The organism is Bacillus sp. NEB1478, from assembly GCF_031582965.1.
In the GTDB taxonomy this organism is placed as follows: Bacteria; Bacillota; Bacilli; order Bacillales; family Fictibacillaceae; genus Fictibacillus.
In genome coordinates this window covers 1,326,444-1,441,786 of record NZ_CP134049.1, presented here as the reverse complement: position 1 = coordinate 1,441,786, position 115,343 = coordinate 1,326,444, and the positions used below count along the sequence as shown (strand labels likewise).

Annotated in this window: 115 protein-coding genes, 1 other RNA gene, 1 pseudogene and 2 other annotated features (1 of these 119 only partly in view); of the genes and pseudogenes, 25 read left to right on the top strand and 92 right to left on the bottom strand. The window is 37.2% G+C overall.

Annotation, left to right across the window (positions count from 1 at the left end):
- From RGB74_RS06910 to RGB74_RS06900, 3 genes are all read right to left on the bottom strand, one after another.
- Window positions 1-1,092, bottom strand: partial view of a phosphotransferase gene (locus RGB74_RS06910; protein WP_310762255.1) — the 5' portion only. 36 nt of this gene lie to the left of the window's left edge; the window shows 1,092 of its 1,128 coding nt (coding positions 1-1,092); it begins with the start codon at window positions 1,090-1,092; its stop codon lies beyond the left edge, outside the window.
- Between the two features lie 162 nt (window positions 1,093-1,254).
- Window positions 1,255-2,034, bottom strand: coding sequence for a class I SAM-dependent methyltransferase (locus RGB74_RS06905; protein ID WP_310762254.1), 780 nt, complete (start codon window positions 2,032-2,034; stop codon window positions 1,255-1,257).
- Window positions 2,035-2,684: 650 nt separating this feature from the next.
- Window positions 2,685-3,554: a LysR family transcriptional regulator gene (locus RGB74_RS06900; protein ID WP_310762253.1), complete on the bottom strand. Its 870-nt coding sequence runs from the start codon at window positions 3,552-3,554 to the stop codon at window positions 2,685-2,687.
- Between the two features lie 122 nt (window positions 3,555-3,676).
- Between RGB74_RS06900 and RGB74_RS06895 the strand changes: the two genes are divergently transcribed.
- Window positions 3,677-4,939, top strand: a complete 1,263-nt coding sequence (locus RGB74_RS06895; RefSeq protein ID WP_310762252.1) for a benzoate/H(+) symporter BenE family transporter — start codon at window positions 3,677-3,679, stop codon at window positions 4,937-4,939.
- A gap of 692 nt (window positions 4,940-5,631) precedes the next feature.
- Here the strand turns inward: RGB74_RS06895 and RGB74_RS06890 are convergent.
- From RGB74_RS06890 to RGB74_RS06875, 4 genes are all read right to left on the bottom strand, one after another.
- Window positions 5,632-5,940 carry a hypothetical protein gene (locus RGB74_RS06890; RefSeq protein ID WP_310762250.1) on the bottom strand — a complete coding sequence of 103 codons (309 nt, stop codon included), beginning with the start codon at window positions 5,938-5,940 and terminating at the stop codon, window positions 5,632-5,634.
- Window positions 5,941-6,112: 172 nt separating this feature from the next.
- Entirely contained in the window at window positions 6,113-6,592 is a 480-nt protein-coding gene (locus RGB74_RS06885) for a hypothetical protein (protein WP_310762249.1), read from the bottom strand.
- 84 nt (window positions 6,593-6,676) lie between these two features.
- Window positions 6,677-7,234 (bottom strand): GNAT family N-acetyltransferase, encoded by a 558-nt coding sequence (locus tag RGB74_RS06880; RefSeq protein ID WP_256228087.1) that lies wholly within the window; start codon window positions 7,232-7,234, stop codon window positions 6,677-6,679.
- A 436-nt stretch (window positions 7,235-7,670) separates the two neighbouring features.
- Complete coding sequence (locus RGB74_RS06875; protein WP_310762248.1) at window positions 7,671-8,714, bottom strand: aspartate-semialdehyde dehydrogenase; 1,044 nt, start codon at window positions 8,712-8,714, stop codon at window positions 7,671-7,673.
- A gap of 230 nt (window positions 8,715-8,944) precedes the next feature.
- Here RGB74_RS06875 and RGB74_RS06870 point away from each other — a divergent pair, with 230 nt between their 5' ends.
- Window positions 8,945-9,850: a LysR family transcriptional regulator gene (locus RGB74_RS06870; RefSeq protein ID WP_310762247.1), complete on the top strand. Its 906-nt coding sequence runs from the start codon at window positions 8,945-8,947 to the stop codon at window positions 9,848-9,850.
- 560 nt (window positions 9,851-10,410) lie between these two features.
- Here the strand turns inward: RGB74_RS06870 and RGB74_RS06865 are convergent.
- The 7 genes from RGB74_RS06865 to RGB74_RS06835 all read right to left on the bottom strand — a co-directional run bounded on the left by RGB74_RS06865 (window position 10,411) and on the right by RGB74_RS06835 (window position 16,082).
- Window positions 10,411-10,587, bottom strand: coding sequence for a hypothetical protein (locus RGB74_RS06865; RefSeq protein ID WP_310762246.1), 177 nt, complete (start codon window positions 10,585-10,587; stop codon window positions 10,411-10,413).
- Between the two features lie 306 nt (window positions 10,588-10,893).
- The gene (locus tag RGB74_RS06860; protein WP_310762245.1) at window positions 10,894-11,433 is read right to left on the bottom strand and encodes an AAA family ATPase; all 540 of its coding nucleotides are present in this window, start codon (window positions 11,431-11,433) and stop codon (window positions 10,894-10,896) included.
- Window positions 11,434-11,556: 123 nt separating this feature from the next.
- Window positions 11,557-12,342 carry an SDR family NAD(P)-dependent oxidoreductase gene (locus RGB74_RS06855; protein WP_310762244.1) on the bottom strand — a complete coding sequence of 262 codons (786 nt, stop codon included), beginning with the start codon at window positions 12,340-12,342 and terminating at the stop codon, window positions 11,557-11,559.
- A gap of 166 nt (window positions 12,343-12,508) precedes the next feature.
- Complete coding sequence (gene plsY / locus RGB74_RS06850) at window positions 12,509-13,081, bottom strand: glycerol-3-phosphate 1-O-acyltransferase PlsY (RefSeq protein ID WP_310762243.1); 573 nt, start codon at window positions 13,079-13,081, stop codon at window positions 12,509-12,511.
- Window positions 13,082-13,709: 628 nt separating this feature from the next.
- Window positions 13,710-14,372, bottom strand: coding sequence for a Type 1 glutamine amidotransferase-like domain-containing protein (locus RGB74_RS06845; protein WP_310762242.1), 663 nt, complete (start codon window positions 14,370-14,372; stop codon window positions 13,710-13,712).
- 413 nt (window positions 14,373-14,785) lie between these two features.
- Window positions 14,786-15,283, bottom strand: a complete 498-nt coding sequence (locus RGB74_RS06840) for a GyrI-like domain-containing protein (RefSeq protein ID WP_310762241.1) — start codon at window positions 15,281-15,283, stop codon at window positions 14,786-14,788.
- Between the two features lie 427 nt (window positions 15,284-15,710).
- On the bottom strand, window positions 15,711-16,082 hold the full coding sequence (locus RGB74_RS06835; protein ID WP_310762240.1) for a VOC family protein: 372 nt from the start codon (window positions 16,080-16,082) through the stop codon (window positions 15,711-15,713).
- Window positions 16,083-16,511: 429 nt separating this feature from the next.
- Here RGB74_RS06835 and RGB74_RS06830 point away from each other — a divergent pair, with 429 nt between their 5' ends.
- Window positions 16,512-17,552, top strand: a complete 1,041-nt coding sequence (locus RGB74_RS06830) for a zinc-binding dehydrogenase (RefSeq protein WP_310762239.1) — start codon at window positions 16,512-16,514, stop codon at window positions 17,550-17,552.
- Window positions 17,553-17,613: 61 nt separating this feature from the next.
- Here the strand turns inward: RGB74_RS06830 and RGB74_RS06825 are convergent, their stop codons facing one another.
- On the bottom strand, window positions 17,614-18,261 hold the full coding sequence (locus RGB74_RS06825) for a cupin domain-containing protein (RefSeq protein ID WP_310762238.1): 648 nt from the start codon (window positions 18,259-18,261) through the stop codon (window positions 17,614-17,616).
- A gap of 273 nt (window positions 18,262-18,534) precedes the next feature.
- Between RGB74_RS06825 and RGB74_RS06820 the strand changes: the two genes are divergently transcribed.
- The 3 genes from RGB74_RS06820 (at window position 18,535) to RGB74_RS06810 (ending at window position 20,779) form a co-directional block, all read left to right on the top strand.
- Window positions 18,535-19,077, top strand: coding sequence for a DinB family protein (locus RGB74_RS06820; protein WP_310762237.1), 543 nt, complete (start codon window positions 18,535-18,537; stop codon window positions 19,075-19,077).
- Window positions 19,078-19,804: 727 nt separating this feature from the next.
- Window positions 19,805-20,314, top strand: a complete 510-nt coding sequence (locus RGB74_RS06815; protein WP_310762236.1) for a hypothetical protein — start codon at window positions 19,805-19,807, stop codon at window positions 20,312-20,314.
- An 18-nt stretch (window positions 20,315-20,332) separates the two neighbouring features.
- Complete coding sequence (locus RGB74_RS06810; protein WP_310762235.1) at window positions 20,333-20,779, top strand: DUF4304 domain-containing protein; 447 nt, start codon at window positions 20,333-20,335, stop codon at window positions 20,777-20,779.
- A gap of 203 nt (window positions 20,780-20,982) precedes the next feature.
- On the opposite strand, the gene RGB74_RS06805 is transcribed toward RGB74_RS06810, so the two are convergent.
- Together RGB74_RS06805 and RGB74_RS06800 are read right to left on the bottom strand one after the other, a co-directional pair.
- Window positions 20,983-21,465 (bottom strand): DinB family protein, encoded by a 483-nt coding sequence (locus tag RGB74_RS06805; RefSeq protein ID WP_310762234.1) that lies wholly within the window; start codon window positions 21,463-21,465, stop codon window positions 20,983-20,985.
- A gap of 32 nt (window positions 21,466-21,497) precedes the next feature.
- Window positions 21,498-22,112, bottom strand: coding sequence for a CGNR zinc finger domain-containing protein (locus tag RGB74_RS06800; RefSeq protein ID WP_310762233.1), 615 nt, complete (start codon window positions 22,110-22,112; stop codon window positions 21,498-21,500).
- A gap of 124 nt (window positions 22,113-22,236) precedes the next feature.
- Between RGB74_RS06800 and RGB74_RS06795 the strand changes: the two genes are divergently transcribed.
- From RGB74_RS06795 to RGB74_RS06760, 8 genes are all read left to right on the top strand, one after another.
- A complete protein-coding gene (locus tag RGB74_RS06795) occupies window positions 22,237-23,556 on the top strand; it encodes an MFS transporter (protein WP_310762232.1) in 1,320 nt (439 codons plus the stop codon).
- A gap of 197 nt (window positions 23,557-23,753) precedes the next feature.
- A complete protein-coding gene (locus tag RGB74_RS06790) occupies window positions 23,754-24,230 on the top strand; it encodes a hypothetical protein (RefSeq protein WP_310762231.1) in 477 nt (158 codons plus the stop codon).
- On the top strand, window positions 24,227-24,724 hold the full coding sequence (locus RGB74_RS06785; RefSeq protein ID WP_310762230.1) for a hypothetical protein: 498 nt from the start codon (window positions 24,227-24,229) through the stop codon (window positions 24,722-24,724). The genes RGB74_RS06790 and RGB74_RS06785 overlap by 4 nt, the downstream gene beginning before the upstream one ends.
- A gap of 162 nt (window positions 24,725-24,886) precedes the next feature.
- Window positions 24,887-26,368, top strand: coding sequence for a spore germination protein (locus tag RGB74_RS06780; protein WP_310762229.1), 1,482 nt, complete (start codon window positions 24,887-24,889; stop codon window positions 26,366-26,368).
- A gap of 25 nt (window positions 26,369-26,393) precedes the next feature.
- Window positions 26,394-27,485 carry a GerAB/ArcD/ProY family transporter gene (locus tag RGB74_RS06775; RefSeq protein ID WP_310762228.1) on the top strand — a complete coding sequence of 364 codons (1,092 nt, stop codon included), beginning with the start codon at window positions 26,394-26,396 and terminating at the stop codon, window positions 27,483-27,485.
- Complete coding sequence (locus RGB74_RS06770; protein WP_310762227.1) at window positions 27,482-28,567, top strand: Ger(x)C family spore germination protein; 1,086 nt, start codon at window positions 27,482-27,484, stop codon at window positions 28,565-28,567. The genes RGB74_RS06775 and RGB74_RS06770 overlap by 4 nt, the downstream gene beginning before the upstream one ends.
- Window positions 28,568-28,678: 111 nt before the next feature.
- Complete coding sequence (locus RGB74_RS06765; protein WP_310762226.1) at window positions 28,679-29,188, top strand: CBO0543 family protein; 510 nt, start codon at window positions 28,679-28,681, stop codon at window positions 29,186-29,188.
- A gap of 545 nt (window positions 29,189-29,733) precedes the next feature.
- Window positions 29,734-30,240 (top strand): hypothetical protein, encoded by a 507-nt coding sequence (locus RGB74_RS06760; RefSeq protein ID WP_310762225.1) that lies wholly within the window; start codon window positions 29,734-29,736, stop codon window positions 30,238-30,240.
- A 669-nt stretch (window positions 30,241-30,909) separates the two neighbouring features.
- Here the strand turns inward: RGB74_RS06760 and RGB74_RS06755 are convergent.
- The 10 genes from RGB74_RS06755 to RGB74_RS06710 all read right to left on the bottom strand — a co-directional run bounded on the left by RGB74_RS06755 (window position 30,910) and on the right by RGB74_RS06710 (window position 40,817).
- Window positions 30,910-31,659: an ABC transporter permease gene (locus RGB74_RS06755; protein WP_310762224.1), complete on the bottom strand. Its 750-nt coding sequence runs from the start codon at window positions 31,657-31,659 to the stop codon at window positions 30,910-30,912.
- Window positions 31,660-32,421: an ABC transporter ATP-binding protein gene (locus RGB74_RS06750; protein WP_310762223.1), complete on the bottom strand. Its 762-nt coding sequence runs from the start codon at window positions 32,419-32,421 to the stop codon at window positions 31,660-31,662. It lies immediately after the preceding gene.
- 169 nt (window positions 32,422-32,590) lie between these two features.
- Window positions 32,591-32,932 (bottom strand): DUF1048 domain-containing protein, encoded by a 342-nt coding sequence (locus RGB74_RS06745; RefSeq protein ID WP_310762222.1) that lies wholly within the window; start codon window positions 32,930-32,932, stop codon window positions 32,591-32,593.
- 71 nt (window positions 32,933-33,003) lie between these two features.
- Complete coding sequence (locus RGB74_RS06740) at window positions 33,004-33,324, bottom strand: PadR family transcriptional regulator (RefSeq protein ID WP_310762812.1); 321 nt, start codon at window positions 33,322-33,324, stop codon at window positions 33,004-33,006.
- A gap of 226 nt (window positions 33,325-33,550) precedes the next feature.
- On the bottom strand, window positions 33,551-33,793 hold the full coding sequence (locus tag RGB74_RS06735) for a VOC family protein (protein WP_310762221.1): 243 nt from the start codon (window positions 33,791-33,793) through the stop codon (window positions 33,551-33,553).
- Window positions 33,794-34,054: 261 nt separating this feature from the next.
- Window positions 34,055-35,779 (bottom strand): ribosomal protection-like ABC-F family protein, encoded by a 1,725-nt coding sequence (gene abc-f, locus RGB74_RS06730; RefSeq protein ID WP_310762220.1) that lies wholly within the window; start codon window positions 35,777-35,779, stop codon window positions 34,055-34,057.
- 499 nt (window positions 35,780-36,278) lie between these two features.
- A complete protein-coding gene (locus RGB74_RS06725; protein ID WP_310762219.1) occupies window positions 36,279-36,863 on the bottom strand; it encodes a histidine phosphatase family protein in 585 nt (194 codons plus the stop codon).
- A gap of 257 nt (window positions 36,864-37,120) precedes the next feature.
- On the bottom strand, window positions 37,121-38,113 hold the full coding sequence (locus tag RGB74_RS06720) for a phosphotransferase (RefSeq protein ID WP_310762218.1): 993 nt from the start codon (window positions 38,111-38,113) through the stop codon (window positions 37,121-37,123).
- A 427-nt stretch (window positions 38,114-38,540) separates the two neighbouring features.
- The gene (locus RGB74_RS06715) at window positions 38,541-39,209 is read right to left on the bottom strand and encodes a Type 1 glutamine amidotransferase-like domain-containing protein (protein ID WP_310762217.1); all 669 of its coding nucleotides are present in this window, start codon (window positions 39,207-39,209) and stop codon (window positions 38,541-38,543) included.
- 282 nt (window positions 39,210-39,491) lie between these two features.
- Window positions 39,492-40,817, bottom strand: coding sequence for a GntT/GntP/DsdX family permease (locus tag RGB74_RS06710; protein ID WP_310762216.1), 1,326 nt, complete (start codon window positions 40,815-40,817; stop codon window positions 39,492-39,494).
- Between the two features lie 1,020 nt (window positions 40,818-41,837).
- Here RGB74_RS06710 and RGB74_RS06705 point away from each other — a divergent pair.
- Complete coding sequence (locus RGB74_RS06705; protein WP_310762215.1) at window positions 41,838-42,350, top strand: hypothetical protein; 513 nt, start codon at window positions 41,838-41,840, stop codon at window positions 42,348-42,350.
- Between the two features lies 1 nt (window position 42,351).
- On the opposite strand, the gene RGB74_RS06700 is transcribed toward RGB74_RS06705, so the two are convergent.
- Both RGB74_RS06700 and RGB74_RS06695 read right to left on the bottom strand, forming a co-directional pair.
- Window positions 42,352-42,555 (bottom strand): hypothetical protein, encoded by a 204-nt coding sequence (locus tag RGB74_RS06700; protein WP_310762214.1) that lies wholly within the window; start codon window positions 42,553-42,555, stop codon window positions 42,352-42,354.
- A 93-nt stretch (window positions 42,556-42,648) separates the two neighbouring features.
- A complete protein-coding gene (locus RGB74_RS06695) occupies window positions 42,649-43,065 on the bottom strand; it encodes a hypothetical protein (RefSeq protein ID WP_310762213.1) in 417 nt (138 codons plus the stop codon).
- Window positions 43,066-43,473: 408 nt separating this feature from the next.
- On the opposite strand from RGB74_RS06695, the gene RGB74_RS06690 reads away from it, so the two are divergent.
- Window positions 43,474-44,319, top strand: a complete 846-nt coding sequence (locus RGB74_RS06690) for an STAS domain-containing protein (RefSeq protein WP_310762212.1) — start codon at window positions 43,474-43,476, stop codon at window positions 44,317-44,319.
- Window positions 44,320-44,608: 289 nt separating this feature from the next.
- Here RGB74_RS06690 and RGB74_RS06685 read toward each other — a convergent pair whose 3' ends face one another.
- The 10 genes from RGB74_RS06685 to RGB74_RS06640 form a co-directional block, all read right to left on the bottom strand.
- Complete coding sequence (locus RGB74_RS06685; RefSeq protein ID WP_310762211.1) at window positions 44,609-45,970, bottom strand: aspartate aminotransferase family protein; 1,362 nt, start codon at window positions 45,968-45,970, stop codon at window positions 44,609-44,611.
- Between the two features lie 14 nt (window positions 45,971-45,984).
- Window positions 45,985-47,451, bottom strand: a complete 1,467-nt coding sequence (locus RGB74_RS06680) for a CoA-acylating methylmalonate-semialdehyde dehydrogenase (protein ID WP_310762210.1) — start codon at window positions 47,449-47,451, stop codon at window positions 45,985-45,987.
- A gap of 120 nt (window positions 47,452-47,571) precedes the next feature.
- Window positions 47,572-49,194 (bottom strand): PucR family transcriptional regulator, encoded by a 1,623-nt coding sequence (locus RGB74_RS06675; RefSeq protein ID WP_310762209.1) that lies wholly within the window; start codon window positions 49,192-49,194, stop codon window positions 47,572-47,574.
- A 70-nt stretch (window positions 49,195-49,264) separates the two neighbouring features.
- Complete coding sequence (locus tag RGB74_RS06670) at window positions 49,265-49,501, bottom strand: hypothetical protein (protein ID WP_310762208.1); 237 nt, start codon at window positions 49,499-49,501, stop codon at window positions 49,265-49,267.
- Between the two features lie 30 nt (window positions 49,502-49,531).
- Window positions 49,532-49,744, bottom strand: coding sequence for a KH domain-containing protein (locus RGB74_RS06665; protein ID WP_310762207.1), 213 nt, complete (start codon window positions 49,742-49,744; stop codon window positions 49,532-49,534).
- Between the two features lie 65 nt (window positions 49,745-49,809).
- Window positions 49,810-51,270 carry an NCS1 family transporter gene (locus tag RGB74_RS06660; protein ID WP_310762206.1) on the bottom strand — a complete coding sequence of 487 codons (1,461 nt, stop codon included), beginning with the start codon at window positions 51,268-51,270 and terminating at the stop codon, window positions 49,810-49,812.
- 246 nt (window positions 51,271-51,516) lie between these two features.
- Window positions 51,517-52,932 carry a dihydropyrimidinase gene (gene hydA, locus RGB74_RS06655; RefSeq protein WP_310762205.1) on the bottom strand — a complete coding sequence of 472 codons (1,416 nt, stop codon included), beginning with the start codon at window positions 52,930-52,932 and terminating at the stop codon, window positions 51,517-51,519.
- Between the two features lie 38 nt (window positions 52,933-52,970).
- On the bottom strand, window positions 52,971-54,257 hold the full coding sequence (gene preA / locus RGB74_RS06650; protein WP_310762204.1) for an NAD-dependent dihydropyrimidine dehydrogenase subunit PreA: 1,287 nt from the start codon (window positions 54,255-54,257) through the stop codon (window positions 52,971-52,973).
- Window positions 54,258-54,291: 34 nt separating this feature from the next.
- Window positions 54,292-55,629 (bottom strand): NAD(P)-dependent oxidoreductase, encoded by a 1,338-nt coding sequence (locus RGB74_RS06645; protein ID WP_310762811.1) that lies wholly within the window; start codon window positions 55,627-55,629, stop codon window positions 54,292-54,294.
- A gap of 99 nt (window positions 55,630-55,728) precedes the next feature.
- Complete coding sequence (locus RGB74_RS06640) at window positions 55,729-56,619, bottom strand: nitrilase-related carbon-nitrogen hydrolase (RefSeq protein ID WP_310762203.1); 891 nt, start codon at window positions 56,617-56,619, stop codon at window positions 55,729-55,731.
- 556 nt (window positions 56,620-57,175) lie between these two features.
- Here RGB74_RS06640 and RGB74_RS06635 point away from each other — a divergent pair.
- From RGB74_RS06635 to RGB74_RS06625, 3 genes are all read left to right on the top strand, one after another.
- A complete protein-coding gene (locus RGB74_RS06635) occupies window positions 57,176-57,610 on the top strand; it encodes a DMT family transporter (RefSeq protein WP_310762202.1) in 435 nt (144 codons plus the stop codon).
- 144 nt (window positions 57,611-57,754) lie between these two features.
- Window positions 57,755-58,078 (top strand): aminotransferase yhxA, encoded by a 324-nt coding sequence (locus RGB74_RS06630; RefSeq protein WP_310762200.1) that lies wholly within the window; start codon window positions 57,755-57,757, stop codon window positions 58,076-58,078.
- A gap of 19 nt (window positions 58,079-58,097) precedes the next feature.
- Window positions 58,098-58,493, top strand: coding sequence for a DUF350 domain-containing protein (locus RGB74_RS06625; RefSeq protein WP_310762199.1), 396 nt, complete (start codon window positions 58,098-58,100; stop codon window positions 58,491-58,493).
- Between the two features lie 28 nt (window positions 58,494-58,521).
- On the opposite strand, the gene RGB74_RS06620 is transcribed toward RGB74_RS06625, so the two are convergent.
- On the bottom strand, window positions 58,522-58,971 hold the full coding sequence (locus RGB74_RS06620; RefSeq protein WP_310762198.1) for an RNA helicase: 450 nt from the start codon (window positions 58,969-58,971) through the stop codon (window positions 58,522-58,524).
- 61 nt (window positions 58,972-59,032) lie between these two features.
- Here RGB74_RS06620 and RGB74_RS06615 point away from each other — a divergent pair, with 61 nt between their 5' ends.
- The gene (locus RGB74_RS06615) at window positions 59,033-60,277 is read left to right on the top strand and encodes a glutathionylspermidine synthase family protein (RefSeq protein WP_310762197.1); all 1,245 of its coding nucleotides are present in this window, start codon (window positions 59,033-59,035) and stop codon (window positions 60,275-60,277) included.
- Window positions 60,278-60,318: 41 nt separating this feature from the next.
- On the opposite strand, the gene RGB74_RS06610 is transcribed toward RGB74_RS06615, so the two are convergent.
- A complete protein-coding gene (locus RGB74_RS06610; protein ID WP_310762196.1) occupies window positions 60,319-60,471 on the bottom strand; it encodes a hypothetical protein in 153 nt (50 codons plus the stop codon).
- Between the two features lie 545 nt (window positions 60,472-61,016).
- Between RGB74_RS06610 and menA the strand changes: the two genes are divergently transcribed.
- The gene (gene menA, locus RGB74_RS06605; protein WP_310762195.1) at window positions 61,017-61,907 is read left to right on the top strand and encodes a 1,4-dihydroxy-2-naphthoate octaprenyltransferase; all 891 of its coding nucleotides are present in this window, start codon (window positions 61,017-61,019) and stop codon (window positions 61,905-61,907) included.
- A gap of 269 nt (window positions 61,908-62,176) precedes the next feature.
- Here menA and RGB74_RS06600 read toward each other — a convergent pair whose 3' ends face one another.
- From RGB74_RS06600 to RGB74_RS06460, 29 genes are all read right to left on the bottom strand, one after another.
- Window positions 62,177-62,968, bottom strand: a complete 792-nt coding sequence (locus RGB74_RS06600) for a glucose 1-dehydrogenase (protein ID WP_310762194.1) — start codon at window positions 62,966-62,968, stop codon at window positions 62,177-62,179.
- Window positions 62,969-62,986: 18 nt separating this feature from the next.
- Window positions 62,987-63,841 carry a GRP family sugar transporter gene (locus RGB74_RS06595; RefSeq protein ID WP_310762193.1) on the bottom strand — a complete coding sequence of 285 codons (855 nt, stop codon included), beginning with the start codon at window positions 63,839-63,841 and terminating at the stop codon, window positions 62,987-62,989.
- 154 nt (window positions 63,842-63,995) lie between these two features.
- The gene (locus RGB74_RS06590; protein WP_396136026.1) at window positions 63,996-64,232 is read right to left on the bottom strand and encodes a YrhC family protein; all 237 of its coding nucleotides are present in this window, start codon (window positions 64,230-64,232) and stop codon (window positions 63,996-63,998) included.
- Between the two features lie 168 nt (window positions 64,233-64,400).
- Window positions 64,401-65,537: a bifunctional cystathionine gamma-lyase/homocysteine desulfhydrase gene (locus tag RGB74_RS06585; protein ID WP_310762192.1), complete on the bottom strand. Its 1,137-nt coding sequence runs from the start codon at window positions 65,535-65,537 to the stop codon at window positions 64,401-64,403.
- A gap of 1 nt (window position 65,538) precedes the next feature.
- Entirely contained in the window at window positions 65,539-66,462 is a 924-nt protein-coding gene (locus tag RGB74_RS06580) for a PLP-dependent cysteine synthase family protein (RefSeq protein ID WP_310762191.1), read from the bottom strand.
- Window positions 66,463-66,474: 12 nt separating this feature from the next.
- A complete protein-coding gene (locus RGB74_RS06575) occupies window positions 66,475-66,942 on the bottom strand; it encodes an S-ribosylhomocysteine lyase (RefSeq protein WP_310762190.1) in 468 nt (155 codons plus the stop codon).
- A gap of 4 nt (window positions 66,943-66,946) precedes the next feature.
- On the bottom strand, window positions 66,947-67,642 hold the full coding sequence (mtnN, locus tag RGB74_RS06570; RefSeq protein WP_310762189.1) for a 5'-methylthioadenosine/S-adenosylhomocysteine nucleosidase: 696 nt from the start codon (window positions 67,640-67,642) through the stop codon (window positions 66,947-66,949).
- Between the two features lie 19 nt (window positions 67,643-67,661).
- Window positions 67,662-68,297, bottom strand: a complete 636-nt coding sequence (locus RGB74_RS06565) for a class I SAM-dependent DNA methyltransferase (protein WP_310762188.1) — start codon at window positions 68,295-68,297, stop codon at window positions 67,662-67,664.
- A 150-nt stretch (window positions 68,298-68,447) separates the two neighbouring features.
- The gene (gene modB, locus RGB74_RS06560) at window positions 68,448-69,080 is read right to left on the bottom strand and encodes a molybdate ABC transporter permease subunit (RefSeq protein ID WP_310762187.1); all 633 of its coding nucleotides are present in this window, start codon (window positions 69,078-69,080) and stop codon (window positions 68,448-68,450) included.
- Window positions 69,077-69,832, bottom strand: a complete 756-nt coding sequence (modA, locus tag RGB74_RS06555; RefSeq protein ID WP_310762186.1) for a molybdate ABC transporter substrate-binding protein — start codon at window positions 69,830-69,832, stop codon at window positions 69,077-69,079. Before modA ends, modB begins: the two co-directional genes overlap by 4 nt.
- Window positions 69,833-69,931: 99 nt before the next feature.
- Window positions 69,932-70,543, bottom strand: a complete 612-nt coding sequence (locus RGB74_RS06550; RefSeq protein ID WP_310762185.1) for a YrrS family protein — start codon at window positions 70,541-70,543, stop codon at window positions 69,932-69,934.
- Between the two features lie 93 nt (window positions 70,544-70,636).
- Window positions 70,637-72,394, bottom strand: coding sequence for a peptidoglycan D,D-transpeptidase FtsI family protein (locus RGB74_RS06545; RefSeq protein WP_310762184.1), 1,758 nt, complete (start codon window positions 72,392-72,394; stop codon window positions 70,637-70,639).
- 376 nt (window positions 72,395-72,770) lie between these two features.
- Window positions 72,771-73,247 carry a transcription elongation factor GreA gene (gene greA / locus RGB74_RS06540; RefSeq protein WP_310762183.1) on the bottom strand — a complete coding sequence of 159 codons (477 nt, stop codon included), beginning with the start codon at window positions 73,245-73,247 and terminating at the stop codon, window positions 72,771-72,773.
- A 149-nt stretch (window positions 73,248-73,396) separates the two neighbouring features.
- Window positions 73,397-74,038 (bottom strand): uridine kinase, encoded by a 642-nt coding sequence (gene udk, locus RGB74_RS06535; protein ID WP_310762182.1) that lies wholly within the window; start codon window positions 74,036-74,038, stop codon window positions 73,397-73,399.
- Between the two features lie 28 nt (window positions 74,039-74,066).
- Complete coding sequence (locus tag RGB74_RS06530; protein WP_396136025.1) at window positions 74,067-74,723, bottom strand: O-methyltransferase; 657 nt, start codon at window positions 74,721-74,723, stop codon at window positions 74,067-74,069.
- A gap of 175 nt (window positions 74,724-74,898) precedes the next feature.
- A complete protein-coding gene (gene mltG / locus RGB74_RS06525) occupies window positions 74,899-76,023 on the bottom strand; it encodes an endolytic transglycosylase MltG (RefSeq protein WP_310762180.1) in 1,125 nt (374 codons plus the stop codon).
- A gap of 189 nt (window positions 76,024-76,212) precedes the next feature.
- On the bottom strand, window positions 76,213-76,512 hold the full coding sequence (locus RGB74_RS06520; protein ID WP_310762179.1) for a DUF1292 domain-containing protein: 300 nt from the start codon (window positions 76,510-76,512) through the stop codon (window positions 76,213-76,215).
- A gap of 15 nt (window positions 76,513-76,527) precedes the next feature.
- The gene (gene ruvX / locus RGB74_RS06515) at window positions 76,528-76,956 is read right to left on the bottom strand and encodes a Holliday junction resolvase RuvX (protein ID WP_310762178.1); all 429 of its coding nucleotides are present in this window, start codon (window positions 76,954-76,956) and stop codon (window positions 76,528-76,530) included.
- Window positions 76,956-77,231, bottom strand: coding sequence for an IreB family regulatory phosphoprotein (locus RGB74_RS06510; RefSeq protein ID WP_310762177.1), 276 nt, complete (start codon window positions 77,229-77,231; stop codon window positions 76,956-76,958). Before RGB74_RS06510 ends, ruvX begins: the two co-directional genes overlap by 1 nt.
- Window positions 77,232-77,309: 78 nt before the next feature.
- A complete protein-coding gene (gene alaS, locus RGB74_RS06505; protein WP_310762176.1) occupies window positions 77,310-79,946 on the bottom strand; it encodes an alanine--tRNA ligase in 2,637 nt (878 codons plus the stop codon).
- 70 nt (window positions 79,947-80,016) lie between these two features.
- Window positions 80,017-80,231 (bottom strand) — a binding site (T-box leader).
- A 26-nt stretch (window positions 80,232-80,257) separates the two neighbouring features.
- On the bottom strand, window positions 80,258-81,340 hold the full coding sequence (locus tag RGB74_RS06500) for an AI-2E family transporter (RefSeq protein WP_310762175.1): 1,083 nt from the start codon (window positions 81,338-81,340) through the stop codon (window positions 80,258-80,260).
- Window positions 81,341-81,393: 53 nt separating this feature from the next.
- Window positions 81,394-81,564, bottom strand: coding sequence for a DUF3918 family protein (locus RGB74_RS06495; RefSeq protein WP_310762173.1), 171 nt, complete (start codon window positions 81,562-81,564; stop codon window positions 81,394-81,396).
- Window positions 81,565-81,594: 30 nt separating this feature from the next.
- On the bottom strand, window positions 81,595-81,792 hold the full coding sequence (locus RGB74_RS06490) for a hypothetical protein (RefSeq protein WP_310762172.1): 198 nt from the start codon (window positions 81,790-81,792) through the stop codon (window positions 81,595-81,597).
- Between the two features lie 149 nt (window positions 81,793-81,941).
- Entirely contained in the window at window positions 81,942-84,263 is a 2,322-nt protein-coding gene (locus RGB74_RS06485) for an SF1B family DNA helicase RecD2 (RefSeq protein ID WP_310762171.1), read from the bottom strand.
- A gap of 14 nt (window positions 84,264-84,277) precedes the next feature.
- Entirely contained in the window at window positions 84,278-84,943 is a 666-nt protein-coding gene (locus tag RGB74_RS06480; RefSeq protein WP_396136053.1) for a tetratricopeptide repeat protein, read from the bottom strand.
- Window positions 84,944-85,235: 292 nt separating this feature from the next.
- Entirely contained in the window at window positions 85,236-86,363 is a 1,128-nt protein-coding gene (mnmA, locus tag RGB74_RS06475) for a tRNA 2-thiouridine(34) synthase MnmA (protein ID WP_310762169.1), read from the bottom strand.
- Window positions 86,364-86,404: 41 nt separating this feature from the next.
- On the bottom strand, window positions 86,405-87,544 hold the full coding sequence (locus RGB74_RS06470; protein ID WP_310762168.1) for a cysteine desulfurase family protein: 1,140 nt from the start codon (window positions 87,542-87,544) through the stop codon (window positions 86,405-86,407).
- Between the two features lie 15 nt (window positions 87,545-87,559).
- Entirely contained in the window at window positions 87,560-87,979 is a 420-nt protein-coding gene (gene cymR / locus RGB74_RS06465; protein WP_310762167.1) for a cysteine metabolism transcriptional regulator CymR, read from the bottom strand.
- A complete protein-coding gene (locus RGB74_RS06460; RefSeq protein ID WP_310762166.1) occupies window positions 87,912-88,622 on the bottom strand; it encodes a YczE/YyaS/YitT family protein in 711 nt (236 codons plus the stop codon). The genes cymR and RGB74_RS06460 overlap by 68 nt, the downstream gene beginning before the upstream one ends.
- 146 nt (window positions 88,623-88,768) lie before the next feature.
- Between RGB74_RS06460 and RGB74_RS06455 the strand changes: the two genes are divergently transcribed.
- Both RGB74_RS06455 and RGB74_RS06450 read left to right on the top strand, forming a co-directional pair.
- A complete protein-coding gene (locus RGB74_RS06455; protein WP_310762809.1) occupies window positions 88,769-90,103 on the top strand; it encodes an AAA family ATPase in 1,335 nt (444 codons plus the stop codon).
- Window positions 90,104-90,230: 127 nt separating this feature from the next.
- Window positions 90,231-91,034 carry an RsfA family transcriptional regulator gene (locus RGB74_RS06450; protein WP_310762165.1) on the top strand — a complete coding sequence of 268 codons (804 nt, stop codon included), beginning with the start codon at window positions 90,231-90,233 and terminating at the stop codon, window positions 91,032-91,034.
- Between the two features lie 216 nt (window positions 91,035-91,250).
- Here RGB74_RS06450 and RGB74_RS06445 read toward each other — a convergent pair whose 3' ends face one another.
- The 11 genes and pseudogenes from RGB74_RS06445 to RGB74_RS06395 all read right to left on the bottom strand — a co-directional run bounded on the left by RGB74_RS06445 (window position 91,251) and on the right by RGB74_RS06395 (window position 104,438).
- Window positions 91,251-92,018 carry a tRNA threonylcarbamoyladenosine dehydratase gene (locus tag RGB74_RS06445; protein WP_310762164.1) on the bottom strand — a complete coding sequence of 256 codons (768 nt, stop codon included), beginning with the start codon at window positions 92,016-92,018 and terminating at the stop codon, window positions 91,251-91,253.
- A 121-nt stretch (window positions 92,019-92,139) separates the two neighbouring features.
- Window positions 92,140-92,319: non-coding RNA, 6S RNA (ssrS, locus tag RGB74_RS06440), on the bottom strand.
- Between the two features lie 92 nt (window positions 92,320-92,411).
- Entirely contained in the window at window positions 92,412-94,190 is a 1,779-nt protein-coding gene (gene aspS, locus RGB74_RS06435) for an aspartate--tRNA ligase (protein WP_310762163.1), read from the bottom strand.
- 14 nt (window positions 94,191-94,204) lie between these two features.
- Window positions 94,205-95,473 carry a histidine--tRNA ligase gene (gene hisS / locus RGB74_RS06430; protein ID WP_310762162.1) on the bottom strand — a complete coding sequence of 423 codons (1,269 nt, stop codon included), beginning with the start codon at window positions 95,471-95,473 and terminating at the stop codon, window positions 94,205-94,207.
- Between the two features lie 60 nt (window positions 95,474-95,533).
- Window positions 95,534-95,763: a binding site (T-box leader), on the bottom strand.
- 51 nt (window positions 95,764-95,814) lie between these two features.
- Window positions 95,815-95,988: a hypothetical protein gene (locus tag RGB74_RS06425; protein WP_310762161.1), complete on the bottom strand. Its 174-nt coding sequence runs from the start codon at window positions 95,986-95,988 to the stop codon at window positions 95,815-95,817.
- 69 nt (window positions 95,989-96,057) lie between these two features.
- Window positions 96,058-96,501 (bottom strand): D-aminoacyl-tRNA deacylase, encoded by a 444-nt coding sequence (dtd, locus tag RGB74_RS06420; protein WP_310762160.1) that lies wholly within the window; start codon window positions 96,499-96,501, stop codon window positions 96,058-96,060.
- Window positions 96,502-96,522: 21 nt separating this feature from the next.
- Window positions 96,523-98,706, bottom strand: coding sequence for a RelA/SpoT family protein (locus tag RGB74_RS06415; protein ID WP_310762159.1), 2,184 nt, complete (start codon window positions 98,704-98,706; stop codon window positions 96,523-96,525).
- A 155-nt stretch (window positions 98,707-98,861) separates the two neighbouring features.
- On the bottom strand, window positions 98,862-99,374 hold the full coding sequence (locus RGB74_RS06410; RefSeq protein WP_310762158.1) for an adenine phosphoribosyltransferase: 513 nt from the start codon (window positions 99,372-99,374) through the stop codon (window positions 98,862-98,864).
- A 19-nt stretch (window positions 99,375-99,393) separates the two neighbouring features.
- A complete protein-coding gene (gene recJ, locus RGB74_RS06405) occupies window positions 99,394-101,745 on the bottom strand; it encodes a single-stranded-DNA-specific exonuclease RecJ (protein ID WP_310762157.1) in 2,352 nt (783 codons plus the stop codon).
- Window positions 101,746-101,816: 71 nt separating this feature from the next.
- Window positions 101,817-104,034: pseudogene (gene secDF / locus RGB74_RS06400) on the bottom strand (protein translocase subunit SecDF).
- Between the two features lie 152 nt (window positions 104,035-104,186).
- Complete coding sequence (locus tag RGB74_RS06395; protein ID WP_310762156.1) at window positions 104,187-104,438, bottom strand: post-transcriptional regulator; 252 nt, start codon at window positions 104,436-104,438, stop codon at window positions 104,187-104,189.
- A 104-nt stretch (window positions 104,439-104,542) separates the two neighbouring features.
- On the opposite strand from RGB74_RS06395, the gene spoVB reads away from it, so the two are divergent.
- Window positions 104,543-106,093, top strand: coding sequence for a stage V sporulation protein B (gene spoVB / locus RGB74_RS06390; protein ID WP_310762155.1), 1,551 nt, complete (start codon window positions 104,543-104,545; stop codon window positions 106,091-106,093).
- A gap of 27 nt (window positions 106,094-106,120) precedes the next feature.
- Here spoVB and RGB74_RS06385 read toward each other — a convergent pair whose 3' ends face one another.
- Window positions 106,121-106,780 carry a DUF421 domain-containing protein gene (locus RGB74_RS06385; protein ID WP_310762154.1) on the bottom strand — a complete coding sequence of 220 codons (660 nt, stop codon included), beginning with the start codon at window positions 106,778-106,780 and terminating at the stop codon, window positions 106,121-106,123.
- Between the two features lie 178 nt (window positions 106,781-106,958).
- Between RGB74_RS06385 and RGB74_RS06380 the strand changes: the two genes are divergently transcribed.
- Complete coding sequence (locus RGB74_RS06380; protein WP_310762153.1) at window positions 106,959-107,348, top strand: TIGR04086 family membrane protein; 390 nt, start codon at window positions 106,959-106,961, stop codon at window positions 107,346-107,348.
- A 34-nt stretch (window positions 107,349-107,382) separates the two neighbouring features.
- Here the strand turns inward: RGB74_RS06380 and yajC are convergent, their stop codons facing one another.
- From yajC to RGB74_RS06330, 10 genes are all read right to left on the bottom strand, one after another.
- Window positions 107,383-107,637 carry a preprotein translocase subunit YajC gene (gene yajC / locus RGB74_RS06375; RefSeq protein WP_396136052.1) on the bottom strand — a complete coding sequence of 85 codons (255 nt, stop codon included), beginning with the start codon at window positions 107,635-107,637 and terminating at the stop codon, window positions 107,383-107,385.
- Window positions 107,638-107,694: 57 nt separating this feature from the next.
- On the bottom strand, window positions 107,695-108,837 hold the full coding sequence (gene tgt / locus RGB74_RS06370; protein WP_310762151.1) for a tRNA guanosine(34) transglycosylase Tgt: 1,143 nt from the start codon (window positions 108,835-108,837) through the stop codon (window positions 107,695-107,697).
- A 15-nt stretch (window positions 108,838-108,852) separates the two neighbouring features.
- Complete coding sequence (gene queA / locus RGB74_RS06365; RefSeq protein WP_310762150.1) at window positions 108,853-109,881, bottom strand: tRNA preQ1(34) S-adenosylmethionine ribosyltransferase-isomerase QueA; 1,029 nt, start codon at window positions 109,879-109,881, stop codon at window positions 108,853-108,855.
- A 19-nt stretch (window positions 109,882-109,900) separates the two neighbouring features.
- Window positions 109,901-110,092: a DUF2905 family protein gene (locus RGB74_RS06360; protein ID WP_310762149.1), complete on the bottom strand. Its 192-nt coding sequence runs from the start codon at window positions 110,090-110,092 to the stop codon at window positions 109,901-109,903.
- Window positions 110,089-111,090 carry a Holliday junction branch migration DNA helicase RuvB gene (gene ruvB / locus RGB74_RS06355; RefSeq protein WP_310762148.1) on the bottom strand — a complete coding sequence of 334 codons (1,002 nt, stop codon included), beginning with the start codon at window positions 111,088-111,090 and terminating at the stop codon, window positions 110,089-110,091. The genes RGB74_RS06360 and ruvB overlap by 4 nt, the downstream gene beginning before the upstream one ends.
- Window positions 111,091-111,103: 13 nt before the next feature.
- The gene (gene ruvA / locus RGB74_RS06350; protein ID WP_310762147.1) at window positions 111,104-111,697 is read right to left on the bottom strand and encodes a Holliday junction branch migration protein RuvA; all 594 of its coding nucleotides are present in this window, start codon (window positions 111,695-111,697) and stop codon (window positions 111,104-111,106) included.
- 205 nt (window positions 111,698-111,902) lie between these two features.
- Window positions 111,903-112,490 carry a YhcN/YlaJ family sporulation lipoprotein gene (locus RGB74_RS06345; protein WP_310762146.1) on the bottom strand — a complete coding sequence of 196 codons (588 nt, stop codon included), beginning with the start codon at window positions 112,488-112,490 and terminating at the stop codon, window positions 111,903-111,905.
- Window positions 112,491-112,561: 71 nt separating this feature from the next.
- Window positions 112,562-113,563, bottom strand: coding sequence for a phosphotransferase (locus RGB74_RS06340; RefSeq protein ID WP_310762145.1), 1,002 nt, complete (start codon window positions 113,561-113,563; stop codon window positions 112,562-112,564).
- Window positions 113,556-115,001 (bottom strand): polyadenylate binding domain-containing protein, encoded by a 1,446-nt coding sequence (locus RGB74_RS06335; protein WP_310762144.1) that lies wholly within the window; start codon window positions 114,999-115,001, stop codon window positions 113,556-113,558. The genes RGB74_RS06340 and RGB74_RS06335 overlap by 8 nt, the downstream gene beginning before the upstream one ends.
- On the bottom strand, window positions 114,998-115,282 hold the full coding sequence (locus tag RGB74_RS06330) for a LysM peptidoglycan-binding domain-containing protein (protein WP_310762143.1): 285 nt from the start codon (window positions 115,280-115,282) through the stop codon (window positions 114,998-115,000). Before RGB74_RS06330 ends, RGB74_RS06335 begins: the two co-directional genes overlap by 4 nt.
- Between the last annotated feature and the right edge of the window lie 61 nt (window positions 115,283-115,343).

The following is a 115,343-nucleotide window of genomic DNA, read 5'->3' as shown; positions in this document are numbered from 1 at the left end:
CGCCACCCATTCGATGTCATATCCGACTTCATCAAGGATCACTGTATTATAGATTTCTTCTAGTCCTATGCGAAGCATGTAACAATACATTCTTTCCTTTATTTCACTTGAAACGATATATTTCTTTGTGATTTTTTGAATGAACGGCTGAAGTTTATCTTCATTCCAGAATAGGATGTTTGCTTTATCGTACAAGTGATCTCCGTACATAGAAAGACTCCAATCAATGACACCAGTTACCTTCCCGTCTTTAGCTAGTACATTAAAGGAGCCTAAATCCCCATGAACCAAATTTTTCTTTTCTAATGTAATACTCCCGATAAAAGAATCTATTTCTTTCATGGCTTTATTGACTACTTCTGTATCTAATCCTTTCGATTCAAGTGCTCCCCAATTATAAATATCTTTATTGAAGATGGCTTTGATGAAGTGGATCCATGTTGGAAATGCTGCATGACCCATATCGTCATAACGTCCATAACCTTGTTGATTCGAAACATCAACTGATTCAAGCCTCTCTAATTTTCTCATCAGATCAGATGCAATATCGAATAACTCTTGGCTGTTCAAATCAAACACTTTTGACCCTTCAATATATTCCGATATAGAGTAAGCTGTATCATGATCTTCCATCACTCCCACATGTAAGACATTGCGGACGGGAAATGTTTGTTTGAGAAACGAATACACCCATTTTTCTTTCTTATAAATTTCTTCACGGTTCCCAATTTGAATGACATAATGATTGTTGTCTTCCTCGAAATAGAACGTTTGTGAAACCAATCCTCCATGAAGTTCTTTAATATTTCTTACTGAAGAAAAGTGATTTTTGATAATTTTTTTTATTTGATCTTCTGACCTTTTTTTCTTCACTTCTAACACTCCCTTGAAAAAGATTTTTCCTAAAAGCAATTCGTCCAAAGAGAGTTTATAAATACGGCTAAGTGTAATGATAGAATCGATATCAGGATAGTTCTTGCCTATTTCCCAATTTGATAAAGTCTGCCTTGTAATATTCATCATTTCGGCGACTCTTTCTTGGGTATATCTCGCTTTTTTTCTTCTCAATTTTAACTTCTCACCAATATTCATAACGTCCCTCCTTACATAAATTTTCTCATGGTTATAGGAAAAAGCTAGCAAGGGATTCTTGCATTACTTATTCAACAATCCTGCTCGATTGTTGGATAAGTTCAATAAAAATTACACTTCTACTTTTTGAAGAAATGCACCCGTTGAATAAAAAAGTTATTACTAGAATTTCATTTTGACCGCACGAGTTGCTACAAAGCATTTTATAAATTTATCGAGTGGTCGACTTCCACGAAAATCATCTTCGTATAAACCTGTAATAACAAAACCAGCGTCAATTTGCCCCTGTATTTGTGCCTCTAAACTATGACCGTACTCAATAGTCTTATTAGCCATCAAATGTTCAGTTATTTCTTCACTAGTCATATGATCTAACGTGGATGAAGGAATTGAGTTTTTCACAACAAGATTCCCCTTCATATCCTCTTCGTCATCAAAAATAAACAATAGAGGATTAGTAAATCCCGAAATAAGAACGCCCTTGTCTTTTAATACTCTAGATGCTTCCTTCCAAACAGGAGTTATATCTTCAACAAATAAGTTTGCTACTGGATGCACAATAAGATCAAAAGATTCATCACCAAATACAGATAGATCAGACATATCTCCCTGAATCGTAGTTAGCTCTAAATCATTTTTCGTAGCAACTAATTCATCTTTTTCTAATTGTTTTCTTGAAATGTCCAAAACGGTTACTTCTGCCCCAGTGGCTGCTAGGACTGGGCCTTGTTGTCCACCTCCAGAAGCTAGACAGAGTATCTTTAGTCCTTTTAAAGAACTAGGAAACCAACTTTTCGGTACTGGTTTTCCTGCTGTTACAGTAATCGTCCATTCTCCTATTTTGCTCTTTTCGATAATCTCTTTGGATACAGCCTTTGTATATACCGAACCTTCTTCTACTTTTTTGTCCCAAGCTTTGCTATTCTGTTTCACAGTGTTCATATCTCTATCTCCTAGTAGTTTGGATTGTCTTTAGTTCATTCCATAAAAAAGCATTTCTCCTTCTTGAAGAAATGCACCCGTTACTTGAATAAGGATTTTACTTTTCCAGTTAAATTATCTAAGAAAATTCTTAATTTAAAGGGATATCTTTCTGGTATATACAATATAAGTTTGTACTCATTCTTAGAGCTTTTTTCTTTTTTTCTATTTATTGAGTTTTCTTTTTAACTTTGGCTTTATCCAGAAAAGAAAGCGGTCATAATCTTTTTTTTGCAAGATGACTATCCAAATAAAAGCGAATATTTCCCACAGCACTCTACAAACAAGAAATGCAAGGCTAATGTAAGCCACCCAAGTTAATATAAATTCTATGGGGTCACCATTCATTACAACCCTCCTTTGTTTTTACTCGGTTCCAATATTCCCTCTTATATGTTTCTATGTTCTAAATAAACTTTTTATCTCTAGTTTTCTAAGCTCATACTTCAACTAACCTGCCTTTTAGGTGAATAAGAAGAGCTACTGAAACAGCTCTTTGGATCTTCAGCAAGCGCACCCGACCGTGGAATAACACGTTACAAAATTGCTTCGCTTTTTAATCCATGTTTCAACGTTGAAGTCTTTTACTTTTGAGTAAACAATTTTGGTGTCTAAAAAAGTTTTAAAAATTCTTTTGCTGCTTTTGATAAGTAACTATTCTTTCTCCAAATTACTTTGGGTTCAGATATTAAGGTCTGTTCCATTAGCTGAATGACTCTCAATCCTCCCAATGAATGGAGGGATAATAACGAGTGCGGTAAGATCGTTGCACCAAACCCCGATGAAACGAGACCAAGTAACATAATTAAATCCTGACATTCGCACAGTATATTTGGTTCTAAATCTAACCGTTGAAATTCATTAACAATTTGTCCATACGCACCCAAACCATAGTTTGGTCGCAGAAGAATCAATGGCAAATCGGTGATTTCCTCTAACCTGCATTGTTCCGATCCACTCCACGTCCATTTTTCAGGCAAAACAAGCACATATGGGTCACTTTCCAATGTCATTTGAGAGATGCTTTTTTCTGTTATTGGACTATTTGTTATCGCAATCTCAATCTGACGTTTAGATAACATTTTTATGAGATGAATCGTTTCACCTTCCCATACTTTGAAGGTAAGACCAGGATTTTTCTCACGAATATCTACCACCTTAGAAAGAATTAAAGATGCACAATAAAGATTGGATCCAACAGATAAAATCCCACTGGCGTCTTTCCTCATTTCTTGAACTTCAACCATTGTTTCATCAAGTTTATTTAAAAGTTCTTTTGCTCGAAGAAGTAATCTTTCTCCCTCCAAGGTTAAATTAAGACTTTTGTTATCTCGATCAAATAAAATGACGCCTAGCTCTTCTTCCATTTGTTTGAGTTGTTTGCTCAAAGGGGGTTGAGCCATATTTAATTTCTTTGCAGCGGTCGTGATCTTACCTTCTTCTGCTATAGTGACAAAGTATTTTAACTGTCGAATATCCAAGATGAAACCTCCATCATATCCAAAAGATATAGTAAAAAGATAAAACAGATATTTTAAGTATTAATAAATTGAGTATACACTAAGATGTAGTGTAATTCATAAGTTGAAGGAGTGTGACTTTGTTGTTCAAAAAAAATACCATACAATTTCCTAAGCTTTTATCGGTTGGGAATATATCGAATGGATTTGTGGCGTGGCTTTTTGGTTCAGCAGGACCATTATTAATTGTTTTACAAGCTGCTGCAAAAGGTCATTTGTCTGATAGCACAACCAGCTCATGGATTTTCGCCATTTATGGAATGGGAGGACTCCTAACGCTCATCGTCTCTTTATATTATGGGCAACCCATAGGATATGCCTTTTCAATACCTGGAGCCATTCTTGTCGGCTCAAGCTTAACCCATTATTCTTTCAACCAAGTGGTTGGTGCCTATATTATAACCGGGATCCTTATTTTTCTTTTAGGATTATCTGGCCTTGTTACAAAATTGATGAAGGTTTTGCCTATGCCGGTTATGATGGGGATGGTGTCAGGCGTCTTACTCCCTTTCGGAACTGAAATGATCGGCTCGGTTGTAAAAAATCCTTTACTCAACGGAATCCCGTTACTTGTCTTTCTTGCTCTTTCTTTTTTCTTGCGATTTTCAAAAAAGTTTCCGCCTATATTAGGAGCCATCATTGCAGCAATTCTTTGTCTTAAATTTTTGCCGAACGTTTTTGTACAGCATCTCCATATAACAATGGGCATTCCCCATTTTATCATCCCATCATTTAGTTTTTCCGTTGTAGGGGAACTTGTCATTCCGTTACTCTTAACGGTTATTGCCATTCAAAATGCCCAAGGGATTGCTATGTTAGAGACCCATGGCTATCGTCCACCGATCAATGCCATGACCAATTGGAGCGGAATCGGTACCATTATTAATGCTTTTTTTGGGGGCCACCCAGCCTGTATTGCAGGTCCCATGACGGGCTTACTTGTTAATAAAGAATCAGGCAAACTTGAACATAGGTATGTCGCTGCTATTGTATTAGGAGTATTATCCTGTCTATTTGCTCTATTCTCTCCAATAGCTTCGCAAATTCCACATGTCATTCCTGCCTCATTAATTCAATTACTAGGTGGCATCGCCATGATTAGTGTACTGGTTGACTCTTTGAAAATGAGTTTCTCTGGTCCCTTCAAATCAGGCGCCCTCTTTTCTTTTATAATCACAATCTCTGGGATCTCTATTCTCCATATCGGAGCGCCATTCTGGGGTCTGGTTGGAGGTACCTTGGCAACCGTATTCTTGGATAAACAAGATTTTTATATATCCGAATCAAGGGACCAGAACAATGAAACTAACTTGAGTGAAGCTCTTTACAAGGACAAAATTTCCTAACACCGTTTCTTTAGACCTCGGATACATCTCATGACACAATAAACGGACACCTAGACATAGTGCAATCTAGGTGTCATTTATTTCTTTGTGTAGAATAAAAACCTCATTTACTTATGATAAGGCTCCCCACTATTAATGCTAAACTACATCTTCAACAATCTGGTCCGTTTTTGGAATAAAACATAAAAAGTTTTATATTTAAATCTGAATCGGCACGAAAAAAAAGCACGCAGCTAATTTAGACATAAACCTTGGTATATCCCTTATACACCTAGGATTTTCAAAATTTATCCGATTGAACCTTCCATCTCGAACTTGATTAACGATGGCTTTCAAAACATATTTAACAGTTATAACAATCTTATTTTATTAAGGTTTTCATGGTCTTGATTTTTAAAATATTTCAATACTTTTCAAGTTCAGTTGGCATCAAGTTGGCACGAACACGAAATGGATTTGAGGTTCCAATGATGAACTTGTGTACGGAGCATATCTCACCCTTTTTTTCCTTTTTATAATTGTAAAAAAAGCTGATATTATCGCCTTTTAAATTTAAGGTTTTTTATAATGTATCATATCTTTTTAAATAATTTTGGTCCGATTTCGGTCTGGATTTTGGTCCAACTAAATTATAGGTAATTCTTCAACAATCGCACCTGATTGTTGAATAAGTGTTGTTTCAAATTTCACTATTATTTTAATTCTGTATTCTCTATTTGTTCTAAAAACCAAGGTTTTTTTCCTTTTTTTGAATACGAAGCGAAATACTCTTTATTATCCTCAATCAAGTTCCACACCATTTCCTCTTTTACAACAATCTTAAAAGTCTCGTCTTTTGTTTGGTTGTTGGGGTCATATGCATTTATCCAATATTCTTTGTAATCCTTGGAGTTTCCTTTTTCTACTACAATTAGGGATGAAGCAGTGGATGTAAAAATTTCCTCGCAAGATGTAAGCATTAAAGAAATTAATATTATAAGTAAACCTGAAAACCTTTTCAAAGAACACCTCCATAATAATTAGATAACAAGTCTTTGTTACACAATCCTGCTCGATTGCTTAATAAAAATCATTTCAAACTTAGCTCATCTATTTATTCTAATAAAAAAAGATACTTACCTATTTAAAGATAAGCACCCGTTGAAGACGCAATCCACAAAAAAGAACCAGCCGTTATCTGTTTGTATTATTCCGATATCTTTCAGGTATGGTTAAGTCTTTTCTTTCATCATCCCATGCTACGGAACTGATCTTCCAACCACTTGGAGTTTGAATAAACTGCATCGTTTTCATCCCCAACGTCTCGAATGAATCTCCATCCAACACTCCTGATTTTCGGTATAAGCTGAAACGGTGGGCGATATTACCAAAAATCTCTGTGATTTCGTTTATTTCTTCTTCTTTGAAATCAGTTAAGTGCCCTTCATTTAATAGTTTTTCACGCGGCTCGATAAATTGTTGAAGATTGTAAATGATGGGGATGGAATCCGTATTTTTGATGATCATCCCCTCTGGAATAAATAAATCATTGAGTACACGTACATTTGCTTTTTTTCCATTTTTGTTGGTAAATGCATTAAAGAATATATCAGTTAATCGATCTAAATTTATTTTTTGATTTGATAATTTATATGTGTTACTATCTAGTCCCAAAATATCCCCTCAAATCATCTAAAATATTTTCCTTTTTACTAATTTTATCTTTAATTTGATTATCATCGTATTTTGATGTAAAGGTTATAGGTCAGTAATTTTGCCGAAAAGTAATGCATCATAATACTTATCTTCAATAAAGTAGTTGTCTTTTAATCGCCCTTCACACTCAAAACTGTTCTTTTCAAGAATCCGTGCTGAACCTATATTTGCTGCAGATACAATTGCATGGATTTTATGAAGATTTAGTGATTTAAATGCAAAATCACTTATCAATTCAACAGCCTCTGTTCCATACCCCTTACCCCAATGATCTTTGTGTAATACATAACCAATTTCAGCTTTGTTTGCAACTTGGTCAAAATTGAAAACCATAGCTGTTCCGATAATTTCATTGGTTAATTTATGAACAATAGAGGAATATAAATGAGTACCTGCCGACTCACGTTCTAACATTAATTCAATGTACTCACGAGTTTCCCTCAAAGTATTCATTAATTTCCAACCAATAAATCGTGAAACTTCTTTATCTGACGCATAATCATGTATCTCATGAGCATCATCTAACTTTAAGGCTTTAAAGTAGATTTTTTCACCTTCCAATGAATGAAACTCCAATGTATGGGATAAACAAATATTCATCATCCTAGCCCCCTTTTATATATTCATATTTTCATATTGCCTATAATTCAGGAAAAATTTCTACGATCATTCCACATCCAAAATTATCAATTAAATCCTTATTTTTACTATATAGATTTAAAGTAATATTGGTCAAACAAAAAAATACCTAAAAAAAAGCAAAGCATGTATTCTATCATCTAAAAATAGAGATTGTACTTCTACTGGATTTAAAGAAGATGCATCTCCCGCCATATTAGAAGGTTTAAAAGAATCAACAGACACAGTGACCGCATTCTTCAAAAACTTCAAGTTTTGTTTGTTTTATGGTCCTTCAATTTTCATTTTTTTAAAATACAAGGATTCTTTTTATGCTATTCAAAAATGGATGCATTTCCTCATTGATGAAATGCACCTTAAATTTTTTCTATAACACATCAATCCTCATTTGAAGACATCAAATAATCCTTTTCTCCACCATTGTCTCTACAATCTGAACTGAATTCCAAGCTGCACCTTTTAATAAATTATCGGATACAATCCACAGGTGGAACCCTTTAGGATAGTCAGGATCTTTTCGAATTCTTCCAACAAACGTGTCTGTTTTCCCTGCTGCGTATAAAGGCATTGGATAAAGCTGTTCCCTCGGTTTATCCTGAAGAATAACACCTGGAGAAAAGGACAATACCTCTCTAATGTCTTTAACAGTAGCAGTTCTTCCCAACTCGATGTAAACAGATTCGGAATGACCGGATACAACTGGAACCCTGACGCAAGTAGCAGCCATCTTTAGAGCGGGGTCCTCCATAATTTTTTTAGTTTCTTGAATCATCTTTACCTCTTCAAATGTGTAACCGTTATCGGTAAACACATCTACTTGAGGCAATACATTAAACGCAATGGGATAATATTTTTTATCCTTCTTTGCAGGTAATATGCCGGCTTCTGCCTCATGACCCGCAAGCATTGCCCTTGCTTGTTCCTTTAATTCGTTGATTGCATGAATTCCTGACCCTGATACTGCTTGGTAAGTTGAGACAATAATTCGTTCTAAACCGAATGCTTTCCGGATCGGGTGGAGAACTGTTACCATTTGTAATGCGGAACAATTTGGAACAGCGATGATGCCTTTATGGTTAGTTAGAGTGTGGGCATTTACTTCTGGAACGACAAGAGGGACATCAGATGACATTCGATATTCACTCGTGTTATCAATCACAACAGCACCACTATCAACTGCGTAGTTTACTAATCGTTTTGACACTTCTCCTCCAGCACTGAAAAAGGCAATATCGACACCTTGAAAGCTTGTTGGCAATGCTTCTTGTATTGTGATTTCCCGTTCTTTAAAGGACAGTTTTTTACCAGCCGATCGCTTTGAGGAAAGAAGTGTAACTTCACTTATCTCAAATTTAGTTTCGTACTCTAGTAAGCTAAGGATTTTTTGTCCTACTGCACCCGTAGCCCCTACTACAGCTATATGATAACTCTTTTTACGCATAACATTCTCCTCCAATGCTCTTAAGTGGTTTGATTAATGATAACAATCACAAATTCTGACCATCTAATTCCTTTTTCATGTAAAAATCCGATTCCGAGCAGATGTAATAAAAAAGCGAAGAAATGCAATTTCCCTTCTCAGTTTGATTTTAATAAAATATTCATTATTTGAAAAATTGAAAAATATGATATAATCGTTCACAAATCGTGATACTAAAAAGAGGGTTATCTATGGAAATGAGACACGTGAAAACATTTTGTGCTGTCGTCAAATATGGAGGATTCTCAAAAGCAGCTCGCGCATTAGATTATGCACAATCTACAGTGACTGCCCATATTAAAACACTAGAGAACGATTTACATACTTCTCTCTTCGACCGATTAGGGAAAAAAGTTCTTCTCACGAAAGCAGGACACCATTTTCATCCTTATGCTTTAGAGTTGCTATCTATCTACAAAAAAGCACAAGAGATACCTCAAGATAGAAATTATCCTGAAGGAACCCTTACCATTACGTCCAATGAATCTTTGGCTGTTTATCGGTTACCACAATTATTACAAAAATATAAGCAGAAAAATGCTAAAGTAAATATTATTCTAGAGACAGCTACTAATGAACAAGCACTAAGAAAGTTGCGAGATGGTGAAGCAGATATTGCATTCTTGATCGGGGAACCTATGGAGTACGAAGAGTTTATTACAACAACATTATTTGATGAGTCATTCGGATGGGTTTTGCCCGTTGACTTTACACCTTTTGAAAATTCATCTAATTTCTTAAGAGAATACCAATTTATTTATACAGAGGAATGGTGTGGGTACAGAGCAATGGTGGATCGCTACTTACGTATGAGTGGACACTTTCCTGACAAAAAATTTGAAAGTTCAAGTATTGAAGTCATAAAGCAATCAGTCATGTGTGGGCTAGGTGTCGCGATCCTTCCTTATATTGTTGTAAAAGAGAATTCTAATAATAATCAATTAACATTTAAACCAATTGAAGCACCCCAATCCATAAAGAGTTATGCCATTTATCATAAGTTGAGATGGGTATCCCCTGTGTTGCAATCTTTTCTTTTGTTACTAGAAGAGCAAAAATGTCTATGGATGGATGAACAGGTTCATGGGAAAGAATGAAGATGGACGTTGGTTTTCATCCACATTTAAACTCATTATTTGCAAATTCAGCTTGTGAAGAAATTATGTTTCGGATATGAAATAAAAAACCGCAATTCAATTGTTAGTTTTTTCCAACATTTGAATTGCAATTTAAGTTGTCAGTAAATTTCAAAAAAGAGAGTAATTGAATAACTTATTTAAAAAGAACTTAAATCAAACTTAATAGCCTTGTTAGAAAATTCATTAACTAGATTTTAAGCAATAATTATTTTGTCTGATCACATCAAATAAAGTGCACGAAATAGTGCACAGACTTAATTTATTTCATTGAATTAAATTAACTACGATTTCCCTCAAACATATAACAAACCTTATAAAATCAGACTTATTTTAACTTAATTGTTCTTATTTAACTCAGTTTTCTTACTAGAATTCCTCTGGCAGCCAAAAGGTCAGCGGTTCGATCCCGCTAGTCTCCACCATACATAAGTCTATAAAACCGCCTGAATTATATTCTCAATTGCTTCCCTAATAACCTCTTTTGTAAATATTCTATCGTTTAACAGTTCTTGAGCCTGCTACAACTCGATTTTTCGTGTTGAGGCCATCACGAGAAACACCTCCCTATCTTTATCTCCTATGAATGTTGCTGCGATCTTAGCTCCATCCTTCGGTGACCTAACGATGTGGCTCTCTCCTTCCCTCACTTCTGCAATTACTTGCATGATCTGAAGAATTTCATAAAGTTTTTCCATTCTTGAACAGCTCCCTTCTTTGTTTGAAGGTGAACTAATCTTTGCGAAAAGAGCTGTCAAGGGACTTGAAGTTTGTGCAAGTTTTTTGGAGCACTAGCAAAAAAGTTCACAAAGTTTGCGAAGTGAAACGCAGCATCCTTTTACTGATCTGAAAGAGCAAATGATTACACTTAAGAGAACAAAGAGGAAAGAGATATCACTTTTTAAATTCCATTTAAAAAGTACCTCAAATGACTTAATTCTTGCATTTGATCTTCCACAATCGCACCCGATTGCTGAGGATAATTACCCCACTTAATTAGACAACTAGCCATTTTCTTTACTCACAGTCCTTCTTATTTCAGCATAAAGTTCATCAAGAGGTTGCGAGCCGTTGAGTTTTAATACAGGACTCTTTGATATTGTCATTTGATAGGATTGTTCTCCATATGTACCTGCCATCTTCTTATCTTCTTCTGACCAATAGGTTTTACACCATTCTAAAAAGTCATTTGTATACTCACCATTTTCATCTAGCCACATTTCACTATTCCGTTCGATTTCTCTGTTCCTTAATCGTTTCATACGGGCTTCTTCATCAAGTGAAAGAAAAACTAAAAGGTCACGGTTACTAAAACCTTCTGGACACCACATAAACACGGAACCAGACGCTATATAACTATCGTTAGAAAACATATCTCTTTGGTACATCTCAATCCGTTTCTCAATTGGATTATTTTCTAAAAAAGAATCATCTTTCCAAAGATAATTATCGGTATCTATCCACTTGATATTTTCCTTTTCACTGATATATTTTGCTAGAGTGCTTTTGCCAGTTCCTGATCCACCAATTATTTGGACTTTCATAAATACCCCCTTTCATACAGGTAGTTCTATTTATCTCTCAGTATCAATAGTTCTGTTCTAATTGAGCTTTATTAACTGTTTATTAAGCAATCCTGCTACGATTGTGGAATATCTCAAAATCTGCTACTCCGCGATTTCTCCACAGGTAACATTTGCAATAGCTCCAGTTATTGCACTAGCATAATCAGATGCCATTAAAACCGCTGTGTTAGCTACTTCGGCAAGCTTTGGCAGTCGTTTCAGCATTGTACTTTCGGCTATTCCGGCTTCAAATGCTTCACGAGTGATTCCGGCATTATTAGCATGATAGTTAAACACTTCATCTACCCCTGGGGCATCCGAGGAACCAGAAGATCTTAAACAGACAACACGAACACCTTTTGTGCCAACTTCAACTGCCAGTTGTCTGCAAAAACCCTCAATTGCCGCGCATGCTACACCAAATCCTCCTACATCACGACAAGGTTTTTTTGAAGCTTGTGCTGTGATGGCAAGAATGACTCCTGATTGGTTCTTAACCATATGACGTGCTGCAGCAGTTGCAGTTATAAAGTGTGCTTTTATCCCTTTTATTATGGGACGAGAATAATCTTCCAGATTCATTTCTACAAGTGGTAACCCTTGTATATCTTCTAAGCCAATTGCATTAAAAGATATATCTATGCTTCCTACATTTTTAAAAACTTCAATGAGATGTTCCTCAACCTGGTTTTCATTCAAAGCATCAATTTGAGCTATCTCTGCGAATCCTCCAGCATTAATAATTTCTTTTGCTATTTGTTGGAGAGTTTTTAAGGTCCTTCCAACCATGAAAACCTTCGCACCCTCTCTTGCAAATGCTCGGGCAACTGCGCCACCTATCGCACCGCTAGCTCCATATATTACAGCTGTCTTATTTTTTAGTATCAATTTATTACCTCCTTCACTTTTACACTGTTTATTATTTTATAGATTCGGTATGTAAGTTTTCTGACCTTTTTTACATTTTACAATTTCAATAGATTTTATATAAAAAAGTGCATATCTCCTTTTTAGAGAAATGCACCCGTTAACTTAATAAATATAATCAAAACTTTTAGACTATTTTGCTCTCTGTTCTGTTTAGAATTCTCTTTATATTTTGTCGATGAAGAATGACTATCGATACGCTTATTAGTAGAGAAAATCCTATGATAACTTTATCTTCAAATATTAGACTGTAAATAAATAACGTTATACCAGCCAACATTGAACTTAATGATACATACTTAGTAAATAACAATGTTAGTACAAACATAACAAACCCAACCAAAACACCTAAAGGTATCAAAAATAAAAAAACTCCCGTTGCTGTCGCAACAGCTTTGCCACCTTTAAAATTAGCAAATACAGAAAATATGTGTCCTAATATTGCCAATAAACCACAAACAATAGGGTTAATCGTAGAACTAAGTATTAGCGGAAGTAAACAAGCAAGTGTACCTTTTAATATATCAGCAATTGCAACAATTACTCCTGCTTTTATACCTAACACTCTATAAGTATTAGTTGCTCCAAGATTTCCACTACCATAATCACGAATATCTTTCTTATAAAATATTTTACCAACTATCAAAGCAAATGAAATTGAGCCTATTAAATAACTTAAAATCAGAGTTAAAATGTTCAAAGTGGTATTATCTCCTCACTTAGTTCGTTATTTTAAGTTTTCTATTTGTTGTATATTTTTTTCTAAAACCTTCTTGCGTTAAACTACTACTTTTCTTGAGTAAATGCTACTCATATATGTAGCAACCGAACTCGTTATTTTTAAGATTATAATATTACTTAAATATTTAAAATATAATTTACCCCATAAATGGATGTGAGTATGTAGATAAGGGTTAGTATCTGAAAAGTAAACTTAGATTTAATGCAAAATTTATAAGTTAAATAAGTCACTAAAGCTGATAGGAAAGGACTAATAGCAAAAACTGATGTATATAGGAAAGCCCCATAATCCATTGATTCAGCAACATAAATATTGGAAGAAATCCATAAAAAGAACATCCACCAACTGATTAAGGATGACATTGTAAAAATCAAATTTTTCATTGTTATACACCTATGTATTTTTACTTTCTTATTCCACAATACTGCACGTTTTGTTGTTCCATTAGAAAAGGCGTTAATCCTTATTAGATCAACGCACCAGTTAGCTTAAGTGAAACCTTCACAATATATTGATAAGAAACCTATACAATCCTCTCTAAATTGCAACACAATGAATTTCGCATACGTTTATCAGAGGAGAAATATCAAGGCGAAAATAGCTTCCAATGCCCTTCGGAGATAACTTCGACCTCTCCATCAATCACTTTAATGGCGGTATCATCGTTAATGGCATATGCCGGCCTCTTTATCTCGGCAGCCCATTGCTCTGCGGCTGCCATGGTGTTATCCGGCAGCATCTCATGATCAAGGTGTGGAAACATGGCAAAATCAACAAGATCAAGTGTTTTATCCTCACCGCTCGGTGGTGTCCAGCCAACGAAGATTTCTCCAATGTTAGGTGCCATCACCATGCTCCCGGCGCTCATTCCCACATAAACTGCGTGCAGAGACGGTAAGAGCTCTGCCAGCCCCGATTCTCGCATCCAGTGGTTTAGGTAGAGAGCGTCGCCGCCGGATACCAACAGGACGTCCGTTTCCTGTACCAGCGGCACCCAGCGATCCTTGTCAATGCTTGGCAGCGCAGTGAGCTCCAGCACGCCCACTGACTTCCAACCTAAATTAACCATGGGGTGCTCGGTATTCCCGCTGATGAACTTCCAAATATTCACGCCTGGTCCGCCCCCTCCGTACATCGCAGTGGGGATGCACAGTGCGGTGGAATCGGAGATCGGCTTGTCCAGCATATCAACTAGCGCGTCGTGTATGCTTTTGTTATTAACGCCTGCAGATGTGAGGAGAAATTTCATACAATCAACTCCTTGTCGTTTCTCATATAATGATCTTTACTTAATTAAAAAGATATTAGTTAATTTCTTAAATCTGCACCTTTGTTCAATAGTATTAAAAAAATGTGCAGATCTCTTTCTAAGAGAAACGCACCACATTGCTTAAAGAATGCCTAACTAACGCCACATTATGTTATTACACAAATTTGCACATAAGAACATCATCAATACATTATTTTAGACACTGGCATTTAAATCCTCATAAGTCATGATCTTTAAGAAACAAATTCGACATCCGTTTATGATAACCTTCTTCCACAATCCTGCTCTTTTGTTGAATAAGTTTCATAAAAAAGGCGTTAATCTCTCTTGGATCAACGCCCTGTTTACTGAATTTCAAAGCTCTATGAAAATTCTTTCTAGTGAATAAAAGGTCAATTGAAAATCTTGTTATTGACTATTTCACTCTCTTTGCTCGTAACGTTTGCGATACTACTAATTACAGGTATGAAAATCTCAACTTCTTCTCCTTCCTCAACTTGATGATACATCTCAATAAAATACGATTTCTGTGTTGGGTAATATCCGTTTTCTTTTGACCACTTTTGTAAAGAAGTGTAAAGATCGGATACAAACGTCATACTCCCTCTCGTTGAAACAAATTCACCTGATATTTCTATATATTCCATGCCAGTTGGCACTTCATCAATCTTATCCTTCACTAGGACCCCAACATAATAATGTCCTTCTTTATGATCCTCGCCTTTTTTCGGCTCAAAAAGCGAAACCTCTATCCCTAAGTGGTTCTTTATTTCATCAATTCTACTCATGAATCTTTGTGCATTCATTGGCACCTCACTTCCGAAGTTGCTGTAAACACCTTTGTTCTTCATCCCCACTACTTGAAACACTTTGTTTATTCTTTTATTCATAATCTATTAACCACCTCTTAAAAAAATATATATAATACTCCATTTCATCTTGCATTATTTATGATGTAATCATGTATAACTTTTTATATTTCGGGCTTAACTCACTCCATGCAACAAACAAATTTTGTCTTTGCAGTAAGATCCTCGTTAACTTCAAATATTTCTTCTTCACTATTTATATAGGTAAAAGTAATGCTAAATCTCTCTATTTACTTTTTCTTAGCTAGCATTTCCCACTTTCTTATAATAGTGTCATCCAATTTATTTCCCTCTCACAACCAATCATTGATTATTAATAATTATAATTAAAATGGTATTTTATTACTATGAAAATACCATGATATAGGCATGATAAGGTATATAAAAACATGCACTTCTCCATCATGAAGAAATGTTAATGAAATAAGGTAATTTATTTATGATAATCTTACCAGTGTACTTGAAGTTTATTACCATTTGGGTCATAAAAGTGGAAAAAGGCATGACCATTATCTTCTTTTATATCCTCGACCTTAACTTGATTATCAATTAAGTGTTGATGAAATTTAGATAATTCTGGACTTGTAAAGCCAATGCTAAATTCTTGTTCATTATCAATTGTAAAGTGTGCAAATGTTTCATCTTCGGTAGGAACTAAGATAAGTAAGAAAGGTCCTTCATTTACTTTTAAAATTGCAAGTTCCTCAGTATTGTTTAGTAACTGGAGCCCTAATACATCTCTATACCATTGTGCAGACTGTTCTAAATCTTTTACAGGAATTCTAATATAATGTACTTGTTCAATGAATGATTTACTCATATTTACCTCTCCTTAATTTAATCTGGTGTATCAAGTTATTCCCGATTTATACACCTATCCCTTTCCAATTTATTAAATTAACCTGCCTCGTTTGTTGAATAACTTACAAATTCAAGTTGTACATGTTCAAATCCTTTCTTACTCCCAATCTGGCCCGTTTGTTGAATAACTTAATATGTAAGAGTTTAACTACAAAATTATTAATGTGGATCTATTATGTAAAAAACAAAAACCCCAATCATATATTTTTCCTTACATAAATCATTGCACTACTCGTCAACCTCCTCTTTCTATATTTCATCATTTTAATATCTATTCAAATATTTTCATAATGACCCTGAAAGCGAGCACTTATGTGGTTAATTAGGTTAAATTTGAGTACACTATCAGACAGTTGTTGAAATAAAGAACTAGAAAGATGGTGTCTATATGAGAGCAGTTCAAGTGACTGGATACGGAGATGTTGACAAATTAGAAATAGTAGAAAAACCAATCCCAGAACCCAAGAGTAATGAAGTCCTTATTAAAATAAAGGCTTGTGCCATTAATAATACGGAAATTTGGATGAGAGAAGGAGCCTATGGCACCGATACGAAATCCGGCTGGAAACCAGAAGGTGTAAAATTCCCAAGGATTCCTGGTTCAGATATCACAGGTCGTGTTGTAAAAATAGGAAGCCAAGTAAATGAAAGCATGCAAGGGAAGGATGTCGTTCTTTTCCCGTTTACATCAAGTGGTGTTGAAGGTTCTGAACATATCTCAGAAGATATGTCCTTTATTGGATCGGAATATGACGGAGGATATGCAGAATATGTAGTATGGCCCGCAGATCTTTGTTATGACATGCCTCTTCCGGACTACATAGAAAGCGCTGCTTTTTCGGTCAGTGGATTGACTGCTTGGCATATGGTAAAGCAAATTGAAGCTGCTCCAACTGATACAATTATGGTGACTGGTGCTAATGGTGGCGTCGGGTCTTTAAATGTTCAAATGGCTTCCAAAGTATTTGGTGCTAAGGTTATTGCAATTGTTGGAGATTTAGCTTTAGAGGAAAAAATGAAAGATTTGGGAGCTGCACATGTACTGTCCTATAAGTCAATTCACCTTGCCGATGAAATAATAAAAGTAAATGGCGGACCTATTGATTCAGTGTTAGATGTGGTAGGTGATGCTTTGTTTTCAACTTCTCTTCAAGTTTTGAAAAATGGAGGTAAATATTGTACCTCCGGATCTGCAGGTGGCCAGAAAACCGAACTTGATATACGTACACTATACTTAAAACACATTACTCTATATGGATCAGTTTTAGGTACAAGATATGAATTCAAAGAAATGCTTGATGCTATTTCTAAAGGAAAAATTACGCCAGTCATCGAAAGAACTTTTCCTCTGGAACAAGCAAGAGAAGCTCAAACCTATTTTAAAAATGCAGGAAAACTAGGAAAAATTGTCTTACTGCCTGAAGAATAATAGTAATATTTTCTGTTAACAATCATGGTTTTCCTATGTCAGCAACTGCATTTTGTTTATCTTAACCCCAATAATACCTATACTGATGAATGTATGGAGTTTGTGGGTATTGTTGAATATATTGGATCTTTTGATACTGTTGAGCAACATTTGATTGAGGAGTATTTTCATAGATTCGGTTACAGTCCGTGTATGGCCCTATATATGTTGAGGGTTTTACAGGTGCGATTGCCTGTTTCCATTGATTTTCGTCAAGACAATACGTATGCGCCATGACATTTGCAGGGGTGAATTTTAGGATATCAGAACCTAAAATCACTTCTGGAGTAGGTGCATCAAAAATAGCTAAAAGATGAGTGTTATCCTGTAATGCAATTTCATAATGCCACCAACCTTGTGGAACATTTGCCACTTGTCCAGGTGTAATTTTGAAATTGAGTAATTGTCTTGTAAAAGGATTCAATATCGATACAAGAACAGAACCCGAAATACAATACACTAACTCTGCTGCATTTTGGTGATAGTGAGGTTCTACAACATTATTAGTACTAAGGAATATATCTAGCAGAGACACATTTTCCAGGGTGTTCAACTGCTTAATACCCAATACGTTTATATAATTCTCGCTATCTTTTATGAACAAAGGACTTTTATTTACATCAAAAGTATATTGAGTTGCAGGAGATGTATAATCCATATAAGAAACCATAAATTCTTCACCTCATGAATTAGGGATAAAACAAACTTTGTCATAACATGTTATGCATTTACAAAAAATTCGGTGTGTACGGGAATATTTTTAATTGAAGATTCAAAGAGCTGTTTACGCAGCTCTTTTTTTGTTGAACTCCTTTAAGTTTATGAAGGTATTTACTGGAAGTTACAGAAGAAGTAATTCAAATAAAATCTTTAGTGAATACCGACTTAGCTCTAGCCTTAATTTTATGTAATGAAAAAATAAGTAAAATGGAGGTAAATTAATATGACACATCCAGCATTAGAAATGTATGATTTTCACGTATGGGCAAATGGTGTGATCATTGATCGATTAAAAGAACTTCCAGAGGAAATTTATCATAAAGAAATTCAGAGTGGCTTCTCTTCCGTATCTCAGGTTTTGTCTCACATTTATCTCACAGATTATGCTTGGTTTGAAATTATCCAAGGTAAAAGTATGAATGAAGCAATGGAAACCACGAATCAAATGAAAAACGAAGTGGAACAAAAAAGTATTAATGAAATGAAAGAGATATTTGTAAATCTATCCGAACGATACAAAAAAGTTCTGAGCAGTCAAATGAATATGGAATTGTTGTTGGTCGTGGATAATCCTTATGCCGGAAAACTTGAAACTTCTATATCTAAAACTTTAATCCACGTTGTCACTCACGGTTCATACCACCGTGGCAATATAGCCACTTTACTCCGGCAAATGGGTCAAACTTCTGTTATGCAAGATTATGGACTTTATCTCTATTCCAAAGGAAGCAAAATAAATGTTGGAAGTGCTAATAAGCCATCATAAACTTGGAAGAAATGAATGATCAGTAATGAAGACAAATAACAATGATTCTGCTGCCATATCAGGCGGCTTTTCTATTGAACTAAATAGAAGGATTGTTGAAGAATTTTATTTATAGCCGTAAAAGAAAAGGATATTTTTTGAAAAAACACCATAAGATTTATTAGAATAGGAACTTTCTTGAAGGGAGTCGAACATTTATTAATGGCATAAAATTTATGATTAAACAATTTCTAAAAGAGCCTTTGTGGTTTAAAATACTAATCTCTTCATCTTTGCTTTTTTCAATTATCTTTAGCAGTTCCTTTTTATCGGATAATGCTTATTATCAAAGCATTTCCAAATTAGCTGCTGCTATCTTTTTCTTTTCTTATGGTATTAGAATGAGGAAAAGCCTTCTAACTTCTGTAATCTTATATACTTCAGCAATTATCTGTATCTATCTATCCGTCCAGGCATTACGTTAGTAAATATATTAACCTTCAAAATGATATAAATAAAAAGGGACAAAAAGGAATAGACCAAAAATAAAAAGAAGAAAATGAATAAACTAACTAAGTTTTATTTGAACAAGGATTCAATTTATTCAAAGGTGCGTTTCTCCAAAAAGGAGATGTGCACCTTTTTATGGAATTAAAAGGCAGGATTGTTGAATAAAAATGAACAAAAGCAAAATAAAAACCCTTAAAATATTGCAGCTTTTATAATAGAGAGGAAATATTTTGTAAATATGCATAGTCGAGTTTTCAAGAACAGCTCGTTCTTACTTTTTGTTTCAATTTTACTTCTATTAACAAGTTGTTCTCTTTTCCAAAATAAAAGGGCAATCGTTGCCGATACAGCTAGCACAGATTTATTTGAAGAAAATATTGATGGAATCGCTTTAGGAACGAACATAAAAACAAGTACATTTATTAAAGTACATAAGATTGAAAACGATAATTCAAATTCCTATAATCTTGTAAATGATAAGTACCATATATTAACTAATAATAAAGATGAGATAACTTTTATCGAAGGAGATGAAAAAATAAAAACTGGAAAAGGAGTTAAGCACGGAGACTCGATTAACCAAGTAATTAAAAAATATGGTAAAAACTATTATGAATATACTCTACAAGGAGTTAAAACTATAGGTTACGTTGACCATAAAAACAAATGTAAAATTGACTTTTGGTTTGTTGACGATAAAGTAATTGATATAAACTTATCGAATGAAGATGTTGATCCTTATCTTTAGAGGTTGGAGGAGTTATTTTTGTCTGCAGAACGAGATTTAATGATAAAATCCTTGCAACAAATTGTTATTCCATCCTTAAGAGAACGAGGGTTTAAAGGTTCATTCCCTCACTTTTATAGAATATTGAATGACCGAACGGATTTACTGATGTTTCAATTTAGTATGTATGACGGTGTCTTATACGTTGAAATCTCCAAATGTTCTGCTGAAGGCTATACAGAAGAAATCTCTGGAAAACATATCCCCTCTAATAAGATAAAGGTTTATCAAATAGGTGGTGGTTCTCCATTTAATAGAACTCGTATTGGGAAAGATACAGGTAATACTTTTGAATTCAATGAAATTAATACCGATGAAGTAGCTCGAAAAATCTTTTATACTTTGAGAGAAGCAGAAGATTGGTGGAGTTTATATCCCAACTGGTGGAACAATAAGGCTTTTGATTTCCACAATCGGGAGCTTTAATAGAATAAAAATAAAAAACGACCAGATTAATGTCTGGGCGTTTTAATGTTGCTTACAATCGAATTATAGTTTTATTTCATATACTAATTCGTATACGAGTAATACTTTTTTTGTTTTCTGTACACCAAAAGAGAACTGTTATGAAGCTAGCTCTCTTCTCTATTTGTTTAAATGTATCTTTTCAGGCTCGTATAGGAAAGTTGTTAAAATGATCGAGAAGCTACCCAAGATCCCTGTAATTTTCTAATTTGTATGATCTGGCCGGTATGATAAGCGTCGTGAAGAATAATACTCGAAATCATTTTTGCTGTTGCAGTACCATTTCTTTCATGCGATAAATCATTCTCCGTTAATTCGCCTACAACCTTTTGTAATTGACGATGAACCTGCTCCATTTTACTATGGAATTCTTTCCAGCTTTTTTCGTCATTACCTGAGACAAAGGTTTCATCATTATTTTGTACATTAGTTGTTGTAGTTTTACCTTCCAGCCTATTTAACAATCGTTCCTTATAATAATGGAGATGGCTTGCCGTTTCCCAGATACTGTTTGCTGCAATCCCTTCAGGCTTCCAATTCGCTTCATCCACTGTCAAACCTTCTAATGCATCTTTAAGAGGCGGATACCAATCTTCCTGATCAAAAACATTTTCCAGTTCCTTATTCAGTAATTCACTAATATTCACAACTATTTCCTCCCTTAGCATTGAAATACATTTTATTTTTTCTTTTTTTGATAATGTCTTCTTGCTTTCGCTCGGTTCCCGCAGTCTTCCATCGAACACCATCTTCTGCTGTGGTTTCGAGATGTGTCCAGAAACAGCCAACCGCATCCTCCGCCCTCGCATTCTTTTAATTTACCGATCTCGTTAGATACTAAAAAATCAGCAGCTGACTTAACGATTACCCATAACATGGAATCAAGCTCAAGTGTTTCTTTAAATTGGTACACATATTGATCTTTATCCATTCCGAGTTCAATAAATTGGTTTGCACGTTTGCAGAAGTTATTTAATAGTAATAGATCTTCATTTGAACATGGTTTCCTAGTTAGCACATCACGGAAAATCCTAAAAATAGCCTCTCTAATAAGGATTGCATCATTGTAGACTTTGGATGCTGCTTCAGGAAATTCCTTTGCTTTATTCAATAAAAGTTGTTCTTTTTCTTCTGAAAGAATTCCAGCCATTTTGCTCCAAATCACCACGTCTTCGTAGCTTTTAATCCACTCACTCGGATTTTCTCCGGTATGCCAGCCAACAGTATTAGTAAAATCAAGACAAATTCGATCGCGTAAAATATTTAAATTCACCAAATGGGTACTCGTTTCCATCATTCACACCTCCTTCACTTCATATTATAACCACTAAAATATAAAATTGACAGTTATAATTATGCATCGTATGATATAACCATCTAAAATAAGTTATGAAGGTTATATAAGGAGGATGAGATAAATGTCTATCTCACTAAAAGAGGAAGTTCCATTAAATTCTGATTCCCTTCAATTCATTGAAAATAAAAGACTGAGTGATTTTGGTAAGCTTTGGGTCGGGGAAACCATCTCTCTATTTGGTTCGCAAATCTCTAATGTTGCTTTTCCGCTCACAGCTGTAGGAATATTGAATGCAACGTCAAAGGAATTAGGAATTTTAAACGCATTAGCATTCTCCCCATTTTTGTTATTTACATTATTTGCGGGCTTATATGCTGACCGGTCGATCAAGAAGACCACCCTCATCACAGCAAACTTTGGGAGAGCCTTTCTTTTACTTTTGATCCCTATTGCTTACTACTTTAATTATCTCTCGATTGAGTTAATGTATATCATTACATTTTTAGCAGGTATATTTACCGTTTTTTTTGATGCCACATTCCAATCATACATACCTTCGCTTGTACCAAATGAACATCTAGTAAAGGCAAATGCGAAATTAATTGCGAGTTCCTCAACAGCAACAGTCGCCGGCCAAGGGATTGGAGGGTATCTTGTACAATTATTTGGTTCGGTACTAACCATCTTTATCGATGCGGTTTCCTATATGATTTCTGCATTTTGTTTAATCTTTATAAAAAAGGAAGAGAATCGTCCAGATACTGCGGATTCAAAACTTCAAATAAAAGCAAATCTATCAGAAGGTTTTCAGGTTATCTTTAAAAACCCTTATATCAGGCCTATTGTGTTTGAGGCAGCCAATTATAACTTTTTCTCCCAAATCATCATGACCATTATTTTGATTTATGCAAAAATTGAGTTGCACCTAAGTGCGGGTGTAATCGGATTGTTTTTCTCATGCGGTGGAGTTGGGGCCATTATAGGTTCTCTGTCTACAGAAAAAGTTTCACGAAGGATAGGGATAGGACCTGCTACTATTGTGTCTATGATTTTAGCATGTACAGGGCCTCTGCTGATCCCCTTTGCCTATGGTTCTCCGGTTATGATCAGCTCGATGATCATGATGGGGTTCTTTTTAAATGGGATAGGGCTCGGTCTTTCCAATGTTACATGTACAACAATAAGGCAGACTCTTATACCTTCTGTTTTACTAGGTCGCGCCCTTTCTTGCTCAAGATTATCAACATGGGGAACGATACCACTTGGTGCATTATCGGGAGGCTATTTGGGAGAGTATCTTGGATTACAAGAAACATTGTTTATCGGAGCTGTTGGATTATCATTTGCTCCGTTATGGGTCGTTTTTTCCCCATTATGGAAACTAAAAATTGTGAGTCAAACTAGGGATGAAAGTAGTTCATACACTTCAAGCAGTTTATAGTATCTCTGAATTGCTGTTTCTCTGCATCCATCCCTCATTTACATGATGATATTTCTAGGTTGTCTGGGGAATAGTTGGTTGCTATGTTTGATAATAATTTTATTTTTAGCACAAGATAGTTAGAAATAACTTTTTTCATTTTCTTTCTTTTTGTATGTAAATGAAGAAAAGCAAAATAAAAAAAGGAGTTTTCTTACATGATTTTACTGATGTATATCGTTATAAATGTAGTGGCTATCATATTTTTTACTAAAACAAAAAATAATTTGCATATTCTTGAAATCATAGTGTATTGGCTAATAGGGTCTTATCTCTTTCAAAACTATTCAGCACTTTGTTATATGAATTTTAAAACTTTAATTATCCCTGACAAACTTACTTATGAATTAACGCATTTTATCAACCGCATCGTTCTTTATCCTTTGATCATGGTTTCTTTCCTTCGTCTTAATCAATTCATGAACACTACTTATAAGAAAATTTTATCAATAATAAGCTGCACGTTGATTTTAACAGGGTTAGAATGGATAGAAGATTTTCTGGGTGTATTGGTTCATGTCCACTGGCAGATCTGGTGGTCATTCTCTTTTTGGTTGACAACTCTATGTGTTTTATTAGGATGCATGAAACTGTTTAGAAAAAGCCTTTATAAAAAATGGAGAGCATACTCATGAACGTTTCGTTTGATTGGAATGAATGGTTTTTTATCCTAACAACCACTATCGTTTTTGCTTTGTTTTTATTTATCCGTAATTACTTTCATTCTGTTATCGTCATTATGATTTGGGTTTATAATGTCGTATATGTTTCAACGATTGATTATTTTCTTCTTGCTACTCCCTTTAAGCTATATTTTTTTGGCGATAATCGAACCTACGAACTCTCTGGCGCACTTTTTCATTTATTTATGTATCCATGTGCCTCTCTGATCTTTTTATTTGCCTATGATAGATGGGAATTATATGGACAAAAAACGATTTGGTACATTTTGTTCTGGACTGGTTTTTCAATTTTCTTTGAATGGCTCTGTATAAAAAACGATGTCCTCACCTATACAGGATGGAAAATTTATTATTCCATACCAACCTATCCAATATCCGCCTTATTTTTGATCATCCTTTATCGTTTTATTAAAAATCGACTCCAAGAATTGCATTCAGGAATTTAAAATCGAGTATTTTTAAATAAATAACAAATCGGATATTCGTTTTCTAAAAGATTGCCATTCAAAGGTAATCTTCTTTATAAAGCTTTAATAAGGAACACAATTTTAGTACAACATACTACTGAGTAAGAAGTTCTTGGTTGCTTTAGGAAGGAGTGAATCTTAATGAAATGGTTCAACAAAAAAACGAGTGAAGAACAGGAACTGACAAATCTTCTTACCAATTTTAGAAGATCAAGTGATTTCATTGAGTTCCACAATATACATTCCCCTCGCCCTTATTGGATTTTTTATTTTCATTCACTTGTTGACGCTGAAATCATCCACCGAGATGTCTTACCATTTATCAATTCATCTCAAATTGCTACATATCAAGATATTCAAGCATCCATTCCGATTGAAAATATTATCATCTCAAACAACTTAGACACCATCCAAGAAAAAATGTTAAAAGGATATATACTCATCCAATTAAATGAAAACGACCATACAGGCGCTCTCATTCATACAGAAATGAATAAAGCACGTGAAGTGACGATTCCAGAAGAAGAATTCAGTGTCGTCGGACCCAAAGAATCCTTTGTAGAATCCCTGACAACTAACTTGAATTTAATCCGAAAACGACTTCCTGTACCGCAGCTTCAGCTCAGAGAGTTTACAATCGGCACTCTTTCCAAGACAAAAGTAGTTGTTTTATTTGTTGATGGTATCGCTAATGAAGAAAATGTGAATACCGTATTACAAAGGATAGGAGAAATAAAGCACAATCAGATTTTAGATAGTTCATTTATCAGTCAGATAATCACAGATAATGATAATTCGCCCTTTCCCCAAATTATTGACACAGAACGGCCCGATCGTGCAGCTGGTGTCCTTGGAGAGGGAAGTATTGTAATTTTAGTAGATGGTTCTCCCCATGCCTTAATAGGACCAACGACATTAATCACTTTTTTCTCAGCTTTTGAAGATTATTATCTAAATTGGCAGATTGCGTCTGTATTCAGGATAATCCGTCTGTTTGCTGTAAGCTTTTCAATCCTGATTACACCGATATATGTTGCTGTTCTTAATTATCATTACGAACTTATCCCGAAAGATCTTATGGCGACTTTAGTATCATCAAGAAGTTTGATACCTTTAACACCTTTTCTTGAAGCCGTCATTTTAGAATTAACGATTGAGCTATTGAGAGAAGCTGGTGCAAGACTTCCAACAAAAGTAGGACAAACGATCGGTATCGTGGGAGGTATCGTAATCGGGACTGCATCCGTCGAGGCTGGATTAACGAGTAACGTGCTCCTTATCATTGTTGCACTCGCAGCTTTGGCATCTTTTACAACACCAGTCTACAAAATGAGTAATGCGATTCGGCTTATTCGGTTTCCCTTTCTTGTATTAGCTGAACTTTGGGGGTTATTAGGAATAGCAATCGCATTCATTTTTTTGATGACGCATCTGTTAAGATTAACGTCTTTTGGGAGACCGTATTTAGAGCCTGTTTATCCGCCTCAAGTTCGCGACTTAAAAGATTCTTTTATCCGTCTGCCCTTTTCTATGCAGTCGAAGCGTCCGCTATTTCTTCAATCCCCGAATAGCGAACGATTTGATGAGAAAAAGGCAAAAGAAAAAAAGGATATTGACGAATGATCATATCTAATAAGGAGATTAATCTATGAACGAACCGATAAGGGAACAGTTTTTAGTTTCACCTTTTCTTGCCTTTTTCATAGTACATAGTATGCAGATAGGCATTGGTGTTTTGGGTTTTCAGCGTTATGTTTCTGAATATGCGGGGCACGATGCATGGATTTCTGTCTTACTAGCCGGATTGGGAATCAACATTATCATCTGGATGATGTATAAGATGTTGAATAAAGATAAAACAGATATTGTTTCAATCCATGAGACTGCGTTCGGAAAGTGGATTGGAGGTTTTTTCTCCTTTTTGTTTATGATGTATCTTTTGTTTTTAGGTGTCATGATTCTTAGAACATTTATTGAAGTCATACAAGTTTGGATGTTTCCATTATTGAAAACCTGGCCGTTCACTCTCGTTTTTTTAATTGCCGTATATTATGTCGTTACCGGTGGGTTTCGTACAGTTGTAGGGGTATGTTTTTTAGGAGTAGTCGTTCCCTTTTATTTAATATTTACATTCCTTGCCCCGCTTGAATTTGCGAACTTTCGAAATCTATTACCCGTGTTCGACCTTTCAATTAAAGATATGGCAAAATCCATACAGACCATGACGTTGAGTTACCTAGGATTCGAACTTTTATTTATCTATTATCCCTTTATAAAAAAACCTGAGACTTCTCAAAAATGGTTTCATTTTGGCAACTTTTTTACTACTTTTTTGTATTTATATTTAATGATTATTACGCTGGTCTTCTATACGCCTGACTACTTAAAAAAAACGATATGGCCGACTTTGGCAATGTGGAAAATATTTGAGCTGCCTTTTGTGGAGCGCTTTGAATTTATAGGCATCGCTTCATGGGCAGTAGTGATACTGCCAAATATCTGTCTAACTTTTTGGGCAGCGAGCAGGGTTTCGAAAAGATTGTTTCATTTTAAACAAAAAAAGGCATTGATCGTATTTCTAGTAGTCGCGTTAATAATAGGTCCTCTGCTGAAAGACCGTACGACTATTGATTATGTTAATACCCTTCTTTCAAGGGTAGGGTTTTATTTCATTTATGTATATATCCCTTTTTTGTTTATCATTTACCATATTATGTCAAAAGCGAGGAAGAAAGCATGAAAAACATAGTAATCTTTATCGTTTTCTCAGTCATCATCATGTCTTTTGGCCGGATTGAAAAGGAAATATTGGATGATGTAGAAGTTTCGACTGCTGTTGGCTATGATTACATTGGAAAACACAAAATTGAAGCAACCGCTGTAATGCCTGTTATTAAACCTGATAAAAGTATTGAAAATATGACCCTATCCTCTACTGGTAACATAAGTAAAGAAACGCTTAATAAGATCAATCATAAATCATTTTATCCCATTGTAAACGGAAAATTAGATGTAGCCATTTATAGCAAGAAATTAGCAAAACAAGGTCTTCATGATTATATTGATACAATTCACAGGGACCCAAGCGTCGGGACCCGAATCATTTTAACGATAGTAGACGGAAATGCTAAGGAATTACTGACTGATCAATATGCCCCGGTAGATACAGGTATTTATTTGTCAAAACTGCTTGAGAATAATATGAAAAAGGGTTTGCTGCCAACGTCTAACTTACATACTTTTTTGACAGCTTATTATACAAAGGGTATCGACCCCTTCCTTCCCCTTATCAAAAAAGACGGAAAAGAGATTAAAATATCTGGTATTGCCTTGTTTAAAGATTCTCATTATGTAAAATCTATTCCTTTTGAAAATTTGTTTGTTTTTAAAGCTTTAAATGAGGATCTGAAGCTCGGAGGACGAAAAGTAACAATTAAGAGCCATGGAAAAACAGAATACGTTTCAGTTCTTGGCATAAATACGAAAAAAAAGATAACAGTACATCACCAAAAATCAAATCCGGAAATACATATTCATTTGAAAGTAACTGGGTATATAAGAGAATTCACGGGTCAGGTGCTTAATCAACAAATTATTGAAAAGACGGCAAAAGAATTGGAAAGTAAAATCGATTCTCAAGCCACATCCATGATCAAGGACTTTCAAAAGTCCAACATTGATCCAATTGGATTAGGTATGGAAGTTCGCAGCCGTACGAGGGGTTGGGATTATAAGAAGTGGAAAAAACAATATCCTAACTTAAAAGTTACAGTTAGCTCTGAAACTAATATATCAGAAATCGGAGTAGTAGATGGCAGATAACATTTACCAACAAAAATTACAAACACATGTTATAAGTATGATTTGATAGCCATTTAGGAATGATGTAAGAAACTAGATTTAATGATCTCCTTCTGTGAGGTGGATGCTCAAATGCATTTAACGATTGCAATTTTAGTTTTATTAGCAGGATTAAAGTGGGGGGATTGGAAAAACTGGCCCCTATACTACTCAACAGTTCTATATATGATTGTATTTAATCTATTATTTAACGTACTGACTTATAACTATCCAATTTGGATGTATGAAAGATCAATCTTACCGAATCATACTCTTATTGATATCCTTAACACCTTTATCCTTTTCCCTGCTACAATCTTCATTTATCTACCAAGATTTCCTGAAGGAAATAGGATGAAAAAGATTTTATATATCTTTAAATGGGTAGCCATGTACGGAATGGGGGAATATTTTTTAAAGAAGCTTGGCTATTTTTCGTATTATAATGGCTGGAATGTATTCTGGTCCCTAGGCTTTAATGTAATTATGTTTAGCATGTTGAGACTCCATTTTAAAAAACCGCTCCTAGCAATGGGCGTTTCCATATTTATTGTCCTTTTTTTCATGCTGTTTTTTCATGTGCCCATTAATAAAATGAGATAAAAATTTTACCCAAGAAAGCTTTATGGCTAATGGCATAACTTCTGCCTCATTTTTTATAGCTATTGGAGGATGTAATATGGGATTATCCATTACTATTTCTTTAACATTAATTACCCTTCTTATTTTTATATTATCGAAAAAGAAGCTGTCATTTTTAAAAAATGCCATTGTATTTATTGTGATGTCTATTCTAATTAAGAATTATCTTACATTAATAAACATGAATTTTAAATTGATCAAAATAACGTTAGATGATTCTCTTTTTATTGCATTACTTCTGTACCGGGAACTAATTATTCCCTTTTACATACTCTTGTTCATTAATAGATATTTTTTTACCAAAAAGAAATGGTTGCGCTGCTTCCTGTTTATCATTTTCGCAAGCATCATTCAGGGATTTGAAATGTTAATGGTCAATTTTCAAGTAATAACGTATGTAAATTACAGTTTAACACTTTCATTTTTAGTAAATTTCAGTTATTTAATAATCAGTATAGGATTAGCGAATTTACTTTTCATTATAGAAAAACGGGAGCCCATGAAGTATGAAAAGCGTGTATGAAAATTCATTTGACAGTAATGAATGGTTTGTCATCATAAGTCTTGTTGCTCTTTGTGCTCTAGTATGGTTCTTACCGAGAATTTTCTCCTGGTTGGAAGGGTTTTTCCATTTCACAATTGGTATTTATATCGGAATGTTCTATGATCATACAATCAGTGTAAAGCCCTGGGACTTTTATGATGTAAATGACACTTCTGCTTATCAATTTATCGATTTTTTAAGTTATATTATGTATGGCCCTTACAGCTATTTGTTTATGTATTTATACGTAAAGCTTCGTATAAAAGGTTTGATGATTATTGGATATCTTTTAATTTGGACATTTTTCTCACTAATCCTTGAATACATAAGTGTGAAAATTGGTCTGTTTCATTATGAAAAAGGTTTTAAGATGCATTGGTCAATCGTGATTTATTTATCTGCACAAATGTTGCAAATTCTACTTTTTCATATCATCCGAGCAAAAGAAAAAACAGAGAAAGTGCATTAGCAAATAGAGATGAGATTAAAAAAGACGTACAAAACTACTTCTAGTCACCACATCCATAAATAACTTTGTCTATCTATAAGAATTAGAAATGCACCAACAACTGGTGTTTCTGAACCGAAATACTATGCTGTCGTTCCATGCATATGTCTTTTTATATATGTAATCAATTACTATGGCTGCCCGACCTTTCGAGGTACTTCCATACAAATTTACATCTCAAAATAAATGGCATTTAGTATATTATTGCAGGATTTATAATACCTTATGTAAAGTTAATTCTACGTATTGTTATTAGATGTGGTTAAGGAAGGTAATAGATAGGCATTGATTCGAAACAGGAGATGAAAAGAACTACTTTGAACGTAGAAAGAAATAAAAAGTCCAGCGATAAGCAACAATTATTAAGCTAAAAAAATGTGTTCCTGATATGCTTGTGATATTGCAAATTCATTAAAACAGCCCTCAAATGTGAGGGCTATTTTTTTTCAATTCTTCACCATAAATCCTCGCGATGGGATAAGTGATCGAGCCGCCACCAATCACATCGATTTTGAGGATCCCCATGATTTCATCGATAGTTTCCCCGGCATTTAAGCAGCTTCATTGTGATAGCAAATGTATGAATCGCAGAGGCTGACTATTGATTTGGCTATTCCCATAATGGTGTACTTATCCTAACTGGCGTTTAAATTTTTTACTGGCGAAGAAGTAAGCAATGACCATGATCCCGACACACCAAGCAAGCGCGATCCAGATACCGTTTCCAACAGACCCTTCATACAAGAGGGCACGGATCGCATTCACGATTGAAGTAACAGGCTGGTTCTCAGCGAACGCACGGATAATTTTAGGCATGGTTTCGGTGGGGACAAAGGCTGAACTGATAAACGGCAGGAAAATCAACGGGTACGAGTAGGCTGTCGCACCTTCCATAGACCCCGCTGTCAATCCGGGAATAACCGCCAGCCATGTTAGAGCCAGCGTAAACAGCCCGAGTATCCCTGCTACCGCGAGCCAATCCAGGATATCAGCGTTTGAACGAAAGCCCATCAAAAACGCGACGAGGATAACCACCACGATTGTAAGCGCATTGGAAACAAGCGAGGTTAACACGTGAGCCCACAATACCGAAGAGCGCTTGATGGGCATTGTAATGAAACGCGCCATCAGTCCGCTCTTTACATCCGTAAATAGCCGCACGGATGTGTAAGCTACACCTGATGCGATAGCCATCAGCATTATTCCAGGCAATAAATAATTGACGTAGTTGTCCGTACCCGTCTCTATAGCGCCGCCAAATACGTAGACAAATAACAGCATCATCATAATCGGTGTAATCGCCACTGTGATAATCGTATCCGGGCTGCGCATGATGTTGCGCATTAAACGCCCTAGTAATACTCCTGTTTTGCTTTTCATTTATATCTCCTCCTTTTTGCCGATGATCGCGAGGAAAATTTCCTCCAAAGTCGGCTGCTTCTCGATGTACTCCACTTTAGCTGGCGGGAACATCTCTTTGAGTTCGGAAAGGGTACCGGTCGTTATGATTTTTCCGTCATGCAGGATGGCGATACGGTCCGCCAGTTGTTCAGCTTCCTCCAGGTACTGAGTCGTCAGCAAAATGGTTGTGCCGCCGCCGGCAAGCTCCTTGACGGTTTCCCAGACTTCAATCCGCGCTTCAGGGTCAAGCCCTGTCGTTGGTTCGTCGAGAAAAATGACTGCTGGCGTCCCGATCAGACTCATAGCAATGTCAAGCCGGCGCTTCATCCCACCGGAATATTTGTCCGCCCGGTGGTTGGCCGCATCTGTCAGGCTGAATCTTGCAAGCAGATTGTCAGCAATTTGAGCAGGATTGGAAACTCCCCGCAACTTGGCAATCATCATCAGGTTTTCCCACCCAGTGAGCATGCCGTCTAAAGCTGCGAACTGCCCTGTCAGGCTGATACTCTGACGAACATGATCCGCTTGACGGCGGACATCAAAACCGCAAATACCTACTTCGCCGCCATCTGCCTTCATAAGCGTCGAGAGGATGTTGACCGTCGTCGTCTTGCCCGCTCCATTTGAACCCAGAAGTGCGAAAATTTCGCCACTTCGCACCTCAAAATCCACCCCCTTTATGACTTCCTTGTCATTGAAGGATTTTTTTAACCCTTTTACAGAAATCATTGCATTGCTCATAATTTTTTCCTCCTTATAAAAACACCATGTGTGAACCAAGTTTGGCTGCACTCTACTATTAAGTCTTACTGATAATAAGTGTCACTTAGTACTAGATAAAAATAGAACTGAATAGTTAAGATGTGATCATTTTTTTATCCAGCTATTCAGTCGGTAGTATCTGTTGAAATTATTTCTTTCCTAATTCCTTCATGATACTCTGATTTAAATCTTCTCGATACTTAGCGAAATAGGTCTTGGCGTTTGCCACTAGTTCGTCGGCAAAAGACGCAACATCGTCCCCAGTGATTTCCAGCACTTGCCTGCCTTCCGCAGCACCGGCTTCAAACAAATCGATTAATTCATACTGCATGTGCAGCATATCCATCCCGTTGCCCGCTGAGAAGTTCCACATGTAATTTTGTATCTTTTTAAATACAAACTGATAATCTTCTGGAAGAGCTTCAACCCGTGCCATCATCATTTTGTACTCTTTTTTATCACCTATCATTTTTTTGATCCATTCCAACATGTTATTTTCCTCCTTATTTATCATTTCGAACAAGAACTTGTTAAAAATATTGGACGGAATATCTTATGAAACTATTGTGACTTCAAGACGTTGATTTTTGATGATAAAAAATTCCATTTTATCCAAAACAATTCAAGTTCCTGCCTGCCATCCTCATTCAGTGAGTAAAACTTACGAGGTGGTCCCATATCTGATGGTTTCTTGACTATATTTACCAATTTCTTCTTTTCCAATCGCACGAGTATGGTGTAGACCGTACCCTCCACGACTTCAGTAAACCCTAGCTCATTCAGGCGTCTTGTGATTTCGTAGCCATAGGTTTCATGGCGACTGATGATTTCCAGCACGCAGCCTTCCAGTGATCCCTTCAGCATTTCAGTTAAATTTTCGATATCAAATGCCCCTCTCTATTTAGTCTGACTTATAACCAGTATCACTTAGTACCAAAGAAAAATTTTACTTAATAGCTTTTGAAACTCACGCTATTAAGTAATGCTTATTACATGTATATTCTATTACCGAGTAGCAGAAGTGTCAACTATTTTTCATAAAAATATTTTTGCACCAACCTAATGGTGTCGGTATACAGTATGTATTACATAAAATTTATTTAATTTGCTACGACAACTCTAAAATAATTCCTTCTCGCCCACGGCAGTAGCATAACTTATATCTTTCTTCATAGTGTTGTATCTCACTAAAGATTTCAACTCCTTTCTTTTTCAATTTGGCAACACCGGCTTCAATATCTTCAACAGCAAATGCAATATATCGGATACCCAGGGAATTTGCAAAAGGTTGCTGAATACCTTTTTCATATGAAGGCGTATAAAATTTGATTAGATATATCCATGCTATCATTTTCGTCTAAATTGGTAAGTCTTTTAACAAGTGAATCAGCATACTAAAACGCAGCGTGACAGAAATTATTGTCATTTTGCTGAAACCTATGCGAATCGGAGTACTAATTCTAATATAAAAACCCGATAAACATTGATATATAAACAAAAAGAGGCTAGCTAATTGATATGCGAATTAGCTAGCTATTTGCATTACTTTTTTCTGTTTTGTACTCCAAAAGAGAACCTGTTAGATCCAAATAGCACCTCTAAAACTTTTCTATTAATTTTTTTGCATCAGTTCTTTTTTTCTAGCCATATAATCTTTTAAATCCTGATCCATTTTAACGTATTCGTCTGTTCCTGTTTTGCAATAACTGATTTTTCCTAATAGCTCTGTAATCTTTGTTTCAATCAATACGAGTTCTTCTTCCCTGCTTTGATCAGGTTTCATAGACTGCTTGATTTTCTTCTCTTCGTATTCTCTTAATCCCATTTCCAGCCGTTTGATTTGCTTGTTTTCTATAACTAATAATTTATCGCAAAGCTTTTCAACGAAAAAGCGGTCATGTGACACAATGATCAAAGTTCCGGTAAACTCATTCAACGTCACTTCAAGCTGTTCGCGGCTCGAGAGATCGAGATGATTTGTCGGTTCATCCAAAATGAGAACATCATACTCTTGTAGAATCATCTGCACAAGCTTTACTCGGGTACGCTCGCCGAGACTTAGGTGGGAGATCGGTTTTGAGAGCTTTTCATCCTCGATCCCCATATTTGCAAAAATCGTCCGAGCCTTCGTGATCTGCACACCAAGATCCAACCATTCATAAACTGTTTTTTCTTCCAGCAGATCGCAAACATCTTGAGAAAGATACGCCATTTTCATCGATTCACTTTTCCAAATTGAACCTTTCGTTATAGGTTCCAGTTCAAGTAGCATCTGAATAAATGTCGTCTTCCCTGCTCCATTAGGTCCTAGCAAAGCCAGTCTTTCACCGTGTTTCACATAAAAATGACTTTTCTCAAACAGTAGATTCTCGCCAAACTGCTTCGTCAATCCCTTAGCTTCCACAAGTCTTTTTCCTCTTTTGCCTGAGTAATCAAACTGAAAGTAAACATCGGTCTCTTCTTTCGGCTTTTCAATACCTTTTTTCTCCAACTCCAAATTCAAGCGTTTCAGTTTAGATTTCACTTGGTTATCCTTTTTCTTCGCCTTCATCCGTTCGAACTCTTTAAGCCCAAGCTGGCGGTTTTCGGATATTGAACCACCTTTTCCGGCTTGCCGATGAGCTTTTTCTGACCAATTCCGTAAGTTGTTTACTTGCTGATGGATCATCTCGACCTTTCGCTGCTGCTTGTTATAATCACACAGCTGCTGATCGTATCTCCTTTGTTTCTCTGTTCTATAGGCCGAGTAGTTGCCTTCATAGATAGTGAGTTTACCTTCCTCCAGCTCAAAAATCTTCGTAACCGTTTTGTCCAAAAAGTACCGGTCATGCGAGATAATGATCGCAGCTCCTTCATAGTTCTTTACTTCATGAATCAGCCACTGAATGCCTTGGAGATCCAGATGATTTGTCGGTTCATCCAATATTAAAAATTCCGGCTGATTGGCCCAAATCTTTGCAAGAGATAACTTCAGCCTCTCACCGCCGCTAAGATGTTGAATTCTTTCCGAGTCAATCACTTCTTTATGAAGACCTAATTGTTTACTCGCCGCAAAAAGCTTTTCCCCGGCTTCCATGATTTCATCGTCAACATTAAGATGAACATCCGTCGATTGCGGTAAATATCCGATATTTAAGTTTGATGGCCACGTGGAAATCGATCCTTGATCTGACTCTTTATGTCCAGTGAGAATATTGATTAACGTTGTTTTTCCTGATCCATTCCATCCGACTAGGCCGATCTTTTCACCTTGCCGGATTTCAAAATTGATATCTTTTAATATTTCGCGTTCCCCAAATTTCTTTTGCAGTTTTTTAACTTGTATAACGGTAGTCATACCGCTTCACCCTCTTTGTTTTGTGATGATAAGGGAGGTTCATGTACAATAAAAAACCTCCCTAGGAGACCCTAGAGAGGTTGTCATTTATCGATAAACTGCATTTTTAACAAGTATCCAAAATAAACACAGCAACAGAATTTCTGTGTGGATGGGCTTCTTCTTGGATGGTACTTGTTTTGCTAAAATGGGCAGATTTATCCTATTCTCAAGGTCTCATTTTTGAGTTTTCCTTAGAAAATAAGATTTTTCCACATCAGCGTAGTACCGTTCCTTTCCCATTCGACTTCTTACAGTTATAGTATATTAACGACTTTCTGAAATGTCAATTGCATCCAACAGAAGTAAGTTTAAAAAGCTGTTTTTGCAATCATGGTTGCTATTGAAAGTGTTGATTTTCGCTATATGATGATTACCACAGCGTGCGGTGAGCCCTCGGTGGAAAATGGGATAAAATTCTTGGCGTATGTTTGCTCGTGCGATCCACTGATAATTTATATTAGTTAACACCAATATTTACACTCCATGTTCTTTGAACGTTCACTAATTCCTGTCCTTTAAAATCCATTCTATAAATATCAGGTTTTGATGTGCTATATAAAAAATCTAAATCATAGGTGCTATCGAAATATCTCATCATCAAGGTCATAACAGCTCCATGAGTTCCTATCACTACTTTTTTATCTCTAAAAGTAACTAATAATTCTTTCAAAACTCTTATAGCTCTTTTTTGACAATCAGTATTTGATTCTCCTCCTTTTAAAACAAAATTTGAATTTGAAAATGACTTTTCCAAAATGGGGACCATTTCCTTATCTGCTAATCTATTGTCTTCAGAAGAAAATACTCTTTCTTTTAAATTCTCAAAGACTAAAACTTCTTGCCCTATTTGTTTTGCTATCTTTTCAACAGTTAATATTGAACGTAAGTATGGGCTTGAAACAACTGCATCCATTTTTTCATCTTTCAAAATGTCCGCTACTCGTTGAGCATCTAAATTACCTTTTTGAGTTAACCCTCTCGTTCTTTCATTTCCTTCTTTTGGCGACTCACCGTGTCTCACCATATAAATAACTGTACTCAATATATTTTTCTCCTCTTCAACTCTACTGACCGAGTGTTCAATAAATTAATAAGAAAGAGGGTTAATCCCCCTAAGATTAACGCAAACCTTAATTTAATAATTACTTAATATGTAAGCCTCCTTTCAAAATATAATCCAAGGAGGATTCCTAGCATCCTTATTGTAGAAAGCTATTTGTGGCGTATGTATAAATAGAGGCATAATCATTTTCAGATTATCGCCCCAATTACTTGAGTAATAGTTAAAGTACATTTACTCTAACTGAGAGAAGCAAGAGCTACATCTACTTCTTTATTAGGTTCGAATTGCCTCATCAATAGGTACAATCCTATCTCTCGCTCTTCCTTCATTCCCTTATTTTCGAACATTTCATCTGCAGTGACCGCTATGTCCGCCAAAATACGTTCGTTTCGATAATAGGAAATTAGCTCGAAGTTAGGTATTAATTTTCCATAAGCACTATAAAATGCATCGATATCAGGATTTTTGAACCGATGCCCCCCACCTATAAACATTAAATCTCGTTCTTTCGGAGCTAATATCGGACTATCCCAATCCACAATTATTAAATTGCCTTCCTCATCAATCACTGTATTTCCAGGATGTAAATCAGCATGACATAAAACAAAATTAAATGTTTCTGTTCTTACTTTTCTTCCAATTTGATCTGTGTTGTGAATTAATTGTTGAATTTCGTTGCGTTTTTCATTCCAAAAGTCAGCTAATTTTGCTGATTCCGGATCGTTAAATGTAGTATTTTTCATTTTTACATCGTATTCCTTTACACGTTCGCACGAAATAGATTTGAAACTTTCTCTAGGTAAAGATTGATGTAGATCCTCAGGTAATGAAACAGCATGAATTTTACTCAAACTTTCTCCAAAAGAACTCCATTGAAAACTCGAAAATTCTACTTTATATCCATCGTAGCTCTGTACAAACGGATAAAGAACCCAAGTAAAACCATTCTCTGAGAACCATAGCTCTTCTTTTTTATTTACAATCGGAGGTATTACAGCATCAATCCCATGTGAATACAAATAAAATGGAACTTGAATGCCTTGCTTTGTAACCTCATTTCTATTCAGTTTTAGAAAATAAGTTTGATTTGAATGATCAATTATTCGATAAATACTTGCGCTTGGGTCGTTTCCAAGAGGTAAATTTTCAATGATTTTTGAATTTATACCAAAATGTAATTCCAAGACATTGGATATCTGATCTTTTTTTAATTGATGATTGACCCTCATAAATCTCAACCTTTCGTTCATTTTATGATGTGTGTCAAAAGAACATATCAATTACTTAAAATAAAGTTATGTACAGTCATTTAATCAATTTCCTTATAAATGTTTTAGTACAAGCAGAGAATTTTCTCGACATAATTCTTCGTTTCATCATGCTATATTACTTCTGTGTGAATGGTTTCCTGTTTTGTGTCATTTTTATAGAATTACTATTTTCAACAAATATCTTAATATCCTTTATTCATCAATTCTGCTCGTTTGTTCAATAAGTTCAATAAAAAAGTGCACTTCTCCTTCTTAAAGAAATGCACCCGTTAAATTAAGTGAAACCCTTCACAATATATTGACAAGAAACCTATACAATCCTCTCTAAATTGCACCACAATGAATCTTCCCTAGGTCTTTTGATATTTTTAGCAAAGAAGTGATATCAGGGCGAAAACAGTTTCCAATGCCCTTCGGAAACGACTTCAGCCGCTCCGTCAATCACTTTGATGGCGGTTTCATCGTCAATGGCATACGCGGGTCCCTGTATCTCGGTGGCCCATTTCTCTGCGGCAGCCATGGTGTTGTGCGGCAGCATCTCGTGATCCAAGTGTGGAAACATTGCAAAATCGACCAGTCCCAGCGTTTCATCGCCACCATTTGGTGGAGTCCAGCCAACGAAGAATTCGCCGATGTTAGGTGCCATCACCATACTCCCGGCACTCAGTCCCACATAAACTGAACGCAGCGACGGCAAGAGGTCTGCCAGTCCGGACTGCCGCATCCAGTGGCACAGGTAGAGGGCGTCGCCACCCGCCACCAGCAGGACGTCCGCCTCCCGGACTAGCGGCACCCAGCGGTCTTCGTCGATGCTTGGCAGCGCTGTGAGCTCCAGTACGCCGACCGACTTCCAGCCGAGGTCGACCATGGGATTCTTGGAATTCCCGCTAATGAATTGCCAAGCTTTGACGCCGGGGCCGACCCAGGGGTGACCGTACATCGCGGTGGGGATGCACAAGGCATTTGAATCAGCAATCGGCTTGTCCAACATGTCTACCAGCGCGTCGTGTATGCTTTTGTTATTGACGCCTGCAGATGTGAGCAGAAATTTCATAACTTCACTCCTTATCTTTGTGCGGTAATGTCAAATTTTCCATACTTCTAAGACAGCAACTTTTAACACAATTCCTCACATTTAATTCAATTTATAAGGGCATTTTTCCTTCTTAAAGAAATGCACTGATGTTCAATATGTATAACGTTTCACTTGTCCTTCCACCGTATAAAAATCAGAATCACGATTTGGTGCATATTGATTTAAAAAATCCTGTGCCTCCAAAGCTTCACAATAAATATCAAGCCTTAATCTACAATCCTACTGGGGTGTTTATAATTTTCATATAAATACATTAAGCACCAAGGCACATGCAAATGCGGTTATAGAAAGAATGGTTTCGAGCACGCTCAACGTTTTGAAGGTTTCCGAAACGGTTAATCCAAGATATTCTTTTACCATCCAAAAGCCTGGATCGTTTACATGCGAAAACATCATTGATCCTGCAGCTGTTGCTATAACTAGCAATTCCAGATTGACACCGGACATATGCTCAATGATTGGAGAAACAATACCGGCTGCTGTTGTTAAGGCGACCGTTGCTGATCCTGTTGCAATTCGAATTAAGCATGCAATGACAAAGGCCATCACGAGCGGAGACAGAGATAGATTTTCAGACATGCTGCCCATTGTATCACCGACACCGCTATCGATCAGTATCTGTTTAAATCCGCCGCCTGCACCGATTATTAAAACGATTGAACCTACTGGCAGCAAGCTATCCTCTGTGAATTTTTTAATAAGGTCTCTATCCATCCCTTTACGAAATCCAAGAAAATAGTAGGCTGCAAATACGGCAATTAATAGTGCAATTACCGGGTCTCCTATAAGTGCAAAGATTTTCTGCAAGCTTTCTGGAAGCTGTACATATAGTGCTAATGAGGTAAGGATCATAAGAATGACTGGTAGTAAAATAATAAAGAATGACACCCTTGAGCTTGGCAGTTCTTTTACTTCCGTATCAATTCGGATTAATTCCGGTTCATTTTCAGGTACAACGCGTTTGTACACCCATTTTGCAAACAATGGACCGGCAATAACTGCAGCAAGTAATGCTATTACGAGAGAGTAAAGAAGAACCTTACCAAGATTGGCATCATATATGCTGATAGCAGCAAGTGCGCCAGGACGCGGTGGAACAAGACCGTCTACAATCGAAAGACTTGCAATAACCGGAAGAGCAACCAATAAAATATTTTGCTTCGTTGTTTTATGTAACGAAATAACTAAAGGCAATAAAATTAAAATACCTACTTCAAAAAAAACAGGAATCCCAATGATAAAACCTGAAAGCATCATCGCCCACGGCAAGCGCTTTTCACCAAAAATCCTTACAAAAAAATGGCCGATCTGCAGTCCGGCTCCTGATTCGGAAAGCATTTTTCCTAGAATTGTACCTAACGCCAAAATCCCGACCAAATGACCTAAGACTTCTCCTATACCATTTTCGTAAGCGGTTACAATTTTGTCTAAAGTTAATCCAGCCATCAGACCCAAAAATAAACTGGCTATTGTTAAACTGATAAAAGCATGCCATTTCAGCCAGGATACGGTAGTGATAACTATGCCGATAGCCGCTACTGTGACAATCAGTAAATAAATATCCATCGTTGATCACTCCACCCTTCCTTCTATATACACAGTAACCATTTTTAAGTGCTAAATTAAGTTTTTCACAAATTAATTGCATCAAATACAGCAATCAATAAGTAATCTATACCGGTGATCAATACAATCACTAACCCAATCACAATAAAACCTACAAAAAGCCTTTTACAGAAGAGAAAACATCTAATAGTAAATTACTTATCATATTCATAACCTTAGCCATTAATGTTCACCTCAATATTTAATACATAATTTAACATTATTCAATTAATCCTAACATACCTCTAAAATTAAAAAAGAGTACATTTCTCCATTTTAAGAAATGCACCAGATTCTTATATAAGACTAAGTCATTTTGTATTAGCAAAATCAATATCAGAGCTGGTTAAAAATCAATCCGATAAAGTTTAAAAGACAATGGAATCTTTTTGGGTTGCCAAAGTTCATCATACGTTTCCTTTTGTTTTCTTTAGATCCTGTGTATTTTAGAAACTTTATGTATAAAATAATGTTCATATAAAATAAAGATGGTGACTAAATGAAAACATTGTGGCTTTTTCTTATGTTAGCAATATTATCCTTTATTTCTTTGTACATATTGATGAAGAAAATGAACGTTACTAACGTCTTGGGATGTTATTTTTTCTCAAATATTCTTATTACAAATACAGGTGTAATCATTAATTTAAATTTAAAACTTACAAAGCAAGATCCAACAAGTCAATTCATTTTTTGGATACAAAAAGTTCCAGAGTTTTCACTTAAGCCAGCATTACTTTTATGGTTAATTTATATTTTGTTCTCTAAGAGAACTATTTTCAGTAAACTTATTTATCTCTTTATCTTCTTAACAGCGCTTGTTTCAAGTGAAATATATTTCGTTCATATTGGATATTTGAAATGGGTTAATTGGAATGTATTTTATTCATATTCCAGATATAGTCTAATTATTTTCTTATTGGCTATTTACTCCTTTTATTTAGAAAAGCTTATTTATAAAAATAAAGAGGTGAATACGATATGATTTTACCTCTTCCTGAGAAATTTGATGCAAATGAAATATTTATTATCATTTCCACAGTGCTTTCTTGGACCATTATGTTTATTTTACCTAAACGCTTGTCTATTGTTACCATAATTATTATTTGGACATTTAATGTCTTCCTTGCTTTGGTGGCTGATATTACCATTAGTGTAAAACCAAATGATTTTTACTTTACGGTCGACCATAAAACGCATGAATTATTTGATGTAATATTACACTTTGCAACTTACCCCACTCTTCCTTACTTTGTAGTAAATATTTATCAACAATACAAACCCAAAGGCCTAAGGAATCTATCTTATATTATTTTTTGGGCAGGGGTAGCGATTTCTATAGAATGGATTTCAGTGAAATTTCATGTTTTTACGTATACAGGCTGGAAATTATATTTATCTTTTTTCGTATATTTAGTTGTATTTGCCGCTAATATTTGGCTTTCGAACATTATTGAAAAGAAACACCCTTACAAAAGGACTTCAACTAGTTGATTCAATTAAATTTAGCACTGTGCCACTGTGCCGGTCTTTTCTTGAACTCTGGAAAATCCTGAAAGGGAAGAGTATAAAGGTGCCATCCGATTCCTCGGTGCAGGCATCCGAGCTGACCGGAAACCTTCAATAACTTTTCAAGCTCTTCCATTTTTCCAAAAGCAGTCCATGGCTCTAAATAATACGTTCGGAATTCATTGGTCATGTCCAGCCAGTCCTCATCATCCTCAATCAGCTCATAGAGGGAATTCCAGAAAATACGAGTGCTGAAGAATGGATGTGTGACAGAAGCATCTCCCTAATCAATAAAAACAGATTTCCCTTCTCGATCATAGATATTAGCCGTGTGTAAATCTCCATGATCAAGTGATGGCGGTATCAATCCCTCCATCAAATCGCACATTCCCACCAATTCTGACCTCAATTTAATAATGGTCTTAGTTTCTTCTACACTAAGCCCCGTCTGGCACATCTCTTCTTGTTGGTTAATCTGTTTCTTCAGGACAAAAATTCTCCTGTCAGGAACACCAAGATCAATAAGCTCTTGTATGTGCTTTACTTCCTTCACCTGCAGTTCGGCATATTCCCTAAGAGCTCTCTGCCAAACTTTCTTGTCTCTCTTTTGTCTTAATAGAGTTCCTGATATCTCCTTCATCGATATCAGTCGTTTTTCTTGGCTGATATAATGATAAATGGGCGCTGAGCGGACTTTCATACGCCCATGCCTTCCCTGTCGACTTAAAGTAGAATGTCTCATCTTCTGCTGGTAGCCGAAGAACGACTTCATGTTCAGATGATTTGATGGTTTCATAGTTTCCTGTAAAACCCTTATTTACCTTTTTAAATTCACCAGAAATCCAATGTTCAATTTTTTGTATGTAGTCCGTTTTATCCATTTTGTTATGAGTATCGCATCTTCCACTCCATTATGGATCTGATCATTGCACCACGTTCAACTGACATAAAAAACACCTTCCCAAATTACATATAATTTATTTATTGGCAAATCATTATTACGTTACATAATTATTGAGTGGAATAACTTAACACAGAATAATTTAATGTCCTTTATTAATCTTGTGGTAAGATAAAAGGAAATATTGTTGTGGGGGCATTCCTAAAATTGAGTTCATATACTACTATTGATCGAAACAAGGCTCAAAAAATATCTACTAAAATATTGAGTGTCAAAGAAGAACTGATTGAACAAATTTCAAGAACTAACATTCAAAAATATTCAAATCAAGTGAATGATAATTTATTTGAATGGCGGCATAATCTTATAGAAATTTATGCACTTTCTGTTACCGAAGATCTTGAGGTATCTTTTAATACTTTAAAAGAATGGGGAACAAACGCAGTAAATTTGCTAGTTGATTTAGATTTACCTATTGAGATCGCTTTAGAAGAGGTACGCATCAATCGAGATACAATTGGTACTATTATTAAAGATGAAGCAGAAAACTTTAATCTATCTCTTGACGATTTTTATGCGATTCTTTCGCGCTTTAACTTCGTGGTCGATCGTGCGATACATTGGTTGAGTGTTTCCTACTCACGCCAATATTACACAAGAATAAACGCAGCAGAGGCAACCGCATTAGAACTCTCTATTCCCCTTATAAAAGTAACGGATGAAATCGGAGTTCTTCCTCTTGTAGGAGATATTGACACAAAGAGGGCACAAGAACTTATGAATAAAGCCCTAAACAAAGGAACCGAATATGACTTGTCTTTTTTAATAATCGATCTATCCGGAGTACCTATTATAGACACTATGGTAGCAGACCGGATATTCAAAGTTGTAAATGCTTTAAAACTAACTGGGATTGAGACTGTGTTGACTGGTTTAAGACCGGAAATCGCTCAAACCATGGTCCAGCTTGGTATAGATATGAAAGATATCCCGACTTTTTCAAGTCTTCATCATGCCATGAAAGATCTACAAAACAACATTTTGAACCCTTAAATATAGAAGAAACACTAAAAAAATAAGTAGTCCGCATCCCTAGAACACTTGGCTACCTAAGTGTTCTTTTATCACGCCTTCTTGAATATGAAAATAGCACTGTCATATCAAGACAATGCTATTCTCGAAATGATTATCCATTTAAATAATAGACAAAAACTTTTCTATCCTCATCCAATTCTAATGACAACCGTTTAAATGTCTGTTTTCAATTGTAAAGTTGTCTAAAGATAACGCTAGCATCAGTTTCTCTAAATCCAATTTAATTATTTTCACTTTTGTTTATCCTTTAATTTACTAATGCCTTCAATCCATTTGAGAGAGTTTGAATGATAAATGCTAAATCATCGTTTTCAATACTTAACGGAGGCGCTATTGTTAATACATTATTATAGCCTGCTACTGTCACCCCGTTTTTCCCGATGATCAGTCCATTCTTTTTACAGATTCCGATCACTTCATTTACAGCGTTTGATGCAAGCGGCTCTTTCGTTTCCTTATCTTTTACAAGTTCAATGCCGACGAGAAGTCCCTTACCGCGAATATCACCAACATATGGATTGTTTTGTAATCGAGTTTGTAATTCGTTTAATAATAGATCACCTAATTCTCTAGAACGATCGAACAGCTTTTCATTTTCCATGATTTCAAGATTTTTCAAAGCCAGTGCACAAGCTGCAGGATTACCGCCGAATGTGTTGATATGTCTAAAGAAATCGTATTCATCATTTCCTTTAAACGCCTCATACACCTCTTTCTTTACCGCTGTTGCAGAAAGCGGCAAGTAAGCAGATGTTATGCCTTTTGCCATTGTAATGATGTCCGGCTGCACATCATAATTCATAAAGCCAAATGACTTTCCTGTTCGACCAAACCCGCAGATAACTTCATCTACAATAAGTAGAGCACCATGTTTATCGCAGGTTTCTTTGACTGCCTTCATGTATCCATCAGGAGGCATCAACACGCCGCCACCTGTAATAATAGGTTCCATAATCATCGCTGCTACTGTCTCACTAAGTTCCCACGTCATCATCCGATCGATTTCTTGTACACAAGCCATTTTATGTGCATCCTCCAGATCAGAATCAAGCATCCGATAAGTGTCTGGAGGTGAAACATGAAGAAACCCAGGTGCAAGCGGCTCATATTTGTATTTTCTCTGTGCTTGACCCGTTGCTGCTAAGGCCCCCATTGAATTGCCATGATAAGCACGATAACGTGAAACAATTTTGTATCGATTATTTTGTCCTTTTTGCTGGTGGTATTGTCTTGCGATTTTAAAAGCAGCTTCATTCGCTTCAGACCCGCTGTTAGAAAAAAAGATAACATAATCCCCGCCGAGCATTTCATTTAACTTTTCAGCTAGTTTTACAGCTGGCAAGTGACTATGGGTTAAAGGAAAGTATGCCATTTCCTTCAATTGTTCATAAGCAGCATCTGCAAGTTCTGTTCTGCCATAACCTACGTTTACACACCACAAACCAGCCATTGCATCTAAATATTTATCACCGTTTATATCAGTTACCCAGGCACCCTTGGAACTCGTAACAACCATAGTTGAGTTCGGATTATAGGGTTTCATAGAATGCCAGACAAACTGATCATCTTTTTTTCGGACATCTTGGGATTGATCGACTTTAGGAACCATTATTCTCCACCCCTTTAGTAATCGTAACGAGATGTAATCATTTTTTTACGGGTATAGAAATTGATGCCATCTTTACCGTTCACATGGAGATCTCCATAGAAAGAATCTTTCCACCCAGAAAACGGGAAGAAAGCCATTGTCGCCGGAACACCTACATTAATTCCGAGCATACCAGCATCTGCTTCTTCACGGAATTGACGGACAGCTTGTGCATTTTTCGTATAAAGTGTGGCGCCATTGCCATATCTAGACTTTCTAATGTATTCTAGACCTTCATTTAAATCTTCAGCACGTAAAATACTGAGGACAGGCGCAAATATTTCCTCCTTAGCAATCGTCATTTCTGGTGTGACACGATCAAATATCGTTGCTCCAAGGAAATTCCCTTCATTGAAATCTGACATTTCACGTCGGCCATCTCGAATTAAGTCCGCACCTTCTTCAATGCCTTTTTCAATAATCCCGAGTACCTTTTGTCGATGAGAATCTCTAATGATCGGCGTCAATAAAACTTCATCATCTAATCCACTGCCTATTGTAAGCTCATCTGCTTTCTTACGGATTTCTTCTACAAATTTATCATTATTACCAACTACTACTACGGCGCTGCATGCCATACAACGTTGACCCGCACTGCCAAAAGTTGAACTTATGATATTTTGAACTGTTTTTTCTAGATCTGCATCAGGCATTACAATATGGTGATTCTTAGCTCCGGAAAGGGCTTGCACTCTTTTACCGTTTAACGCCGCTTTTTCATATACATATTTCGCAACAGGCTGTGAACCGACAAATGATATAGCTTTAATACCATCATGCTCCAAAAGGCCATTTACAACATCATGAGCACCATGCACGATATTGAAAACACCATCTGGTAAACCTGCTTCCGTTAATAATTCCGCTAAACGATTAGCTAGAATGGGTGTTCTTTCAGAAGGTTTTAGAATAAACGTGTTTCCACACACAATCGCTAGTGGAAACATCCATAATGGCACCATCATAGGAAAATTAAAAGGTGTAATTCCTCCTACAACACCTAGCGGATATCGAAACATCTCTGAATCAATATCTTCTGCTATGTTAGATAGGGTTTCACCCATCAAATGAGTTGGAGCTCCAGAAGCAAATTCAACACATTCAATTCCACGTTGAATTTCTCCGTATGCTTCTTTAAATGCTTTACCGTTCTCCTGAACGACTAATTTGGCAAGTTCTTCATGATTTTCTGTCAAGAGATAGTGGAATTTAAACAGGATACGAGCACGTTTTGGAACCGGCACATGTTTCCACTTCTGGAATGCAGCATCAGCTGCCTGAACAGCTTTGTCGAGATCTTCTTTCGTTGAAATCGGCACACGGGCCAAAACTTCACCGGTTGCCGGATTTGGCACTTCTAAATCGTCAGTACTATTCGATGCGACCCATTGACCATTAATATAATTTTTCAACAGTTTTGTATCACTTTTCGTTACTGTCATACTAATTGTGCCTCCTTTTGATTTCTTTCCCTGCTTCCTTAATTATCTAGAAATCAGGAAAAGGTTACATTAGACAAAACGTTAAATTGTTTTACCTGTTCCTTCCACATAATGTAGAGTTTAAGTTGTCACTTGCTCTTTAGTTTTTACATTTTGCATAGATTCTGATGAAAATAAATAATCATTTACGAATAGCATCAATTCTATTGCAAGCCGCTTTTCGAAATTTGTAATAAAATCCTTTCCTAGAAGTCTCTCAAGCTTTTCGATTCGATAGTATAAAGTCTGACGGACTACGAATAATTTTTTTGCCGTTTCCTTCTTCGACCCGCTGCACGCCAAATAGGCTTTTAGAGTTTGCATCAGCTTTCCGTTGTATTTCCGATCATACTCAATTACAGGACTCAAGTACTCTCTCATCATCTCATGAAGATTTTCCTGCTGTTTAAAGAGACTTATGACTCGGTACATATGTAAATCTTCGTAAAAAATACACATTCGATCTAGTTCACTATTTTTTTGCAGCCGAAAAGTTTCGACAGCCGTTTCGTAGCTTTTCCCTATTTTAGCTAATTTTTTATTGTACTGGCCAACTGCAAAATTTGAAAACTTGCACTTATGCTTCTTTAAGAAATCGGTTTGATGAACTTTATCCATTCCGTTTTTCAGGCGTTGTTTCCACGTTTCAACACCGCGTTTATTTAGTAAAATATAGACGAAATAGCCTTGCCTTTCAGTCGTTATCAAATGAAATCCTTGCTGTTCGAAAATAGACCGGATAAAAAGTATTAAATAAGTTAGATCAGCATTGGTCGTTTGTTGTGGAATTTTACAAATCGCAACAGTACCACCATTAACACTCATTTCTCCTTCATGATAAAAAAGGTTATCCATAGTCTGCTTTTCACTGTATCCCCCATCTAGCCAATTGTTGATCCACTCATACTTTTCCGTACGTTTTGTTTCTTCAACATAAAGTTCACGGAGAAACAACTGTGACAGCGCAGTTGTCGTTCGATCAAGAATGAGTTGATCGAATTCATTAATTTCACGTTCTTTCGAGAAAATGAATATTTCCCCATATTGTTGTTCCATCACCTGAAGAGACTGCTTTACTAGAAATGGAGATTCTTGATTCTTTAGGACGCGCTCTCTAACCTCAAGTTTTGTTTCTTCACTGCATTCCGGCAAAAAAATGGTTTCAGCGGACGTTGTGTTCATGATAATGTGAAGGCCGGTATATTCATACATCAACTTCAGCATTTCATCTCTGTTTTCAAATGTTAATAATTTTTTATTAAGCTTTTGTGAATACTCTTCTAAATCTTGAATCATTTGGTAATGCTGATTTATGAGTTGTGCGTGAATATCTTGAGTGATATTAACAAATTGTACTTCTTCTAGAAATAAAATGATCGGGAATCTATGCAGGTTCGCTAAATCCACAACCTCTTTAGGAATAGATGAAGTGTACGTGCCGATCTCTATACAAAGACCGGCAGCACCGCAATCTATTAATTGTTGCAGAAAATCACTTAATAATGCAGGGTTATCTTTCCAAACTACGCCTGTCGATAAAATCAGTTCATTTCCATTTAACAACTTTTTGATGTTGGGGACTTCAACAACATGAACCCATTTTACTTGGCGTGTCAGGCCCTCAAATCCTGCAATAACTATTGTTTTGTCAAAATGGTCCCTATACAAAATATCTTTCACTGCTAGACTCGAATGATTTTGCACACCTGAACACTCCTATCTTTAGGCGACAAAACGAATGCACGTATTGGTTTAATGTATTTTCTTCATAAGCTCATGAACTTTTAATATTCATGTACGTATCTAATGAATTAAGCATCTTTTGAAAGGAATCTTGATCATCAAAGTCTTCTGAATTCCAGTTACTGAGCACCCATTCAGCCAACTCATGAGGAGTATTGAAGAATTCACCGCTTGAATCTGCTTTTCGCAACATATACCGGCCGTTGTCTTCATCAATCGTTACTTCACATGGAAACACACTACCCTTGCACTTCAGTGAAAATTCCATTAGCAGCTCTCCTTTTCCTAAGCAAAACAGTTACACGGATTGTTTCTGCAGAACCATTAAGTTTGAAAAGTACTTGCGTCCATCAGCTGTTTTGACATGAATAGTAACTGCATCATCATTTGATTTCTCAAAATGAACAAAAGCCCCGCTCAAATTTTCTAATATTCCTTTAATTTTATAGCCTTTTTCCATCATGAAATCAATTTTCTCACGCTCAAGCATGTATTCTTGATAATCTGACATCTACAAGCCCCCTCTAATTAAAAGTGTCGTAGGTGACCCAACAAAGTTAAGCCATTCCTATCCAATTATTTGGCATCTTTCAATTCCACATCTTGAGTCTCATCATTCAAATCCCAATCCCTGCCGACTGTAATACCAAGATATTTCTCATCACTTGGATCTTCGATTTCAGCTTGCTTATATTTTTGGAAGTACCAATATTTACAAAGGACATAATAACAGACTGCACCGAGAGCAAAACCAATTAAAAAGGAATAACTTGGGAAGAAGTATGAGACTGTTGCTCCAATAATCCAAGATATGAATCCTGCAACGTTTACTCCTCCAGCATATTTAAACTGACCATCAAATTTGTATAAATCATATACATTTACACGGCGTTTTCTTAATAAGTAATAATCAGCAAATAATATGCCGACAATAGCTGAAAGAATTCCTCCTACGATAAGAAGCACGGGAATGATGATTCCAAAAAGGCTCCAAGGCTGAACAATTGTCCCAACTATACCAGCTGCAAATACACCAGCCCAGAAGGGAAACTTTGGACCGCCTACATTTGAAAAGATGGTAGCTGCCGGAACGATATTCGCAGCGATATTCGTTGACCACTGCGCCAGTACGATCATGAGAAGGAGTACGCCAAGTATAAGTCCCGTTGCAGTTTCCTGCAGAGCCAGTACAGGATCATAATTTTTCACAGCGATATAAGCAACCGCTCCAATGATGATCATGAACGTCTGAGTCAAAGGCAGAGCGATTAAATTGCCAACTAAAGCTCCCTTATTTCTTTTGAACCAATTCCGTTCAAATTTAGGTGCTTTAATAAAGCGTGATATGGTAGGGATATCTGCGGATAAAGTCGCCCAGAATCCCATGTTGCTGAAAATAACAACAAGGAAAGCTGTAAATGCAGCTGATCCTACAGCAGGATCCTCTGCCCAGCTCCATACATTCCTGCCCTCAGAGGCAGCTGTGCCAGCAAGTTCCGAATACATCCAGATCGAGATCAATAAGATAGTTGGAGCTGCCATATCAGCAAAACGCTCTACTGCTTTAATACCAAGTGCTGTATTGATTAATTGAAGAAGGGCAAATATCAAGAAACAAATAAACCAGTTATTAAAGTTGAACATCAATCCTAAAATCCCGTTCATCGCAGTTGCACCGAAATAGGTATTTATTCCAAACCACATTGATGCCGCTATACCACGGACGATTGATGGGATATGTGTTCCAATTGTCCCGAATGGCGCACGCATGTAAACAGGAAATGAAAGACCATGTTCAATACCTATATCAGCAATCAGTGAAATAAATAACCCGATACCAACGGAACCAATAACTGTCGCAAGGACAACTAGAGGAAGGGGTAATGACATTACACCAGCTCCACCAATTGCGAATGTTGCAAGGACTACAACCATACCGACCCACATGAATGAAAAGCCGAGTGTGGTTATTTTTCTCTCATTTTGACCGATAGGCAACAAGTCAGGAGACTTTAAATAGTTTTCTTGTTTTTTCATAAACAATCACTCCCTATAATATTGCAATTGGTGTCACGACTGGTTGATTGATCATCTTCCTTCGTTTATGCCATAGCTTTGAATCTGTCATTTAGCTGTTTTTGTAGCCTTTTTTGCTCTTAGAAATGGTTGATTTCCGCTACAGGTTGCTCGCTTTCCGCGGGGGCGTGCGGTGAACCACCTTGGAAGATGGATAAAGAACTATATTAAAGGAAGCATGTGTGCTCCTGCGTCTAAAGTGCTCTATTAAATAGGCAATTTTTCATCGACTGAACTTAGGTTTTCATTATATTTGGCTCTTTTCAAATAATTTCCGTTACCTGGTTTTCCGACAAATTGCTTATCACGTATAACAAATTCACCTCGTGAAAGCACAGAAACCGCTTCTCCCGTCACTTTCATTCCTTCGAAAGCATTGTAATCTACACTCATATGGTGCGTTTTAGCAGAAATGGTTCGTTCGACTGTTGGATCAAAAATTACGATATCTGCATCTGCTCCGACTGAAATCGTTCCTTTTCTAGGATATAATCCAAATAGTTTCGCAATTCTAGTCGACATAATATCAACAAATTGATTGAGCGTTATACGACCTTTCAATACACCTTCTGAAAAAAGAATACTAACGCGGTCTTCAATCATTGGACCACCGTTTGGAATTTTAGAAAAGTCTCCTCTTCCTAGCTCTTTTTGGCCTTTAAAATCAAAAGAACATTGATCAGAACCAAGTGTTTGAAGATGCCCATTCTTTAATGCATTCCAAAGCACATCCTGATTCCATTTTTCTCTAAGCGGCGGAGACCAAACATATTTTGCTCCTTCAAAATCTGGTTTTTCTAAATAAGTTTGATCAAGCATTAAGTATTGCGGGCACGTTTCACCCCAAACGTCATAGCCTTTATTTCGAGCATCAGCAATTTTTAGGACTGCCTCTGCACAAGACACATGAACAACATAAAGCTGTGATTTTGCTAAGCCTGTCAACTGAGCAGCTCTAGCTGTCGCTTCCCCTTCAACTTCCGGTGGTCGCGTAAGAGCATGGTAAATAGGATCCGTTTTTCCGTTTTCTAAAGCTTCTTTTACAAGGTAGTCGATTACATCACCATTTTCAGCATGTACCATCACTAATCCACCGAGTTTTTTTGCGGTGATCAGTGTACGGAACAATGTTTCATCGTCTGCCTGGAACACATTTTTATAAGCCATGAAAACTTTAAAAGACGTAATCCCTTCTTCATCCATTACTTTTGGAAGCTGTTCAAGGACTTCCTCATTGAGTTCAGAGATCATCAAATGGAAGCCGTAATCAATCACTGATTTATCCTTCGACTTTTTATGCCAAATATCAATGGCATTTTGTAATGGCTCTCCTTTGTTTGTGAGGCAAAAATCGATAACGGTTGTCGTACCGCCGAACGCAGCTGCAATTGTTCCACTCTCGAAATCATCTTTGGAGACAGTCCCCCCAAATGGCATTTCTAAATGAGTATGCGGGTCAATACCCCCAGGAAACACATAGCACCCCTTTGCATCAATCATTTCAGCTCCTTGCGCATCCAATTTTTCACCTATTGCTACAATCCGTTCATTCTCAATTAAAATGTCAGCAGAATACGTATCAGAAGCCGTTACAATAGTTCCATTTCTTATTATTTTTCTCACGCTTTTAGTCTCCTTTCATCTGATCTTAAATCGTAAACTCAGCTAGGATTTTTAATAGGATCTGCTTGTATTGATGAGAGTATTGTTTGTCTTTCATTCCAGGTCATAGGTTCATATTCACTATCAATCTCAATCATGTCGATCGCGCCATCAACCGGGCAGACGATTGAACAAAGATTACATCCAACACAATCTTCTTCTCGAACTTCTAAATACGGGTTGCCATGGCCATCTTTTAACATATCAATGCATTGATGTGATGTATCCTCACAGGCTATATGACATTTATTACAATTGATACATACGTCATTATTGATTCTGGCTACAATTTTATAGTTGAGATCCAGATTACCCCAGTCTGAATACTTAGGTACAGATTTCCCAATAATGTCTCTTACAGATGCAATCCCTTTTGAATCAAGATAGTTGTTTAAACCATCTGTCATATCCTCAACGATCCTGAACCCATGGTGCATGGCGGCTGTACAAACTTGGACATTCGAAGCTCCCATTAACATAAATTCAACCGCATTCTGCCAATTTGAAATTCCGCCCATTCCGGAAATTGGAACGTTTATCCGCGAATTCCGTGCACATTCACCTACCATATTGAGAGCAATCGGCTTAACTGCAGGTCCACAATAACCACCGTGTGCACCTTTACCGCCTACATGTGGAATCGTGTTCCAAGAATCAAGATCCACACCTGCCAAACTATTAATTGTATTGATCATACTGACAGAATCTGCCCCTCCTCGAACTGCTGCTTCAGCTGTAACTGTAATATCCGTAATATTCGGTGTGAGTTTAACGATGACTGGTGTTTGTGCAACCTCTTTCACCCAATATGTCTGCTTTTCAACAAGATCTGGAACTTGACCTGAAGCAGAGCCCATACCGCGTTCAGCCATACCGTGAGGACAACCAAAGTTAAGTTCGAGTCCGTCAACGCCTACCGCTTCTACTTTTTTTACAATTTCATGCCATTTTTCTTGTTTCGGTTCTACCATTAGAGAAACTACTACTGCATGATTAGGAAAACGTTTTTTCGTTTCATAGATTTCTTTTAAATTGACTTCAAGAGGACGGTCAGTAATCAATTCGATGTTGTTAAACCCGGCAACACGCTGACCGTTAAAACTGACTGCCGCAAACCTTGAAGAAACATTTAAAATAGGATCGCCGAGCGTTTTCCATACAGCTCCGCCCCACCCCGCTTCAAATGCCCTTTGTACTTGGTAGCCTGAGTTAGTCGGCGGTGCTGATGCCAGCCAAAATGGATTAGGTGATCGTATGCCAGCCAGGTTAATACTTAGATCTGCCAATGTTATTCTCCCCTTTCCGATGTTCTTTTGTTTGTTAAGCTGTTATGGATTGTTCTTTGTATTGCTTGTGTATGGCATAGGCTGCATTCTTACCTTGCTGGGCTGCAGTTACAACCATCGCTTCTCCTATTCCTTTTCCAAAAATAACATCACCGCACGCAAATACTTTCGGATTAGAGGTTTGGTAGTTTTCAGAAACTTGAACAACGCCTCCGTTATGTTCAAGATTGAACAGTTCGATTAAGCTGGTATGCCGTGTTTGGCCAATCGCTTTAATTACTGCGTCCACTGGTAGAATGAAGTTTGAGCCTTCGATTGGAAACGAACGTCTTCTTCCATCTTCGCCTGGTTCACCGAGATCCATTTTCAAGCACTCGATCGCTTTAACTCGTCCGGCTTCATCACCATGAATCTTGATTGGCTGAGTCAGCCAGCGGAATTCAACTCCATCTTGTTTTGCGAATTCATATTCAAAATCATACGCCGTCATTTCTTCTTGTGTACGGCGGTATAGAATTTTCACATTTTGGGCCCCTAAGCGAACAGAACAAGTCGCACCATCTATTGCCGTATTACCAGCACCAATTACAACCACATTTTTCCCAACATATTGATTGGATAATGGCTTTGTTTTCGTATCTTTTACAAATTCAATCGCATCATGGACACCTTCAAGTTCTTCACCTTCAATGCCCATATTCGGGACATGTGCCATTCCTGCAGCAAGCACTACACGGTCATAAGAAGTTAAGAGTTCTTCAGCTGAAATATCTTTTCCTACTGCTGTATTTGTTCGAATTTCTACATCAAGCTGACGAACTTGATCGACTTCCCAAAACGATATATGTTGAGGTAATCGAAATGAAACGATACCGTAAGTGTTCAATCCTCCTGCTTTTTCGGCAGCTTCAAAGATTGTTACTTTATATCCGAGTAATGCGAGTTCCCGTGCTGCAGATAACCCAGCGGGACCCCCGCCAATCACTGCAACTGACTTTCCATTACTAACACCCTTTTGAAAAAGTACCTGGTCATTCCTAATCGCCCAGTCCGTCGCATAACGCTGCAAATCCCCAATCATAATTGGTTTAGTAGAATGATTGAGTACACATGCTCCTTCACAAAGTTCATCAGTCGGACAAACCCTTGCACAGCTCGCCCCAACAGGATTAGATGTCATAATCGTTTGCGCAGATCCTTTAAAATTTCCTGATGCAATTTTTTTAATAAATTTCGGAATATCAATCCCAGTGGGACAAGCTTGAATACAAGGTGCATCATAGCAATATAAGCATCGATTCGCCTCTTCAAATGCTTCCTGATTTGTAAGTGCTGGATGAAATTCCTGAAAGTTTTTTGCCAGATCTGTCATCGAAATGTGTAGCTTTTCAGATTTAGTCAACTGTTAAGCCCCCTTTTGAGATGATAGAAATATGGATTAAAAAGGAGTAGCACGGCTTTAGCCAAAAATTTATGGGAGTAATGCCGTCATTTCTCCATACGTTTCTGGGCGGCGGTCACGATAAAATTGCCATAGATCACGCACTTCCCGAATCATTTTTTTATTCATTTCTCCAATGATTACTTCATCTTGATCCCGGCTGCCAATGGCAACAAAACTACCACGAGGGTCAACTAAATAGGATTGGCCGTAAAACTCACCCATTTTCCAAGGACCTTCTGTTCCAACTCGATTGATCGCGCCTAGATAATAACCATTTGCAACTGCATGTGCTGGCTGCTCAAGCTTCCATAAGTATTCAGATAATCCTGCAACAGTAGCTGAAGGATTAAAGACAATTTCAGCACCTTTCAATCCTAGTAGTCTTGCCCCTTCTGGAAAATGACGATCATAACAAATATAAACACCTACTTTTGCGAATGCTGTATCAAAAACGGGATAACCCAGGTTGCCAGGTTTAAAGTAATATTTCTCCCAGAAACCACATCCCTCATTCCCCACTTTTACATGCGGGATATGCTGTTTCCGGTATTTTCCCAGGTAAGAACCATCAGCATCAATAACAGCTGCTGTATTATAGTAAGTGGCAATACCTTCACGTTCATAAATAGGCAGAACGATAACTACTCCCAATTCCCTCGCTAATGCCATAAATCTGTTTGTTGTTGGCCCATTTGGAATTTCTTCAGCTGAGTCATACCATTTTGAATTTTGTTCTGCACAAAAATATGGACCATAGAATATCTCCTGTAAACAAATAATCTGAGCTCCTTTTTCAGCTGCGTCTCTTACAAGTTTTATATGCTTCTCAATGGATTTTTCTTTATGAACCGATACAGGCTCATTACCATCCACATCATGAATCGCTTGAATCAAACCAATTTTTACCAAATCAGACATTTCTATTCCTCCTCTAATTTTGTTTAGTATGTAGCCTCTGTAAATGGATTTAATTTTTATTTGAATCTTTTGAATATTAAGTCTATTTTATATGTTTAATAGATTTATTACATTTAACATAATGTAAAAAAATAACGATCGTTTTTTATCACTTTGTAAAGAAGAGCTGATTTTTTGTGGTAATCCATGGAAAAAAGTAGAATAATTGAATGTGATAGGCTTGTGGCATATATCTCTGTAACAAAAAGACAGGGGAATCTTACAAACTGAAAAAACATGCATTAAAATAAAGAGACGCTGTTCAAATGTATCGTTTGATAGCTCGTCCTCCCTTTCTTTGTATAGATTAAGAAACAAACTTATTAGAAAAAACGTATCATATACACTTTAAATATATTGTAGAATTTACGAGGAAATATCCTCTCTTTTTGTCGTTTTTTGAAATTTCTAATAATTTACCTTAAAAATTTTTACTTTATGTTAAAGTAGTATCACTGTCGTAGAAATCCTGATTGTTAGTTTTTACCTATAACAAATGAAAAGGTGTTGACGATCGATGAACTGGTTAATGGTCTTAACCGTTTTTATGGGTGGTATTGCTGTATCAATTCAAGCAGGTGTAAACGGAGGATTAGGAAAACAAGTAGGTGTAATTGAAGGAGCATTCTTATCATTCCTTATTGGAACGATTGCGTTATTTTTTATGATGCTCATTTTTGGAAAAGGAAATATCTTAAATGTCACTACTGTACCGAAATGGCAGCTTATTGGAGGGTTATTAGGTGCTTTTTATGTTTATACACTCGTTCTTTCTGTCCCTAAAATCGGTGTTGCGGCTGCAATAATTGCAATCATTGTTGCACAGCTAATGACAAGTTCAATTATTGATCATTTTGGTTTGCTTGGAATGAAACAAATTCCAATTGATGGGCAACGAATAACTGGATTTTTATTTCTGATCGCAGCTCTTTTTTTATTTACAAAAAGATAATTCTTTACATACTTATGTTGTTTCAATCAAAGAACTAATAAAAGCAGAGTGGAAACCTTTTTAAATTTTTTTCGTACATGAAATATATGGTTTTCAATTACAAGGTCTGCATACTATAATTAGGCTTGGGATGAGGTGAAGATTGTGAACAAAACAAAAAAGCTAATTGCGGGGGTTTCAACTGCTTCTGTAGCCGTTTTGCTTTCAGGCTGTAATAATCAGACACAAGATATTCCGCCTGAACCGACAGATACGGAGTGCCAAGATTGGGAATGGGATGCTGATGATGGCGTTTATGAGTGTGATGATACAAACTCTCGTTATTTTGGCCATTATTTTTATGGCGGAAGTTTCTTTAACAGCAAAAGCAGTTTGTTAAAAAGTTCTTCTTATAAGTCCTACAAAAGCAGTTCCAGTTTTAAGGGTGGGAGTTCTGGGTTTGGAAGCGGCAAAGGCTTTGGCGGATAAAAATTGAGGAGTTGCTAAAATGAACTTATTTTTAAATTTTACATTGTACGCTGCTACAGGTCTTGCTCTTCTCTTCGTTGGATTTGTAGTATTTGAATTAACAACAAAAACAAAAGAGCTAAAATTGATCGCGAATGGCAATACAGCAGCAGCTTTGTCTCTTGGCGGTAGGTTATTTGGACTTTCATTTGTCATAGGATCATCTATTGCAAACTCTTTAAGTATTATCGATTTATTGATTTGGGGTACAGTTGGAATCATTGCACAGATCATCGCATTGTTTGTAGCTGAACATTTAGCGATTCGTTCAAGTATCTCTAAAGCAATCGATGAAGACAATAAAGCAGTTGGATTACTGGTTATGTTTTTAAGCCTTTCAGTCGGCTGGGTTATTGCTCAGTGTTTAACGTATTAAAAAAGCATGCGGATTATCACCCGCATGCTTATATTTTTTCTCCAACATACATCACATAAACTGCCCTGTCCTCATCTATTTCTGCTGAATCTCTCAAATATTGACCTTTTTGCGGAATATCTATCACATCTTTTAATAAATAGCGAATTACATCCCAATGGTTATTTAATGCTTGCAGGTGCAATAATGGCATTTCTCCCGTTTCGCTATATTGACGAAACTCAATAAATATCCCTCTACCTTTATAGCTCGCTTCATCTGTAAATTTTTTAGCTGCTCCCTTTTCTTTAACAACTAAAATCTCTTCATTGTCTTTCATTTCATTTGATTGCAGTTCATATTCAATGCCGCCATGAACGAAATACTCGCAAAGCTGGCGAGCATATTTTTCATCATGATTCATATTTTCAGGAATTTTATAGCTTAAATAAGGTTCATACTCATCTAATTTTTCTATGTAATATGTCAGTTCCATCATTTTCAATCCCTTTTCAATTTGTTATGTTTATGATATCAGTTTTTTGAGCCGTGGAGGAACTATGAGTAACTATCGAACAGAAAGAAAAGCGTTTTATGAAAAGATACCAGAGTTTTGGGCAGATATGTACGGACAAGAATATGCGTTATTTCAACCTTATATGATTGATGAGAAAGAAAAAGAACTCATACATGATTTTGGAACAAAAGTGAGCCATATTCTTTTTAAAACAGCTGACCTTTTGCAATCTCCGGAGCTTTCTAATGAGACATTAACATTATTAGGATTTCCAGATTCCTTATTCACGTTTCTCAGATTCCAATCGGCAATGCCCAAAACAGTGATCGGAAGAATAGATTCGATTGAAACAGAAAATGGGCATAAAGTGATGGAGTTTAACAGTGACACTCCTACGTTTATTTATGAATGTTTTAAAATAAATGGAATGCTGTGTGATCATCTAAATGCAAATAATCCAAATGCTGAAATGGAAAGTGATTTAAAAAAAGCGATAAGAACAGCTATCTTGACATCTTACCGTCAACTTCAATCTGACCATTCTCCAAATATAGTCTTCACCTCACATGATGAGAATATTGAAGATAAACAGACTGTTCTTTATTTGAAGGAATTATGTGGTTTTCCTTCTCAATACGTTTCATTGGACAAGTTGGTCATTCAAAAAGATCATGGTTTGTTTGATCCAGAAGGGAAAAAAATTGATGTATTGTACAGGCAAACGTTTCCGATTGAAATGCTTATTCAAGATAAAGATGTGAAAACCAATGAAGAAATAGGATTGCAATTAACGGAACTAGTTCATCAAAACAAGCTTGCAATCATTAATCCCCCATCTGCTTTCTTATTGCAAAGCAAAGCTGCTATGGCTGTAATTTGGGGATTGCACGAAGAAAAATCTCCTTTTTTCACCTGCGAAGAACATGTATGGATTGAGGAATATTTTCTCCCTACTTATCTAGAACCAGATACCTTCTTAATGAAGAAAGAAAAATTTGTCCAAAAACCAGTATTCGGTAGGGAAGGTGATACTGTCAGGCTATTTGATGAGAACGGACATCTTTTTGATCGAGATGAACATGAATCTTACGGAGCATATATGAGTGTCTTTCAAAAATACACCCCGCTGCCGAAAATGACATTTGAGACTGAAAAAGGTGTGATTGAAGGCCACAGGATGATGGGAACATTTATTATCAATGGTAAACCAAGTGCATTTGGATATCGTGTTGGTAATCGGATTACTGATAACCTCTCCTATTTCTTGCCTGTTGGTATGAATAAATAAAGAGCCTTTGTGTGCAATCTGCACGAAAGGCTCTTTTGTTATTACATCATGGATGTCAAATTGGATAATACCTTTTCTTGTGCACGTTCATAAAGAGATTTTACTCTTAAATCGTCAGCATATAACTCATCTGATCGATGTTTTCTCTTAAACGAAAAGGTTATAGTTACAAAAAATAAATGCAACGTAAACATAGAATGAATCACTCCTGTTATTTTTTTGTTTTCTAGTCTTTCTCGATTTCTATTTTAACGGTCAGGTCGAGTCTTTCTCCGTTAAAAACCATGTTAAAAGTGTAATGCTAATCATTATCATTACAAACTCCTCCTTTGTTTTGTTAAATATAAAAAACACCGCAGAGCAACCCTGCGGTGTAAAAATGACACAAAAAAACCGCAGGTATTCGACCTGCGGTGTCTTTAAACATAGTTATATAGACAAACTGCTCCAATGGGCGGTCGAACACATTTTCATATGAAATTGTTGATTGCATTTTGCTGTATACATCATTTTGTTCAACCTCCTCGTTTTTTTACTATTCTTAGCAAATCATACACATTTTACCAAGTATTGTAAAGTTTTTTTTTTACGGCCTTTAAAAGAATATGCAAGTACCTCTAAATGTTTCCTTCTAATTTGCTTTTATTAGAAAAATGGGGCTATTTCACTAACTAAACTTTTATGTGTACACTTTCACAAACTTTTATTATAATTATGCTTGTAAAGGGGGAAACGTAAGATGATACATCCTAAAATTTTAATCGCGTCAACGAGGCCAATTTCACTAACAGCTTCTGTTATCCCAGTATTGTTTGGAACAATTCTAGCTTTACAGTGGACAGGCATAAATTGGATTACTTTTTTACTAACTTTAGCAGGTGCCCTGTTTCTTCAATGCGGTACAAATCTTATTAACGATTATTTTGATCACGTTAAAGGTGCCGATACTGCTGGAAGTTTAAGTCCTTCTGGGGTTATCGACAGAAAAGAGATGACTCCGCGTCAAGTATATATTACAGGACTTATTTTCTTTGCATTAAGTATCATGATCGGTCTTATTTTAACTGCGTTAACAGGTCCAATGGTTTTATTATTAGGTATACCATCCCTGTTTGTTGGTTATTTTTATACAGCAACAAGATATGCTTTAGCTTATAACGGATTAGGAGAAGTTGCTTCAGGGAGCACTCTTGGTATATTAGCGGTTGTTGGTGCTTTTTATACCCAAACTCTCAATTTGAATGCAGAGATTTTTTTAGCAGCAATACCTAATGCACTTCTGGTAATGTCCATTCTGCATGCTAATAATTTGAGAGACTTTGATACGGATAAACAAATTGGCAAAACGACAGTTGCTGGATTGATTGGGAGAAAAGCATCCCGAATTGAATATTATATCCTAATGCTAGGAACGTACGTAAGCTTATTTGCTCTAGTTTTAATGGATATCCTTCCTGTTTGGAGTCTAATCGCAGCAATTACATTACCAATCGCATTAAAAGGTTTAAAAATCGCCGTTTCAACTTGGGAGGCAAAACAGCTGAACAAAGTGCTTGGTTTAACAGCATTGCTGCATATGGCATTCGGCATTCTGTTGTGTATCGGCACTTTAACAGGAATTCTTTTATAATTTAAATGTAAAGATAAGGATGACCTAAACGATGCTGCACTATTCGTTTAGGTTATTTTTTTGCAGACTAATGTGGAATTAATGAAAATTGATAGCTTAAACCTATGAAGATCAGCTGGAATATAAGGATGATAGGACAAAAATTGGCTCATCTCTCTCTTTTTTAAAAATGACATGCCAAAAATGAAAAAACCGGTACTCTCTTAACAAAAAAAGACCCAAAGTGGTTAATTTTCACTTTTGAGTCTTCTTTTATTTCTATAAATGGTTTAACCTTTTCCCGCTTGAAAGCCTGGATATAATGTCATACCACCGTCTGCAATTAAAGTTAAGCCTGTTACATAGCTGGCTTGACTAGATGCTAGCCAAGCGGCTGTTGCAGCAATTTCTTCAGGTTCGCCGATATACCCCATTGGAATCAGCTTTTCGACCCCTTCTTTTTTTTCTGGGTCTGCAAATTTCTCGGCATTGATCGGCGTATTGATTGCACCTGGCGCAATATTGTTGACTCGAATTTTTTTAGGTGCATATTCTAACGCCAATGTTTCTGTCATTAATTTTATGCCACCTTTACTTGCAGCATAATGTACGAAGTGTGGCCAAGGAATGATTTCATGAACACTGGACATGTTGATAATGGACCCTTGAATATTATGATCTACGAAATAATCTAAAGCTTCTCGGCAGCCTAAAAATTGCCCCGTAAGGTTTGTAGAAATGACTTTATTCCAGTCTTCCAAAGAAAGTTCATGTGACGGAACCTCATTTTCAATTCCTGCATTGTTGATCAGCACATCAAGAGAACCAAACTCATCTATTGCCGTTTTGATTAATTTTTTTATATCTTCTTCTTTTGTAACATCACCTTGAAAAATAAGCCCTTTTCCACCATTTTCCTGAATTTCGCTCACGATCATATTTGCATCTGCTTTCTGTTTGTCATCAAAATAATTAATGACTACATTTGCTTTTTCTTCCCCAAATCGAAGTGCACATGCTTTTCCGATTCCACTAGCCGCTCCAGTAATCACTACTGTCTTTCCTTTAAGATCTGGATACATAAACAGTCAACTCCTTCTTTATGATTTTGTAAATCCTAACATCACACCGCCGACAATAATCAGCACACACCCTGAAATCACCCATATGATCTCTTTTTTGCTTCGCTTTTCTCCTAATATAAAGATTCCGCCTAATGTCGAAATAATAATTCCTGTCTGAGAAAGTGAAAAGCTTGTTGCGATCCCAATCAGTGGAAGAGCAAGTAACAACGTAAGGTTTCCTGTACTCCAAATCAATCCTGTCAAAATATTTCTTATCGAATACTTATTGAACGGCTTATGTTTGAAGGACATAATGAGCGCCCCAATAAACATTCCCACAGCCTGAGGCAGGATAGCTTCCCAACCGTTAATTTCAAACCATTTAATGAGGACAACATATGTAACATATCCAACCGTTGAAATAAGGAGGATAGTGATTCCCTTTTTTAAGTTTTGATTGTCTTTTTCGCTGCCTTTCTTTGCGCGTAATGAAGTTAATAATGCTCCACCGACAATCGCACAGATCGCAATAATTCCGATAATGATCTCAGTTTTTGTTTTCCATTCATGAAAAACAATGACACCAAATAAGGTGGTACCAAACAATTGCATTCCTGTTGATAGCGGAACAATTTTTGAAACGCCTAAATAATCGACACTGGCAAATTGATTGCGCTGCCCGATTACCCAGAAGATTCCTGAAACAGCACCGATTGCAAACACGGTCATAGTGATGTCTGGCTGAACGACAAAGAATGCTACGATGGAAAACAGCAATGCTCCAAGAGTCATCCCAAGCGTTTGACTATGAAAGTCACCTCCGAGCTTTTCACTTACTAGTACAATACTACCCCAGCAGACCGCTGTTATTAGTGCCCAAATAATACCCAAAAAATCCACTTCTTTCTCTTAGATTGTCGTTAAAACTTAGTATGACCTGTTAGGGTCATGCAGTATTCATACCCGTTTAGAGGGAAAATAAAAACAAAAAACCGTTCCTAATTAAAGGAACGGTAATTGAAATTATAGATTTATCATTTTTATGTTAACCAGAAATTTTTTGAAGCTTCACTTTACACTTTTTTACTGTGTTGTACATAAGTACTGTGAATGCTAAACATGTGAGAGAAGCACTGCCTAAAGTAATGGATTGGATAAAACTTTTATCTTCAGGAAGAACTAATCCTACATAAAAGAATGTACTAACTGCCAATAAAATAAATCCAAAACGCTGGTAGTCAGCTATTTTGTTTTTTAATTCTTTCGTCATATTGTTATTCATATAAGCCTCTACCTCCTAATCACTAATACAAGAATAACATAGGCAGAGCAAATACAACGGAGATACATTTGACAAAAACGTGAAGAAAGTTTGTCTAAATTGTTATATCACAAAAGAAAAAGTGATTCAACGCGGGGTTAATCACACCGTTGAATCACTTTGTTTTAACTAATTATTTAATGCATTTTTCAAATCTTCAATAAGATCTTCTACATCCTCAATACCTACTGAAATTCGAACCAATCCGTCTGTAATGCCAAGTTCAGCTCTGCGCTCAACGGGAATTGAAGCATGCGTCATTCTTGCCGGTACAGAAATCAAGCTTTCTACCGCTCCTAAGCTTTCTGCCAAAGTAAAATAATTTACTTTTTGCAGTACCTCATTAGCTTTCGCCTCACTTCCAACATCAAATGACACCATTCCGCCAAAACCGCCAGATTGCTTTTTAGCTATATCGTGCTGCGGGTGTTCTTCAAGTCCTGGATAGTAGATTTTTTCAACGGATGGATGTTCTTTTAGGAAATCAACAATTTTTTTAGTGTTGCTTTCATGCGCTTCCATACGTAATCCAAGCGTTTTAATACCACGAATTAAAAGCCATGAATCTTGGGGTCCTAATACGCCTCCTGTTGAATTTTGAACAAAGTGGAGGTCTTCACCTAATTTTTCATCGTTAACAACGACAAGACCAGCTACAACGTCACTATGACCGCCAATATACTTCGTTGCTGAATGAAGTACGATATCAGCGCCTAGCGCGATAGGGTTTTGCCAATATGGTGTATTAAACGTATTGTCGACCATAAATAAAAGGTTCTTTGATTTTGCCCATTTTGCTGCAGCTTCAATGTCTGTTACTTTCAGCAATGGGTTTGTAGGTGTTTCAACATATAGTGCTTTCGTGTTTGGTTTTAAAGCAGCTTCGATTTGATTAACGTCTGTTGTATCTACAAATGTAGATTCAATTCCTAAACGATTTAGAACTTTTGACATTACACGATATGTTCCACCGTAAACGTCATCTGTCAAAATAACATGATCTCCAGAGTCAAACATCATCATAACAGCGGTAATAGCAGCCATTCCTGAACCAAATGCAAAACCGCGCTTTCCGCCCTCTAAATCTTTAATTAATTCTTCAAGAGCATTTCTAGTAGGATTGCCTGTTCTCGAATATTCATAACCTTTATGAACCCCTACTTCTTCTTGCTTATAAGTGCTTACTTGATAGATTGGGAATGACACCGCTCCTGTTTGCTTATCAGAAGGAATGCCTCCGTGGATCAGTTGAGTTTTTCTTTTCATTTCAGATGCCTCCTTCATAAATTTTCTTGCTTAAATATCGTTCCGAACTATCAGCAAATATAGTAACGATTACGTCACCGCTCTTTGCTGTTTGCGCTTCGATTAGGGCTGCGTGCAGTGCAGCACCTGAAGAACTCCCTGCTAACAAACCTTCTTTTTTCGCCAATTCAGATACACGGTTAAACGCATCAACGTCTGTTACCGTGTGGATGCTGTTAAAATAAGACGAATCCATATAATCAGGTAAAAATTCCATGCCGATTCCTTCGGTTTTATGCGGTCCTGATTCCCCGCCATTTAAAATAGACCCTTCAGGTTCAACAATTACCGTTTTCAAATCTGGATTTTGCTCTTTCAAATAACGTGCAGTTCCCATGAAGGTACCACCTGTTCCTGCTCCAGCGACAAAAATGTCAACCTTACCATCGAGATCTCTCCAAATTTCGGGTCCGAGTGTTTTGTAATACGTATTTGGATTGTCAGGATTAGAAAATTGTGCTGGAGAAAACGAATCAGGAATTTCGTTTAATAATTCCTTCGTTTTTTGGATTGCCCCTTTTATACCTTCAGCAGTAGGAGTATGAACAATCTTGGCACCGAGCGCCTTCATCAGTTCCTGTTTTTCGATGCTGAATTTTTCAGGAATAACAAACAACACATTTAATCCCTTATTAATTGCAGCCAGCGCTAACCCGATTCCAGTATTCCCTGCAGTCGGCTCTATAACAGTACCGCCAGGTTTTAATTTTCCAGTAGACAGGGCACGTTCAAGTAATTCGACTCCTAAACGGTCTTTTACGCTTCCACCCGGATTCATGAACTCTAATTTGGCAAAAAGGCGGACTCCTTCAGGAAGTGAAAATTGAGTTATCTCCATCAATGGAGTATTACCAATCAATTCATGCACATTTTTATAAACGTTCATCTTGCTCGACCCCTATTCTGCGAATACGATATGCCATTCATCTTTTTTAGAAAGCATTTTACGAGCAATCTCTTTTGCGCCTTCAAGGCTATGATTTGCTGCCCAGCCGCATTGTACTTCGTTACATGCCGGGACTTCGGTTGCTTCTAATACATCATGAAGTGTTTTTTCAAGCACTTTTAAGATTTCATCGTAATTGTCATGATTGATAACAGATAAATAAAAGCCAGTTTGGCAGCCCATCGGACTAATATCTACCACTGTGGAATGATGGTTACGAATGTTCTCAGCCATTAAGTGCTCGATCGAATGAAGTCCCTCCATTGGCATATGATCTTTGTTTGGCTGACAAAATCGGATATCGTATTTGTGGATAATATCACCGCTTGCTCCTGTTGTCGTACCAGCAAGACGAATATATGGTGCAACTACTTTAGTATGGTCTAGATTAAAACTTTCTACATTCATTTTTTTAGTCATAACTTTATTTCAGCTCCTCTACAATTTTTTGTACTAGTTCTGCTGAATGCTTTGATGCCGTTTTTAAAAACTGATCATAAGAAAGACGTGCATCTTTTCCTGCAATATCGGAAAGTGAGCGAATGATAACAAATGGAACTCCGAACTGATAAGCAGTTTGAGCAATAGCTGCCGCTTCCATCTCTGCTGCATAAAGCAAAGGAAATTTCTCTCGTATCTCCTCTACCCTCACATGGTCACTCATAAACGAATCACCAGATGCAATCAAGCCTTTTACTACTTGTATATTTTCAACTTTTGCTCCTGCTTTAACTGCTGCTTCTACTAGCTTTTCATCTGGCAAATATTTTGCAGGCATTTGCGGTACTTGCCCATACTCATAACCAAAGATTGTCGCATCCACATCATGATGACGAACTTCAGTAGAGATAACAACGTCCCCAACGTTTAAGTCTGTGTGAAAACCGCCTGCTGAACCCGTGTTCAAAATAACATCTGGTTCATACAATTGAATCATTAGTGTTGATCCAATTGCTGCATTTACTTTACCGATTCCTGATTTCAGTAAAACAACTTCTTGATCATTTAAAAAGCCTTGATAAAATTCACAGCCTGCAAGTTTTTTTACCTGAAGGCCGCTTAGCTGCTCTCTTAAAAGAACAACCTCTTCTTCCATCGCTCCAATAATTCCAATTCTCATAAAAGTTAATTCTCCAATATTATTTTTTTACCGCTTCCATTAGCCATACATACTCATTCAGTTTTTGGAATGACACATCAAAATGATGCTTTTTGAAAATATCTTCTAAAACACCTAGAGTTGTATAATATTCAGTTTGAAGATCTTTTAATAAATTCAAAAATCCTTGATTTTTCACTTTTTCATGACGATCGTTCTTGTCTTCATCATGAAGGAAGGCGGTATCAGCAAATACAATTTTACCATCTTTTTTAAGCAGCTGGCTATAGAGTCCCACCGCTTTGTCTTTTTCATCATCAGTCAGGTGATGGAATGCGTACGTACTTACAATAGTATCAATATGATCCACTGGGGGGAACGATAAGAAATCTCCATCATGCAGGACCAATTTAGGATTACGAGCTAATGCTTTTTCTCTCATCCCTTTAGATGGCTCAATTCCAATAACGTTCTTACCTTTTGAAAGTAATTTTTCACTTAGGTTTCCAGTACCTACACCGAATTCTAAAACGACATTACCAGATCTTTGAACTACAGTATCTAAAATCTCATTATATTTATGAAAAACTTCTTTATATTCCTTATCATCCCCTGAAACTGTCTCATCATATGATGATGACCATTCATCAAAAAGATCAATAAATTCTCGTCCCATTTTTTTCACTCCAACGTCAATTTGTATTATTCCTATCAACATACTATGAATTAAAAGTTTACAGGTTCCAAATTAACACATTTTCAATAATTTTTCAAATGAATCATCTCCATAAATAATAAAAAAACCCTGATAAAGAGATCAGAGTTTTTAGGCAGACTTTTTCGCTATAAATGAACTGAGAGAGAGGAGTATAAAAGAGAAAATAATCAAAAGCAATGAAAGAAGCATTGCTGCCTTTTCTTCTCCTAATAAAACATGGTCATAAATCGCAAGAGGTGCTGTTTGAGTAGAACCAGGTATATTGCCTGCAACCATTAGTGTTGCTCCAAATTCACCAACCGCCCGCAAAAAAGACAGGAGAACAGATGCAATAATTCCGTTTTTCGCCAGAGGTAGGCCAACCCAGTAAAAAATACTATAGGAGCTGCCATCAAGCCTCGCTGCATCAAGTATATTTTCATCTAAGCTTTCAAAAGAGGCTTTAGCAGTACGGAAAAACAGCGGAAATGCTACTACAGCTCCTGCTAGTACAGCTGCCTTCCACGTAAAGATCCAGTGGATTCCAAAACGGCCAATCCCACTTTCCCCAAGAAACAATAATAATAAATAGCCGACAACTGATGGAGGTAGAATTAAAGGCAAGTTGAAAAGTGTTTCAATCACCGTTTTGCCTTTAAAAGAGGTCCGTGCAAAAAAATAAGACAAAGGAAGCCCTATTAAGAATACACATATTGTAGCTATAATTGCTGTTTCAATGGATAACAGTAAGGAATGAGTCAATGCTTAACACTCTCTCTGAACTTGTATTTCTTTAAGATTTGTTGCCCTTGTTTTGACTTAACATACTTTAAAAAGTCTTTGCTTTCTTTATTGGAGCTATTTAAGCGATAAACGGGATATTCAATTTCGGGATACCATGTTTGCGGTATGGTTTTCAAAATATTAATTTTTTTGCTGTTCATAGCATCCGTCTTATACATAAGTGCATATTTTACGGACCCTGATTCAACCATTCCTTTTAAATGTACCGCGTTTTGCCCGTATATGACTTTAATTTTCTTTTTATCTGTATGATTTAAAGCTTTTTCTGCATAATACCCTGCCGGAACTAGCTTAGGGTCTCCTATTCCAAGCTTCACGTTAGATGGGATATCGTCTAAAGATTGTACAGGTGAATCAACATTTTTATTAGCGACAAATACTAATTCATTTGATGCGACAATTCCTTCTTTAATCAGTTTTATGGAATCTCCTTCAGATAAAAACCGGTCTGCAGATTGTGCCGCAAAAAACAAGTCAGCTGGCGCCCCTTTCTTAATTTGATTGACGAGCACACCTGATGCTCCGTAATTTGCTTTGACAGTAATGTTCGGATGTTTCTTCTCATATTGTTGCTTCCAGTCCGTTACAGGATTTTTCAAGCTCGATGCTGCAGAAACATAGATTACTTTCTTAGAATGATTATTGTTTGAGCATCCGTTCAGAACAAGAAGAACAAAAAGAATACCCAAAACAAATGTGCTTTTTTTCAATTGCTTTCTCCTTTTTCTTTACTTAACACTATTAGAGCACTTTTAATCTTGAAATTAAAGAAAAAAGACCATTCACTTTTACGTGAATCGTCCTCATGTTTATTGTGCAGGTGTTACAGTGGTAGGTTTCCAGCCTTTTTCAGGAACCCATTGTAACTGAACATCATATTTTACCTGGTCAATTTTCGATTGAACCGTACCTTTGGATAAATCAGGTCCTCCACCGTTTCCTAACCAGAATATCGTCATTTGATCTTCAGGAATGCCGGTTGCATAAGAAAGGGCACTGACCATCTCTTTCCAGTCTTGAGATTGATCATCATATGTTTTTTGATGCGGTTCGCTTTGAGAAGTACCGATTGGTTCCCAAGGACCTTCTGGACCGCCGCCTTCTGGTGTAGCAGAATTTGCATCATCTTGATTTTCTTCAGAATCTGATTGGTTTTCTGAATCATCCTCTTTAGATTTTTCATCACTCTTCTGTTCATCATTATCTGATTCCATCTCAATAGATGAATTATCTTCTTTGTTAACCGTGTTTTCTTGAGATTGCTGCGTTTCAGAACTTGAAGCGGTTTCTTCATCGCTGCCAGAAAACAAATTGTATGCAACCGCAGCGATCAACAAAATTACTAATCCAATTGCAATGTTTAAAAAACGATTTTGCTTTCTTTTTTCTGATCTCGTTGTATATCTTTCGTTTCGTTTCATGATTTCCTCCCAGTCATTAAAATGAGCTAATTTTATTTTAACATGACTAAAGAGTTCGAGCCTATTTCTTTTACCCTATTTTTATCCATAGTATTAATGTTTTTCAGCATCTGAAATGTTCAAAACTTCTCTTGCAATATTAGCAAAAACCGGTAGAGTTCTGTTTGTTTGGTCGTGTTTCAAATCCACAACAACAAGGGCGAAGCGTGGTTGATCCGCAGGAAAGTAACCGGCAAACCATTTATTATTCATATTTGCTTCTGTTCCTTTTTGAGCAGTTCCTGACTTTCCAGCAACTTGAAACGGTAATGTCTGCAGCCCATGTCCTGTTCCTTGTTCATCTTTAACGACATCAACGAGCAGTGCTTGTAATCTCATCATTGTATAGGGTGATAGAGTATCTGATTCCCCTTCGTGATCATTAAACTTTATTAGTTCGGTTCCATTAGCGAAATTAACGGATTTTGCAGCTTTTACTTCCTTCCATGGTCCTCCTCTTGCAATGGTTGCCATCATATTCGCTGCAGCTAAAGGAGTAATTTTAACGTCCAGCTGCCCAATTGCTGTTTGAGAAATCGCTAAGGAACTCTGATAATCTTCCTTCTTTTGTTTCAGACTGATTACTTGTCCTTTCTCTTCATTGTAAAAATGGGAAAAGTGATCGATATGATACACTTTTCCAGACCACCCGTTTTTTTGCAGAAGTCCTAATTTTCCGGCATATTCGTTTATCCAATCCGGGTTTGAAGCAGTCATCTCATTCGCTAAATCCCCAAAGGTTTTGTTGCAGCTACGGGCAAAACTATCTTCAAAATTCAGCAATCCTAGCTGTCTTTCGTCCTGTTTGCCATAGATATTTAAATTACAGTCATACTGTCTATTATTTTGAATCTTATTATTTTCAATAGCAGCAGCGGTGGTCACGATTTTAAAAACAGATCCAGGTATTTGCTGTGCCGTCATGTTATCTGGATGCTTAAAGACGGTTTTACTTGTAAAAAGCGGTCTGCTTGCCATAGCGAGAAGCTCACTCGATTCAACATCCAACAAAACAGCTCCGCCACTTTCCAATCCATATGAATCGATGTACTTTTCCACTGATTCCTGCATTTTCTTGTTAATGGTTGTTTTGACATGCAGAGGATATAAAGGATTTGTTTGCGACCGGTATTTTACATCAAGCCCAAACAAAGGGTGACCTTGCCGATCAACATGATATATAAACTGCGTTTCTCCCTCTGAAATTAAAAATGGATCAAACGTATACTGCAACCCATTCTTGCCTGTTTTTGTTGTAATCGAAACTGTACCTTTATCGAGCTTATCCGGATATTTTTGTTTGATTAATGTTGGATCTTCTCCAACTGCACCAATAATATGATTTGCGAATGGAAGTGGTTTTCGTCTAGTAACTAACTGTGCATATAAACCTGGAATTTCTAAAGCATTGATTTCGTTCATCTGTTCAACAGTGATTTCATGCCGGATAGGAAGTGTTCCAGGTTTTGATAATTTTGCCATCATCTTGCTCAGATTTCCAGTATTTACTTGTACAATCTTCGCTATTTTTGCTATCGGCCATTTTTTCTTTATAAGATTAGGGAAAACAACAATTTGCGGTCTAACATCTGTCGAAAGAAGCTCTCCATTCCGATCTAGAAAATAACCTCTTCCATCATTTATCGTAAAACGATGTGTACGCTGATTTACACTTTCTTCTATCAGATTTACTTTATGTTTGGAAAAAGAATTGGTAGAAATCAGCTGAATATCAGCCAAACGGTAAATTAAAAAAAGAATTATTGATAAAAACACAACTGATATGAACAACATTCTTTTTTGCGAAACCATATGTGGTCACCATCCTAACCACATTTTCTCCTCAACTAAAACTTCTTAAACAAATGGTGTTTTTGTAATCTTTGTTGCTTTTGAAAGCAGTTGATTTCCGTTCAGGCTTCTCGCTTTCCGCGGGGCAGGCAGTGGGCCACATTGAAAGACATAAAGTACTTGCTCCTGCGTCTGCAAGCAAACGCTATCGAAACGGGCTTCCTCGTCGCATGCCTTACGAGAATACTCAGGTGGCAGGCACGAACCTTGCACTCCAATCAACTTGCCATTGGTGTAAAAATACAAAAATGCCCCAGTTGCAACAATCTTTTAGAAAAGCGCCTTTAATAAATGTTAAAAAAGAAGACTTGCAAGATGCAAGCCTTCTTTTCACTCATTATTTTACTTCGATGATTACAACACTGATCTCTCCGCCAGGAGTTTGGACTGAAACTTTGTCTCCAGGTTTTTTTCCTAATAAGCTTTTAGCCATTGGAGAATCATTTGAAATCTTTCCTTCGAACGGATCTGCCTCAGCACTTCCTACGATCATATATGTTTCTTCGTCTCCATCAGGAAGCTCTTGAAATTTAACAGATTTACCAATGGAAACGTTATCAGAATGGTCTTTATTGTCTTCGATAATAACCGAATCACGTACCATTTTTTCTAATTGTACGATACGTGCTTCCACAAATGCTTGCTCGTCCTTAGCCGCATCGTACTCAGAGTTCTCAGATAGATCACCAAAACTTCTAGCTACCTTAATACGCTCTACTACTTCTTTACGTCTTTCAGTTTTTAAAAATTCTAATTCGTTTTCTAGCTTTTGTTTTCCTTCTAATGTCATATAGTGTTTTTTCTCGTCTGCCATGTTTTTCACTCCTTCAATAATCAGTACCCTTGTTACGTTATATGATAATTCCGGCAGGGTATGTATAAAAAATAGGACAACAGTGGACGGATATCCTGTTAAGTCTAAGGTTGTCCATGTATGCTGAAAAAATGAGGATTAAATTCCCCTCATTTTTTCAATAAAGCTTTGTCTTCCAATATAGTTTTAATCTTTGTAACCATTAAGTCAATTGCCACCAGGTTTTGTCCACCCTCTGGAATAATAATGTCGGCATATCTTTTAGTAGGTTCAATAAACTGGTTATGCATCGGCCGTACTACTGACGTGTATTGGTCGATTACAGAATCAATCGTTCTGCCACGATCACGGATATCGCGAACCATTCTTCTTATGATCCGAATATCTGCATCTGTATCTACAAACAATTTGATATCCATTAAGTCACGTAACCGCTCATCTTCTAAAATCAAAATACCTTCCAGTATTATTACATCTTTAGCATCAACTGGGATAATTTTATCACTTCTTGTATGTGCTGTATAGTCGTATACTGGTTTTTCGATCGATTCATAAGCCTGAAGTGCTGTAATATGCTGTATTAACAAATCATTATCAAAAGCAAGCGGATGATCATAATTTGTGTTTAATCGTTCATCCATTGACTTTTCTGATTGATCTTTATAATAAGCATCTTGCTCAATAATTAAAATGGATTGATCGGCAAACTGCCGGTAAATTTCTTTCGCTACTGTTGTTTTACCCGATCCAGAGCCACCTGCAACCCCAATCACAATAGGTTTTTTTGACATCTTTCATAATCCTCCAAACTAATTGAACCTACTTTGTTTTCTTTCGCATGCTTACCATCATTCCATCTCCAACCGGTAAGATCGTAGAATGAAAGTCCGGATGCTGCATTAGATAGCTGTTAAAGCTTCTGATTTTTTTTACGAGCGAACGCAATCTTCTGCTTTCTAAACCGCTTTCGTCTGCCACGTATCCTCTAAACAGAACATTATCCGTAATAATAATCCCATCTGATGAAAGCATGGAAGAGTAATGATTAAAGAAGTTTTGATATTGTCCTTTTGCCGCATCTATAAAAATAAAGTCATATGGGGCATAGTGTTCTACCTGGCTCTGCAATTCATTCGCGTCCCCAAGCAATAAGTGAATTTTGTCCTGCAGCTGCAGGGCAGCTACATTTTGCTGAGCTATATTGTACCGTTCCTCATCTCTTTCAATACTGATGATTTCGGCAGTTGGACAAGTAAGAGCCATTCGAATCGCAGAATACCCAATGGCAGTTCCTACTTCTAATATTCGCTTCGGATTCTTTAGCCTGACATATGTTAATAACGTTTCCATCCCTGTTAATTCCATGATAGGAACATCATTTTCTTTTGCATATTTCTCAATTTGCAAAACATGCTGAGTGCGCGTTTGGATTAAGTTTTCGATATATTGATTTACTTCATTTGAGACCAAAGTCACACGCCTCCTTCACACTAACCGGTATATTGTAACATAATCTTTTTGTGAAGGCGAGAGGATGTGATATTTAAAGAATACTTTGTTGTTGCCGTTTAGTATCAGCATAGTGTACTCTTTATGATTACTATAAAAAAGCCAGCTCGAGAGGACCTATCCTTCGAACTGGCTTTTACAATTAGCTTTCTTTTTGCTGCCACACGTTCCATTCGTCTTTATATTTTTGGTAAACAGCATTATGTTCTTGAAGTGTTTTTGTATAAATGACTTCACCATTAGGTCGGGCGTAAAAGAAGAGCTCGTCCATTTTGACTGGATTTAAAGCAGCAGATATCGATTTTTCTCCCGGTGATGTTATAGGCCCAATCGGGATTCCTTTATTTCGATACGTATTATATGGGGAATCGTATTCCAGATCTGCGTATAAAACTTTAACGTCAAAATCTTTTCTTGCATATTTCACAGTCGGATCTGAATCTAATTTCATGTTTTGTGCTAACCGGTTATGAAATACCCCTGAAATTTTTTTACGGTCCTGTTCTCTTTGAGACTCTTCTTCAATCATAGATGATAACGTAATTACTTGAAATAATGAGTAACCACTATTATTAATCTCTTTTTCATGTTTAGAAATAACGATATTTGCTTGTTCCACCATTTTTTCAATAATCTCTTTTACAGCTGGTTTCTTTTTATCAAACTCATATGTTGCAGGAAAAAGGAAACCTTCTAGCGGGTAATATAATCCTTTATTATAAATATCATCGGGAAGGAATTTGTATTTGTTTTGCAATTCTTTTAAGAAAACTTTTTCAGACATCACATTAAGAATATCAGCTTCTTTATATCCTGTAGTCACACTGATTTCTTTGGCGGTTTGTGGAACATTATAGCCTTCTGGAATGGTTATGACGAGTTCCGGTTTCTTAAATAGCTTTCCTTCTTTTAAAGCATCGATGATTTCATTAAGGCTCATTGATGGCGAGAGTTCATATATTCCGGCTTGGATATTGCTTTCTCCCTTAGCACGTATGTAATATTTGAAAAATAATCCGCTATTGATGACTCCTTTATCTTCTAGCTCATTGCCAATCCCTTTTGTAGAAGATCCAATCGGTATCTTCACTGTAACTTTTTTGGTATTATCTGCATCAAGTGGTGCGGTATTTTTGTCATAATAAAAATAAGCTCCTCCTGAAGCAAGCAGAATAACTACTAACAATGTCGTCATTATGCTGAAGATGATTCGTTTACGTTTTCGTTTTTTACTTATGTAATCACCAGATGACTGGAGATGAATCATTGTGGGTCCCCCTTCCATCTGCTTTATTATACTTTTGCTAACAGAAATTGTCGAGATTAGTAGTTAAATGGAATTAAAAAAGGGGGTTTTTCGTAAAATGTTGCTTATTCACTGTCAATTTGACCAGAGAGGTAAAAAAACAAATAAAAAAGCATACCCAATTGTATCGGATATGCTTCTTTCTTTTGATTATTCAGTTTCGAATTCATCATCTTGGAATGTATTTAACATTTCTTCTACGATGTCCCACTCTTCATCTGTTTCTAAAGGGAATAATGCTAAATCATCATCCTCTTCCCCTTTATCTTCATAACGGAATGGAAATACTTCCACTTCGTCGTCATCATCATCTTCAGAATCTGACACTGGAATAGTTACCATGTAGGATTTTCCTGTTTGATCAACATCAAATTTAAATAAAACTTCAAATAAATTTTCGTCACCGTTCTCATCTGGAATAATAATGCGTTCGCGTTCTTCTTTTGCCATGAGTGGCTCACCTCTTCAATTTCGATTTTGCTGGCTATCCATGTACCCTTGCAAAATGATCGATGCTGCCAGCTTATCGATCACTTGTTTACGTTTCTTCCTGCTCACATCAGCAGAAATAAGCGTACGCTCTGCTGCCATAGTTGTCAGTCTTTCATCCCATAGGATAACCGGAAGTCCTGTTTTACTTTCAATTTCTTTCGCGAAAGCTTGGCAAGCCTCTCCAGTCGGTCCAATCGAACCGTTCATATTTTTCGGGAGCCCAACAACAATTTTGCTGATTTCATAGTTTGAAATCAGTTCATCTAGTCTTACAAAATCTTCTTCAGGACGGTTCGGACGCCTTCTGATCGTTTCAACGCCTTGTGCTGTCCATCCCAAACCATCAGAAACAGCAACACCAATCGTTTTTGATCCAACGTCCAATCCAAGTATTCTTGACATTAACGGTTTCCTTCTTTTTGGTTTAACAAGTATGACTTAACTAACTCTTCAATCAGCTCGTCCCGCTCGAGTTTGCGAATCATGCTTCTCGCATCGTTATGGCGAGGAATATACGCCGGGTCACCTGAAAGTAAATAACCGACAATTTGATTAATAGGATTATATCCTTTATCCTGCAGGGCTTCGTAAACAGAAAACAGGACTGTTTCAACATTCGTTTTATAAGCGTCATCCTCGTTGAAGTTAAACTTCATCGTTTTATCCATTGAACTCATTAGCGAACACCTCTTTCTGAAGATCTCCCTTAAGGGACAAATATGTTATTAACTCTATTGTACATGAAAGAGGAAAGCTTAGGAAACCGTTTTGATCAATTCAATTGCAGAATCTATTCCTTCTTGCAGTTTTTCTGGATCTTTTCCGCCTGCTTGTGCCATATCGGGACGGCCGCCGCCGCCTCCGCCGCAGCGTACAGCGACTTCTTTAACTAGATTGCCCGCATGGTACCCTTTTGAAACTAAATCTTTTGTAACACCTGCAACAATATTCACTTTCCCTTGGCTTTCTGACCCTAAGATTACAATACCGCTTTGAATCTTGTTCTTCAGATCATCCACGATTGAACGCAGACCGTTCATGTCAGAGGCGTTAATTTTTTTCGCAATTACAGATACCCCATTAATGGACTGAACTTCGTCGACCAGACTTCCTGCCTCCATATTGCCTAGTTTTGAAGCAAGAGATTCCTTTTCTTTTTGAAGTTCTTTAATCTGATCATTTAAAGCATCAATTCGTTGTGGAACATCTTTTATATTTGTTTTTAATTTCGAAGCAGTATCTTTTAAAAGTTGAACTTGTCCATTCATTAAACGGTAAGCAGCTTCACCCGTTACTGCTTCAATACGGCGGGTACCTGCACCAATACCTGATTCAGAAACAATCTTAAAGAGTCCGATCTCCGCTGTATTGTTTACGTGACAGCCTCCGCATAGTTCAAGACTGTAATCACCGACTTTTACTACACGAACCGTTTCTCCATATTTTTCGCCAAACAGAGCCATTGCGCCCATTGCTTTTGCTTCTTGAAGATTTTTGACCATTTTTTCAACCGGGATGTTTGTCCATACTTTTTCATTTACGATTTCTTCGATTCTCTCAAGTTCTTCAGGAGAAATGCTTCCGAAATGAGTAAAGTCAAAACGTAAGCGGCTGCCTTGTACAAGAGATCCCGCTTGGTTTACATGTGTTCCAAGAACATCCTTTAATGCCTGATGCAGAAGGTGTGTAGCAGTGTGGTTTTTCACAACTTTTGCACGAGTTAATTCATCAACCTGAACGGAAACATGCATGTTATTTTCTAGAATACCGTGCTCTACGATAACAGTATGCAAGTTCTGTCCATTAGGAGCTTTTTGAACATCTTTCACCCGTAATTGCAGTTCAGATCCAGTGATTGTTCCTTCGTCCGCAATTTGTCCGCCGCTCTCAGCATAAAAAGGTGTTTGATCTAAAATAATCTGCGCTTCTTCACCGGAAGAAACCATCGCTACTCTTTCTCCATTTTGAAGTACTTCAAGAATCTTTGCTCTACCATTTAGGTGATTATATCCTGTAAACTCACTTTTAACCGTGATGTCGGAAAGAACTCCACCTTGAACTTGCATGCTGTCCACTTCTTGTCTTGCAGCACGAGCACGTTCACGCTGAGCTTTCATTTCGTTCTCAAAACCTTGTAAATCGACTTCCATTCCATTTTCTTCTGCATACTCTTGTGTCAGTTCAAATGGGAAACCGAACGTGTCATATAATTTGAATGCATCATGACCAGAAATGACTGTGTTTCCTTTAGATTTTTCTTGAGAAATCACTTCTTCTAAAATAGCGAGACCTTCGTTTATCGTTTCATGAAATCTTTCTTCTTCTGTTTTTACGACTTTTTGAATAAAAGGAATTTTTTCTTTTACTTCCGGGTAAAAATCAACCATAATATCTGCAACTGTTGGAACGAGTTCATACATGAATGGTTTGTTGATACCGATTTTTTTTGCAAAACGGATCGCTCTTCGGATCAGTCGTCTAAGTATATACCCTCGGCCTTCGTTTGATGGAAGAGCACTGTCACCGATTGCAAAACTTACCGTACGAATGTGGTCTGCAATTACCTTGAATGCAGTATCGGTTTCAGAGCTCGTGTCATATGTTGTGTTTGCAATTTTTTCGGTTTCTTTAATGATCGGCAAAAACAGATCCGTTTCAAAGTTCGTTCGCGTATCCTGAATAACGGAAACCATTCTTTCAAGACCCATTCCTGTATCAATATTTTTCTTAGGAAGCGGAGTATATGTCCCGTCTGGATTATGATTAAATTGAGAAAAAACTAGGTTCCAAACTTCTAAATATCTGTCGTTCTCTCCGCCAGGATAAAGTTCAGGATCTGCAGGATCATTTCCATAAGACTCTCCACGATCATAGAAGATCTCCGTATTTGGACCGCTTGGACCTTCACCGATATCCCAGAAGTTTCCTTCAAGACGTATAATACGTTCTTCTGGAAGACCAACTTGCTTCGTCCAGATTTCAAATGCTTCATCATCTTCAGGATGAATCGTTACAGAAAGCTTTTCAGGATCAAACCCGATCCAATCTTCGCTTGTTAAAAATTCCCAAGCCCAAATAATCGCTTCTACTTTAAAATAATCACCAATCGAAAAATTACCCAGCATTTCAAAAAATGTGTGGTGCCTAGCCGTTATTCCAACGTTCTCAATATCATTTGTTCGGATAGACTTTTGAGCATTCGTAATACGAGGATTTTCTGGAATCACTCGTCCATCAAAATATTTCTTTAACGTAGCTACACCGCTGTTTATCCATAATAAAGTCGGATCTTCATGAGGAACAAGTGATGCACTTGGCTCCACACGATGTCCTTTTTCCTTAAAAAAGTCTAAGAACATTTGTCTAACCTGAGCTGAAGTCAGCATTTTCATTTCATTGCATCTCCTTTAGTTTGTTTTTATTTTTTTTTGAGTAAACAAAAAAACTCCCATCCCTAAATAAAACAGGGACGAGAGTTTGGCTTCACGCGGTACCACCCTGGTTACATGCAAAAATACATGTCACCTCAAACGCCTTAACGCGGCATCACGGCAGATTTTCCTTCTGCACTCCAGAGTAGCTTTCGGTTTTTCTTCTTCCTAAAACACCTTTCAGCCGGTGGGTGTTTCTCTCTTTCGGAAGGGCTAAAACGTACTGATCTCTTTCAACGTTTTTAAATCTTCTAGCGTTAGTATACGTTTTTTCAATTTGGCTTGTCAATCAGATCTTTCAATCGATGTTCCCGTATATGTATGACAATCACTTTTATGACTGCGAATACTGGTACAGCTAATATCATACCAGGAACACCGGCAAGCTCACCGCCAAGAAGAAGTGAAAAAATAATAAATACAGGATGAATGTGCAGATTTCTTCCTACGATGAACGGACCGAGAATATTTCCTTCTATAAACTGTAAAACAAGCATAATTCCTATTGTAAACCAAACCATCTTCCAGGAAATCGTAAGCGCAATTAAAATAACCGGTATCGCTCCTAGAATGGGTCCAAAGTATGGAATAATATCTGTTATTGCAATTATAATTCCTAAAAGAATAGGATAGGGCATGCCTACGATCCAAAGAGCAATCATTGCTGCTGCTCCCAATATTGCCCCTACAAATAATTGCCCCCTTATATATCCCCCTAAAGAACAATCGATATCCTCTAATAGATGTTTCCCTTCGTGCCGAAATTTTCGAGGCGTTATGTACCAGGCTGCTTTTTTAATTTTTTCAAAATCGTTTAAAAAATAAAAAACTAAAAATGGAACGACAATAATAACCAGTATATAATCAAAAAGCTTTTTTAAAGAAAATATTGCACTTGTTAAAATATTTTGTGCATTCTTTTCCATTTTATCGATGTAGTGTTCAATTTTTATATGAACACCATATGGCAAAGCAGATGTCCCTTGATCTACTTTTGAAAGCAGTACTTTATAATCAGCCGCCAGCCCTGGTAAATTTGACAAAAGTTCTTTTAATTGAACGATAAAATACGGAAACCCTTTAATGATTCCATATGTTAAACCCCCGAAAAAAAGAAAATAAATAACCAATATGGCAACAAATCTAGGCATGCCCTTTTCATGAACATACTCCACAATAGGATGAAGCAAATACGTTATGAGAGCAGCTAAAAAAAATGGCAAAAGAACTCCTTTTAATGCTTTTAAAAAAGGGGAGTAAAGAGGACTGAGTTTCATGAGCAGATACAGACACAAAAAAAGAAGCAAGAGAATGGTCAGCCTGTATACCCATTTCATTCTGTTTTCTTTTTTCAAACAATATCACCCTTTTCTAAAAAACCCCGTCTTCATAATAGACGGGGATAATTTTAATATATGGCTTTAGCGATTTTTTTTCTGATCCTCTTCATCCTTCTGGATGTCCAAAGATCACCTATATCAGAAAAATTCATAGACATTCTTCTGTTACCGTTGTTTCTCATCGCATATGTTGCCGCTCCAATACCAAGTGCGATCAAAGAACTCATAGTCCTGTTCATGCTATTCACCTCGACATCAGAGTATCGTTTTTACCACGTATTTTCCTTATAGGACAGATCCTGATCTTCAAACAAGTCATCGAGGGATGTTAATGAACCGTCTTCTTCCACTTGATGCAGGGACAGTCTTCCTTTATCTATGGAAAGTTCAATAAAACAATTCCAGCAATAATACTGGTTTACCCCGATTTTCCCAATATCTTTTCTGCTGCAGTTTGGACATTCCACTTGCTCTCTCTCCTTTTATTTTACTTTTACAAGGGTGTCCTGAATGAGCAATAAATATACGCAATATAGGATGTTTGAATAAAAAGCAAAGTCATATAAAGAAAAAAGAAATGTTCGATAAGATGCGATTGTGCATCCTTCGAACATTTCTAGTTTGTTTCTTCAAACAAGGAATCATTCAATAAATCTTTTTCCAATAGTGATTCTTTTAGACGGTGCTTCAGTCCTGAGTATCGTTCTGATTCATCAGAGCGGCTAATTGCCCAAGAAAATGCTTCTTCTTCACCGCAAAGGATTAAATATTCTTTGCTTCTTGTGATGGCTGTATAGATTAAGTTGCGCTTAAGCATGCGGTAATAACTTTTTACAATTGGCAAAATTACAATGGGATACTCACTGCCTTGAGATTTATGAATGGAACAGCAAAACGCATGTGTAAAATGATGAAATTCATTTCGCTTATACGTCACTTCAATTTCATCAAAGCTAATCACGATTTGATCTTCTTTATCCGTGTTCTCTTTTGCGTAAATGATCGCAGCAATTTCCCCAATGTCTCCATTAAAAACATGGTCCTCAGGCTGGTTAACAAGCTGAAGCACCTTATCACCTTTCCGGTAGAAAGCTTGTCCAACTTGTAATTGGCGCTGTTTCACTTTTTCAGGATTAAATAATCTCTGCAGCTCCATATTTAGCCTGTCAATCCCGAGTGGCCCTTTATACATAGGTGCAAGAACTTGAATATCCCGGGAAGTATACCCTTTTTTGATTGCATTTTCACATACTTGCATTATCACTTGAAAAACGTTTTCTCCAGAGCTGGGAAAAAACCGCCTGTCTGCTTGCGGCTTCAAAAGATCCTTTGGCACAGTGCCATTTTTCATATCATGTGCAAGCCGAACAATGGATGAACCTTCTGCTTGTCTGTAGATATCAGTCAATCTTGAGTTTGGTATATGTGGTGAAGATAACAAGTCTTTTAAGACCTGCCCTGGTCCTACTGAAGGAAGCTGATCTTCATCTCCTACGAAAATGATTTGAATATGTTCAGGCAGAGCTTTTCCTAAAGAATAAGCGAGCCAAATGTCCACCATGGACATTTCATCGACAATTAACAGTTTTCCTTCAATAGGTTCATCCTCATTTTTTTCAAAATGCCCCGCACCTCTCCATCCTAACAAACGATGAATCGTATGTGCTGGTATACCTGTGGATTCCATCATTCGTTTAGCTGCTCTTCCCGTAGGTGCTACGAGGAGAACAGGGAACGGTTCCTTTTTGTTTCGATAATCATCCGGGTTCAGGCTTACTCCATGAATTTCACTATATAGCTCAACGATCCCTTTAATTACGGTAGTCTTACCTGTACCGGGTCCACCTGTAAGAATCATTACCGAAGATGTGAGCGCCTTTTTTATCGCTTCTTTTTGACTATTTGCATATGTAATGTTGAGTCTTTTTTCTAAATTGGTTAGTTCAATATCGATTTGCTTTTTCGGTATGTCATAATCTGAATCTTGAGATGTGAGCAGGTGATTTATTTTTTCTGCGAATCCTTTTTCTGCGTAGAATAGTGATGGTAAATATACGACATTTTCTTTTAATATCAGTCTTTTTTCTGTCTCCATGTCTTGAATTTCTCTGAAGACGCTCATTTCATCAACCGTATTTTTTCCGTCGGCTAATAATTTCCTTACACCTGAAAGCAATTCGTCGATCGGTAAATAAGAATGACCAAGATCAGTACCGTGTTCCCTTAAAATAAAATGACAAGCTGCTTGTATCCTCTCTGGATGGTTAACTTGCATTCCGTTTCCTTTAGCGATTTCATCCGCTCTGTGAAACCCGATTCCCGGAACATCTTCTATAAGCCGATATGGTTCGTTCTTAATAACAGAAACAGCCTTATCTTGATACGTTTGAAAAATCTTCATAGCAAGCTGAGGACCTATACCATAAGGCTGCACAGTCATCATAACCTGGTCTAATCCTCTGTTTTCAAGCAATGCTTCATACAGATTCTTTGCCTGATCTTCAGTCAATTTCGGAATGTCGCTAATATAATCCGGTGATTCAATGAGTTTTGTAATCGCATTATCACCGAGGACATCAACAATATGCTCGGCAGTCTTTTTACCGATGCCTTTAAACAGATCACTTGATAAGTATTGAATCATCGCTTCTTTTGATTGCGGCATTTCTATTTTGAAAAAATGAACTTCATATTGTTTACCGTACTTCGGATGGTCTTTAAACTTTCCATAAAGCACGTATTGTTCATCCTCTCTTAATGGAGGAAGTATGCCTGTGATCATGACTTCTTTTTCATCATAATTTTCGTTTGTCTCTCTAACTCTAATCCGAGCAACCGTATATAAGCTTTCTGCCTGATGAAAGACAGTTGAGATCAACGTCCCTTTAATAAATCCAGAAGTTTCATCCTGTAAGTGAAAGGAAGGCTGCTGTGCCATAAACGCACCCCCTTTTATTCATTTCTACCTTTATTTTCTATATTTCTCTTCCCGTTCCCTGCTAAATAATGCTCCGGCTGAATCTCAAGAGCCTTTTCAAATGCTTCTAATGCCTCATTGTCTCTGTCAAAATAGCTATATGAAACACCTAGATTGTACCAGGCATCAGCATGTTCTTTATTTAACTCTGTCACTTTTTTAAATGTAATTAACGCTTCTTTTATATTGCCAATTCTGCCTTGACACAGTCCGAATTGAAAAAGCGCTTCATCATCTTTTTCATTTAGTTCAATCGTCCGCAGCAAGTATGGAAATGCTAGTCTGTTTTCTCCAAGTGAAACAAGTGACATACCCGCCATAAAATACGAATCAGCATCTCCTAAGCCGCCTTTAATTGCTTCCTGAAACAATTTTGCAGCTTTTGAAAATTGCTCGAGATGATAACATGCAATACCTGCGCCATATAATGCTGCTGCAGCATTTTCGTCTAGAGAAAGTGCTTTATCAAAAAAGAGAATCGCTTTCTCATGTTCATGTACGGCAGAAAGTAAATTACCGAAATTAATATAATGAACCGGATTTTGAGGATCTGCTTCTATCATAGCTTCAAGATTTTTAGCAGCTTCTTCAAATTTTCCTTTTTTTAAATATTCAAGACCCTTTGATGGCTCCATCTTCATTCCCCCATCCATATATCCAATCAAAGTATATCAAACCCCACTTAAAACCGCATAACGTTTTCTATGGTATGCGTGTTTTAAGTATGGCGCGCTTTTTTTTCTATATGACGCGCTTTTTTTCTATATAGCGTGCTTTTTTTCTATATGGCGGGCTTTTTTTCTATATAGCGCGTATTCAGCGACTATAAATGTCGCTGAACACTCTTAGACCGACTATTTACATCGTGTGAAAACAAAAAACTGGCTTATCCAGTAACTTTCATCTGAAAAAGCCAGCTTTTCAATTCTATTTTTACAGATATGTGATCGCATTGTCCTCTTTATATACGGTATCGATTGTTGCACCGCCTAAACAAACATCACCATCATAAAACACAACAGCTTGACCTGGTGTAATTGCTCTTTGCGGCTCATCAAATACAACGTGCAGAGTTTGATCTTCCATGACGTGTACTGTAACCCCCATGTCTGGCTGACGATAACGGAACTTCGCTGTACATGTAAATGTAGTTGCCGGAGTTTTATCAGAAACCCAGCTTATTTTTACAGCCTTTAAACTTTCTGAATACAATTTTTCATGATGAAAGCCTTGTTCAACGTATAATACATTGTCCTTTAAGTTCTTTCCAACAACGAACCAAGGATCTCCGCTTCCGCCAATACCTAAACCGTGACGCTGACCGATCGTATAATACATCAAACCATCATGTTTTCCTTTAACTTCACCTTGAAGAGTATGCATTTCGCCCGGTTTTGCAGGTAAATACTGACTTAGGAACGTTTTAAAGTCTTTTTCACCAATGAAACAAATACCAGTGGAATCCTTTTTCTTGGCTGTAGCAAGTCCCGCTTTTTCAGCAATTTTACGGATTTCAGGTTTTTTTAACTCTCCGATTGGGAACAAAACTCTTTTTAATTGTTCTTGTGAAAGCTGGTTCAGAAAATAAGTTTGATCCTTATTTTCATCGACACCACGGAGCATTTTAACTTCTCCATCTATTTCAGCCACTCTTGCATAATGACCTGTTGCCACATAATCTGCACCTAGATTCATGGCATGCTCCAAGAAGGCTTTAAACTTGATTTCCTTATTGCACATGACATCGGGATTAGGTGTTCTTCCCGCTTTATATTCGTCCAAAAAGTACGTAAATACTTTATCCCAGTATTCTTTTTCAAAATTCACTGCGTAATAGGGAATGCCAATTTGGTTGCAGACCGCAATGACATCATTGTAATCTTCTGTTGCTGTACATACTCCGTTTTCATCGGTATCATCCCAGTTCTTCATAAAGATTCCGATTACGTCATACCCTTGCTCTTTTAATAAAAGTGCGGCAACGGAAGAGTCAACACCGCCACTCATTCCGATTACTACTCGTGTATCTTGAGGTGCCTTTTTGTTTAATTCTGTTTGCATAGCAATTCACCTCATTTCTTTCATATGAAAAACATTTTAACTTATTTTGTTAAACGTTTCACTATTTTTGCTGTCTCTGTTGCAGCATACTCGATATCTTCTAGAGTATTGCCTAAGCCAAAACTGTATCTAACGGATGATTTTGTACGTTCATCTGTCCCGAACATAGCAGTAAGGACATGTGAAGGTTCAACTGACCCAGCTGTACATGCAGATCCGCTGGAAGCAGCTATTCCAGCTAAATCTAAGTTTACGAGCATTACTTCTGTACTGACACCTTTAAAACTCACATTCAAAATATGAGGCAAAAAGAAATCAGAACTGCCGTTTTGAATGTATGAGATCTCATGTTCATCCCAGATTTGTTTCATCTTGTTTCGATAGTTTGCATATTGATCATAGCGTTCTTTTCGTTCAGATTGAGCGATTGTAACAGCTTTGTTCAATGCCGCAATTCCAGGAACATTTTCTGTTCCTGCCCTGCGTTTCCGCTCTTGCTCTCCTCCAAACCCTTGAGGAAGAAAAGGGACGCCCTCTCTTACATATAGAAAGCCTGTCCCTTTAGGACTATTGATTTTATGGCCCGATGCACTAAGCAAATCTATTTTTAAATCGTCTACATGAATCGGAATCAATCCGAAAGCTTGAACGGCATCAGTGTGAAAGCAAATATCTTTTTCATGTAAAAGGTTTCCGATTGTCTGAATATCCTGAAGAGTTCCTGTTTCATTATTTCCGTACATGATTGAAACGAAAATCGTATCTTCTCTTATTTCTCTTTCCAACTGTTCAATTGAGATTCGGCCGTTCTCATCAACAGGTAGGTAAGTTACGTCAAACCCTCTTTTCTCGAGCTCGTGAAAAGTATGAAGAACAGCATGATGCTCAACCTTAGTTGTAATCACATGCTTCCCTTTCTCTTTTAAAGCAGAGACTGCACCTAATATCGCCATGTTATCACTCTCGGTTCCGCCGCTCGTGAAAGTTATCTCATTGCGGGAAGCACCAATTGAAGAAGCCACTGTTTGCCGTGCATCGTCTAGCACCTTTCTTGCACGTCTTCCATATTGATGGATACTTGAAGGATTACCAAAATGCTCCGTTAAATATGGAATCATCTCTTGCATAACTTCTGGATGTACCGGTGATGTTGCTGCATGATCCAAATAAACGTTCTTCATTAATCAAATTCCTTCCTAAATATAAAACATGTAGGCATCCTGAGCGCCTTCATCTTCATAATTTGCTAAATCCTCTAGAGTCGTTGAGTCTAGTACATCTTTTACAGCATCTCTAATTTTTATCCAAAGATTACGTTTTGCTGGCTCTTCATCATCCATTACTTCCACAGGAGAAATCGGTCCTTCCAAAACACGAATAATATCTCCTGCTGTAATCGTTCCTGCTTCTTTAGCCAGCATATAACCGCCGTAAGCACCTCTGATACTTTTTACTAATCCGGCATTTCGCAATGGAGCGATGAGCTGTTCTAAGTAATGTTCAGATAAGCTATGTTCTTTTGCAATCAATTTTAGGGCAATGGGACCTTCACCTGATTTCTTTGCTAATGCCATCATGATGGTTAATCCGTATCGGCCTTTTGTTGATATTTTCATATTGTTCACTCCGTTCTAAAACAATCTTGACTAGTTTTTGGCAATAAGGAAGTGTTCGACCCACAATACCGCCGATCGTTAAACAAAAAAGAATCGTCCCAAATGAAATTGGCCCTTGTAATACCCAACCAAAAAATAAAACAAACAGCTCCATGTACAAACGGATCCTCGATACTTTCATTCCTGATTTTTCGGTTAAAGCCAACATCAGACTATCCCTCGGTCCAGCCCCGCAATTCGATGCAATATAAAGGCCAATCCCAAACCCGAGAATTAATATACCAATTAATAGATACACCCATTTCACAAAGAGTGTTGCAGGATTATGAAAAAAGGGAAGCCATAAATAAAAATCTATAAACAGACCCATAAACACCATATTTAAAAAAGCGCCCGGTAAAGGAAACTTTTTCGTCAATAAAGATGTTGCTAAAATAATGATAAAACCCATAATGATCGACCAAGTTCCGATCGTCAGTCCAAACTGTGCAAAAAGACCGATATGAAGAACATCCCAAGGTGCACTTCCCAGCTCTGCCTTGATCATTAAAGCAATTCCGAAGGCCATGATAAAAAGGCCTACAAAAAACACAGACCATTGAAACATAAATTTGTTCAATTGAAATGGTGCATGGTCTTTCATTGTGCAAAACCCTTCCCCTATGAAGTTGTCATTCCATTTTAAGTCTACAGATTATTATAGCATGAAATAGTTTCAACTTGCATGAACGACTATTGTATAGTATTGTCATATGACGATTAGAACAGGTGTACGGAAGGATGAAAAAAATGGACTTATTTTCCTTTAAAGAAGGCAGTACGGATTCGTTAAAAAGACCGCTTGCCAATCGAATGAGACCACGTAAAATACAAGAGTTTATCGGACAGGAACACATAGCAGGAGAAGGAAAGCTTCTTAGGAGAGCAATCGAAGCTGATCAGCTGACACCGATGATTTTCTTCGGTCCTCCAGGGACAGGAAAAACAACATTAGCCAGAATCATCGCAAACTCAACTTCAGCATGGTTTGAACAATTAAATGCCGTCACTTCAGGTGTTGCAGATTTAAAAACTGTAATGGCAGCAGCTAAAGAACGGCTTTTATTAGAAGATAAAAAAACAGTTTTATTTATTGATGAAATCCATCGCTTTAATAAAAACCAGCAAGATGCCTTATTGCCCTATGTTGAAGACGGTACCGTCATTTTAATAGGTGCTACAACAGAAAGCCCAATGTTTGAAATCAATCCTGCCCTTTTATCGAGATCCAGATTATTCCGGTTCGAGCCATTAACAGACCAGCATGTTAAACAAGTGATCGAGCAGGCTTTAATGGATTCAGAAAGAGGATACGGCAAACACCCTATTCAAATGGAAGAGGATGCACTTGCACACCTTGTTTCCATTTCCAACGGTGATGCACGGACCGCACTGAATGCTGTGGAACTTGCCGTGTTAACCACTAAGCCGGATAAGAACGGTAATATAGTAATTACACTGGAAATTGCCGAAGAATCCATTCAGCAGCGTGTCCTGCAATATGATAAAAAGGGCGATAACCATTACGATACAGTATCTGCTTTTATAAAAAGCATAAGAGGATCTGACCCAGATGCCGCTTTATACTGGCTTGCTAAAATGATTTACGCCGGAGAAGAACCGCGTTTTATTGCAAGGCGCTTAATGGTCCATGCTGCTGAAGACATTGGTCTAGCTGATCCGAATGCACTATTGGTAGCACACGCAGCAAGTTATGCGGCTGATTTTATCGGAATGCCTGAAGCACGGATTCCTCTAGCGGAGGCCACTGTATATTTAGCTACTGCTCCAAAAAGCAATAAAGTGATCATGGGAATTGATAAAGCGTTGGACACTGTCAAAAAAGAAAAAACAGGACTCGTACCCATTCATTTGCGTGATACTCATTATAAAGGTGCTAAAGAATTAAAACATGGAGAGGACTACAAATACCCTCACAACTTTGAGGATGGGTATATCCCTCAAGAATACTTGCCAAAGCATTTACAAGGTAAATCATTTTATGAACCGACTGAGCGAGGCTACGAAAAAAATATTAAACGAAGACTCGATTATTTTAATGAAAGAAAGAAAAAAGGCGAGTAAATCTATGAGACTTTTAACTTCATTCTTAAACTAGCAAAATTTGTACTCTCCGTGTATAGGATTCTCTTTTTTTGGTAATCATGAAAATAATAAATGAAAATTTTCAGTACCTTAAGGAGAGATTAAATTGTCAAAAATCAGACAGGACGCATGGTCAGAAGAAGATGATCTGTTGTTGGCCGAAACAGTTCTGCGCCATGTCCGTGAAGGAAGTACACAACTGCATGCTTTCGAAGAAGTTGGAGATAAATTAGAACGGACTAGTGCTGCTGTGGGGTTCCGCTGGAATGCCATTGTTAGAAAAAAATACGAACAAGCTTTGAAGATTGCCAAAAAGCAAAGAAAAGAACGTCAGCGTGCGTTGGCTAAAAACCAGCAGCAACAGCCGCAACAGACAAAACCTGCATTTACTCAACCTGTTTCAAAGCCTGCTGCCGCACCGCAGATTCATGACGATGAAACCTATCATCCTGAGGAATTCTTTAAAACTTCTTACACATATGATAGACAAGAAACGAGAGCGGCAAATACCTTTGAAAATCAACCTGCCATACCTGAAGCTGCACCTCCAGCTCCGGTAAATTCGGTATACCAACAGACTCAAGCTAGTAAACAAGAAGACTTAACCATTGATGAAGTGATAGACTTCCTTAACAGTTTAAAAAGAAACGGAATGTCGAGCGGCAAACTAGTTCAGGAAAATATGGAGCTGCGCTTACAGATGAACGAGCTGCTGCAGCAAAACAAAGTAATGAAAGAACAGCTTTCTGTATTAGAAAAAGAGCATCAGACCGTTCAAGAAGATTACCAAGCCCTTATCCAGATCATGGACCGCGCAAGAAAAATGGTATTATTCCAAGATGATGCAAATAACCCAAATCAAAGTTTTCGTATGGATAAAAACGGAAATTTAGAGAAGCTGGCCAAATAATAGAAAGACCGAGAAGATGATATTATCTTTTCGGTCTTCTTTACGATTAGACTTGATTAAGGAAATCTTTTAAAATGATTCTTCCCTTTTCCACATTTAATTTGCATACTGTAATTCTCCTTAATCCGAACAAAACTAGCGAATACAAGTAAAAAGCTGGATCAATAGTGTGATTCACACTTTGGATCCAGCTTCATTTTCAAACATTTAATTTTATTAGCGGATTCTTTCAATCTTAATATTGTGCGTTTCAATAATTTTATTAATCACATATCCGGCCATGTAAAGACCTGAAACCGATGGAACAAAAGCATTTGATGATGGAGGTAATTTTGCTTTTCGAATGCCCGGTGCATTTTCAGGAACAATTTCTTTACGAATCTCTTCCCGAATTTGAATTGGTTTTTCATCAGAGAAAACAACGGGTATGCCTTTAGTAATCCCTTCTTTTCTTAGTCGCTGACGAATCACTTTTGCGATCGGGTCATAGCTTGTTTTTGAGATATCTGCAATCTGAAGTTTCGTTGGATCCAGTTTATTGGCTACACCCATACTAGAGATGATTGGAATTTTACGATTGAGACATTCTTTCATTAAATGAATTTTGTAAGAAATCGTATCAGATGCATCAACTACGAAATCTAATCCATATTCAAAGATCTGCTCGTACGTTTCTTCTGTGTAGAACATTTTTAAAGCGATTACCTCACACTCTGGATTAATGAGTGCTATTCTTTCTTTCATTAAGTCTACTTTTGGCTGTCCGACTGTTGTTGTTAGAGCATGGATCTGACGATTTACGTTTGTAATATCCACATCGTCTTTATCTATAAGAATTAATCGTCCAACACCAGAGCGGGCAAGAGCTTCTGCAGAAAAAGAACCTACTCCGCCAATGCCTAAGATTGCCACTGTCGTATTTGTTAGAACGTTTATACCATCTTTACCGATTGCTAGTTCATTTCTTGAAAATTGATAAAGCATAAAATGGTGATCTCCCTTCAAAGTGCTGCTTGAATAAAGAAAATGTATCTTTAACAGCATAGCCACTTTTCAAAAGAAAATCAATATGCTTACTAGGTTTTAACTTATTAACACACAAAAAATGAGCCCCAAAGATGCCGTCTCCCCTTAGTTTTGAACCTGCTCTCGCAGGTGGGTGCCTTGTTCCCCATTTTATCCGTCCCCTATCTTTCAGGGCGTGGACGCTGTGGGAAAACACAAGCTCCCGATAAAAAAATGTTGGCTCAAAACTTTGGTTTATAAACGGTCAACATAGGACTCATCGTTTAAATAAATAGTATCATACGAAAATCTGAAATACAAGACAAAATGTGTCTTTGTAAAAAAACAATTCATATTTTTCTAAATTTTATATTAATTTGTTTCTTGTTTCACTTTTACAGCCAAGTGTAGCTCATCTAGCTGTTTTTCGTTTACTGGAGAAGGCGCATTTGTTAGCAAACAAGATGCTGAAGCTGTTTTAGGGAAAGCGATTGTGTCTCTTAAGTTCGTTCTTCCGGCTAATAGCATAACTAGACGGTCCAGCCCTAAAGCAATTCCCCCGTGAGGTGGTGTGCCATATTCAAATGCATCTAACAGGAATCCGAATTCTACGCGTGCGCCTTTTTCACTAAAGCCTAGTACTTTAAACATTTTCTCTTGGACATCACGCTGATAAATACGCTGCGAACCTCCACCTAGTTCATAACCGTTGAGAACTAAGTCATAGGCTTGAGCTCTCACTTCACTTGGATTCGAATCCATTAAATGAAGGTCCTCCGTTTTCGGCATAGTAAACGGATGATGTAATGCTACGTAACGGCCAGCTTCTTCATCATGTTCGACTAACGGAAAATCAACTACCCATAAGAAGTTAAATTTCTTTTGGTCAATTAATTCAAGATCTTTTCCTAATTTTTGTCGAAGTGCACCAAGGCTGTCGGCTACTACAGAAGGCTTATCAGCCACAAATAATAATAAATCTCCTTCTTCTGCATGCAATGTGCTGATTAGTGCTGCAGATTCTTCTTCGTTAAAGAATTTGGATATTGGTCCTTTTAAACCTTCTGCTTCAAGCTTCATCCAAGCTAGCCCTTTTGCTCCATAAACAGCAGTAAATTCCGTGAGATTATCAATATCTTTTCTTGAGTAATTTGCCGCTTGGCCTTTTACATTGATCGCTTTTACTTCACCACCATTTGAAACTGCAGCAGCAAATACTTTAAAACCGGATTCCTTAACTAAATCGGATACATTAATCAATTCTAGACCAAAGCGTGTATCAGGCTTATCTGAACCATACCGATCCATCGCTTCTTTATATGTCATTCTCGGAAACGGCTTAGGAACTTCAACACCCTTCACTTTTTGAAGGAGTCCAGTCATCATTGTTTCCATCATGGAAAGAAGTGCTTCCTGACTCATGAAAGATGTCTCAATATCGACTTGTGTAAATTCAGGCTGACGGTCTGCTCTTAAATCTTCATCACGGAAGCATCGGACGATTTGATAGTATTTCTCAAAACCGGAAACCATTAATAGCTGTTTAAACAACTGCGGTGATTGCGGAAGAGCATAAAACTCACCCGGGTGAACACGGCTAGGCACTAAATAGTCACGTGCTCCTTCTGGAGTGCTCTTTGTGAGCATTGGCGTTTCCATTTCCATAAACTCATCATTTTCTAAGAAGTTACGAATATATCGCGTTACATCATGACGCATCTTTAGTGTTTGCTGCATAATCGGGCGGCGCAAATCCAAATAACGATATTTCAAACGTGTATCTTCATTAATTTCATTGTCTTCACTGATGGAAAAAGGTGGTGTTTTGGCACTGTTCACAATCTCCAGATTTTCACCAGAAATCTCAATTTTCCCTGTTTCCATTGCTGTATTAACTGTACTTGCATCTCTCTCGATAACAGTTCCAGTTACAGTCAGGACATATTCACTTCTTACTTTTTCAGCTGTTTCAAGGGCTGAAGATGATGCTTCAGGAGAAAAAACAACCTGCACGATTCCAGAGCGATCTCTTAGATCAATAAAAATTAATCCGCCTAAATCACGTCGCTTTTGTACCCAGCCGGTTAATGTAACTTTTTCACCAATAAGTTCTTCTGTAATTTTTCCGCATTGATGTGTGCGATATACCATAAGATGTTTCCTCCTTATAATCCTTGCTTAATGAATGTGCTTAAGTTCTCTATGGATACTTCTTTTTGTTCGCCGGATTCCATATTTTTAACATTTATAATTCCGTTGTTCAGCTCTTCTTCACCTAAAATAGCTACAAATTTTGATTTAAGGCGATCGGCAGTCTTAAATTGCGCTTTCATCTTTTTATCTAAATAATCCTTATCACTTCGGATACCTTCTCTGCGAAGCTGATTCAAAATCGCAACCGATTTAAGCTTTGCTTCCTCACCTAATGTAATTAAATAGCAATCTAGATTATCTTCTGTTTCTAATGAAATACCTTCTGCTTCAAGGGCTAGTAGCAGACGTTCAAGACTCATTGCAAATCCGATACTCGGTGTAGATGGTCCGCCAAGATCCTCTACCAGGCCATTATATCTTCCGCCTCCGCTTAATGTAGTGATAGCTCCAAACCCGTCTGCCTCACTCATAATTTCGAACGCTGTATGGTTATAGTAATCCAATCCTCTTACTAGAGTAGGATCGATTACGTATTCAATACCCATTTCACTTAGTGAAGATTTCACCTGTTCGAAGTAAGCTTTTGATTCTTCGTTTAAGTGTTCTAAAATGGATGGAGCGCTTTTCATTAGTTCGTGATCACGGTCTTTTTTACAATCCAGAATCCGCAGCGGATTCTTATTTAATCGATTTTGACAATCTGTGCAGAATTCTTCAATTCTTGGTTCAAAGTGTGCAATTAATGCTTCCTTGTGCGTCTTTCTGCTTGCTGAGTCGCCGAGTGTATTCAAAACGAGTCGAAGCTTCTTTAAACCAAGCTCTTGATAGACCGTCATGGCCAGCCCCATTACTTCTGCATCAATCGTCGGATCAGCAGAACCCATTGCTTCAACACCAAATTGAACAAATTGGCGATAACGGCCTGCCTGTGGTCTTTCGTATCGGAACATTTGACCGATGTAATAAAGTTTAACGGGCTGCTGAGGAAGCCCGAACATTTTGTTTTCAACGTAAGAACGAGCGACAGATGCTGTGCCTTCAGGACGAAGTGTTAAGCTTCTGTCTCCTCGGTCGGTAAAAGTATACATTTCCTTTTGAACGATATCAGTTGAATCCCCTACGCCTCTTTGAAACAAGTCAGTATGTTCAAACATAGGTGTCCGGATTTCTTTATAATTAAATCGTGCACAAACCTCTTTTGCTTTCTCTTCAATAATCTGCCATTTTTCAACTTCTCCTGGGAGAATGTCTTTCGTTCCCCTTGGAATATTTATATTCATACTTTTCATCCTCCCTTTAAAAAATAAAAAAACTCCCATCCCTCATGAAATATATATTTCATAAGGGACGGGAGTTCCCGCGGTGCCACCCTGCTTCGAAGCCTAAAAAAGCTTCCTCGTTTAGCAAGTAACGCTTGCCCACGTATAACTCTACTGAGAATTATTCACCGTTCGAATTAAAAACCTATGAAGTGTCTTTCGTTTTATCATCAGGCAGAAATGCTTCCAGCCATGGCATTTCCTCTCTAACCCTGTGGGGTAAAACTACTTTTCTTCGTCATCGGTTATGTAATTATAATATTTTAATTGTAGATTATCATACTTTTGTTATAGCTAAAATGTCAATAGTTTTCACGTTTTATTTTTTTCTTTAAATGTTTCACCTGAAAAAGATCCAGTCCGAACTCTTCAGCCAATTCCATATGATTTGCTGATTTCTCTAAAGAGAGAAAGTCATGAAAGCTTAAGTTTTTCCAGTGGGAAATACCGTCAATTCCTTTACGATTCTGTCTCATAATAAAAATCCTCCGCCTTTTTGGTTAGTCTATCCATTAAGACGAAGGTTTCATTCATTTGGAAGAACTTTAAACTTTAGAGTCTAAAATTAATGTGACGGGACCATCATTTGTAAATGTAACATCCATCATTGCTCCGAAAACACCTGTTTGCACATTAACACCTAAAGATTTTAGTTTATCGTTGAAATAATCGTATATTTTTTTTGCTTGTTTAGGTTTAGCTGCTTGCATAAAATTAGGTCTTCTGCCCTTTCTTGTATCACCATAAAGTGTGAATTGAGAAATGGACAAAATACTGCCTTCTGTATCTTTTAACGATAAATTCATTTTTTGTTCATCGTCTTCAAAAATACGAAGATTAATAATTTTCTCAGCTAAATAATCAGCATCTTGTTCAGTATCATCATGTGTGACCCCGACTAGCAGAACCATACCTTTTTCAATTACGCCTGTAATTTCAGTCTCTACTGTAACAGTCGCTTTTTTCGATCGCTGCAAGACTACTTTCATTTGTAAATCACTTCCTAAAACTTATTGCATAAGACGACGAACCGCATATATATCAGGAATCCGTTTAATCCGCTCTACAACTTTTTGCAAATGACTGACGTTATGAATGGAAATGGACATGCTGATCGTTGCCATTTTGTTTTTGTCTGATTTTCCGCTTACGGCTGTAATGTTTGTTTTCGTTTCTGCAACAGCATGCAGTACTTCATTAAGAAGACCTCGTCTGTCAAAGCCGTTGATTTCAATATCCACGTTGTAATTTTTAGGCTGTTCTAGATTACCTTCCCATTCAACAGGCAGCAAGCGTACTTGAGCATCCTCATTGTGTACATTTACACAATCTTCCCGGTGTACAGAAACACCGCGGCCTTTAGTAATATATCCGACAATGTCATCCCCAGGTACAGGATTACAGCACTTTGATAATCGGATCAGCATGTTATCAATGCCTTTTACGACAATCCCCGAATCCGTTCTTCTTTTAGCAGCCGGCTGTCCTGATGATTCTTTTATTGCATCCAGCAATTCAGAGTTATCCGGGTCTTGCTCTTTTTTCCGGCGGACTTTATCGGTTAAACGAGTAGCAATTTGAGCTGCTGTTATCCCGTTATATCCAACCGCAGCATACATATCTTCTTCATTTGAAAAATTATATTTCTGTGCGACATATTGAAGATTTTCATTCGTGAAAATTTCTTTTAATTCATAACCGCGATTTTTGATTTCTTTTTCAACGAGCTCTTTACCTTTAGCAACGTTCTCTTCTCTTCTTTCTCGTTTAAACCATTGTCTGATCTTATTCTTAGCATGAGAACTTTGTGTAATCTTCAGCCAATCCTGACTCGGACCATAAGAGTGTTTACTCGTAAGAATCTCTATAATGTCGCCTGTTTTAAGGCGATAATCAAGTGTAACCATCTTCCCATTTACTTTAGCACCGATACAGCGGTTTCCGATTTCGGTATGAATTCGGTAAGCAAAATCAATAGGAACTGATCCGGAAGGGAGCTCATACACATCTCCTTTTGGAGTAAAAACAAAGACCATATCTGAGAACAGATCTACTTTTAATGACTCCATGAATTCTTCTGCATCAGTAAGATCATTTTGCCATTCTAAAATCTCACGGAACCATGTAAGTTTATTTTCAAATGTACTGACTGGAGCCTTTGCCGCTCCCTCTTTATATGCCCAGTGGGCTGCGATCCCGTATTCAGCAACACGATGCATATCAGAAGTACGTATTTGAACTTCTAACGGATCTCCTTTTGGTCCAATAACTGTTGTATGAAGTGACTGATACATATTCGCTTTCGGCATAGCAATATAATCTTTAAATCGTCCCGGCATAGGCTTATAGCATGTATGAATAATACCTAAAGCCGCATAGCAATCCTTAATGTTCTGAACGATAATTCTAACTGCGAGCAAATCATAGATCTCGTTGAATTGCTTGCCTTGCTTTGCCATTTTTCGATATATACTGTAAATATGTTTCGGTCTGCCTGAAATATCTACTGTAATTTGAACTTCTTTTAGTTTGTTTTTCATTTCGTCCATTACTTGCTGGACATATTCTTCCCGTTCTGCACGTTTTTGCTGCATCAAATTAACAATCCGATAATATTGCTGCGGATTTAGGTATCTCAAAGAAACATCTTCTAACTCCCACTTTATCGTCGAAATTCCGAGACGATGGGCAAGCGGAGCAAAAATCTCCAATGTTTCGTTTGCTTTTTGAATCTGCTTTTCTTTTGGCATATGTTTTAGCGTACGCATGTTGTGAAGACGGTCTGCAAGCTTAATCAGGATACAGCGAATATCCTGTGCCATCGCAACAAACATTTTACGATGATTTTCAGCCTGCTGCTCTTCTTTTGATTTGAATTTAATCTTTTTAAGCTTCGTTACTCCATCTACCAGCATGGCAACTTCTTCGTTAAACTGGGTAGAGATGTCTTTAAGAGTAATCGATGTGTCTTCAACAACATCATGAAGAAATCCTGCAGCTATTGTTACAGGATCCATTTGAAGGTTCACCAAAATAGCCGCCACCTCAACTGGGTGGTGGATATATGGCTCTCCGGATTTACGGAACTGCCCCTCATGCGCATTTTTAGCATATTCATAAGCCTTTGTTATAAAAGCGATATCTTCTTTAGAAAGATAGCTTTCCGCTTTTTGCAACACTTGCTCAATCGTCATGGAATCACCTTACGTTGTCAAAAGTATATTGCTTCTATTATCGTTAAATTCACAGCTTATGTAAAGCAAAAAACGAAATTTGTCGAATGATTTGGCTAGTTTTATGGCTTGATATAAAAAAGAGCCCTGTTCAGAGCTCTTTTTTTTGTTCTTTTTTAGTATTGGGTTAACGTGAAAATATCATAACCCGATAATTTTTTTCGTCCGTCTAAGTATGTCAGTTCGATCATGAACGCAATACCAGCTATTACACCGCCAAGTTCTTCTACGAGTTTAATTGTCGCTTCGATCGTCCCGCCAGTTGCGAGCAAGTCGTCTGTAATTAGAACTCTTTGACCAGGTTTAATTGCATCTTTGTGCATAGTTAAAACATCTTTACCATATTCAAGACCATAATCTACTCGGATTACTTCGCGTGGAAGTTTCCCTTCTTTACGCACAGGAACAAACCCTAGTCCTAAAGAATAAGCAACAGGACATCCTACTATAAACCCTCGAGCTTCAGGTCCAACAATGACATCGACTTGTTTTTCTTTTGCATATACAGCAATTTCGTCCATTGCTTTTTTGTATACAGCTCCATCAGACATTAGAGATGTAATATCTTTAAAACGAATACCTTCAATCGGAAAGTTTTCTACTACTGAAATATACGGCTTATAATCCATGAATCTTTGCCTCCTGAAATTACAAACTCGCTTTTTGCCGAGTTTGCTGTGTAAACCAGCTTTTTAAAGCATGATAGGAAGAATAGACAAGCTGATTTTCGATATCAACCTGTTCAAATTTCTTCTGATAGGTTTCTGAGCTTTCTAAATCCCTTTTGCCGGGTTTACTATTTATTGTAATCACGCCATCGTCTATTGTAACAAATTCGAGCTCAAAAAACACCTGTGACATAAAATCAATCGTGTCTTTTGACCACCCTTTCCATTTAGCCAGTTCATTCCCATCTTTTTTCAAATTAAATGTCTTTCTTTTGGCTAAAAATGCATAAAACCATTTAAAGTGTTCTCTTGTAGGCAATGTTGTAAAAAAGTGATCCGAATTCTGATGAAAAACAGCATATATTCGGTCTGGTTCACCTTTCGTTTCTAGCCATACGCTAAATTCAGAAAGTGAAGATGGCACATCTAAAAAGACAAGAAATTTATTTTCAAAAGCTTGATCCGGCAGCTTATTTATATCATCTGCCGTTAATGTATGCTCTGAAAGAGACTCTAATTCGAGCTCTTTTAAAGTTTGGGTTTGAAACGTGATAAAATTCGTTTTTGAGTAAGGCAGATTTAACAGCCTTTTCCCTGCATCCTTTATTCCCCTGTAATCAAACAGCTGGAATGAAGGAACAGATATGTCTTCAAGTAAAAGCTGAGGCTTTCTGTATCCATTCCATTCATTTAATTGCAGCTGTCCAACAATAGATAATTGAGAATATGGAGTCATTTCATCAATGAGATCTCCCTTTTGGAAGCCGATACAATCAAGAACAGATAACTCACCTCCGCCTACCTGCAGCTTTAGGTGGTTTGATTGGCTGCCAATCCTCTTCATTTCCCTGATTGGAACTTCTTCGATCAAAACCCGTGGTGATGGATTTCCTACGCCAAACGGAGCTATAGTATTTAAAAGATCAACTGTATCTAGCGAGATTTCATCCAGCTTGGCAGTCAAATCAATAGAAGTAACTGGAACGTAATCTTCGGGTTTCAATATCCTTTTTGCTTGTGAAATCAGCCGTTTTCTTAGCTCATCCACATCTTGAAGTGCAAGTGTCATTCCAGCTGCCATTGGATGTCCCCCAAAATGCGGGAGAATGTCTCTGGATTCAGATAAATTCTCAAACATATCAAATCCTTCGATACTGCGGGCAGATCCTTTTGCGGTGCCTTTTTCAGGGTCCAGACATAAGCAAATCGTTGGGCGGTAAAATTTTTCAACTAAGCGAGATGCAACAATTCCAATAACTCCTGGATTCCAGCCTTCTTTTGCGAGAACAAGAACTTCATTTTCTTCAGGCGGAAAAGAATCTTCTACCATGGCAATGGCCTCTTTTGTTATTTCGTTCACAATTGCTTGCCGTTCTTTATTCACAGAATCTACTTCTTCAGCCAACATTGCTGATTGCTCACGGTCGGTTGATGTGAATAATTCAACAACCGGCATTGCTGAACCAAGCCTTCCTGCAGCATTCACACGAGGACCGACAGCGAACCCAACATCTTCTGCTGAAAGGTCCTTATCGGTAAGTCCGGCTACTTTTAATAATTCCTGAAGACCGATTTTATCTGTTTTTGATAAAGCTTCAATGCCGAGCTTAGCTATCAGCCTATTTTCATCAACCAGCGGCACAAGGTCAGCTATCGTCCCTATAGCGGCATAATCGAGGAGATGGACTAATGGTTTTCCATGAAGTGCATGAGCCACTTTAAATGCAACACCTACTCCAGCTAGACCTTTAAAAGGGTAAGTACATCCTGGTTTTTTGGGGTTGATGATGCTATAAGCTTCCGGTAAAATTGGCGGTGCTTCGTGGTGGTCCGTAATAATAAAATCAAGCCCGATTTCTTTAGCGACATTGGCTTCATGTACAGCAGATATTCCTGTATCTACTGTTACGACAAGTGAATACCCATCTTCTTTCGCTTTTCTTAATGCCGGTTCATTCGGTCCATAGCCTTCAGTAAAGCGATTTGGAATATAGTAGTCAAATTGTGCACCTAGCTCTTTCAATGCATAGTACATAACGGTCGTACTGCTGACACCATCTGCATCATAGTCACCAAATATCAGGATCTTTTCATTCGAATCAATCGCCTTATGTATTCGATCTACGCTTTGCTTCATACCATCCAATAAAAATGGGTCATGAAAATCATTTTTATCTATGTTTAAAAACAATTCAGCATCTTCAACTGAGTCAATTCCTCTAACAAGTAAAAGATTCGCAATTAATAGTGGAAGATCGAGTTCCTGCGCAAGATGCTTAGCTTTTTCTTCTGAAGCGTCTTGTACCTTCCACCTCGTTCTGGATTTCAACATAAAATCACCTCTTAACCTATTCATTATACAAAACAGGATAAGAGGTGACAATTCATCACTTATATTAAATATTAAATTTCTGGTTCTGCTTCTGCAGTGCGCGGTTTTTTTGTTTTAAGCTGTCGTGATCTTAACACGAACCAAAGCTGTGAAGCGATGAAAATGGATGAGTACGCTCCAAAAATCAAACCAATCAATAATGCAACTGAGAAATTGTGAATAGAATCTGCTCCAAAAATCAAAAGTGCTACTGCACCTATGACAACTGTTAAAACCGTGTTGATGGAACGGCTTAATGTCTCATGAATACTTCTGTTAACAATTTCAGCTAGTTTTTCTTTGCTCTTTACCTTTTCCAGTCGCATGTTTTCACGAATCCGGTCAAATGTAACAATCGTGTCATTTATCGAATATCCGACAATCGTTAAAACAGCTGCTATAAACGGTAGATCTACTTCAATCTTAAACATGCTGAAAATAGCAATAATCATAAATGCATCATGAAATAAAGCTATAATTGCCGCAATGGACATCGACCATTCAAACCGAAAAGCAACATAGATGATAATACCAACTGAAGCAATCAAGACGGCGATGATTGCATTTTGTGCAAGCTCACGGCCCACAGTCGGTGTAACGGTACTTACACTTGGTGGTTCACCATATTTTTTGTCAAAATGAGAATTTAGTTTTGCAATTTCATCTTTTGAAAGAACACCTTTAAAAGCAATATTGGCTTGTGTATTATTTTTACCAGCCAAAACAACAGATTCGGGATCAAACCCTAATGATTTAAACTCTGATTCTACTTTTTCATTTGTTAGTGGTTCCTTGGCAGTAATGTTTACCCTTGAACCACTTTCAAAATCCACACCGCGTGTTAAGCCAATAGTTAATAAACACACTATACCAATTACCGTTAGAAGGACAGAAATGATAAAGTAAAGGTTTCTGTTTTTTACAAAGTCGTATTTAAAGCTCACGGATGTCACGCTCCTTTACCCCGAACAAACCTGGCTTCTTATCCAATAATCGAGACTGCACCAATAATCCGAGGAACAATCTTGTTCCGAATACCGCTGTTATAAAACTCGCCAATACTGAAATAATTAAAACTAACGCAAATCCTTTAACAGAACTTGTCCCATATGCAAATAATACTGCTGCAGCTAAAATGGTTGTGATATTTGCATCAAAAATAGTTGTAAATGATCTTCGGTTCCCCGCCTTAAAAGCACTTAAAACCGATTTCCCGCTTCTTAGTTCTTCTTTAATCCGTTCATAAGTAATGATGTTGGCATCAACCGCCATACCAACCCCTAAAATGAGGGCGGCTATACCTGGAAGCGTTAAAACTCCATTCATCAAATAGAATATAGCTACAATTAAATAAATATAAATCGTTAATGTTAAAACTGCTATGATCCCTGGTACACGATAGTATAAAAGCATGAATAAGAAGATAATTGCTACGGCTATGTAACCAGCTTTCACGGTTTCACTCAATGCTTTTTCGCCAAATTTTGCTCCAACTGATGTTGAATATACCTCGTCTAGCTTAACGGGTAATGCACCAGCATTAAGAATTTTAGCAAGACTTTGAGCTTCTTCAACTTCAAATGCGCCTTCAATCATAACTTCTTTCTGAGATAAAACACTATTTACAGCAGGAGCTGAAATGTATTTCGGATTCTTTCCTGCCAGTTCCTTTTGGCGCTCTTCTTTGTAAGAATCGCCTTTCTCGTAGTCAAGCCAAATTACTAAGTAGTTCTCCCCTTGAGGCTGCTTCGCCAGAATTTCTTTCGTAACTTTCGCGAACTTATCAGCATCCTTAAGTTTCAAAGAAACAATTGGTTCATTCGTTTGCTGCTTAAAAGATTGCTTTGCACCGTTTCCTTCTAAATCAGATCCATCAAGCAGTACTTTACCGTTAACATCTCGAAATGTTAGTTCGGCTTGAGTTGATAAAAGTTCACGTGCTTTGTTTTGATCAGTTACACCTGCGAGTTGAACACGAATGCGGTTATTGCCTTCAATCGTAATCTCTGGTTCAGATACACCAAGAACGTTAATTCGGTTGTTTAACGCTTCAACTGTACTCTTAAGTGTTTCCTGTGTAATTTTTTGGCCTTTTTTAGCGGGTTTTACATCATAAAGCACTTCAAATCCACCTTGGAGGTCCAATCCAAGCTTCGTTCCTTTAACAATCTTTTCTGTCGTAGCTCCTATTAAAGCGGCGAACATAATGAGCACTACAAAAAAGATAACGATCTTACTTCTTTTTACCACTCAAGAAACCTCCCTCATGCTGTATAAAGAAACAACATAACTATGTATAAAAACAACTGTATCCTTTTTCATTATAGCGATTGTTGTTTTTTTCTGTCAATTTGTCCTTGAAATATTTCTAAAAACGTCAAAATATAAACGAAGTGAATCAATTATTTCTTATCTTCTGTGTAAGCCTTTTTGGTGAGCCATGTCATGAAATCATTTAATGATAAAGACAGGATCATGTCAACTAAACTGTGCAAACGCGGCTCGATTTTCTTTTTTTTCATTTTCGCCAACACACATTCCCATATTTCCTCGTTTGTAACACTCTCATACCCCATAAAGTGAAACTCTTCTTTTTTGCTGTTTACTGCGGGCTGCACTTCCATTTTCCATTCGGTATTCTGTATATTTTCCACTATTTATCTCTCCTCTCTATTCCTAATGAAACAAGCTGTCATGACTGTTCACATATCCTGCATATAGTTAAAATATGAGATTGTCCCAGAAAGGACAGGTAAACATGACAAAACAAACTCTTGTACAAGGTACATTACTTCTTATTTTGGCAGGACTCATCACCAGAATACTCGGCTTTGTAAACCGGATTGTAATGGCCAGGGTAATGGGACAAGAAGGCGTTGGCCTTTATATGATGGCAGTACCTACATTCTTACTTGCCGTTACCTTAACTAGACTTGGTCTCCCCGTTGCAATATCAAAGCTCGTGGCTGAAGCAGATGCTTCCGGTGATCGTTCAAAGGTTAGAAAAATTTTAATCGTTTCCTTGGCGATCACAGGTGTTTTAAGTTTAATTATAACAGCAGCTTTGTTTATTGCAGCCCCTCTTTTATCACAATATTTCTTTACAGATCACAGAACAGTATGGCCGTTATTAGCAATTGCGCCTGTAGTGCCTGTAATTGCTATATCGTCTGTGCTGCGGGGATATTTCCAAGGCCTGCAGAACATGAGGCCATCTGCTTATTCACAAGTCATCGAACAAGTTGTAAGGATTACACTTGTTGCTTTATTAACAGGTTTATTTTTGCCATACGGCGTTGAATTTGCTGCTGCAGGTGCCATGATTTCGGTAATACTTGGTGAACTGGCTTCCCTTTTATATATGTTGTCCATGTTCAAAATGAAGAAGAAAATGCGTATACGCAAAGGGTTTTTCAAACAGCTTAAAGATGGACAAGAAACGCTGAAAGGTTTATTGAATATCGCACTTCCAACAACAGGAAGTCAGTTAATCGGATCAGTTTCCTATTTTTTCGAACCAATTGTTGTAGCACGCAGCCTATATATCGCTGGTGTATCTACAAGTGTTGCAACCGCTCAATATGGAGAACTTGCTGGATATGTAATACCACTATTGTTTCTCCCTACATTTATTACGTATTCGTTGTCAGTTTCATTAGTCCCTGCCATCAGTGAAGCAAATGCACAAAAAAAGTATCATCTGATCGAACATAGACTGAACCAAGCTTTAAAGCTCTCTATGTTATCCGGAGGTATTGCTGCGGTCATTACTTTTGTATTTGCGGTTCCAATAATGGACTTGATGTATGATTCACCTGCTACTGCTTCTTATGTAAAAATTATGACTCCATTCTTCTTCTTTCTATATTTCCAAGGACCTCTACAGGCAGTATTACAAGCCCTTGACTTAGCGAAAGCCGCGATGATTAACAGCCTTATTGGTGCATTAGTAAAATTAGCCGCTATTTTCGCACTTGCTACACGCCCTGAATTTGGAATAATGGGGGCGGCGTTAGCTATCGTTTTTGGTATTGTCGTTGTAACCATGCTTCATTTTGCTACAGTTATAAAAGCCATCAGCTATACAATAGTTGTGAAAGATTTTGTAAAATGCTTACTTTCGATATTGATTACTGGAGCTGGCGCAATGTATTTTTTTCAATTTATGATGCCTCAGTTCACAAGCATTAAAGGTCTTGTGATTTGTGTATCAGCAACATGCGGATTGTATTTATTTACCCTGATCTTCTTTAGACTTTTGAGTAAGGATGATCTTAAACATATTCCTTTAATAAAAAGATGGGTTTAAATAAGCAGCCTGATTTAATTGGCTGTTTTATTTTTTTTCGTTTTTTTGATCGATATACAAAGACCCATCTTTATTTACAGTGCAAAAAGAAATCGCTTTAACATCTTTAAAACCAACTTCTTTCAGCTTTTGTCTAAGCCACAGAGGTGTTTTGTTGATTTTTCCCAGATTATCTTCAATCACTTTTCCATCTAAAATCAGAGGAAGAATCGTATGAATCGCAGTTGAATCAAGATCTTCATCTTTTCGAATAACAGAGAGTTTGCCAGTTGTTTCTAAAATTCCAAATTCTACTTCATTTAAATTCCTAATATTATTTTCACGTAATTGTGTAAGTAAATCATCAAAATTATATCGTTGTTTTTTCATTTCATATTCATCCACTTTACCCTCTTTTATAATCAATGAAGGCTTTCCGTCAACAAATTCTCTCATTTTTCTGCTCTTCAACGAGATAATTGCCAATATAAGCTGAACACCAAGTAAAACAAATATAGAGACCAGAGAGTTTAACATAGGAACTTCGGGATCTTCAATAGAAATAACTGCTAGCTCAGCAATCATGATTGATACTACGAAATCAAGTACAGACAATTTACCAATTTCACGTTTCCCCATCATTCTAAAAACGACAAGTATTAAAAAATAAATAAATAAGGTTCTAAAGATAATCGTATTCAGTTCCATGTTTCCCCTCCTTTTCAAATAATCTGCCTTGTTAGTGTTGCACGAGCAGACAGAAATCATGAGGCGAAGGTTTTGCCAATAAAAATCTGACCTAAAAAATCCAATTGCTTGTACTTCTATTTCTTTATAAGCATGAATACAGTATAAGGAAAGCTTGTATGGAAAAAGGAGGGTCAAGATGGGAGTAAAACACATGTTTCATTCAATGGGGCGGGGACTAGCGGCCATACTTTTTTTGATAATGGTAAGCAGTTTAGTGTTATCTTTTCTTTTGCGTTTTACAGGTGTAACAGAATCTTCATTAAAATGGGTAACCCTTGGATTATCTTTTTTGGCATTATTTGCGGGGGGATTTATATCTGGTAAAAAGGGTCAGAGCAAAGGGTGGCTTCTCGGCGGGGGCACAAGTCTGCTATTTTCATTCCTTGTTTTCCTTATCCAATATTTAGGGTACCAAAGTACATTTAATTCTACCCAATACATGTATCATGGTATTTTTCTTGCATTATCCATGCTTGGGGGAATAATGGGAGTTAATTTAAGCAGCCATAATAACGCATATAAATAAGACCCGTCATAAAGACGGGTCTTATCTGTGGTGCTTAAGCTTCTGTTCTAACTTCGCGAATAGCGTTGCGATCAAATGTTAATTGTGCTCCATCATTCGAACGAATAACTACGATTAGTTCATCAATACTTTCGATCGTACCATGCATTCCGCCAATCGTAACAATTTTATCGCCTTTTTTCATGTTAGATTGCATTTCTCTTACTGATTTTTGTCTCTTTTGCTGTGGACGAATCAGTAAAAAATAAAAAATAGCAAACATTAATAAAATTGGAATTAAACTTTTAATTTTCTTCACCCCTTTCTACAAGAAAAATTGGAAATTACTTGTTTTTAAAAATAAAATTTAAAAGTTACGGGCGTTCGGCTTATTAAATCCATACATTTCAAAAAACTCATTTCTAAAATCAAGCAGCCTGTCTTCCATAATAGCTTGTCTTACTTGTTTCATTAAGTTTACCAAAAAATAAAGGTTATGGTAACTGGTCAAGCGGAAACCAAATGTTTCGTTTGCTTTAACAAGATGACGAATATACGCCCGGGAGTATGTTCGGCAAACATGACAATCACATTTTTCATCGATCGGCCGAAAATCACGAGCATATTTTGCATTTCGAACAACCAGTCTTCCTTCACTTGTCATACATGTTCCATTTCTGGCAATTCTCGTCGGAAGAACACAATCAAACATATCGATTCCTCGGATTGCCCCATCAATTAATGAATCTGGAGAGCCTACTCCCATTAAATAACGAGGTTTGTTATCAGGAAGGTGAGGAGTTGTAAATTCTAATACTCGATTCATTACATCTTTCGGTTCACCTACTGATAAGCCCCCAACGGCATAACCCGGGAAATCCAGTGAAACAAGATCTCTTGCACTCTGTTTTCGAAGTTCTTCGTATTCTCCCCCTTGTACGATGCCAAACAACGCCTGATCTTCGGGACGTGCATGCCCTTTCAGACAGCGTTCAGCCCAACGGCTTGTCCGTTCTACTGAAGCTTTCATATAATCGTATTCTGCAGGATATGGAGGACATTCATCAAAAGCCATCATAATATCTGATCCTAGTGCATTTTGAATCTCCATTGCGCCTTCAGGGCTTAGGAAAAGCTTCTCACCGCTTAGATGATTTCTAAAATGAACGCCTTCTTCTTTAATTTCTCTCAGATCACTCAATGAAAAAACTTGAAATCCTCCTGAATCAGTAAGAATAGGTCGGTTCCAATTCATAAATTTATGAAGCCCGCCTGCCTCTTTTACAATATCATGACCAGGTCTTAGCCAAAGATGATACGTGTTACTTAAAATAATTTCAGCGCCAAGTTCTTTCAATTCTTCCGGGCTCATGGTTTTAACTGTAGCCAATGTCCCAACTGGCATAAAAATTGGGGTTTCAAACGAACCATGAGGTGTATGAACTTTCCCAAGCCTAGCACCAGACTGTTTACATGTTTTTATTAATTCATAAGTTACTGCTGGCTTCATTCTGTGTTGTCCCCCTTAAAGTATAAGCATCGCATCACCGAAACTGAAAAAACGATACTTTTCTTCAACGGCTTCGTTGTATGCTCTCATTACAAAATCTTTGTTGGCAAATGCACTGACCAACATGATCAATGTTGATTTAGGCAAATGGAAATTTGTTATTAAACCATCTATCCCTTTAAACTCATATCCAGGGTAAATAAAAATACTAGTCCAGCCTGAATCCTCTTGAAACGTTCCATCAAACTTGCTGGCAACTGTCTCAAGTGTACGTGTGCTTGTAGTACCCACTGTAATGATTCTCCCGCCTGAACTCTTAACATGATTCAGCAGGTCCGCTGTTCCTTTTGTGATTTGATAAAATTCAGAATGCATGTCATGCTCTAAAATATTATCAACGCTCACAGGACGAAATGTACCTAGACCCACATGCAAGGTAATAAACGTGACATGTACCCCTATAGCTTTGATTTCTTCAATCATTTCAGGTGTAAAGTGCAACCCGGCAGTAGGTGCAGCTGCTGAACCCTGATGAACCGCATACACGGTCTGGTAACGGTCTTTTTCTTGAAGCTGCTCTTTAATGTATGGTGGAAGAGGCATCTGGCCTAATTCATCAAGAAGCTCATAAAAAATACCTGAGTACACAAACTTTAATTGTCTTCCGCCATGTTCGCTAATATTTGTACAGACCGCTTTCAGTCTTCCATCTCCAAAACTAATCTCAGTTCCTGGTTTTACCCTTTTAGCGGGCTTTACAAGCGTTTCCCAAGTATCCTGTCCTTCTTCTTTTAAAAGCAGGATTTCAACTTTCGCGCCCGTATCTGTTTTTTGTCCAAAAAGCCGTGCAGGGAGAACTCGTGTATCGTTTAAAACAAGACAATCTCCCTCATTTAAATAATCCTTTAGATCAATGAAGTGTTTATGTGATATTTCTTCTGTTTCTTTATTCATTACCATAAGTCTGGAAGATGATCGATCCTCTAAAGGTGTTTGGGCAATCAGTTCTTCCGGCAAATGGAAATCAAAATCATTTACATTCATTCCGGTTCATTCCTGCTTTCTATTTAAATCGTCCGATAATCATGAAGATAAGGGAAAGTACAATGCTGATAATGATAGAGGTCATTATAGGAAAATAAACAGTTGTATTTCCTTTTTTCCACATCACATCACCAGGCAGCTTTCCAATAAACGTACCTACTAATCCTATAATAATCAGTACGATTCCTGCAATAATTAAAAGCCGGTTCATCTATTTGAAGCCTCCAGTCCGAAGTAATGATAGGCTTGCTCGGTTACCATCCGTCCTCTAGGTGTCCGCTGTAAAAAACCTATCTGAAGCAAGTATGGCTCATATACATCTTCAATCGTCATTGATTCTTCACCAATTGTTGCCGAAATTGTTTCAAGTCCAACCGGACCACCTTTGTATGTATGGATGATCCCTAATAATAATTTATGGTCAATATGATCCAAACCTAAACGGTCTACTTGCAATAATTCAAGGGCTTGCTGGCAATTTATTAAAGCGATTGTGTCTTTTCCTTCTACTTGTACAAAATCCCGTACCCTGCGTAATAAACGATTTGCAATACGCGGAGTTCCTCTTGATCTTCTTGCAATTTCTTCAGCCGAAAGATCATCAACTTTAATACCAAAAACATCTCCTGTTCGTTTTACGATTTCAGAGAGTTCTTCAGGTTTGTAGTATTCAAGCCTGGCCATAACACCAAAACGGTCTCTTAAAGGCGCCGACAATGACCCTGCTCTCGTGGTGGCACCGATTAAAGTAAAAGGTGGAAGGTCTAAACGGACAGACCTTGCCAGTTCGCCCTTCCCAATTACGATATCTAAACAAAAGTCTTCCATAGCCGAGTATAGAATTTCTTCTATAGCACGTGATAATCGATGCACTTCATCAATAAAAAGGACATCACCTGGTTCTAATGATGTAAGAATGGCGGCTAAATCTCCAGGTCGTTCAATAGCAGGACCACTTGTTGTCCGAATATTAACTTCCATTTCGTTAGCAATTATAGCAGCTAAAGTTGTCTTGCCAAGCCCCGGGGGACCATAAAGCAATACATGATCCAGCGGTTCATTTCTCATTTTCGCTGCTTTAATAAATACACGGAGGTTTTCTTTCACAGAAGATTGCCCAATGTATTCATTCAAAGCTTCCGGCCGCAGACTTAATTCCATGGTTGTTTCATCTTGACGTTCTTCTGAAGAAACAATTCTTTCTTCCACGCATTCTCACGTCCTAACTATTCATTAACTTCTTTAAAGCCAACTTTATATATTCGTTTGCAGACATTTTTTCTTTCTTTAAATCCGGAAGAATTTTATTAATTTCTTTTCTTCCATATCCTAATACTGTCAGCGCTTCAATTGCCTCTTCCAATTCATCGCCGCTTACGAGCTCTTCCGCAAACAATCCTTCTGTAATCTCTGCATCAGAAAATAAAGAGAGCTTGCCTTTCAAATCTAAAATCATTTGTCTAGCTGTTTTTTTCCCCACACCAGGGAATTTGGTTAAAAACTTTTCATCTTCATGTTCAACTGCTGCAATAACTTGATCCGGCTGACCAAAAGCGATAATAGCAAGTGCTCCTTTTGGTCCAATTCCAGAGACGTTCAAAAGCTTAAGAAATAAGTCTCTTTCTTTTCTGTTCGAAAAGCCATATAAAGCTAATATATCTTCTCTTACATGCTGATATGTAAAAACAGTTCTTTCATCATTTCTTTTATAAATAAAAGGATTTGGGCATATTACTTTATAGCCTATACCATTATTATTAAGAACAACATATTCTGCTGTAATATAATCCACCATTCCAGTTATGCTTTCAATCAATGTTTTCTCCCCTATTCCTAAAAAACCGAGCGTATGTTTCTATTTCATTATTGTAACATAGCCAAGGAGTTAAATCTTTATAAAAGTGAATTTGAACGAACTTATAAGAATTGATAACAAAAGAAAATAAATAGAAGGATTAACATTTCAAATGTAAACCAAAAAAATGCCCAAGAGGTATGTGTATACCTTTTGGGTCATTTCTTTAACGATTCTTTTCGAAAGGACGCTTAATCGCATTGCCAAGATTACTTCCTGCAGCGACAATGTCATTCATGATTCCTTTTACGTCAGTTTCAACCTCTGAGTAAGCACGACCATCGCGCAAGTCGTTTTCTACGCTTTTAATTCGTGCATTCATACGTTGATCTGTAACTACCTTCACATCACGGTCTGGTGCAATTTTCTTAGCTGTATGACTAACTTTGTTTGTAAGTTTTTCTTTATTTTTATTACTGGTGTCTACTCCGACAATGACGGTATTATCCTCAAGAATAACGTGAGCATCGTCAACACCATTAATTTTATTTACTTTATTGGTAATACGTTCAGCTAATGCACCGTTGTAATCTTCGTGATAAGTGGTTGCATGGTCTGTTGTATTCCGGTCAGACATATCAGTAATTGGACCTTTGCTTCTGTCAAGATCACCACGATTGTCGCCCTCATTTGAATAATATCCAATAGGACGAGTATCGTTGTCATACTTGTCCTGTGATTCATTTACACCATTACACGCTGCTAAGCCTGATGAAAGTAATACGAAAGTTAATGTTTTCACGATTAATTTCAATGGAAAAACCTCCTTTCACCTATTAGGTTGGCAAGAGGAGGCGTTAATTAATCTGTTAAATGTAGGATTTTTTATGTTCCTTCTTTTTTTTCAATCATTTTAATAATTCTCTCCACAAATACTTTACGATAAGTGTAATCTCTCAGCGTAAATCTTGTAATTTCTGCAATTATTTCTGAGTCGTTATATCTTAATGCACGATTCCATTCCCGGTATAAATCGGTCGGGAACACTAAACAAATAACAAACCATTTTTTATTAAACCATTTTAAAAAATCCTCGTTCCCCATTTGTTCCATTTTTGAATAGGACCAATACCAAAAAGGCAGAATACGATTTGCATACTGCAGCCAGTCGTATGCTTGAGGCACAGCCGCAAATAAATCAAAGTCAATTAAATAAGCTGGTTTATTTTTTTTTCTATTTAAAACAAAATTATGAGGTGCAACATCTCCATGAGTTATCTCTCTTTTTCGAAATGCCTTTCTTTCAAGTGCTTCAATTGAATCATGATCAAAGTTTTTCAAACTCCATTTCCCCCAAAACAACATATCATGCAGTAATGGTTGTATTTCTTTACTCCAATTAGCTGTTATGGCAAAACTTTTAAACAAGTCATAACGTTCACTCCATTTTTTATATAGCGAATATGATGAGAGGTCATCATATATGGATGAGGGTATGTTGATTGATCGATTATGAAATCGGCTTATGGCTTCCATTCCTGCTGAAACATCTTTTTTATTTCCAAAGTGCAGACCATCACCTTTGTAAAATGGCATGATCGCCCATAAGTAACCCCCAAATTCTATAAAAGGTTTGTTATTCGGAAACACTGTATATGTTCCCATAATTCTAGGCTTTATCCCTTCATATAGTTTTGAAAGGTTGAACTGCTTTTCACACGTTGCCTGCCGTTTGAATCCCTTTAATACATAATCCCCTTCTGACGTTTCTATCCAGATAACATTGTCTCTAAAAAAACCATATTCTTTTACAGACAACCCAGCTTCTTTCATTTTGTTTAAAAAAAGACGATCTCCAGGGAAACCGTCTCTATTTTCTCTATTCATTTTCCTCTGATCCTTCTGTTTCATCTTGTTGATATTCACGTGTTTGTGCTTCAGCATAGGGATTTGGCAGATCCGGATTTTGTCGCATAGGCATAGGCATCATCTGTGGCATTCCCATCATTCCTGGCATTCCTGGCATTCCCATCATTCCTGGCATTCCCGGCATTCCTGGCATTCCTGGCATTCCTGGCATTCCCATCATTCCTGGCATTCCCATTTGACCCATTTGCGGCATCCCCATCATACTTGGCATACCCATCTGACCCATTTGCGGCATCCCCATCATACTTGGCATACCCATCTGACCCATTTGCGGCATTCCGCCACCTTGCATGCCCATCTGACCCATTTGCGGCATTCCTCCACCTTGCATACCCATCTGACCCATTTGAGGCATTCCGCCACCTTGCATGCCCATCTGACCCATTTGCGGCATTCCGCCACCTTGCATGCCCATCTGACCCATTTGCGGCATTCCGCCACCTTGCATGCCCATCTGACCCATTTGCGGCATTCCGCCACCTTGCATGCCCATCTGACCCATTTGAGGCATTCCGCCACCTTGCATGCCCATCTGACCCATTTGCGGCATTCCGCCACCTTGCATACCCATTTGACCCAATTGCTGTAGTCCTTGGACTGATTGCGGTCCTCCTGGTGTATATTCTCCTGCAGGCATCATGTCCATATCAGATTGCGGAAACTCTCCAAATGACATTCCGCCTTGCTGTCCATCCATACCCATCCCTTGAGGATAACCTCCCCCATACAATTGAGGCATACCGCTAAAACCTTGAGGCGGCATCATGCCTTGACCTTGTGGCATAGGTGAATATGTTTGTGGTTTCGGAAACATTGGTGGCATAGAACCATACATTGACTGCATCATTGCTGATGATTCTTCCATCAAAAACTGATGTTTTTGATTTGGATACATATCCTTACCCATAGGATTTAATCCTGGTTTTTTCATCATGTTAGGCTGATTGGCCATATTGGGCATGTTTGCCATGTTTGGTTGGTTGGCCATATTAGGCATGTTTGCCATGTTAGGTTGGTTTGCCATATTAGGCATGTTTGCCATGTTAGGTTGATTTGCCATATTAGGCATGTTTTCCATGTAAGGATTTCCCATTGGCATATATGATCCGCCTAAGTCTGAAGACTCCATCATTCCTGCAAAATCTTTGTCATGCATAGGTGCCATAGGCTGTTTCATTGGTGCTTGATACGAATCCTTTTTCATCGGTATAATATCTTTCTTCATTGGTACTGCATCTTTTTCCATAAGTACATCTTTCTTCATCGGTACATCTTTTTTCATCGGTACATCTTTCTTTTCCATCTTTTGAGCTGGTTTCATTGGTGCTGGTTTCATCGGCGCTGGTTTCACTGGTGCTGGTTTCAGTTGCGCTGGTTTTAGCGGTGCTGGTTTCATTGGTGCCGGCTTAGGTTTTTCTTGAACAGGTGCTGCTGGTGGTTTTCTTGAATTGGTGCTACTGGTTTTTCTTGAATTGGTGCTACTGGTTGTTCTTTTTTAATTGGAGCTTCTTTTTTTACACTAGGCATTTTTATAGGGATTTTTATCTTTTCCCCCCGCTCAATTACGTCCGAAGTCGAAAAACCAGGGTTGGCTTTTCTTAATTCCATTACAGGCACATTATATTTTTGAGCGATTTTATCGAGTGTGTCCCCTTTTTGCACAATATGAATTCTCACGCTGCAAAACTCCCTCCTGCCAAATTTCCTTACAGTATATGAACATTTGGGCATATTGCTA

Bases quoted from the DNA above. Each gene is read 5' to 3' on its own strand.
- RGB74_RS06670 (WP_310762208.1), bottom strand. From the start codon at position 49,501: ATGGAATTTTCACTGAAGTGCAAGGGTAGTGTGTTTCCATGTGAAGTA.
- RGB74_RS06745 (WP_310762222.1), bottom strand. From the start codon at position 32,932: ATGTTGGAATGGATCAAAAAAATGATAGGTGATAAAAAAGAGTACAAA.
- RGB74_RS06340 (WP_310762145.1), bottom strand. From the start codon at position 113,563: ATGAATAGAGAAAATAGAGACGGTTTCCCTGGAGATCGTCTTTTTTTA.
- RGB74_RS06720 (WP_310762218.1), bottom strand. From the start codon at position 38,113: ATGAGGGTCAATCATCAATTAAAAAAAGATCAGATATCCAATGTCTTG.
- RGB74_RS06735 (WP_310762221.1), bottom strand. From the start codon at position 33,793: ATGATAGCATGGATATATCTAATCAAATTTTATACGCCTTCATATGAA.
- mltG (WP_310762180.1), bottom strand. From the start codon at position 76,023: ATGATTCATCTCCAGTCATCTGGTGATTACATAAGTAAAAAACGAAAA.
- RGB74_RS06880 (WP_256228087.1), bottom strand. From the start codon at position 7,234: ATGAATATTTGTTTATCCCATACATTGGAGTTTCATTCATTGGAAGGT.
- RGB74_RS06660 (WP_310762206.1), bottom strand. From the start codon at position 51,270: ATGAAAAAACAAGAAAACTATTTAAAGTCTCCTGACTTGTTGCCTATC.
- RGB74_RS06470 (WP_310762168.1), bottom strand. From the start codon at position 87,544: ATGAAGAACGTTTATTTGGATCATGCAGCAACATCACCGGTACATCCA.
- tgt (WP_310762151.1), bottom strand. From the start codon at position 108,837: ATGAAGCCAGCAGTAACTTATGAATTAATAAAAACATGTAAACAGTCT.
- RGB74_RS06715 (WP_310762217.1), bottom strand. From the start codon at position 39,209: ATGAAATTTCTGCTCACATCTGCAGGCGTCAATAACAAAAGCATACAC.
- greA (WP_310762183.1), bottom strand. From the start codon at position 73,247: ATGGCAGACGAGAAAAAACACTATATGACATTAGAAGGAAAACAAAAG.
- RGB74_RS06695 (WP_310762213.1), bottom strand. From the start codon at position 43,065: ATGAAAGTCCGCTCAGCGCCCATTTATCATTATATCAGCCAAGAAAAA.
- RGB74_RS06585 (WP_310762192.1), bottom strand. From the start codon at position 65,537: ATGAAAAGAAAAACTCAACTGATCCACGGAGGCATTCCTTCTGATAAG.
- mtnN (WP_310762189.1), bottom strand. From the start codon at position 67,642: ATGAGAATTGGAATTATTGGAGCGATGGAAGAAGAGGTTGTTCTTTTA.
- RGB74_RS06765 (WP_310762226.1), top strand. From the start codon at position 28,679: ATGCATTTAACGATTGCAATTTTAGTTTTATTAGCAGGATTAAAGTGG.
- RGB74_RS06825 (WP_310762238.1), bottom strand. From the start codon at position 18,261: ATGGTTTCTTATATGGATTATACATCTCCTGCAACTCAATATACTTTT.
- RGB74_RS06710 (WP_310762216.1), bottom strand. From the start codon at position 40,817: ATGGATATTTATTTACTGATTGTCACAGTAGCGGCTATCGGCATAGTT.
- RGB74_RS06700 (WP_310762214.1), bottom strand. From the start codon at position 42,555: ATGACCAATGAATTCCGAACGTATTATTTAGAGCCATGGACTGCTTTT.
- RGB74_RS06835 (WP_310762240.1), bottom strand. From the start codon at position 16,082: ATGAGTAAATCATTCATTGAACAAGTACATTATATTAGAATTCCTGTA.
- alaS (WP_310762176.1), bottom strand. From the start codon at position 79,946: ATGAAAATGCTGACTTCAGCTCAGGTTAGACAAATGTTCTTAGACTTT.
- RGB74_RS06780 (WP_310762229.1), top strand. From the start codon at position 24,887: ATGAAATGGTTCAACAAAAAAACGAGTGAAGAACAGGAACTGACAAAT.
- RGB74_RS06385 (WP_310762154.1), bottom strand. From the start codon at position 106,780: ATGGAACTGAATACGATTATCTTTAGAACCTTATTTATTTATTTTTTA.
- menA (WP_310762195.1), top strand. From the start codon at position 61,017: ATGATACATCCTAAAATTTTAATCGCGTCAACGAGGCCAATTTCACTA.
- RGB74_RS06425 (WP_310762161.1), bottom strand. From the start codon at position 95,988: ATGAGACAGAATCGTAAAGGAATTGACGGTATTTCCCACTGGAAAAAC.
- dtd (WP_310762160.1), bottom strand. From the start codon at position 96,501: ATGAAAGTAGTCTTGCAGCGATCGAAAAAAGCGACTGTTACAGTAGAG.
- RGB74_RS06575 (WP_310762190.1), bottom strand. From the start codon at position 66,942: ATGACTAAAAAAATGAATGTAGAAAGTTTTAATCTAGACCATACTAAA.
- RGB74_RS06760 (WP_310762225.1), top strand. From the start codon at position 29,734: ATGAAAAGCGTGTATGAAAATTCATTTGACAGTAATGAATGGTTTGTC.
- RGB74_RS06545 (WP_310762184.1), bottom strand. From the start codon at position 72,394: ATGGTTTCGCAAAAAAGAATGTTGTTCATATCAGTTGTGTTTTTATCA.
- RGB74_RS06495 (WP_310762173.1), bottom strand. From the start codon at position 81,564: ATGAACAGGACTATGAGTTCTTTGATCGCACTTGGTATTGGAGCGGCA.
- udk (WP_310762182.1), bottom strand. From the start codon at position 74,038: ATGTCAAAAAAACCTATTGTGATTGGGGTTGCAGGTGGCTCTGGATCG.
- spoVB (WP_310762155.1), top strand. From the start codon at position 104,543: ATGACAAAACAAACTCTTGTACAAGGTACATTACTTCTTATTTTGGCA.
- RGB74_RS06455 (WP_310762809.1), top strand. From the start codon at position 88,769: ATGGACTTATTTTCCTTTAAAGAAGGCAGTACGGATTCGTTAAAAAGA.
- RGB74_RS06590 (WP_396136026.1), bottom strand. From the start codon at position 64,232: ATGAATAACAATATGACGAAAGAATTAAAAAACAAAATAGCTGACTAC.
- RGB74_RS06840 (WP_310762241.1), bottom strand. From the start codon at position 15,283: ATGAATAAAAGAATAAACAAAGTGTTTCAAGTAGTGGGGATGAAGAAC.
- RGB74_RS06705 (WP_310762215.1), top strand. From the start codon at position 41,838: ATGATTTTACCTCTTCCTGAGAAATTTGATGCAAATGAAATATTTATT.
- cymR (WP_310762167.1), bottom strand. From the start codon at position 87,979: ATGAAAATATCAACAAAAGGCCGATACGGATTAACCATCATGATGGCA.
- RGB74_RS06415 (WP_310762159.1), bottom strand. From the start codon at position 98,706: ATGACGATTGAGCAAGTGTTGCAAAAAGCGGAAAGCTATCTTTCTAAA.
- RGB74_RS06480 (WP_396136053.1), bottom strand. From the start codon at position 84,943: ATGAAGATGGAGCCATCAAAGGGTCTTGAATATTTAAAAAAAGGAAAA.
- RGB74_RS06775 (WP_310762228.1), top strand. From the start codon at position 26,394: ATGAACGAACCGATAAGGGAACAGTTTTTAGTTTCACCTTTTCTTGCC.
- RGB74_RS06520 (WP_310762179.1), bottom strand. From the start codon at position 76,512: ATGGCAAAAGAAGAACGCGAACGCATTATTATTCCAGATGAGAACGGT.
- RGB74_RS06380 (WP_310762153.1), top strand. From the start codon at position 106,959: ATGGGAGTAAAACACATGTTTCATTCAATGGGGCGGGGACTAGCGGCC.
- RGB74_RS06615 (WP_310762197.1), top strand. From the start codon at position 59,033: ATGAGTAACTATCGAACAGAAAGAAAAGCGTTTTATGAAAAGATACCA.
- RGB74_RS06600 (WP_310762194.1), bottom strand. From the start codon at position 62,968: ATGTATCCAGATCTTAAAGGAAAGACAGTAGTGATTACTGGAGCGGCT.
- RGB74_RS06625 (WP_310762199.1), top strand. From the start codon at position 58,098: ATGAACTTATTTTTAAATTTTACATTGTACGCTGCTACAGGTCTTGCT.
- RGB74_RS06865 (WP_310762246.1), bottom strand. From the start codon at position 10,587: ATGGAAAAACTTTATGAAATTCTTCAGATCATGCAAGTAATTGCAGAA.
- RGB74_RS06510 (WP_310762177.1), bottom strand. From the start codon at position 77,231: ATGAGTTCAATGGATAAAACGATGAAGTTTAACTTCAACGAGGATGAC.
- aspS (WP_310762163.1), bottom strand. From the start codon at position 94,190: ATGGTATATCGCACACATCAATGCGGAAAAATTACAGAAGAACTTATT.
- RGB74_RS06335 (WP_310762144.1), bottom strand. From the start codon at position 115,001: ATGAAACCAGCACCGCTAAAACCAGCGCAACTGAAACCAGCACCAGTG.
- RGB74_RS06610 (WP_310762196.1), bottom strand. From the start codon at position 60,471: ATGTTTACGTTGCATTTATTTTTTGTAACTATAACCTTTTCGTTTAAG.
- RGB74_RS06790 (WP_310762231.1), top strand. From the start codon at position 23,754: ATGATTTTACTGATGTATATCGTTATAAATGTAGTGGCTATCATATTT.
- RGB74_RS06820 (WP_310762237.1), top strand. From the start codon at position 18,535: ATGACACATCCAGCATTAGAAATGTATGATTTTCACGTATGGGCAAAT.
- RGB74_RS06830 (WP_310762239.1), top strand. From the start codon at position 16,512: ATGAGAGCAGTTCAAGTGACTGGATACGGAGATGTTGACAAATTAGAA.
- RGB74_RS06635 (WP_310762202.1), top strand. From the start codon at position 57,176: ATGAACTGGTTAATGGTCTTAACCGTTTTTATGGGTGGTATTGCTGTA.
- RGB74_RS06640 (WP_310762203.1), bottom strand. From the start codon at position 56,619: ATGTCTGATTTGGTAAAAATTGGTTTGATTCAAGCGATTCATGATGTG.
- RGB74_RS06905 (WP_310762254.1), bottom strand. From the start codon at position 2,034: ATGAACACTGTGAAACAGAATAGCAAAGCTTGGGACAAAAAAGTAGAA.
- RGB74_RS06620 (WP_310762198.1), bottom strand. From the start codon at position 58,971: ATGATGGAACTGACATATTACATAGAAAAATTAGATGAGTATGAACCT.
- RGB74_RS06485 (WP_310762171.1), bottom strand. From the start codon at position 84,263: ATGGCACAGCAGCCTTCCTTTCACTTACAGGATGAAACTTCTGGATTT.
- RGB74_RS06795 (WP_310762232.1), top strand. From the start codon at position 22,237: ATGTCTATCTCACTAAAAGAGGAAGTTCCATTAAATTCTGATTCCCTT.
- RGB74_RS06750 (WP_310762223.1), bottom strand. From the start codon at position 32,421: ATGAGCAATGCAATGATTTCTGTAAAAGGGTTAAAAAAATCCTTCAAT.
- ruvX (WP_310762178.1), bottom strand. From the start codon at position 76,956: ATGTCAAGAATACTTGGATTGGACGTTGGATCAAAAACGATTGGTGTT.
- RGB74_RS06815 (WP_310762236.1), top strand. From the start codon at position 19,805: ATGCATAGTCGAGTTTTCAAGAACAGCTCGTTCTTACTTTTTGTTTCA.
- RGB74_RS06565 (WP_310762188.1), bottom strand. From the start codon at position 68,297: ATGGGACGAGAATTTATTGATCTTTTTGATGAATGGTCATCATCATAT.
- RGB74_RS06645 (WP_310762811.1), bottom strand. From the start codon at position 55,629: ATGACAGATCTGGCAAAAAACTTTCAGGAATTTCATCCAGCACTTACA.
- RGB74_RS06755 (WP_310762224.1), bottom strand. From the start codon at position 31,659: ATGAAAAGCAAAACAGGAGTATTACTAGGGCGTTTAATGCGCAACATC.
- RGB74_RS06860 (WP_310762245.1), bottom strand. From the start codon at position 11,433: ATGAAAGTCCAAATAATTGGTGGATCAGGAACTGGCAAAAGCACTCTA.
- RGB74_RS06550 (WP_310762185.1), bottom strand. From the start codon at position 70,543: ATGAAACGAAACGAAAGATATACAACGAGATCAGAAAAAAGAAAGCAA.
- RGB74_RS06680 (WP_310762210.1), bottom strand. From the start codon at position 47,451: ATGACAGTAACGAAAAGTGATACAAAACTGTTGAAAAATTATATTAAT.
- RGB74_RS06870 (WP_310762247.1), top strand. From the start codon at position 8,945: ATGGAAATGAGACACGTGAAAACATTTTGTGCTGTCGTCAAATATGGA.
- RGB74_RS06685 (WP_310762211.1), bottom strand. From the start codon at position 45,970: ATGGTTCCTAAAGTCGATCAATCCCAAGATGTCCGAAAAAAAGATGAT.
- RGB74_RS06845 (WP_310762242.1), bottom strand. From the start codon at position 14,372: ATGAAATTTCTCCTCACATCTGCAGGCGTTAATAACAAAAGCATACAC.
- RGB74_RS06460 (WP_310762166.1), bottom strand. From the start codon at position 88,622: ATGAAAGACCATGCACCATTTCAATTGAACAAATTTATGTTTCAATGG.
- RGB74_RS06770 (WP_310762227.1), top strand. From the start codon at position 27,482: ATGAAAAACATAGTAATCTTTATCGTTTTCTCAGTCATCATCATGTCT.
- RGB74_RS06360 (WP_310762149.1), bottom strand. From the start codon at position 110,092: ATGAACCGGCTTTTAATTATTGCAGGAATCGTACTGATTATTATAGGA.
- RGB74_RS06445 (WP_310762164.1), bottom strand. From the start codon at position 92,018: ATGCTTTATCAATTTTCAAGAAATGAACTAGCAATCGGTAAAGATGGT.
- queA (WP_310762150.1), bottom strand. From the start codon at position 109,881: ATGAATGTAAATGATTTTGATTTCCATTTGCCGGAAGAACTGATTGCC.
- recJ (WP_310762157.1), bottom strand. From the start codon at position 101,745: ATGTTGAAATCCAGAACGAGGTGGAAGGTACAAGACGCTTCAGAAGAA.
- hisS (WP_310762162.1), bottom strand. From the start codon at position 95,473: ATGAATATAAATATTCCAAGGGGAACGAAAGACATTCTCCCAGGAGAA.
- mnmA (WP_310762169.1), bottom strand. From the start codon at position 86,363: ATGCAAACAGAATTAAACAAAAAGGCACCTCAAGATACACGAGTAGTA.
- RGB74_RS06875 (WP_310762248.1), bottom strand. From the start codon at position 8,714: ATGCGTAAAAAGAGTTATCATATAGCTGTAGTAGGGGCTACGGGTGCA.
- RGB74_RS06580 (WP_310762191.1), bottom strand. From the start codon at position 66,462: ATGAACGTTTATAAAAATGTGCATGAATTGATTGGTAATACTCCATTG.
- RGB74_RS06665 (WP_310762207.1), bottom strand. From the start codon at position 49,744: ATGTCAGATTATCAAGAATACATGCTTGAGCGTGAGAAAATTGATTTC.
- abc-f (WP_310762220.1), bottom strand. From the start codon at position 35,779: ATGACTACCGTTATACAAGTTAAAAAACTGCAAAAGAAATTTGGGGAA.
- RGB74_RS06410 (WP_310762158.1), bottom strand. From the start codon at position 99,374: ATGGATTATAAGCCGTATATTTCAGTAGTAGAAAACTTTCCGATTGAA.
- RGB74_RS06785 (WP_310762230.1), top strand. From the start codon at position 24,227: ATGAACGTTTCGTTTGATTGGAATGAATGGTTTTTTATCCTAACAACC.
- RGB74_RS06800 (WP_310762233.1), bottom strand. From the start codon at position 22,112: ATGGAAACGAGTACCCATTTGGTGAATTTAAATATTTTACGCGATCGA.